Below are 113,647 nucleotides of genomic sequence, written 5' to 3' on the forward strand. Positions count from 1 at the left end.
CTACGCTGCGATCTGGAGAAGGAGCTGCGAGACTGCCTTGATGGCGCCAAATCGATCGACGTCGTTGCGTTCACGCACTTGGACACGGATCATTGCGCCAGGGCCAAGGAGGTCTTCCACCTCGAGCACGCCAAGAAGTACCAGGGCGGCGACCGCATCAAGATCGAGACGATGTGGGTCCCCGCCACCGCCATCCTGGAGGAAGGCGTCAAGGGTCAAGCCCGCACGCTGCGTACCGAGGCCAGGCATCGCTTCGTCGAAGGCAAAGGCATTCGGGTCTTCGGCCGGCCGGAGAAGCTGGACCAGTTCTTGATCGATCGCAATATCGATCCGAAGACGCGCCGCAACCTGATCAGCGACGCCGGAACGCTCTGCCCGGAGTTCAATCTTAGCCACGACGGCGTAGAGTTCTTCGTGCACTCGCCGTTCGCCGAGACCTGCGGCGATTCCGTGGAGTACCGCAACGGCTCGGCAATCTTTATGCAGGCGACATTCGTCGTCGGCGGCCGAACGACGAAGATGATCCTGTCGGCCGACGTCCCGCACGAGGTGATCGACGACATCGTCCGCATCACCAGGTACCACAAGAACGACCACCGGCTAGAGTGGGACATCAACAACGTCCCCCACCATTGCTCGTACCTGTCGCTCGCTGACGACAAAGGCAAGGACAAGACCGTTCCCGTCGACAGGCTCAAGTGGCTCTACGAGGAGCAGGGGCAGCCGGGCGGACTTCTCGTCTCAACCAGCAGGCCCATCCCGACGGATGACGACGATAAGCAGCCGCCCCATCGGCAGGCGGCCAACTACTACAAGGACGTCGCCCGCGACCTCGGCGGAGAGTGGCTCGTCACCATGGAGCATCCCAGCAAGACCAAGCCCAAGCCGCTCGTGATCGAGATCGGCGCGACCGGCTCCAAGCCGAGAAAGATCGCGGCCGCTGGCGCGGCGACCGTCCTGGGCGGTGCGGCCCCGAGGGCGGGGCGACACAGGTGAGCGGCGAGGACGCGCCACGATCCAGGCTGGCGCGTGCCGTGGTCCAATACGTGCGCGACTCGGTCGACCATCCGTACGCGACGATACGGGAGGTGCATCGCGACGGAGAACGGGAGGTGGTCGATCTCGAGCTGGAGATCGACGTCGCGCAGGATCGGACGGTACCGATCCTGCACCGCGAGCCCGTCCGCATCGTGTTCGCGTCGGCTGACGATCTCGTCGCTCCCCGCGTGCTATCGCTGCGCGACGACTTTCCGTCGGGGCAAGTCCACACTAACCTCGACCACGAGGTCGACGGCGTGTGCCTGTGCATCTGGGAGGAGGGATGGCACGACCTGTCTCGCAACCTGACGGGGCAGGCGCTCGTCGAGCGGATCAGATGGTGGTTCGCAGGAATGGCCGACGGCAGTCTGCATGCGGGCGACCAGGCCCTGGAGCCTCTCATCGCGACCACCTCCGATACGATCGTCTTCCCGCCGGGCACATTCGTCGGGCCCTGGTTCATTGAGAAGGCGCAGGAACGACGGGGACGGATGACGCTCATCATGTCCCGGGAGCGGAAGGCAGCCAAGGACCTCCTTTTTGACGTCTTCCAGCGCGTGCTGCCGTCCCAGGTGCATGGAGCGCTTGCCAGCCGCCCCTTCGAGATGGCCGGGCTCGTCGAGCTCGCCGCGACGCTCCGGTTCGACCTCATGGCCGAACTGCGGGCATGGCTCACGGAACCGGAGCGACTGGCATCGGCGTCGGCGCGCAGAGCGCTGTTTCTGCTCGTCGTTCCGAAGCGCCGCACCGAGGAGGGCGAAGACGAGAGCTGGGAGGCGTGGGTGTACACGTCTTCCGAGACGCTGGCACGATTGGGCGAGAAGCTCGGGATCACGTCGACCTACGAGGACGAGGGCGGACCGAAGACCGGCGTCGCACTCGCGGGAACCGTCGAACCGGTCGACCTCAAGACCGTCCTGCTGCTCAGCTGGCGAATCGTGCAGCGGCTCGATCGGGCAACGGCGCGACAGTTCGCCGGATCGAAGCGCACCGCCGATGCCAGGCTGGTCGCGATCGGCGCCGGCGCGATCGGATCCAACGTGATCGTCAACGCGACGCGTGCGGGGCTCGGCAGCTGGACGATCGTCGACGACGACGACGTCCTGCCGCACAACACGGTCCGCCAGACGCAGACCGACTGGGCGGTAGGTCATGCCAAGGCGCAGGTGCTCGCCTTCGAGGCCGACGCCATACTTGCTGAAGACGGGAACACTCCCGTCATGGCCGACGTGCTGCACGGCGGCGCGGAGACGGAGCGGATCGCGACTTCGATGCGGGAAGCGGACCTCGTCGTCGACTTCAGCGCCTCGCCCGCCGTCGTCGGGCACCTTGCCGACCAGGACCTCGGCCGCGCGGCTAGCTTCTTCTTCGGGCCGGACGGGTCCGACCTCGTCGTGTTAGACGAGGGGACCGGCCGCACCGTCCTGCTGGACGAGATCGAGGCGCAGTACTTCCTCGCGGTCGCGGCGTGCCCGGAGCTGGAAGGGCACCTCGCGGCAGCCCGCACCGACCGTATCCGATACGCCAACGCATGTCAGGACCTCTCCCGTCCCCTGCCGCCGTGGCAGGTCCACATGCTCAGCGGGCTGGCCGCCGGTCGGCTGCCATCGCTTCTCGAAGACGGCGGGCCATCGGTATGGGTGTGGCGACTGGATCCGGACACCGGGGCGGTGCTGCCAATCCGCCTGGAGGTGCAGTCCACGTCCCGGTTCGGATCCGACACGCTACGCGTATCAATATCGGCAGGCGTGATCGGAGCCATGAGGTCGTACCGCCGGAAGGCGGCGCCGGACGAGACCGGCGGCATCTTGATCGGCACGTTCGATCTCGTGCGGAACGTCCTGCACGTTGTCGCGGCGCTGCCGGCGCCGCCCGATTCGAGGCAGGCGCCGACCTACTTCGTCCGTGGAGCCCAGGACCTGCGCCCCCTCGTCGACGATCTCGCCGGGGCGACGGCTGGACGGTTGCGGTACGTCGGCGAGTGGCACAGCCATCCAGACGGCGCAGCCGCGCGGCCGAGCCATGACGACGAGGGCGTCTTCTCCTACCTGCGCAGGCAGCTGGACCCCGCGGGCGCGCCCTACGCGATGCTGATATGCGGACGGGAGGAGACGTGGCTGCGAACGGCCTGGCAGGATCGCGGACAGATCGAAGGAGTGGTCGCCCATGCCGATGGCTGATTGGAGGAAACAGCCGGAGGAACGGATTGCGCTCGCCCTGTCCGGTGGCGGCTCGCGCGCGATGGCGTTCCATCTCGGCTGCCTGCGGGCGCTCCACGACCTCGGGATCCTGCAGCGCGTCTCGACCATGTCCGCGGTCTCCGGCGGCAGCGTTCTCGCCGGCATATACTGCAGCCACCCCGGCGACTTCGCCGCCTTCGACCGCCGAGTGCGCGAGGTGCTGTCGGAAGGCTTCCTCCGTCCCGCCGTTCGCACTGCGCTCACCACTGACGAGGGACTGCGGGCAATCGGAACCCGGCTTCTCCTCGCCGTAGATAGGACCGCCGCCTTCGTCGTGCGCCGTGTGCTTGCCGCAGTCCGCACGCGTCCGACCTGGAGGTGGCTGAGCAAGTCTCCCGTGCTGCGCGCCTCCAGCCGGACGACCATCCTGAAGCGCACCTTCAGCAAGGTGTTCGCCGGAGCCAAGCTGACCGACCTGCGGTCCGACCGACCCCGTCTCGTGATCGTGGCATGCGAACTGAGGGCGAAGGCCGCCTTTTACTTCACGTCGGAGCGTCTCCACTGCTGGCGCTACGGCTCGTCCAGTTCAGAGGGCGTTGAGCTCGCCGATGCCGTCGCCGCGTCCGCCGCCTACCCGGCCGCGCTGCCGGCCATCGAGTCCAACATGTCGTTCGAGAAGAAGGGACGTGCAGAACGACACCGCGTCACGCTGACCGACGGCGGCGTGTACGACAATCTCGGCCTCGCGCCGTTCTGGCCGGGCCGTGACCCGACGATCAGTCTCGACACGGGCAGCCACGAGCGGATCATCGCCTGCAGGGCCGGCTACGCGCTGGACGTGGCCGATCCCGCGTCGACCATGCTATCGCGCATGAACGCGGCGTTCGAGAGCGTCTTCGCCAGGGCGCAGAACCTCGCCACGACGCGGCTCTACGACCTATTACGCGGGGGGGAACTGAAGGGCTTCCTCCTGCCCTATCTGGGCCAGCGCGACGCCAGCCTGCGCTACCCACCCGACGATCTCGTCCGCTGCGAGGAGGTGGCAGGATACCCTACCAATTTCTCCGCCATGCCGATCGAGTGGATCGAGCGGCTTTCCCGACGAGGCGAGCAGCTCGTGCACGCCCTGGTGCGCGAGAACTGGCCGGAGATGCTGCGGGCTGGCGCCCGTGTCGCCACTGCCGCCGATAGCGTAGTCAGTGGAGGCGAGGACGCCCCTTTGGGGCCTGGTTCGCCTTTGGAGGACGCCGTACCGCCATCCCTAAAATGAACGAACGAGCAACTTTGCAGCTACCCGCTCCAAATCGGCCGTGCCGCTTTCCACCATAAATGCGCGTCCGCATTCTACCCAGAATGCTCCTGAATGCGGAACGTCCGCGATCAGCGTGAACGTCCTATGCCGACTGCTCGCCGGCAAGTGCGATGACGGCGTCGGTGAGGATGCTGACCTCCTCGGCAATCGAGCGTAGCCGGTTGGCCAGTGCGATGCGCCTTGCGGGATCCGAACCAGGCGCCTGACCCTCTGCCGCTGCGACGGCACCGTCTTTCAAACCGCGCGGTGAGCAAGTAGAATAGCTGCCGGACGAGATCGTCATGCGGGGCGGTGAGGTCTGCTTCGGCCATGGCGGCACGAAGCGAGCGCACGCCCGCGAAGTCCATATCCAGCTTTGCGGCGGCTTCTGACATTCCATTCGACTTGGCCGTGGAACCGAGCATTGCTGTGCTCGTGAGTCGCAGGCGGCACGGCGGTGCCGGCTGCCGGGCCCCGATCGGTCGACCGGCGGGGCTATAGCTGGTGGGAGGCGGCGAGGGTGCCGGTCCTCCCGCCGGAGACGACATAATGACCAGCAAGCTCACCGACATGCAGCTCATCCTTCTCGCCACCGCCTGCCAGCGTGAGGATGGCAGCCTGCTGCCGCCACCGGCCACGCTCGGCGAGCAGGCGGCACGCATCCGCCGCGCGGTGACCGCGCTGATCAAGCGGACCTTCGCCAGCGAGTGCGAGATGGCCGACACGGCCAAGGCGTGGCGCGAACAGGGCGATCGCCACATCGGCGTCATCATCACCGATGCCGGCCGCGCGGTCATCGCTGCAGAGCAGCCGGAGGCGACGCCGGGTACTTCGAAGACCGGCACGGAAAGCACTGCAGAGCCAGAACCCGCCACCGCTGCCGCCGAGTCGCCGGTCCAGCGCACCGGCACGAAGCAGTCGCTGGTGCTCGACCTACTCCGGCGCGAGGACGGTGCCAATATCGACGACCTCATGGCCGCCACGGGCTGGCTGCCACACACGACGCGGGCGGCCCTGACCGGGCTGCGCAAGAAGGGCCACGCGATCATGCGCGTCGGCGAGAGCGGCGCCTCGCGCTATCGCCTCGAGGCGAACGCTTGATGGCCGCGCGCCCGATCCACCGCTGGCCGAGCTCTCGACCATGTCCGCAGCCCAGCTGCGCGCGGCATGGGCGGCGCAGCATGGCAGTGAAGCGCCACGCCTACCAGCCGGCCTGCTGCTGCGCGGTCTCGCCTACCGGCTCCAGGAGAACAGGGCAGGGGGCCTGCCCAGTGCCACCATGCGCCAGCTGAAGCGGGCGGAAGAGGGCGATCGGCTTCTCCAAAACGCGCGCTTGGTCCCGGCGCGCAGCTGGTGCGGACGTGGCACGGTCGCACGATCATGGTGACGGTCGAAGCAAACGGCTATCGGCTCGATGGCCGGACGTATCGCTCGCTCAGCCACATCGCCCGCGAAGTCACGGGCGCAGCATGGTCCGGCCCGCGCTTCTTCGGCTTGACCGACAAGAGGAGAACCTGATGGCGCGGGCGAGGAAGCCGGTGCCGCTCCGCACCGGCAACGTTCGCTGCGCGATCTACACCCGCAAGTCGACCGAGGAAGGGCTGGACCAGGAATTCAACAGCCTCGATGCGCAGCGGGAAGCGTGCGAGGCCTATATCCTCAGCCAGCGGCACGAAGGCTGGACGCTGGTGCAGGAGCGCTATGACGATGGCGGCTTCTCCGGCGGCAGCATGGAACGGCCGAGTCTGAAGCGCCTGTTGGCCGACGTGCAGGCTGGCAAGGTCGATGTCATCGTCGTCTACAAGGTCGACCGGCTGACCCGCGCGCTGTCGGACTTCGCCAAGATCGTCGAGATCCTCGATGCGCGGGGCGCCAGCTTCGTCTCGATCACGCAGGCGTTCAATACCACCACCAGCATGGGACGGCTAACGCTCAACGTGCTGCTCTCCTTCGCCCAGTTCGAGCGCGAGGTGACGGGCGAGCGCATCCGCGACAAGATCGCCGCGTCCAAGAAGAAGGGCATGTGGATGGGTGGCCCGGTGCCACTCGGTTACGAGGTGCGGGACAGGAAGCTCATCGTGAACGAGACCGAGGCCGAGCTCGTCCGCCACATCATGCGCCGCTACCTCGTGCTGCCCTCGGTCAAGGCGCTGGTCGAGGAACTGGCGGCCGATGGCCACCGCACCAAGCTGCAGGTGCGTGCCAGCGGCCCGCATCGCGGTGGCTGCCCGTTTCGCCGCGGTACGCTCTACCATCTGCTCGCGAACCGCATCTATCTTGGCGAGATCGTCCACCACGGCGTCGCCCACCCCGGCGAGCATCCCGCCATCGTAGCGCAGGAACTCTGGCAGCAGGTACAGGAGCGGCTCGTAGCCCGTGGCCCCGGTATGGTGACCGGCCGCAGCGGCGAGCGCCGCTCGCTGCTCGTCGGCCTGCTCCACGATGGTCTTGGCCGAGCCATGACGCCAAGCCATGCGACCAAGGGCGGTCGGCGCTACCGTTATTACGTCACCCGCGACCCATCGATGGACGAACCGGCGTGGCGGGTCAGCGCGTGGGACGTCGAACGGCTGATCGACGAGCGGATGCGGACCTTGCTCAGGGACCGCACCCGCATCATCCGACTTGCCGTCACAGTCGATCCGCGCCGCGCCGGGCAGACCGCCGATGCAGCGCAGCGGATCGCCAACGAGCCGTCCGTATTGGCCCAGGCCGGAGCGCTGGGCATCGAGCGCATCGCGCTTCACGAGGATCGCCTCGACATCATCATCCGCGAGGGCGACCTTCTCCGCCGCTGCGGGATCGAAGCCGAAGAGCATCATGGGCAAACAAGCATCAGCATCGCAGTCGAGCGGGTGCGTCGTGGTCACGAGATCCGGCTGGTTATACCCGGCCCGGACGATGCACCACCGCTCATCCACCAGACCGATCCGAAGCTCGCCGCGCTCGTCAGCGAAGCCATCGACCTGCGGGAAGCGGTGCTGAGCCGGCCGAACACATCCTTCGCTGGCATCGCCGCAGACCTCGGTAAGTGCCGCAAGCATATGGCGCGACTGTTGCCGATCGCGTGGCTCGCACCCGACATCGTCAAAGCGATCGCGCAAGGTACGCAGCCCGTTGAACTCACAGCGAAACGGCTGCTTGCGATGGAGCTGCCGACGGACTGGACGGAGCAACGCAAGCAGCTCGGGTTCGTCTGAACCCAATCCTCACAAACCAGGAGCCGCGCCGGGACGCGCCCTTTGTCGTTCCATCGGCTGTCAGCGGGCGGCGGCCTGCGCACGCAAATAATTACACATAGAAATCAACCCCAACCACAGAGGTTTTGGGGTCAAAGTTTTCCGAACTGAGACGGGGCCGGGAAAGAGGCCTGCTACGCCACCATCAGAGACCGGTTTGGTCCCAAACCGCAAACCGCCTCCTGCAAAGCCCCGGAAAGTCGGGCACAATCTCGACCGTAGCCGAAACTCTCCAGATCCCAGAATATGTCAGGACTGTTTGGTGCGCCATGCAGGCGGGAGCGAACGCGTCTGCCCGTGGAGTTCCCTAATTAAGGGATATTTGATGGGCTTTTTGATCTTTTTTGACGCTGAGCAAGTGCCAAGCTCAAGAAAACTGGGATACGTCAGAGGTTTGGGCGTTAAAACGGCGCAGCGCCTTTAGGGATTTCTCGCGGGACCGTTACGGACTTCGATCGCCGCTGCTGGGCAGTCAGCTCAAAATTCCTTTTTGGCATCCCAGGTAGTACGGGCGTTGACAATGAAGCTGAACCATGAAAAGTTTAGCGAATCGCAACAAGGTTGGGATGGCGGCCTTTAGAACCTAAGGGCCGCTCGGGACAGGAACCCTGCACCCGAATGTGAAGGCCGAGCCAATGGCACGGTCATCGACAACTCTTCAGCTTGAAGCCGGCCACCGATGTCGGCGTTTCGTTCATCGCGAAAGCGGTTTGACGAGTAGCGATGCCAAACCCGATCAACTGCGTCGAGTGGCGCTAGTCGCAGGCGCGTCAACCGAGATCCGCCGATATGCGGTGAAATGGAAAGCTATGGCGAAGCGTTTTATCTCATCCAAGATCCTCCTGATTTCGCTGGCCGACATTCGTGTCCGTCCAGGTAATCCACGAGTATATGCCAAGCGCCATCGTCGAGCCCTAATGGCATCCATATCGCGCTATGGCTTTACGATGCCGGTTCTAATCGACGGCAGGAACATGATCGTTGCCGGAGCCGCACGCGTCGATGCGGCTCGTGAGATGGGGATGACCGAGGTTCCGGCGATCAGGCTCGATCATCTGTCCGAGGCCGAACTCCTCGCCTATCGCATTGCGGACAATCGGGTTTCGGACTTTTCGGACTGGGATCGGACGTTGCTTCCAGCTGCATTCGCCGAGATCATCGACCTTGATCCGTCGTTCGAGCTGACTGACACATCCTTCGACCTTGAAGAAATCGAACTGCTTGGAGACGTTCCCTCGCGGCGGATCGAAGAAGCGCCTCTGCCGAACCCCGTTATCAGCGGGGAAGCGGTGTCGCGCGCGGGTGACTTGTTCATGATAGGCCGGCATCGATTGCTGTGTGGGAATGCTCGCAACAGGGCGGACTATGTGCGGCTATTGGGCGGGGAGCGTGCCGATATGGTCATCATCGATCCCCCCTACAATTGCCGCATCGCCGGCCATGTGAGTGGCCTTGGCAAGAATGTTCACCGGGAGTTTGTCGAGGCTTCGGGGGAAATGACCGACGCTGAGTTCCGATCTTTTCTCCACGGGGCACTCAGCGAGCTCGTCCGGTGCAGCCGCTCTGGATCGCTGCACTACATCTTCTCGGATTGGCGGATGCTGGGCGATCTCTCCAGCGTCGCCGATAGCCTTTTTGCCCGGCAGGTGAATCTTGCAGTCTGGGTGAAGCCGAACGGCGGCATGGGGAGCTTTCTGAGATCCCGACACGAACTAATAGCAATTTATCAGCGAGGCAAACGAAGTCACATCAACAATGTGCTTCTTGGAAGCACAGGCAGGAACCGGACAAACGTATGGGAATACCCAGGCGCTTCCAGCTTCAGTGCCACCCGGGATCAAGATTTGGATATGCACCCTACGGTCAAGAACGTCGATATGATCGGTGACGCCATCAAGGATGCCAGCAATCCAGGAGACATCGTCGTGGATGCGTTCGGTGGTTCGGGAACAACTTTGGTGGCATGCGAGAATACCGGGCGGCTCGGACGGTTGATGGAGCTTGATCCGCTATATTGCGATGTCATCGCGCGCCGCAGTCTCGCCATCAATCTCGACGTGCGGCTTGCTAATACCAACGAGACATTTGTTCAGCTCGAGCAAAGGCGGCGGGCCGAAGCCACGCCCGAACCGCCGCAAGAGATGAACACGGCTCTGCTGGAGGCGTCGGCATGAGCGACGATCCCCCGGCGGTCGGCTATAAGCGCCCTCCCAAGCATAGCCAATGGAAGCCCGGCCAAAGCGGCAATCAAGGGCGTCGCAAGGTTACTGTTAAGGCTGGTACGATCGACCCATCGGCGATCCTGGATGCCCCGATCTCCATGCGAGTCGGCGATAAGGTTGTCGAGCTCGATCCCTACGAGGCGAACTTCACCGCCCTTACACGCAAGGCAATGACCGGTTGCCTTAAATCGGCAAAGACGGTGTTACAGGCCTGTGCGCAAGCAGGGATTATCAACGAGCCCGAAGGTCAGCGTGGTGACGGCGTCGTGCTCACAATCCCCAAAGAATGGGATAATGTAGAGTGGATGGACATGTACAAGCGGTTCGGCCCCCCGCCATGGCAAGGAGAACGAGATGGGCTCGTCCCGGCTGATCGTCGGGATCGCCCGTGATGAGCTGGCCTCATTATAACGAACCCGACGATCAAGATCCTGACTATCAGGATCCTGAGCAAGCGCGTTCGCAGAGCGGACGCATTAAGAACGGTGAGGTTCGAAATCCAAAAGGTAGGCCGACGGGGCGGCGGAACCGCGCGTCGATCATTCGCAAGGTGGCGTTACAGAAACATCCCGTGATGGAGAAAGGCCGTCGACGCAAGCGCACGGCGGTTGAGATCATTATCCTGCTGGTGCGCTCCAGGGCAGCCAAAGGCGATAACGCCGCGATGAAGCTTTTCGATGGTTTGCAGCTCCGCTTCTCCGCCCGCGAGACGATCCCGCCTCATGCCGTCGCGATATTCCCGGAGAAGCTCACGATTGAGGAATTTGAAGCAAAATTCGCACACATGCGAAGTCGAGACGACAATCCTTGAGAGAGAAGGAATGTTGAAGATTGGGGTTATCCGCACTTACCATTTGATGAAGATGCTACCTTGTTGATCGTTACAGCCGTTGTCGCAGTCTTTGCTGAACTCGTGAAGATGGCGAATGTGCTCACGCGTAAGTGGCGAGCCAACGCGCCTGTCGTCGAACATAGAACGTCGGGTCGGCTTTGATCCAGCAGATCGGCGAAGGCAGGGTCGTCGGGGTGGCACTGCCGATCGCCCACGGCCCAAGCTCGACAAGGTCTCCCGCTTGAGCGCGGAGTCGGCAACAATCGAAGCAGGCCGCGTCCACATTCAAGCGGGAGACCTGGCATGCCGACCTTCGATCCGAGCTCGCGCAATTCCCGAACGGCCGGTTTGACGACCAGGTCGACAGCATCTCGCAGTTCCTGTTGTGGGTAAGGTCGCACCGGACGCCGAGCTTCCAGCTCGCGCGCACCCGTTAGGCGGCGGGCTGCCCGTCTGAAGTCTCAAGTGACGACGCTGCGCAATGAACAACTTTCGCGAGATCGTCGATGCGGCACGGCTCACCCAGGCGCCGTACGCCTCGCAATCCAATCGTCTGCTGATGAGGTAGTCTGCTCGCTCCCACCACATAAAAGCTCCACTGTTGCGGATCGCGGTGGTCGGCAGAGGCGTCCAGAACTTCGTGGAGAGCAAAGATGTAGAGGTCTGCCCACCTGCGACGATCGCCGATCCACTCGGCTCCATCCCACCTTCCGGTCCGTTCCGCGATGTCGAAGGCGCAGCGGCTTGGCCTGATGCTCTCCCAGCTCTGGCGCATGGCGGATTGCTTGACCTCCAGCCGAAGGCCATCCGCTCGCTCGAAATCCCATGCGTGATAATCCTGAGAACACCAACGCCAGGACGGGCAAAGGGCGGCGGCTACAATCGCTTCGACCACCAGGCCTCGCAGCACGTTCGTTACGAGCGGCCTGCCAAATGCTGCAGCCGATGCTGCTGCCATAATCTCCACGACGCCGACTCCATCATGCGTCGTGGTGGCGGGTGCTTCTCCGGAGTACATACTATAGAGGATAAACTCCGACCGGCGGACCAGTCAACTCGGCGCGCATGGATATGCGCAAGCTGGTGGGAGACAATGTGCGGCGCGTACGCCATGAGGCCGGGCTGTCGCAGGAGCAGCTGGCGGAACGCTCCGGCTTCACCCAGCAGTACATCTCCGACCTCGAACGCGGTCGACGCAATCCGACGGTCGTCTCACTGTTCGAGCTCGCCCAGGCGTTAGGAACCACCCCGGTCGCGCTCATCAGCTCCTAAGAGGCTGTGTCAGAACGGCTGCGCAACGGTGGACGATCGAGCTTCGGCGTGATTCCGAGGGGTTGCAAGACCAACCTTGGAAGACATCATGTGGAGCCCGACCGCCCGTGTGCAGCATAGCCGCGCGGGCCTGCGCTATGGAAGCGACCTGACGAACGCGGAGTGGCGGATCATCGCGCCGTTTCTGCCCGAGCCATGCAGCAGAGGGCGAAAGCGACGATGGAGTTGGTGCGAGATTTTGAACGGGATTTTTGAGCTGCTGCCGGTTTCGTGGACACCGAGATAAGGTGTTTTTGGAACCGGAGGATGGGGATGCAACGACGGAAGTTCAGCCGTGAGTTCAAGCTCGAGGCGGTGAAGCTGGTTCGGGAACGCGGGGTGTCGGTGCCGCAGGCCGCACGCGATCTGGACCTGCACGAGAATGTGCTGCGCAAATGGGTGCGGGAGCAGGCGGCGGACCCGGGGTCGGCGTTTCCTGGGCACGGCGTGATGAAGCCCGAGCAGCAGGAGATCGAGCGGCTGCGCCGCGAGTTGGCCAGGATGAAGGCGGAGCGCGACATCCTAAAAAAAGCGGCGGCCTACTTCGCCAGGGACTCGATATGAAGTTCGAGTTCATCGCGAAGCACCGGGGAACCTGGCCAATATCGTGGATCTGCGAAGCGCTCGGTGTTTCGCGCAGCGGCTTTCACGCCTGGCTGGTTCGGGCACCTAGTGCGCGTGCCCGGAGCGACGAGGCGTTCGGCGCCAGGGTTCGCGCCAGCTTCATCTCCAGCTATCGGACGTACGGTGCACGCCGGGTCTGGCACGACCTTCTGGCCGAAGGCCTGTCATGTGGTTTGCACCGTGTCGAGCGGCTGATGCGTGTTCACGGCCTGAAGGCTCGACCCCGGCGTCGTGGTCTGCCGAAGGACGACGGCCTGCGATCGGTCATCGCCGACAACCTCCTCGACCGCCAGTTCACGGCCGAAGCGCCCAACCAGCGGTGGATCGCCGACTTCACCTACATCTGGACCGTCGAAGGATGGCTGTACGTCGCAGTCGTCATCGACCTGTTCTCGCGCCGGGTGGTCGGCTGGTCGATGAGCGACAGCATGACCGCCCAGCTCGTCACCGACGCGCTGATGATGGCGATCTGGCGGCGCGGGAAGCCCGACCCTCTGCTGCATCACTCGGACCAGGGCAGCCAATATACGAGCGAGAAGTTGCAGCGGCTGATGGCCGACAACGGCGTGACCTGCTCGATGAGCCGGTCGGGCAACGTCTGGGACAACGCGGCGATGGAGAGCTTCTTCTCCTCGCTGAAGACCGAGCGGATCAGGCGTAAAACCTACCGCACGCGAAATCACGCCAAGGCCGATGTGTTCGACTACATCGAGCGCTTCTACAATCCGACGCGCCGCCACTCGACACTGGGCTACCTCAGCCCCATGGACTTCGAGCGGCAAGCGCAGGTAGCTTAAACTCGTGTCCACGGAACCGGCAGCAGCTCATTTCTACGTACTGCGGGCGGGGTGTCCCTGGCGCTTCCTGCCCGACAGCTTTCCGCCGTGGCGTACAGTCTACCGCTGGTTTGCCGAGCTGCGCGACATCGCCGCCTTCGAGGGGCTAAACCACTATCTGGTGCAGCTCGACCGGATACGGATCGGCCCCGTCCGCGGCTGTGATCGACAGCCAGAGCGTCAAGACAACCGACGCCGGCGGCCCGCGCGGCTACGACGCCGGCAAGAAGGTGATGGGCCGCAAGAGACACGCCATGGTGGATACCGACGGGCGTGCCTTCGAACTCCTCGTGCACCCGGCCGACGTTCAGGACCGCGATGGCGCCGTGCCGCTGCTGAAGCAGTCGCGTCACCGCCACCCGTTCGTAAAGCTCGCTTATGCCGACAGCGCCTACAACAGCCCGCGGGTCGCCGCCGCGACGTTGATCAGCATCGAGATCGTCCGCAAATTCGCCGATCAGACCGGCTTCGGCGTCCATCCGCGCCGCTGGGTCGTGGAGCGTACCTTCGCCTGGCTCAATCGCAACCGCCGTCTCGCCAAGGAGTTCGAGCGCACCATCCGCTCCGCCTCGGCGTGAACCGCCCCGGGTTTGTCGGAGGCTCCAACTCCTGAGAAGGTGGAGCCTGTATGAGCAAGACGACGAACAAGTTTGCGCTCCTGAGGTCCGCGAACGCACGGTGTGGATGGTGTTCGATCACGAGCGCGATCATGCGGGCGAAGCTGTAGACCAACTCCAAAAAGCGAGATTGTGTTTGTGGATCAGCACTAACGATCAGGGTCGGCAGGCTTAACGCAAGTGCGTTAATTATCTGATCCATTCTGGCCTTGATCCGGGTCACGACGCTATGGGCCCGTGGCCCTTACTAGGGCGCTCCGTCAGCTTGCCAGCAGCAAAACCCGCCGAACGATGAGGTGCGGAATGGATGTTGTTCAACTGCGCTTCGAGGCGATGCGTTTTCACCTCGCGGCAACCAAGGCCAAGGATGCGCGCGAGCGCGACCAGCTGCATGCGGAAGGCTACCGGCTGAGCGCGCTGGCTGACCAGGCGAGCGCGCCTGACACGAAGCCCTGACCGGTTGGCGGCAAGCCGGACCCTGCCTTCGAACGTGCGGACGCGGTTCATGCCGATCCAACTGGGCCGAAGGTATAGATCACCAGAGGCGCGCCAGGCGCGGCCACCAAGGCTGGCCCCCAGGCGTCGAACGGGACCACCGCCGGCAGTTGCCCGGCCACATACAGGTTCAGCTCGTGCCAGATGCTGCTGTCTTCCCGGCACATCAGGATGCGACCGCAGGCCAGCTCGATCGCCATGACGAACAGGCTTTCGCCACTGAAGCCCTGCATCGTCCCTACCGAGATGTCCTGCACCCGCTGCCAATGGATCAGCTCCTGCCGGTCGCCGTGATCGACCAGCAGTCCGGCGGTGGAGACAGTGGCGATGGCCAGGATGGACGACGCGGTCATGACAACTCCTGGCGGTCACGAGCGTGATCATTCGGCCGGCGACAGCCTGACGATTCAGCCATGTCGATCGCTATCTGCAGGTGGGAGGTGGCCAACCCTGCTCCTTCCTGATCGAGCAGGTTTATCGTTTGGCGCATCAGCGTCACGGCGCGGGAGATAGGATCGGTGCACTGGTCGACCATCCCACGATCCTAACTCCCCCAGAGCAATTCATAAAGAACACGTAGCCGTGTGTTAGACGGCTCGTAAGTGCGAGTTGGCGCGGGCATGCGATGCGGTCACCCAATGGTCTTTCGTAAATAGGCACCCAATCGGGGCTCCCTCTTCGAGTGGCGGCACCACGATCACGAGCGCTCCGAAGCGTCCCTCTACCGGGTACGGGCACCTTGAAGCGCGAGATGCTGTCGGCGGAGGCGGATTATGTCCGCGTCCGATGGACCGAAGCATCATGGACGAAGCCAAGGCAGCACCGCAAAGATTATTGCAGGGCAGGGGGTTCGTCCGATCTCGCAGTGCGGGCAGCCAATGCTTGCACGGCGATAAAGCCGGCATTCGAGGATGTGCTGGCTGCGGATCACGACCAGTTTCCGCCCGTATGTGCCATCTGTCCGGATACGGGTCATGCTCAATTCCTCGCGGGGGCACCGAAGATCCGGGGCGCAACCACAGGGATCGAGGATCGGGTAACTCCCCGGTAGAGCATCTCGCCTCGCCCGAGCATGGAAGCGCTATGGACCGACGCAACCATCGCGGACACGATAGCTTTCTTTGCAGGCCGCGCCTTTGCCTCCCCCACAAGCCACTTGAGCATCGACAGCTTCACCGTCCGCGCCTACGTCTCAGCAGCACGTGAACGCCGGCACTTTGCGCGCTAGCATTGATGGTTGCTTTTCAGTAACCGTCAGTTCGTACGCTCCATCAGATAAGGAGCATGGGGCCGATGCTACGAATTTGCTACACAAGCGAAGCGCGATCGCCGGACGATCAGCACCAGTTTGCCGAGATCGTCGGTGTCGCGGCCGTTTTGAACAAGCGTGACGATGTCACTGGCTTGCTGCTCTGGGACGGACTGCATTTCCTCCAAGCACTGGAAGGTCCAGATGATGCGGTGATGGAGTGCTATGCTAGGATTACCCGCGATCCCCGCCACTTCCAAATTCGCGCTATATTCAACACGCAGATCGACCATCGCGAGTTTGGGGAATGGTCGATGACCCAGCGAACACTTCGCCCGGAAAACACAGGTGAGTTCGAAGAAGAGGTGCAGTCACTCGTGAGTGAGGTCTCTGACCTTGATCTTAGAGCCTTCTTTGTCGGCTTTGCGGCGCTGAGCGATGGCCGGTGTCGCCAGGCAGACAATCGGAAAAATGAGCTGCTGCCGGTCCGAAGGACACGAGGTTAAGCTACCTGCGCCTGCCGCTCGAAGTCCACGGGGCTGAGATAGCCCAAGGTCGAGTGCCGGCGTGTGGGATTGTAGAAGCGCCTGATGTAGTCGAACACGTCTGCCTTCGCGCCCGTACTGCTTGGCCAGCGCGATGATGTCCTCGGTCAGCCTCTGCTCGTCATCCGCCCCACGCGGCACCTTGCGATGTGTCGATCGATGTTGCCCAAGCACCCGGCAGATCCGTCGTTCGGACACCGGCAGCTCGCGCCGCAGCTGATCGATGCACCGCCGTCCCCGCGCAGGGCTTTAGAAGTTTCCCCGAGCAGCCTCCTGCAAGTGTCAATCGGCTCGGGAAGTTGACCCCGTATCGGCGTGCAAGTTTGACCCCCTTTTCTGATGGCAGCCGGGTTGTCCCGGTAGTCCACAGGAGGGCCCCGCGGCCGGCGCCGCGCGCCGCCACGAGCGCAGGCGGTGACGGCCGTGGGAGGTGCCTGTGGACCCACCGGGTCAACCGGGGGATGGGGGTCCGGGGAAGGGTTTCAGGCGGCTTCGCGGTTCTTGAAGCGCCAGCTCTCGTTGCCGGTCTCGACGATGTCGCAGTGGTGGGTGAGCCGGTCGAGGAGCGCGGTCGTCATCTTGGCGTCGCCGAAGACCGTGGGCCACTCGCCGAAGGCAAGGTTGGTCGTCACCACCACCGAGGTCTGCTCGTAGAGCTTGCTGACGAGGTGGAAGAGCAACTGGCCGCCCGAGAGCGCGAAGGGCAGGTAGCCAAGCTCGTCGAGGATGACGAGGTCGAGCCGCGACAGGTGGTCGGCGATGCGCCCGGGGCGCCTGGCACGGGCCTCGGCCTCGAGCTGGTTCACGAGGTCGACGGTGTTGTAGAAGCGGACCCTCGCTCCGCCCCGCACGCAGGCACGGCCCATGGCGATGGCGAGATGCGTCTTGCCCGTCCCGGTGCCGCCGACCAGCACGACGTTGCGCTGCGCTTCGAGGAAGGCACCCGTGCCGAGATCGCGGACCAGGCCTTCGTTGATGCCGGTGCCGGCGAAGTCGAAGTCGGCGAGCTCCTTGGCGAGCGGCAGCTTGGCGGTCGTCATCTGGTAGCGGATGGAGCGGGCCTGCTTCTCGTCTATCTCGGCCTTGAGCAGGTCGCCGACGACGCGCTGAGCGGAGTGCTGCCGCTTCACGGCATCGGCGACGACCTCGTCATAGGCATGGCGCATGCCGACGAGCTTCAGCGTTCCCATCATCTCCAGGATGGCGTGACGTTCCATAAGGCCTCCTCAGGCTGTCGTAGCGGGCGCAGTCGGCGACGGGCTCGCGGGCGAGCCGCAGAGCCTCGGGCGTGGCGATGCTGGCGGGCGCGGCGGTCTGGCGCTGGCGGGTGAGCACGTTGAGCACGACGTCACGGCTGACGGTGCCGCCGGCCAGCGCCTCGGCACAGGCCGCCTCGACGGCGTCCAGTCCGTCCGTCGTCACCGCCGCCAGGATGCCCACCATCTGGCGGTCGCCGTCGGCATGGCCCGCCAGCCTCCGCCTGACGCGTTCCAGCGCCACCGGCAGCGGCCAGTCCTTGAAGGGCGCACCGTTCCTCAGCGCACCCGGCTTGCGCTCGAGGACCGGCACATAGTGCCAAGGGTCGTAGACCGTTTGGTCGCGCCCGAAGCGCCGGGCATGCTCGCCGACGACTTCGCCGTCCTGCCGGATGACGATGCGCTCGGCATAGGCGTGCACCTCGACCGGGCGCCCCGCCGCCTTCGCGTGCACCGAGTATTTGTTGTAGTCGAAGCGGACCAGCAGCGTCTTCGACACCGCCGCCGGCAAGGCGTGGAAGCCGTCGAAGGGACCACGGTAGGCGATGAGCGCAGGCTGGTCGGCCGCCTCGAACACCTGCCAGACTGTGTAGTCCCTGAGCTCGGGATGCGCGGCACGCTGGGCATGGGCGGTGCAGCGGTCGAGCAGCCAGGCGTTGAGCTCGTCGTAGCTCCTGAAGCGCAGCCGCGGCGTGAAGAAGCGCTCGCGCACGAGCCCGACCTGGTTCTCGACCTGGCCCTTCTCCCAGCCCGATGCCGGCGTGCACGCCACCGGCTCGACGAGGTAGTGGCCGCACATCTGCTGGAAGCGGCGGTTGTAGCGCCGCTCACGACCGACGAAGATGGCGTCCACCGCGGTCTTCATGTTGTCGTAGATGCCGCGCTGACAGGCGCCGCCGAAGAAGGCGAACGCCCGGTCGTGGGCGTCGAACACCATCTCCTGGCTCTCGCGCGGATAAGCTCGCACGAAGAACATCCGGCTGTGGCAGAGCCGCATGTGCGCAACCTTCACCGTCGTCGTCGCGCCGGCGATGACGACGACCTCGTGGCTCCAGTCGAACTGGTAGGCCTCGCCGGGCGCGAAGCTCAGCGGCACGTAGGCCGCGGCCGTGACCGCCGACCGCTCACGCTGCCATGCCGTGGCATAGCGACGCACGGCATCGTAGCCGCCGCGGTAGCCCAGCCCCTGCAGCTCCTCGTACACCCGGACCAGCGTCAGGCGCTCGCGCCGCTGCTTGCGCTCGTTGGCCTCCAGCAGCCGCTCGAGATCCGCCGACCATGGCCCGAGCTTCGGCAGCGGCTGCACCGTCCGCTCGTAGGAGAAGTCCGTCTCGCCGGACCGCAGCACCTTGCGCACCGTGTTCCGCGACACCCGCAGGTCGCGCACGATCTCCTTGATGCTCTTACCCTTGACGTAGAACTCGCGCCGGATGCGCGCCACCGTCTCCACGACCAGCATTCTCCCCGACCGCTCCTGCGCAAAGCGCCGGGCGTGAACCGCTCAGTTCAGGGGGGTCAATTTTGCACGCCGATCAGCCCCGAACGGGGTCAACATTGCACGCTGATTCACACCTGCAAGATCAGCTTGTCGAGCGTCAGGTCGGAAATCGCCCGGCGGAGACGCAGATTCTCCTTTTCCATATCCTTCATCCGGCGGGCCTGGTCTGTCTTCAGACCACAATACTCCTTGCGCCACCGATAATAGGTCTGCTCGCTGACCGCGATCCGCCGACACGCCTCCGCGGTCGTGCCGCCCTGGCCCAACACGATCTCGACCTCACGCAGCTTTCCAATAATCTTTTCCGGCTTGTGCTTCTTGCTCGGCATTCGTTGTCCCTTTCGCGGTCCAGACTATTGTAGTCGATGGACCACTCGGACGGGGGCAGCTCAGGAGTTGGTCAGCGCTCGCCTGGCCGCGCGAATTGAAGCATTGCGGCATGATGTTGATCGCGTCCGGCAGGTTAAAAAGGGTCACATTATCCAGCGGGTCGCGGTCAGAACAGTCAGCTGGGTCGGCGCGGAATAGCCGTCGCGCACGATACGCGAGCCTATGACCACTAGATCCGGCGTGTCCGCATCGGCGCCCGCCTCCTGCGCCTTGGTCTCGCTGCTCGCTGTCGCGTCCGAACTCTTGGCCTGCATCCGCTCGACGGCGTGCGCCGCATCCCTGCGCATGCACGGTCGTGGCCATGCTCGACGCCAGCAGGCGGATACCCGTGCCATAAGCGTTGCGAAGGCGCTAAATCGAATTTCCCTCCCTTTTTCGGCTTCCATCGATATGGCCGACCGATTACCGGCGGAGCTGAACGCGTGATCCTCAAACCAACGCGATCGTCCGCACCGGCATGCCCGTCGCTCCTTCGATCGGTGCCGCGCCCACGACCAGCGTCGCGCCGCGTGGCGGCATCCGGTCGAGCGAGGCCAGCCCCTCGATCGCCCACCGGCCGCTCCGCAGCCATGCCTGATGCACGGGAGAGGCGGGGCTGTTCGCCCCGGTGTTCAGCGACATGCCGTCGACCGCTATACCCCTGACGTCGCGCTGCTCGATCAGCAGCCCGGCGGCGGCCCAGAAGCCGGGGAACGGATGGTCCGGCAGCTTCATCCGCTTGACGAAGTCGCGCTCCGGATCGACGCCGGACAGGCAGGCGACGCAACATCCCTTCGGCAGCGGCCCGTGGCGCCGCTCCCACGCGAGGATATCGCCCGGCTCCACCGCCGCGTCCGGATCGGTACGCGCCTTCGCCCGGATGTCGACCACCGCGAGCGGCACGACGAAATCCTCGACCGGGATTTCACCAAGACTTCGCGCAGTGTCGCTGAATGGCGGCGCGCATCGATATGCGTGCCGGTATGTTCGTTCATTGTCAGATGGTGGAGGTTCATGCCCACCGCCTTGCCCGAACCCTCCACGGCTTCCATCGTCAGGCGCGATTTGAGCTGATCGAAGTTGAAGGCGCGCGTCAGCTTGTGGGTGAGATCGACGACGCGGATCCGCATGCCCCTTATGTCCAACCCGCTTTCCATCGGCGCGACCGGCGCCGCTTGGAGCGAAGCGCCTGCCAGGGCAGCGGGAGCGGCGGCAAGCGAGTAAAGCACCGATCGGCGCGTCTGCTCGTACAACTTCATTCCCGACATCAGCGCCACGATATCACCGCACAGACGATCGATCATGGCACCATCCGACTGGGGGATCGACTACGCCCTCGCCAAGCTCGCGTCACCGGTTCTCCACATCGTGAGATCCGGCGGTTCGACGGAGTTCCCGATCCTCAACGAGGTCTTGTCGTCTCGGCCGAATGGACGCGTGTGTTCGGGCGGGAATTGAGGGACCACCCGGTTGGTCCCCTCTCGGCGAACTCTGCTCAAGCCATGATTCAAGCTTAAAGCCATTCCATCATGCGGGAAGTAGTCCGGTCGTCGATCGAGCCCGAGCGGCGTCGTGGTAAGTCCGCCATTGCAGCTGCCGGAGGTACTTCGCATGGATGCGTGTCGTCCCATCAATATTCTCCTCACCGGGGATCTCGACGAGCCTCGCCTCGCTGAGCTTCGCGCGATAGCGCCCGACGCAAACATTCGCGTGTTCGCGAGTGATGCGGATGTCGAGGCCGATATCGACGATGCCGACATCGTCGCCGCGACGATCACGCCCGCCGGGCTGGCTCGCGCATCGCGGCTGCGGTGGCTCCACAGCTGGGCGGCGGGGCCGAATCATCAGCTTTTTCCGGAGATGGTGGCGAGCCCGGTGGTCATGACGTGCAGCAAGGGCAACGGCGCCATCCCGCTCGCCGAACATGCGATGATGCTGATGATGATGCTGAACCGTAATGCGATGCGCTGGATCGAGGGCCACCGCAGTCGTATCTGGGATCCTTTTTTCCACGGCGAGTTGAACGGTTCGACCGTTGCGATCATCGGCGCCGGCTTTTCGGGGCAGGATCTCGCGCTCAAGTGCAAGGCGTTTCACATGCGCACGCTGGGATTGCGGCGCAATGTGCAGGCGACGGACAACTTCGACGAGATCTATACGCGGGATCGTCTGCACGAGATGCTCGGCCAGGCCGATTTCGTCGTGGTGACGGCGCCGAACACGCCCGAGACCGTCGACATGCTCGGCGAGGCGGAGTTCCGCGCGATGAAGCCCACCGCCTTCTACGTCTGCTTTTCTCGCGGGGGCATCGCCAATGATGCGGCGCTGTACCGGGCTGTGGACGAGCAATGGATCGCGGGCGCCGGCCTCGATGCGCATGGCGTCGAGCCGCTGCCGGCCGACAGCCCGTTCTGGACACTCAGGAACACCATCGTCACGCCGCACAACGGCGCCACCACGCGGGCAACGAAGGATCGCGGCTACTTCATCTTCCGCGACAATCTGGGGCGCTGGATGAGCGGAGAGCCGCTGACGAACGTGGTCGACAAGCAGGCCGGCTACTGATCCACTTCCCGAGGGACATGACGATGAACGATGATCTGGAATGCACCGTCGCCTGCGAGCGGCTCGCGATCGCCAGCTACAGCCTGATGGACCATGGCAGATATGACGCCGCCGTGGCGCTGTTTACCAAGGATGGTGTCTGGGTGCGCGGCGGGGTGCCCTGCGCGGGGCGTGATGCGATCCTCGCGTCGCTCAACCAGCGGCCGGAGGGCGACATCTCTAGGCACATCGTGACCAACGTGCTGGTGACGCGGATATCGGACACCGAGGCCGACGCCACCGCCTTGTTCGTCCCGCTGCGTGGCCGCCCCGACGAGCAGGGCATCGCGCCGCTCTCGCCCGCCGCCATGATCGGCGACCTCGTCTTTCGCTTCGAGCGCGTGGCGGGCGTCTGGCTGATCCGCGAACTTCGGCCCCGTCCGGTCTTCAAGGCTTGACCGGACAGCCGTCATCGTCCGCACCGCCGGTTGTGCCACCGCTCGACGATGTGGACGTGCCGCCTGTCGATCCTGCGGGGGGCGGCGCGCCGGCGCGGCGGCGCGGCCTGCCGAAACGGCGATGGTTGATGCTGGCCATGATTTTCATCGTCTACGCCATCGCCGCGGCCGATCGCACGACGATGACGATCACGGCGCCTTTGATCGCCAAAGAGTTCGCTCTCACCAACACCCAGATGGGCTATGTCTTCTCCGCCTTCGCGCTGGCCTACGGCATCTTCGCGATACCAGCCGGCGCGATCGTCGATCGGCTCGGCGCCAAGGTGGCGATCCTGTTCGGGCTGGTCGTCTGGTCGGCAGGCACGTTCGTGAACGGGTTTGCGGGCATGATCTTCAGCGCGTTCGGCTTCCTCTGGGTCTCCCGCTTCGTCGTCGGCGCGGCAGAGGCGGTCGTCACTCCGGGCGGTGCGAGCATATTGGCCACCTGGTTTCCCGATCGGGAGCGCGGGCGCGCGACTTCGATCTGGAACTCCTCGACCTACATCACCACCGCCGCCGTATCGCCGCTCATGGGCTGGATCTGTCAGGAATATAACTGGCAGGCCGTGTTCTGGATCATGGGTGTCGGCGGGCTGATCGCAGCGTTGTTCTGGGTGATCGGCTATTACGAGCCCGCGCGAGACACGAGGCTGTCTCAAGGCGAATTCGACTATATGGTCGCGGGCGGTGCGCTGGCGACCGCAAGCGCGCCGCCCGGACGGGAGCCGATCGACTGGGCGCGGAAGACGGCCGAAGTGAAATTTCTGCTCTCACAACCCTCGATGCTGGTAATCTTCTTCGGCCAATATTGCGGCAACTCCATCGCCGGCATGCTGATCGGCTGGATGCCTATCTATCTTACGCGCGTGCATCACTTTTCAGTGCTCGACGCCGGCTGGTTCATGTCGATCGGCGGCATTGCGGCGGCGCTGGCGGCGATCGGCGGCGGCTATGTCATCGATTTCCTTTATCGCCGCACGGGATCGATGGCGCTCTCGCGCAAAGTGCCGCTGACGGTCGGCTATCTGCTCGCGTCGACGATGGTCCTGCTCTCCTACGTGACCTCTCCGACGGCGATCGCGGTGCTTCTTTTCCTGCTCTTCCTCGGCAAGGGTTGGGCGAACAGCGGCTGGATCCTCGTGGCCGACACCGCCCCCAGGAGTCTGGTGGGGACAGTCGGCGGCTTGATGAACGCGGTCGGCGCGATCGGATCGGTGGTCACGGGCATCATGATCGGCGTTCTAGTGGACCGCTACCAGTCCTTTGACCTAGCCCTGCTCTACGTCGGCGCCCACGGGATCATGGCCGTCATCGCATTCTGGCTGGTGTTCCGGAAGATGGAGCGGCTGCAACTCACCTTTGATGAAAGCGGTGAGGCGACCGTCTGATATCCCATCTAGTGGGAGCGCGGCAAGGGCCGGTTGCCGTCGCGCGCGGGGGAGAGAAAAAGACACGCGCGGCACCGTCGACCGCGTCGACCCTTGGAGCGAATGTGGCCAGCACGAATATAACCGGCGAACGGGTTTTCTCGGAAAGAGCGGCCGACGTTCCGCCACCGGTGTTCGATCGCCAAGCCTGGTGGAGGACGCCCTTCCGGATCGTCCAGACCAATCTTCGTCTCGTCGATGTTCGGCATGCGCCGCAAGACATCGCCGCTGCGGTCGCGGATTTCGGTGCGACTGCGATTGTGTCGAACGTCGGCGGTATCGCCGCTTTCTATCCGACGGATCTGGCGCTGCACTGGAAGAACCCGCATCTCGCCGGCGATTTCGTCGGCGAGATGATCGAGGCGGCGCATGCTAGGGGTCTCGCATATATCGGCCGTTTCGATCTCTCCAAGGCCATGGGCGATGCCTATGCGGCGCACCCAGACTGGTTCATGCGCGATCGTTCGGGCGCGCCGCGCACCTATGAGGGCACCTATCAGGCGTGTCCGAATGGCGGCTGGGCGCGCGAATATGGCTTTGAGATATTGCGCGAGGGGCTGACCCGCTACGCGATGGACGGCGTGTTCTTCAACATGACCGGCTACCCGATCAAGGACTATGCGAACGTGCCGCAGGGCGCGTGCGTGTGCGAGAACTGCCAGCGTCGCTTTCGCGACATGTACGGCCTGTCGCTGCCAGCGGTGGATGGTCTGGCCGATCCGCACTGGCCTGAATATCTTGAATTCCAGAAGCGCACGGCCGAGGAACTCGCTATCGAGAGCCGGGAAACGATCCGCCGGATTCGGCCGCTGACCGGCGTGATCGGCATCCGCCCCGACGACGACATGTTCCGCTACGAATCCCAGCGGCGCGTGCACCGTGCCGCGCCCGAATGGGCGTATCAGGCCGGCGAGCAGAGCCGGTGGATGCGCAGCACCCGCCCCGATCAGCCGACCGCCAGCACATCTGCCGCGCATATCGACTATCCGTGGCGGCAGGTGACGGAGACGGCCGCCTGCCACCTCCTGCGCATGGCGCAGCAACTCGCGACCGGATCGTCGCTGGACCTGTACCTGATGGGGACGATCGCCGATCAGGACGATCCTCGCTATCTGCCGCCGTTGAGCGAGCTGTTCCGGTGGTACGGTCGCAATGCCGGCTATTATGCAGGGCTTGAGGATGCCAGCCGCATCGGGCTCTATATCTCCGGCTTCAACAAGCAGTGGGTCGGCCTGACCGAATCCGCGATGACGGCCGAGCGGACGTTCAATGGGGCCTACAGCGTGCTCGTCGATGCACGGTTGCCCTTCGCCTTCGTTAGCGATGCGCGCGTCCGCAGCGGCCAGGGCGATCTGTCTGCGAGGTTCGATGTGATCTTCCTCCCCGACATCGCGATCCTGAGCGAGGCGGAGGCGGAGGCGCTGGACCGCTTCGTGGAGAATGGCGGTCTGCTGATCGCAACCGGCCAGACCGGCGCCTATGAGGAACCGGCGGTCCGTCGTGCGTCGATGCCGATGCGCAGTTCGCCGGTCGCGGGGTTGGGAACGCCGGTCGATGCGCATGGCTGGAGCTTCGCCGGAGAGAAGGCGACGCCGGCGTTCGGCGCACGGATCCCGGCGACGGGCCATTATTGGCCGGCCCGGCCCAAGGCGGGAGCCGAGATCATACTGCCGGCCGCACCGGTGCAACCGTTCGGGCCGCCAGAGTTCAGCTATGCCGAGCCCGCCGCGCCGAGCCCCGCCACGCCGGGCGCATTGCTGCGGCGCTACGGGAAGGGCGCCTCGATCCATCTCCCCTGGCTGCCCGAATGGCATTATTATCGCGATGGCCTGCCCGATCATCGCCTGATCTTCGAGACGCTGATCGCCGCCTTCGCGCCCGCACGGCCGGTGAAGCTTGCGGGACGCGGCGCCGTCGAGATCACGGTGCAGCGTCAGGCACATACCGGGCGATTGCTGATCCACGTGATAAACTATTCGGGCCAGCGCAACACGCGCTACGAGGAGCCGGCGGACATCCACGGCTTGAGGCTCGGCGTTCGTGACGTGTCCGCGTCGGCGCGGGCTCTCGTCTCGGGCGAGGCCATCGCTGCGAAGGGAGCGCCCGATGCCGATGGCTATAGCTGGTTCCCGCTCCCGCCCCTGCGCTACTTCGAAGTGCTCTCGATCGAAACCGGCTGAGCCTGCACGCGCCGCCGGGCGCACCCGGCCGTTACCTGGCGGCGACGACCCGTCGCGCGGTCTTACCAACACACGCGGAAGCCGCCTTCAGAAGTCCTCGGGAACGTCGATCAGCACGATCCCCTGTCCCACGCCGGCATCCACCACATCGGCGGATCCCACCTGCGCCGCGATCGTGCGACCGTCGGGGCTGACGACGGGATTGCCGTATTTCCACCGGCCATAGTCCATGATGTGGGTCAGTCGGGTATAGGCAGGGTTCGCCGGCTTCAGATCGAGCACGCAAAGATCCATCCCGGCCGCGCGGTCGCCGCTGCACTCCACCAGGGTGCGCCTGCCATCCGGGAAGATGCCCTCGACCTCGCCGTACAGGTTCGGCGGGGTGGGGTAGCGGGTGATCTTCTTCGTCGCGAAATCCACCGAGACAACCTCGGTCACGGGGCCACCGGCCTTCGATCCGAAACGATAGCAAGGCATGGTGAGCCCCTTCTCGCCGGGCAGGAAATCCTGCGCCTCGACGAGGCAGTCTGTGGTGGTCGTCACCTCCTGCACGTCGGACATCGTCGCGCTGCCGTCCGATACGGCGACCCGCCCGGTGAACAGCACGGTCGAATCGGCCGTCGCCCAGGTCGCACCGCGCGGCCGCACCTCGGTCCAGGCGATGCGGTTGCTCGATCGGCTGGTCGCGACGCCCTCGAAGATGGTCATCTTTAGCGGGACCGGCGGGCGGGTGGCGGCGGCATCGAGCCAGAACAGTTCGATCGTCTTGAGGCGCGTATCCTCACGCGTGGCGGCGGGCACATGCGGCCCGGCGAGGATGAAGCTGCCGTCATGCAGGTAATGCACGCGCAGGAAACCCTGGTGCGGCATGTGTCCGGTCAGGTTGCGCACCCGCCCCGTGGCGAAATCATATTCGAACGCATCGCCATAGGATCTACCGATGAACGCGATCTTCCGACCATCGGGCGAGAAGACGGGCCGCTCGCCAAACGGCGAGATGAGCCGCTGGTTGGCCGGCATCTCATAGGTCGGATTGCCCGGCTTGTCGCCGAGCGGCAGGGTGCCGGTGACCGGTTCGCCACGCGGCGCGGCCAACGCCGGAAGGCTCATTGCCGAGAGGGACAGGGCGATCGCGATAGGCTTGACAATCATGGTCGTATCCTCAGAGTTCTGGAATGACGGCATCTCGTGAAGATTCGTCCGGCGCGGCGTCGCGTGGCCGCTTCATGGCGAGCACCAGCGCCGCCCCGCCGATGAGCAGCCCCGCGAGCAGCATCATCCCCGCCTCGATTGATCCGGTCGCATCGCTGATCCAGCCGACCAGCAGCGGGCTGGCGAAGCCCGCGAGATTGCCGATCGAGTTGATCGCCGCGATGCCGATCGCCGCCGCGCTGCCGCTCAGCGTGGCAGTCGGCAACGTCCAGAACATCGGCGTCGCCGTCAGCGTCGCGGCTGCCGCGAGGCAGAGTAGCGTCGTCGACAGCCAGACCTGATCCTGCAGAAGCGGGGCAGCGATCAAGCCGCTCGCGCCGAGCAGCATCGGCATGGCGAGATGCCAGCGCCGTTCACCTACGCGATCGGAGTGGCGGCACACGAGGACCATCGCGACGACCGCGCACGCATAAGGCAGGGCGGAATATAGGCCGATCTGCATCGTCGAGCCCTTGGCTGCGGCGGCCACCAGCGTGGGCAGCCAGAAGGTCACGCCATATTGGCCCATCACGCAGCAGAAATAAATCAGCGCGAACCGCAGGATCAGCGGATCCGAGACGAGATCGCGCAGCGATGCGTGCGAGGTCGCGTCCGTCGGCATATCGGTGCGGACGACATGTGCGACGCGCGCGCGCTCCCGTGGCGTGAGCCATCGCGCGTCCTCGACGCGCGACGACAGGATCAGCGGGATCATCAGGCCGAGCAGCAGGGCGGGCACCGCCTCGATCACGAACATCCAGCGCCAACCGCCCCACCCGAGCGCGCCATCCAGGCTCTGCATGATGAAGCCGGAGAGCGGGCCGCCGACCATGCCCGCCAAGGGAATCGCGACCATGAACAAAGCGACGATCTGGCCCCGGCGGGCGGCGGGGAACCAGTAGGTGAGATAAAGGATGATTCCGGGAAAGAAGCCCGCCTCGGCGATGCCGAGCAGGAAGCGCACGCAATAGAAGGAAATCGGTCCCTGCACGAGCGCGCAGGACGCCGACACGACCGACCAGCTTATCATGATCCGCGCGATCCAGATCCGCGCGCCGACGCGGTGAAGGATCGCGTTGCTCGGCACTTCGAACAGGAAATAGCCGATGAAGAAGATGCCGGCGCCGAGGCCATAGGCCGCCTCGCCGAAGCCAAGCTCCTCCGACATGCCGAGCTTGGCGAAACCCACGTTGACGCGATCCAGATAGGCGACCGCATAGCAGAGCATCAGGAATGGAATCAGGCGCAGGGAAACCTTGCGGAACAGCCGCGTGTCGTCGGCCTCCGACCATGTCTCCGCGTCGGCGCGACCGTCAGCCACCGGGTTCCCCCCTCTTCACTATGTTGTCCAGTTGCCTGACAACCTAGATTGTGTCAAGGCGATGCGCTATGGGGAATGACGAGGAGCGGACGGACGGCGATGGGATTGCTCGGATGTATCGCCGATGACCTGACGGGTGCGTCCGATCTCGCGAACGAACTGGCGGGCCGGGGCATGCGCGTCGTCCAGACGGTCGGGGTGCCGACGGGCGAGGTGGCGGAGGCCGATGCGATCGTCATTTCGCTCAAATCGCGCAGCACGCCTGCCGCGGAGGCGGTGTCTCTCTCGCTCGCGGCGCTCGAATGGCTGCGGGTGGCGGGCTGCACCCATATCTTCTTCAAATATTGCTCCACCTTCGATTCGACGCGCGAGGGCAATATCGGGCCGGTGCTGGAGGCGCTGCGCGCGGCGACGGGCGCCGGCGCGGTGATCGCCTGTCCGGCGTTTCCGGCGACGGGCCGCACCGTCTATCAGGGCCACCTGTTCGTCGGGCAGCGGCTGCTCGACGAGAGTGGGATGGAGCATCATCCGCTCAATCCGATGACGGACTCGAACCTCGTGCGCGTGTTGCAGGCGCAGATGCGGGGGCAGGTGGGGCATCTGCCGCTGGCCGACCTGCGCGCTGGCCTCGCGGCGAGCCGGATGTCGGCGTTCGGGCCGGACATCGGCGCGGTCATCGCCGATGCGATCGACGTGGCCGACCTCGACCGGCTCGGTGCCTATTGCGCGACGCAGTCGCTTTCGTCCGGCGCGTCAGGTCTCGGAGCAGGGATCGCGCGGGCCATGGTCGGGCGGGATGCGGGCCGGGCCTCGATGCCGATGCCGGCGGTGCGCGGCGGCCGGGCCGTGATCGCGGGGAGCTGCTCGCGGGCGACCCGGCGCCAGGTGAAGGCAATGGCTGACCGCTTTCCCGCGCTTCGCATCCTGTTTGGGGGCGGACGGTCGAGTGAGGAGATATTAGGGGACGCCTGCGCGTGGATCGACGCGCAGGATCCGGCGACGCCGATCCTGATCTATTCCTCGGCCGCGCCGGACGAGGTGGTTGCGCGCGAGGCAGGCGAAGAGGCCGGCGCGCTGATCGAGTCGCTGCTGTCGGACATCGCGGCGCATCTGGTCGCGCGTGGCGTCGAGGCGCTGATCGTCGCGGGCGGAGAGACATCCGGCGCCGTCGTTCAGCGGCTGGGCGTCTCCAGTCTCGCGATCGGGCCGGAGATCGATCCCGGCGTGCCATGGACGATCGGGCGGCGGGACGCGGCGCCGCCTATCCTCCTCGCGCTGAAATCCGGCAATTTCGGTAGCGACGACTTCATGATCAAAGCCTGGGACCAGCTGCCATGACCGGCGCCGACCCGATCGCGCAGGCGCGGGCGGAAATCGTGCGGCATGGCCGGTCGCTGTTCGAGCGCGGGCTGGCGACCGGCAGCAGCGGCAATCTCAGCATTCTGCTGGACGACGGATCGATGCTGTTGACGCCGACCGACGCCAGCCTCGGCGGACTGGAACCGGACCGGATCGCCCATGTGACGGCGGAGGGCGCGCATGTGTCGGGCGATTTGCCATCCAAGGAGGCATTCCTGCACCGCGCGATCTACGCGGCGCGCCCGCACGCGCGGGGTGTCGTGCATCTTCACGCGACCCATTCGGCTGCCGTCTCCTGCATGGACGGCCTGGACGCGAGCGACTGCCTGCCGCCGCTGACCGCCTATCAGGTGATGAAGATCGGGCGGCTGCCGCTGATCCCCTATCATCCGCCCGGCGATCGCTCGCTCGCCGGGCGGATCGCCGCCATCGCGGTGGATCATCCGGCGGTGCTGCTGGCCAATCACGGGCCGATCGTGGCCGGCGCTTCGCTGCGGCAGGCGATGAACGCGATCGAGGAACTGGAGGAATCGGCCAAGCTTTTCCTGTTGCTGCGGGGCGTGCCGACGCGACCCCTCGACGCCGGACAGATCGCCGATCTGGAAACGCGGTTCGGACGGGCCAACGATCGCTGAACGAGGATGCGCTGTGCATGGACATATTGATCACCGGTGGTGCCGGCTTTCTCGGCCTGAAACTCGCCCGGCGCCTGCTGCGCGACGGGCTCGATGGTCGTCCGATCGACCGGCTGGTGCTCGTCGATCGCGTCGCCGCGCCCGATTGGGGCGATGCGCGGGTTGAGATGGCGGTAGGCGACATCGCCGACGCCACCTTCGTCGCGTCTGTCGTGTGGCAGGACTTCGACATCATCTATCATCTGGCCGCCGTGGTCAGCGGGCAGGCGGAGGCCGATTTCGATCTCGGCCTTCGCGTCAACATCGACGCCTCCCGCCTGCTGCTCGACATCGTGCGGGCGGCGGGCGGCTGCCCCCGTGTGATCTTCACCAGTTCGGTCGCGGTGTTCGGGCCGGTGACGGACGACGCCATGATCGGCGACGCCACTTCGGTCGATCCTCGCTCGTCATACGGAATGGAGAAGGCAGTCGCCGAACTGCTGTTGCGGGATTACAGCCGGCGCGGCTTCGTCGATGGGCTGGTGCTGCGGCTGCCTACCATCAGCGTGCGGCCGGGCAGGCCGAACCAGGCGGCATCTTCCTTCGCCAGCGGCATCATCCGCGAGCCGATGGCCGGCGAGGCGGCGATATGCCCGGTGCCCCTCTCGACGACGCTCTGGCTGCTCTCGCCGCGCCAGGCTGTCGCGGCGCTGGTGCGGGCCGGTGAGATGCCGACGGAAGCGCTCGGCACGGATCGCGTCGTCAACCTGCCGGGCATCTCCGTGACCGTGGACGACATGCTCGCTGCGCTGGCGCGGCAGGAAGGGCCGGATATCCTGCGACTGATCCGGCAGGTGCCCGATCCGGCCATCGAGCGGATCGTCGCCAGCTGGCCGCGTGCGTGGGACGACCAACGCGCGCGCGCGCTGGGCTTCGCCGGAGACGCGGATTTCCACGCGATCCTGCGCGCCTTCGTCGAGGACGACCTGCCGGCCGCCACCCGGAACGGCTAGGTGGTTCAGTCGGCGGTGGGCAGGTCGGTGACGCGGGCGCCGGTCTTGCTCCAGAACTCCTGATCTGCGCTCAGGATACGCCGCGCCGCCTGCTCCATGTGGTGGGTTGCCGCGATGCGTGCCCGCTCGGGATCGCGCGCGGCGACGGCTTCGCGCAGCTCGCGATGCTCCTCTTCCGTCTCCGCCAGAAAATCGCGGCGGAGGGCTTCATTCTGGCGGGTGACGTCGATCGCGATCTCGATCGACTTGGCGAGCGCCTCGGTGACGCGCACCCAATAGGGATTGCCGCTGGCATCGGCGATGCTCGCGTGAAACGCGCGATCCTCGCTGGCGCCGCGCTGATGCTCGTTCTGGGCGCGGTTCAGCCGTTCCAGCGCGGTGTCGATCGCGCGCATCTGTGATTCGCTGCGGTGGGTGGCCGCACGGGCCGCGATCTCCGCTTCGACGGCCTTACGCACCTCGATGAGGTCGATCAGCGCGCTGATGGAGGCGCGGGTCAGATTGTCCAGCCCGCTGCCCGTAGGCGCATCGCGTGCGCGGACATAGGCGCCACTGCCCTGCAGCGTCTCGACGAGCCCTTCCGCCTTCAGCATGGCGATCGCCTCGCGCACCACCGCGCGGCTGACGCCGAAATGCCCGGCCAGCGCATTTTCGGAGGGCAGGCGGGCGCCGGCCTGCAATTCATGCCGGGCGATCCGCTCGGAGATCATGCGTGCGACGCGTTCCGCCCTGCCGCCCGAGAACGCCTTGCCGGAGTTGCGATCGAGTGTTTCTGACGGACCAGACAGGAAATTCATCGCAGGAGCGTACAGCAGCGGCGCGGTCAGGCCAAGGCACCGCCGACCCGCATGCCCCCGCCGCGCGGGAGCAGCCGCCCGTGGCCCCCTTCCCACGGACGGCTGCAACTCAGAGGGTGATGCCGGCGAGCAATTCCAGCGCCTTGACCATGGCGGAATGGTCGCGGTCGCCATCGCCCTGCGCGACGCAGGCACTGAACAATTGCTGCGTGGAGGCGGTGCTGGGCAGGCTCAGGCCAAGTGCCTTCGCGCCGGACAAAGCGAGGCCAAGATCCTTCTGGTGCAGGGCGATGCGGAAGCCGGGATCGAAGGTGCGCTTCACCATGCGCTCGCCATGCACCTCCAGCACGCGCGACGCGGCGAAGCCGCCCATCAGCGCGGCGCGCACCTTGGCCGGATCGGCCCCGGCCTTGGCGGCGAAGACCAGCGCCTCGGCCACCGCCTCGATGTTGAGCGCGACGATGATCTGGTTGGCTACCTTGGTGATCTGGCCCGCGCCGGCCGCGCCGATATGGGTGATGTTCTTGCCCATGAGCGCCAGGAGTGGCTGCGCGCGGGCGAACGCCGCATCGCTGCCGCCGACCATGATGGTGAGCGAGGCGGCCCTAGCGCCGACCTCGCCACCCGATACCGGCGCATCGACATAGTCGCAGTCGAGCGCCTGTATTCTCTCCGCGAAGCCCCGGGTGGCGATCGGGTCGATCGAACTCATGTCGATCACCAGCTTCCCGCCGGACAGCCCGGCGGCGACGCCGTCGGCGCCGAACAGCGCGTCTTCCACGTCGGGCGTGTCGGGCAGCATCAGGATCACCACGTCGGCGTCGCGCGCCACCTCGGCCGCGGAGTCGCGGACGCTGGCACCGGCCTCCAGCAGGTCGGCGGGCAGGGGGCTGCGATGCCGCACCAGCAGCAACTCGTGTCCGTCCGCCCGCAGGTGCCCCGCCATCGGCCGTCCCATGATGCCGACGCCGACAAAACCGATCTTCATGTCATTGGCCTCCGTCTGTACGGGCGCGGAGATAGGGCGCGGCCCAGCCGAGCCCGGCGAGCGTATCGCCGCGCGGTGCGTATTCGCAGCCGATCCAGCCGTCATAACCGAGCGCATCTATGTGCGAGAGCAGCCAGGGATAGGCGATCTCGCCAGTGCCGGGTTCACCCCGTCCCGGATTGTCGGCCAGCTGCATATGTCCGATTTGCGGCAGCAGCCGGGCGATCGTGCGCGCGAGATCGCCCTCCATAATCTGCATATGGTAGATGTCATATTGCAGCTTCACGTTGGGCCGCGCGACTTCGGCGATGATCGCACAGGCGGACTCGGTCGTGTCGTAGAAGTAACCGGGCATGTCGACGCGGGTGTTGATGGGCTCCAGCATGATGTCGATGCCGTCCGCCGCGACGCGATCGGCGGCGAAGGCAATGTTGTCTATCAGCGTGGGGCGTGCGGTGGCATGATCGGTGCCGCCCGGCAGCTTGCCCGGCATCAGGTGCAGTCTCGGGCAATCGAGCGCGCGTGCATAATCCAGCGCGCGATCCACCCCGGCGCGAAACTCCGCCAAGCGGTCGGGCAGGGCGCCGATGCCGCGCTCGCCGCCGGCCCAGTCGCCGGCCGGGAAATTAAACAGGACGGTCTCTAGGCCCAACGCGCGCGTGCGCCGAACCAGATCGTCGATGCGCTCTTCGTAGGGGAAGAGATATTCCACCGCGGTGAAGCCGGCGCTCGCGGCCGCATCGAGGCGATCAAGGAACGGCAGATCCTTGAACATCATCGTCAGGTTAGCCGAGAGCTTAGTCACTGCGTTAGTCCGATTTATAGGTTGTTTATCGAAATAGAGACTAAGCGAGCCGCTTGTCGAGCAATGCCCCGCTCCATCCCATCTGGTGGGAAATGCGGACGGAACTGCCGGCGTCGCGATGTCCGACGCGCGCGGCCGGAGGCCATCTCACAATGCGGAACAGGGGCGGCTAGCGGGCGGAGGGGCGCTTCCACTAGATCGGCGGGAGGATGCCGCCTGTCGCCGCGTCTCCAACGAACGATCGGAATGTGAATGAGGGCCGCTACGATCCAAACGGACGCGCGATGAACGCCGACGCCGCAACCGCGACCGCCGGCGGCACGCCGCTGGATGGCGGCGCGATGCGCGCCTGCCTGTCGGATATCTTCATGGCCGGGCTTGCGGCGGTGCGAGGCGATACGCTGGTAGAGGCGCGCAGCAGCTTCGCCGATGGCGTGTGGCGCTATCGGAGCGAGCGAGAAAGTGTCGATTGGGAGCTGCCGGAACAGGGCAGGGTGATCGTGATCGGCGCCGGCAAGGCGGCGGCGTCCCTCGCACTGGGTCTGGAGCGAACCCTCGGGGATCGTATCGACGACGGCTATCTGGTGGTGAAATATGGTCATGGCGAGCCGCTTCGGCGCATCCGCGTGGCGGAGGCCGGACATCCCGTACCGGATGAGGCAGGGCTGGCGGCGACGCGCGAACTGATGCGGCTGGCCAGCGATCTGGGGCCGGACGATCGGGTGTTCATGGTGCTGACGGGCGGTGCATCGGCGCTGCTGGTCTCGCCGGTCGCGGGCGTGACGCTGGACGAGAAGGCGCTGGTGACGGACCTGATGTTGCGATCGGGCGCGGCGATCGACGAGATGAACGAGGTGCGCAAGGCGCTGTCGCGGGTCAAGGGCGGTGGGCTGCTCGATGCGATCGGCGCGGCGCCGGTGACGACCCTGGTGATATCGGACGTGCCGGGCGGGCGCTCAGGCACAATCGGCTCCGCGCCGACCGTGCGCGACCGTGCTTCGCGGCAGCATGTCCGCGCGATCCTCGCCAAGTACGATCTGCTCGATCGCCTGGCGCCCAGCATAAGGCGCCACCTGGAAACGCCGGCCGACGAGATGGACCCGAGCGTGGACAGCCCGGTGGCCGGCAACGATCGCTTCATCGTGCTGGCGGACAGCGGCACCGCACTGGATGCGGCGAAGCTGGCAGCCGAGCAGGCGGGTTTCGCGACAAAAGTCGTCGATCCAGATCTCGCCGGCGGCACTCATGTGGCCGCGACGGCTTTTGCGGTCGAGATCCGCCGGGCGCGGGCCGAGCGCAATGCGGGCGGTCCACCGCGAATCCTGCTGGCCGCCGGCGAGACGACGCTGCGGGTCACGGGCGACGGGCTCGGCGGACGCAACCAGGAATTCGCTCTAGTCGTCGCCCGGGAAATCGCGGGCGTGCCGGACGTCGCGATGCTCGCGGGCGGCACGGATGGCACGGACGGCCCGACCGACGCGGCGGGCGCGTTCGCCGATGGGGAAAGCTGGCTGCGAGCACGGGAGGTGGGGCTGGATCCCGCCCTGATGCTGCGCCGCAACGACTCCCACCGCCTGTTCTCGGCGTTGGGCGACCTCTACGTGACCGGCGCTACCGGCACCAACGTGATGGACCTCGTCATCGCGGTCGTGCCCTGATCAGGCAGCCAGCTGCGTGCCGATCTCCGACGTCATCTGGCGGGCCGCCAGCACCAGGCTCTGGCCGATGCCGTCGAGGCTCTCGCGCTTCAGGCGGCTGATCACGTCCGATATCGAGAGCGATGCGCGCGGCGCGCCGTAACGGTCGAGCACGACGGCGGCTACGCAGCGCAGGCCCGGCGCATGCTCCTCGTCATCAATGGCGAAGCCGCGCTGGCGGACGTTCGACAGTTCCCCGCGGATCTGGTCGAGGTCCGTGATGCTGCGCTCCGTGCGCGCAATCAACTCGGTGCGGGCAAGGAAGCGATCGAGTTCGGGCGGAGACCAGTGCGCCATCATCACCTTGCCCGACGCGGTGGTGTGCATCGGCAGGCAGGCGCCGGGCCGGGCCGCTGTCTGCCGCACGCCGCTCGTCTCGACCTGCCCGACATAGCACATGCCCTGCTTTTCCGGCACGGCAATGTTCACGCTGTGATGCAGCTCCTGCATCAGGCCGCGCATGATCGGCCGGCCAAGCTTGCCGAGATCGCGCGCGTGCGCGAAGGCGGCGCCGACCGTGAACGCCTTCATCCCGATCGCCCAGTTGTTGGTGTCCCGATCGAACGCGACGAAGTTCAACGCTTCCATGGTGGTGAGCAGGCGATGCGTCGTGGATCGCGGCAATTTGGCGAGCCGCGCGATCTCGCTGAGCGTCAGGCCGTCCGCCTTGGAGAGTTCGTCCAGAACGCCGAACGCCCGGACCAGCGACTGGACGCGGCCCAGCCGGTCATCGGTCGCATCGTCGTGGTCTCGCTGCACGAACTTCCCTCCCATTCTTCTTTTATAGTAGCGGGGGATCGGCGGCCCTGCTGCTATCAAATCTGTCAGGCAACCTAACAGCGATCGCCGTCGATCAGGATCACCCGCATGTCGTTCACGTTCGTGCGGGTCGGCCCGGTCATGACGAGATCGTCGAGCGCCGCGAAAAACCCGTAGGTCTCGTTCTGGTGGAGCGCGGCGCCGGGGGAGAGACCCAGTTCCCGCGCGCGGTCCAGCGTGGTCGGGCCGATGACGGCGCCGGCATTGTCTTCTGTTCCGTCTATGCCATCAGTATCGCAGGCGAGCGCCGATATGCCCGGCGCGCCATCCAGCGCGAAGGCGAGGCTCAGCAGATACTCGGTATTCCGGCCGCCATGCCCTTGCGGATTGCGCACCAGCACCGTCGTCTCGCCGCCCGAGAGCAGTGCCCAGCGGCCGCCCTTGCCGGCATGATGCAGGGCGAGGGCGGCGTGGACCGTACCGATCTCCGTGGCGTCTCCCTCGACATCGCTGCCGAGATAGACCGGCGTGTAGCCGGCCGCGACAGCGAGACCGGCGGCGGCCTGCAGGGCATTTTGCGACCGCGCGACGACGCGGGTCCAACCGACGTTGAGATCGGGCGACGTGGCGACCGGCGTCTCGTTCCGCGGATTTGCGAGCGCGTCCGTGACGTTGGCGGGCACGTCGATTCGGTAGAGTTCCAGAATACGGCGCGCGTCGGCCAGCCGCGTGCGATCGGCCAAAGTGGGGCCGGAGGCGATGAGCGCGGGATCGTCGCCCGGTATGTCCGAGAAAGCGAGGGTGACGATCTTGGCCGGATACGCCGCCAGCGCGAGCCGCCCGCCCTTCACCGCCGAAAGATGGGTACGCACGCAGTTAATCTCGGAAATGGAGGCGCCGCACAGCAGGAGTTGCCGCGTGATGCGCTGCTTGTCGCGCAGCGTCACGCCCTCGGCGGGAAGCGCCAGCAGGGCCGAGCCGCCGCCGGAGATCAGGGCGACCAGCTGGTCGTCCGGCCCGAGCGAGGATACCGCCTGCAATATGAAGCGCGCGGCTTTGACGCCATGCTCGTCGGGAAGAGGATGGCCCGCCTCGAACAGGCGGGCACCATCGGGCATGTCGTGTGCGGGATAGCCATGGCCGTAACGGGTGAGGACGATCACCTCGCTAGGGTAAGGCATGGCCCGCGCGGCGACGCGCGCCATCGCCGCCCCGGCCTTGCCGATGCCGAGGATCAGCGTGCGGCCCGGCACGGCCGGCGGCAGATGGGCGGGCAGACACCGCTCCGCGGAGACGGCATCCAGCGCCACATCGAACATCTCGCGCAACAGGGCGGCCTGCGAGAGTTCGCCTTGATCCCGCGTGACAGGCGATTCGATCGTCGCGCCGTCTCTCATCATGACCTGCTGCATCAAAGGATTGCCGGCGTCTCGAACTTGCCCTCCAGCAGTATGCAACAGGTGGCGCAAATGCAATTTGCGACGAGCGCGGCCGGGTTCCGCATCGTGAAACGCCGGGGCGGCGGCCTTGCCTCGGTGCGCTGCGCCACGATGCTCACCACAGACGGCGGGAGCACGGCGGCGACCGGCCATTCGCGGAGGGGGTGAGGATGGGGCAGCAGCAGGATTTCGCGATATCCAGACGCAGATTGCTCACCCTTACGCCAGCGTCCGGACTCGCCTTGATGACGGCATCGCGTGCCGCGTCCATCGGTCTCTCGGCCCCCCGTCCAGCTTGGTATAAGCGACCCTATCGCATCGTCCAGACGAACCTGCGTGAGATCGACGTAAAGGAGGATCCGCGCGAGATCGCTCGCGCTATCAAGGCGTTTGGCGGGGATGTGATCGTCTCGAACATCGGCGGAATTGTCGCTTTCTATCCCACGCAGCTGAAGCTCCAACATACCAACCCGAAGCTGACGGGTGATTTCGCCGGCGCGATGATCGAGGCGGCGCGTGCGGAAGGGCTCGTTTTCGTCGGCCGGTTCGACCTCTCCAAATCGACCGCGGCGGCCTACCGGGCGCATCCCGAGTGGTTCATGCTGAACCGGGATGGTACCCCGCGCGAATATGCCGGCACCTACCAGGCCTGTCCGAACGGGGGTTGGGCACGGGAATACGGTCCGCTGATCCTGCGCGAGGCGGGCAGCCGCTACGCGATGGACAGCGCCTTCTTCAACATGACGGGCTTTCCGGCGACGGACTACAGCAACGTCGCGCACGGGATCTGCGTATGCGACAATTGCCGCCGCCGCTTCCGCGCGCTGTACAAGCGGGAGCTGCCGACGGTGGACGGATTCGGCGACCCGGGCTGGATCGACTATCTCGAATTCCAGGACAGGACCAGCGAAGAGGTGCTGGAGCTGAACAATGCCACCTTGCGCAAGGTTCGGCCGAACACGCCGATACTCGGCTATTTCCGCTATCGTGAGGTGGGGCGCGGCGAGGTGCAGCGGCGCGTCTCGCGCACGGCGCCCGAGTGGCAGTATCAGTCCGGCGAGCAGAGTCGGTCGGCGCAGGCACGCAATCCGGGCAAGCCCTTCTCCAGCACGTCGGCCGCGCACATCGACTATCCCTGGCGGCAGGTGACGGAGACGGCCGCCTATCACGAACTGCGTTTCGCGCAACAGCTGGCGACGGGCGCGCAACTGGACCTATACCTGATGGGCACCCTTGCCGATCAGGATGACACGCGCTATCTCGCGTCGGTCTCGCGCCTGTTCCAATGGTACGGCACGGCGGCCGACGCCTATACCGGCTTGCGCCCCGGCGCGCGCGTGGCGTTGTACGATTCCGAGAAGAACGGCCGTTTCGGCGGCGGGACGCGATCTGCCAAGCGCGCCGTCGGTGCCTTTCGCGGTGCCTATAGCGCGCTGGCGCAGGCCCGACTTTCGTTCTGGTTTGTCAATGACGGCCGAATCGAGGACGGGACGACGCGGTTGACGGCGGTCGACTATGACGTGCTGGTGATGCCTCACGTCGGATTGTTGTCCGACGCGGAAGCCGCGTGCATCGACGAGTTCGTCGCGGGCGGCGGCCTCCTGATCACGACGGGCGAGACCGGCGCCTACGGGCCGCGCGGGCAAGTGCGTGCCGCCAACGCGCTGCGCTCCTCTCCGGCGATCAGCTTCGGCACGCCGGTGGATGCGCAGGGCTGGACCTTCGACGCGGCCCGGGCGTCGATCGATCTGGGCGGTGCGCGCATCGCGGTGGACGCGGAGTATTTCCCGGTTGCGGCCCGGGAGGGGGCCACGAACCTGCTGCCGCTGGCGCCGGACCAGCGGTTCGGACCGCCGGAGTTCAGCTATGCAATACCGGGCCGGGCGGCACGTGCCGAGCCGGGCATGCTCGTGCGCAGCTTCGGCAAGGGGCATGCGGTGCATATCCCCTGGCTGCCGGACTGGCTGTTCTACCGCGATGGGCTGGCCGACCATGCCGCCATCTTCGCGGCGCTGATCGCCCGTTACGCGCCGCCGGCTGAGGTGCAGTTGGTCGGGGCCGGGCCGGTGGAGCTGATGCTTCACCGTCAGCCGCTGACGGGGCGCCGCCTCGTCCATGTCGTGAACTATGCCGGGCAGCGGAACGGCCTTTACGATCCGCCGCCGGCGATCCACGGCTTGAAACTGGGCATTCGCGGCGGCGCGAGGGAAGGCCGGGCGCTGAGAGCCGGCATCTCCCTGCGCGGCACCGATGCGGGCGGCCATACGTGGTTCGATCTGCCGCCGGTCGAGACGTTCGAGGCGCTCCTGATCGCGTGAGCCGGCGGGTTGTTTCCGCCATGTGGGACGGCGCGGCCGCCACCTTGCCGCTTGCGAGCGCGATCGCCTAGCGACGGTAAGGGCCGTCGTCCGGCATCGTCAACGATCGGGGGATTTGGATGATCTGGTCGCAGGATTATGATCCGCTCGGCATGCCTTGGCTCTCCGCCCTGCTGGCGGCGGCGCCGGTGGTGGTGATGCTTGGCGGGCTGGGCGTCCTGCACATGCGCGCGCATGTCGCGGCCCTGGCAGGGCTGGCTACCGCATTCGTGATGGCGGTGCTGGTCTTCGGCATGCCGGCCGGGCTGGCCACACGGGCCGTGGCGTTCGGTGCCGCCTACGGCCTGCTGCCGATCGGCTGGATCGTGCTCAACATCATCTTCCTCTACCAGCTGACCAACGAGAGCGGCCAGTTCACCATTCTGCGCAACTCGATCTCCGGGATCACGGACGACAGTCGCCTGCAACTGCTGCTGATCGCCTTCTGCTTCGGCGCTTTCTTCGAGGGCGCGGCTGGCTTCGGCGCGCCGGTGGCGGTGACGGGAGCAATGCTGATCGGGCTCGGCTTCACCCGTCTGCAAGCCTCCGGGCTGTCGCTGATCGCCAATACCGCACCCGTCGCGTTTGGCGCGCTGGGCACCCCGCTAGTGACCCTGGCGGGCGTGACAGGGCTGCCGCTGATGGACCTGTCCACGATGGTGGGGCGACAAATGGCGCCGTTCGCGCTGATCGTGCCGTTCTGGCTGCTGATCGCCTATTGTGGCTGGCGGCGGGCGCTGGAGGTATGGCCGGCGGCACTGGTTGCAGGCGCCATCTTCGCCGTCACCCAAATGCTGATCTCCAGCCTGCACGGGCCCTGGCTCACCGCCATCGGCGCCGCGCTCGCCTCCATCGCCGGGTTGATCCTGTTCCTGCGCGTCTGGTCTCCCAGGACCATCATGCACGTGAATGCGGCGCGGCTCAGCCGGTATGACGAGCGGGTGGAGCAGACCGATCCCGCCCATGCGGACGCACACCCCGATGCCGTCGTCATCACGGCCGAGCGGCCAACGCGCCGCGCGGTGGCGCGCGCGTGGCTGCCGTGGCTGATCCTGACGGCTCTGGTGTTCCTGTGGGGCCTACCGTTCATGAAGGCGGCGCTGGATGCGATCTTCAAACTCGCCATCCCGTGGCCGGGGCTCGACCAGATGATCCGGCGCATGCCGCCGGTAGCGGTCAAGGCGGAGCTGGAGCCGGCCGTCTACAATCTGAACCTGCTTTCCGCCACCGGATCGGCGATCCTGCTCGCCGGTGTCGCCAGCGGCCTGCTGCTGCGCATGCCGGTGGCGGAGATCGGCCGCACCTATGCGCGCGCGTTCAAGAGCGTGATGCCCTCGCTGCTGACGATCGCGGCGATGCTGGCGCTCGGCTACCTCACCCGCTTTGCCGGGGTCGATGCCGCGATGGGCCTCGCCTTTTCCGCAACGGGGGTCTTCTATCCCTTTTTCGGTACGATGCTCGGCTGGCTGGGCGTGGCCGTGACCGGATCCGATACCGCGTCCAACGTGCTGTTCGGTGGCTTGCAGAAGGTGACGTCGGAACAGCTCGGCCTGCCGCCGGTGCTGATGGCGAGCGCCAACAGCGCGGGCGGCGTGATGGGCAAGATGATCGACGCGCAGAGCATCGTCGTCGCCTCCACCGCCACCCGCTGGTACGGACAGGAAGGCCGCATCCTGCGCTACGTGTTCCTCCACAGCCTCGTGCTGGGCGCGCTCGTCGGGGTCGTCGTGATGCTGATGGCCTATGTGTCGCCCTTCACCGCCCTCGTGGTGCGATAGGCCGCCGCCGTGGCGTTCGCCGGCGCGGAAACGCGCGTGACAGGGATCGTGGCAGCCATGCGCCATCATGCGCGTCGCCTCGGCCGGCGGGCGAGGAGCGCGGCCGCCGCGACCCTCGCCGCCGGCGCTGTCCTGTCCGTTCCCGCTCATGCCGCCGCCGCCGTGCCGCCGATGCCGACGCTCGTTCCGGAACTCGACTGGCTGCGCATGCCGAACGGCTGGGTGATCGGCGACATCACGGCCGTGGCGGTGGATCGCCACGACAACCTCTGGCTGCTCCACCGGCCCCGCTCGGTAGGCAAGGCGGATGCCGCGCGGGCGGCGCCCCCGATCATGGCGTTCGACTCACACGGCAACTTCCTCCGCGCCTTCGGTGGAGAGGGCAGCGGCTATGACTGGCCGACCGTCGAGCACAGCCTGGCGGTCGACGGCAAGGGCCGGGTCTGGGTCGCCGGCGCCTTCCGCACCGATCCGCACCAAGCCGACGATATGCTGCTGGTCTTCTCCGGCGAAGGCCGCTTCATCCGGCAGATCGGCCGTCGGGGCGGCAGCAAGGGCGATGCCGACACTGGAAATTTCCACGCGCCGGCCGATATCTTCGTCGATGACGCGGCGCGCGAAGTCTATGTCGCCGATGGCTATGGCAATCGCCGCGTTATCGTCCTGAACAGCGAGACCGGCGCCTTCAAGCGCATGTGGAGCGCCTTCGGCGCTCCTCCGCCGAACGATCCCGCGCCGGAGCCGCGTGCGCCCGACGCACCCTTCGCGCCGCAGACGGGAGATGGTCCGGCCGGCTTCAACGGCGTGCATGGCGTCGAGATCTCGCGCGACCGCCTGATCTACGTATCGGACCGCAACAATCAGCGCATCCAGGTCTTCACGTCGGCCGGCCGCTACCTGCGACAGGTGTTCATCGATCGCAACATGCCCTCGCCGCAGACCGCCTCCGGCATCGCCTTCTCGGCCGACCCGCGGCAATGCTATCTGTATGTCGCCGACTGGGGGAATGCGCGCATCGTCGTGCTCGACCGGAAGCGCCTCTCCGTGCTCGGCAGCATCGGTGGCAAGGGCAGCGCGCCCGGCCAGTTCAACGGCCCCCACCTGAGCGCCACCGACAGCAAGGGCGTGCTCTACGTGGCCGAAGTGCAGGGGAGGCGGGTTCAGAAGCTGACTCCCGGCAACATCCCGAGCGGGTGCCGGCCGCGCTCCCGCAGGTGAGATATCTCCAGCTCGGACAACATCGTTATTTTCGATGTCGTCCCTACTTTTCCACCAGACGGGATGTCGTGGATGCGGCTTGCATCTGGACCGCTCGGCGTTCCACATCCCGCGAACACCCAAAAAGGTTTAGCGCAATGAAACTAGCAGGTTTTGCGGTGGGATTGGCCATGCTGGCCAGCTCGTCGGGGCTCTGGGCGGAGCCGAGTGGCCGGCCGGCCGCCGAGATAGACTATTCCACCGCGCCGTTCCGCATGACCCGCGTGCTTGGCTGGGGCAGCCGGCCGGACTGGTCCGCCGATGGCCGCAAGCTGGCATTCACCGAGTCTGACGTGCGCGACACGCATGCGTATGAACTGGACCTCGCCACGCGCACCGTCCGGTGCCTGACCTGCCGGCTGGGCATGGCCGGCATGGTGACGCGGGTTTATTATCTGCCCGACGGCAGCTTCCTCCTGCTGGCGCCACGCAACATCGGCAGCGAGGATGTGAGCCGGAGGACGGACACCATCAGCGATGTCATGGATCAGGAACTTTACTGGATGTCGGCCCCCGGCGCACCGTTGCAGCCGCTGGGCGCACCCGCATTCGGAGAGATCGCGATCTCCCGCGATGTCGCCAAAGACGGTTCGGTCAGGCTTGGCTGGGGCGAACTCCGCAAGGATCGATCGCTGCTGCATATCGCCACGCTGTCCCTTGCCAACGGCCGCGCATCGCTGAGCGATGGCAGGATCCTGTACGATTCCGCCAAGCGGCACGAGCCGGCCAGCGTGACGATGTCCGAGGCGTATGGCTTTGCGGACAACAACCGAGCGTTGACGTTCTACACCATCCTGGCGGACGGCAAGACGGTGAACGGGGAGATGTACCAGGTCGATATCGCCAGCGGCAAGCTCTCCAGCCTCTATGACGACCCGGCCCATTCCGAGACCCATCTGTTCCCCGACGAACGATATGGCCTGGAGGAAACCAACCGCTCCTCCGATCCGGCCGGCGCGTATCGCGGCGTGAGCAGCCACGATGCGGGCGTCCTGTCGTTCGTGGCGAAATATAGCGGCATGCGCCTGCCATCGCCGGCGGAGCTGGCCGACTATGCACCGCACGGGATGCTGAAGGGCTTCGATCGCCCCTTCGACCTCTATGTCGTGCGACGCGACGGTGCGGCCCCGCCGCGCCGGCTGACGCGCTTCAGCGAGTTGGGGGTCAACACGCATCAGTCGGCCCCGGCGCCGGACGGTCGCCGGATCGCGTTCGCGGTCGATCTGCGGGGACAGAAGGCCCCGACCGTGCAGGAGGGCCTCTACATCGGCGAGTTCGGTCCCGCCAACTAGGCGGGCACGGGCACGTTCAGGGCGGCCGCGGATCGATCGGGCGCGGCTCGTGCCATGGTCGCTCATCCGATCCGGCGGGAACCATGAATGGCGATACGGGAAGAAGCGATGTCGACCGGTGCGCGTGTCGGCGGCGCGAAGCTTGCGGCCTTCAGCGTAACCGCCCTAGCCATCCAGGCCCTGGCCACGCTGCTGATCGTGTTCCTGCCCGAATTCTACGCCAATACCATAGGCTTGCCGGTGGGCGCCGTGGGTACGGCGTTTATGGCGGTGCGCGCGATCGATCTCGTGATCGATTTCGTGCTTGGTGGACTGATCGATGCCACGCACACGCCCTGGGGGCGGTTCCGACCGTGGCTGCTGGCGAGCGCGCCGGTGCTGGTCGTACCGATCTTGATGCTGTTCGGGGCCGAAAGGGGGGCCACTACGCTCTATCTGTGGGTCTGGTTGCTCGTCGTGTTCCTCGGTTTCTCCATGATCGTGCTGTCGCATCTCGCATGGACGGCGACATTGTCGAGCGATCCCGCCGGGCGAACGCGTGTCTTTGCCTGGTGGCAGGTCTTCGCCACCGCCGGGCAATTCTCGATCCTGGCGTTGCTGCCGATCGTCGCGCGCCTGTATCCGGACGATCCGGGGGCGGGCGTCCGCGCGGCGGGCTGGGTCATGGCCGTGCTCATCCCGCTCGCCATCCTGCTGGCGATATCGACCGTCCCTGAGCGTGTGCTGCCCGCCAGGACACATGCCCGCACGAGCCCACGCGACTATATCGCGATCTTCAGGCAGAATGCGGTGCTGCGGCTGGTTCTTGCCGATCTTGCGATCGCGATGTCCACAGGCATCGCCAACGCCGTCGCTCTCTTCTTCTACATGGGCCAGCTTGGTTTCGATCGTGCCGTGGCCAGCACGCTGATCCTGATTTCCTATGCTTTCGCCTTCATTGGTACGCCGTTGTTCGCCGCGCTTGCCGGCAGGGTGGGCAAGCCGAGGGCGCTCATGATCGGCGCGCTCGCCCAGGCGGCGTTTCAGATCATGGTCGCCTTGCAGCCGGCGAACACCTTCGCGCTGACCGCGGCGACCGTCGCGGCGCTCGGCCTATGCATCCCTATTGCCTGGTTCCTGCCGCGCGCCATGATGGCCGACGTCGCCGACGCGACCCGCGCGAGCACCGGCGTCGATCGCTCCGGACTGCTGTACGCATCGCTGAACGGTTCGATGAAGCTGGCGCTGGGCCTGGCCGTCGGGCTGGCGTTCCTGCTGCTGGAATGGACGGGGTTCAATCCCGCGAACGCCGCGGATCCGGCTTATTCCCTGCTGCTGCGCCTTCTTGTCGGCGGGATTCCGGCCCTTCTGTCTCTGGCCGTGGCATTGTGCATGTACCGTTATCCGGATACCCGGACCGCCGGGTAAGCGCGCAGCGGCCTTATGGCACGGTCAGCGATCGACGCCGGTAAAGGCATCGGCGGCGGTCTCGTTCTGGTTCAGATCAGCGCCGATCTCGAAGTGCAGCGCCAGGAGCCGCTCGCTTTCGTCCGCATCGCGGTTCAGCACGGCGCGCAGGACCTGTTCGTGGTGATCGATCAGGAAGCGCCGCCGCTCCGGCGTGAGGATATTGCGCTCTCGGCGCGCGACATGCGAGGTCATCAGCAGGTCCGAGACGATGGAATAGATCCGGACAAGCGCCGGTGAGTGCGATGCCTGCACCAGCATCGCGTGGAAATGATAATCGGCATGGCCGCCGGCGACCGGATCCTCGATGGTCGCGACGATCCGATGAAACGCTTCGGCGATGTTCTGCAGATCGTGCGCGCGCGCCCGCGTGCAGGCGAGGCGGATGGCTTGCCGCTCGATCGCGATGCGCACCTCCAGAATATCGCCGGTGACGTCCGTCTGCTGCGCCAGCGCGAAGGTGAAGAAGTCGCCAAGACTGGCGATGTCCGGCGCGCGGACGAAGGTGCCATGGCCGTGGCGGATCTCCAGCAGGCCGATCATCGCGAGGGAGCGAAGCGCTTCCCGCACGATCGGGCGACTGACGCTCAGTTGCAGCGCCAGTTCGCGTTCGGGCAGCAGCCGATCGCCAACCTTGAGCGAACCCGCCATCAACTGCTCGCCGAGCAGCGAGACGACACGCTGATAACCGCTTGGTGTATCCCGACGGGCGACATCCGGGATGGTCGAGGTGGGCGCGGCTGGCATGGCTCAACTCCGGGAGGACCGTAAGTCGACCATGCTAACGGGGTGACGCGATAAACCGCAAGACGCGGGATCGATCGGGGATCGACGCCGCGCCGCCGCGCTGCCCCACCGACAACGCCGCCGCGGCGCTCGCATCACGCGCGGCTTCGCCGATATCGAGGCGGCGCGCCAGCCCGGCTCCCAGAAAGCCGCAGAAGCAATCGCCGGCACCGGTGGTGTCCACCACATCCACGGCGAAAGCGGGCACATGCTCCGTCGCGTCATCCCGGTACAGCATCGATCCCGCGCCGCCCATCGTCACGATCAGGACCTGATCCTGCCGCAACGCAAGGGCATCGATCGCCCCGGCGAGATCTCGCGCGGACATGGCCTGATCGCGCGGGCCAGTCGATCGGGTGAAGAACTCCAGCTCCGTTTCGTTCACCACGATCACGTCCGCCAGCGGCATGAGCGCACGCCCCGCCTCATGCGCGGGCGCCGGATTGAAGATGCTGGTAGCGCCCACCGCCCGCGCCTTCAGCAGGAAGGCCGCCACGGATGCGGCGGGCGTCTCCAGCTGCGTCAGGGCCACGTCGCCGGGACGGATCGCGCAAGCTTCGGCCATCGCGGCATCGGTCTTGGCATTCGCGCCGGCGATGACGACGATCTGGTTCTCCCCGCGCGCGGTGACGACGAATGCCTGGCCGGTCGGGCTGGTCGCCACGCGGGCGACATTCCGGATGTCGACGGCATGATCGGCCAGCATCGCCAGCATCGCGTCCCCCGCAGGATCGTCTCCCACGGTCGCGATCAGGAGAGAAGGCACGCCGGCGCGCGCCGACGCGACAGCCTGGTTCGCACCCTTTCCGCCTAGCTGTTCGTCCAGCAAATGCGCTGCCACGGTCTCGCCGGCCCGGGGCAGTCGCTCTGCCGCCATGAGCAGGTCGCGGTTGACGCTGCCCAGCACGAAGACGGAGGCGGTGGCGGGAGCCATCAGCCGCGCCGCGGACGCGAACGATCCGGTGCCGCGCGCGTCATTGCCGCTGTTCCAGCTGCGCGATCTTGGCGACCCGGCGGCGGAATTGCTCGTCGTCGCTGAACCGCGCCGCGAGGAAGTGGCGGATGATGTCCAGGGCGATCTGCGGCCCCGTGATCCAGGCACCGATGCACAGCACGTTCACATCATCATGCTCGACCGCCTGCCGGGCGACATAGGTATCGTGCGCCACGGCCGCGCGGATGCCGTGGATCTTGTTCGCCGCTATGCACGCGCCGGCACCCGTGCCGCAGAGGAGCACCACTCGCTCCGCCACGCCATCGAGGATCACCTGCACGGCGCCCCGCGTAATATCCGGGAAGTCGACCGGATCGGCCGAACGCGCGCCGACATCCACAAGCCTGTCGCAGTGTCGCTCCAGCAGGGCGATCACCGGCCCGCGCAGGCCGAAACCGGCATGGTCGTTGGCGAAGCCGATGACCGAGCGTCGCGGGACGAGGCGATCGTCGGGATTGAGCGTCTCGTCGTCGATCATACCACTCCGTAAAAAGATAGTCGCTGAATAGATAACACCGTGGTATGACCAATATTGTACGCGCGCAAGTGTGCGGCGGAGGAAAAGCATGAGAGGGAACCGACAGGGCGGCATTCCGATCGCTGCGCAGGCGGACGCCCATCGTGCGGCGGTACGGTGCGACACGGCGCTGCCTCAACACGATCGAGGCGAGGTGCCTGAGCCGGCTTACGGATTCGGCGTGGTATCCGCCTGTCGATCAACAGGTTGCGCGATGGTGGTGTCCACATCGTGAAACACCGGAGCGGGCAGCTTGTTTCCGGGGTCGCGTCGTTCGATCCGACAGCATCACGGCGCGATCGGGCGCCCAACGCAGCATGACGAATTGGTTGGGGAGGTAATATAATGAAAACTCGTCTTCTGGGGATGCTTGCCAGCGCAAGCGTCGTCGCCCTGACTTGTCCGGCGGTCGCGCAGACGACCGGCGCATCCGGTCAGGACACCGTCGCCGCGCCGACCGATCAGCTTGTCGACGAGGCGGCGGAAACCGACTCGTCCGTTCCGCGCACCGATATCGTCGTCACCGGATCGCGCATCGTGCGCGACGGGACGCAGTCGCCGACTCCCCTCACGGTGGTGAGCACGGCCAATCTCTCATCGAAGGCACCCGGCAGCATCGCCGATGGCCTCAACCAGCTCCCCGTCTTCCAGGGCTCGATCAACGCGGCGCAAACCCAGGTGACGCAGGCGAACCGCGTGCGCTCCGGCAATTACCTCAACCTGCGCAATCTCGGGCCGCAGCGCCTGCTCGTCCTGCAGGACGGCTATCGCCTGCCGCCCAGCGGCAACAATGGCGGCGTCGACACGAACATCATTCCCCAGCTGCTGGTTGAGCGCGTCGAGGTCGTCACCGGCGGCGCCTCGGCCGTCTATGGCTCGGACGCCGTGTCGGGCGTCGTCAATTATATCATCGACAAGAAGTTCAAGGGTCTGAAGACGCTCAGCCAGGCCGGCGTCTCCACCTATGGCGACACATTCTCCTATCGTATCGGCGCCGCCGGCGGCCTGTCCTTGCTGGACGACCGACTGACGCTGCAGGCGAGCGGCGAATATTACGTGAACGAGGGAATCACCGCGCGCGGCTCGCGGCCGGGCGGCAGGGACAATTGGATCAGCGGCGCCGTGGATCCCACGTTGCGCGCAGGTACGCTCGGTTCCGCCGCCAACCCGTTTCTCGATTACCGCAACGTGCATTATAACGACGTCTCCCAGGGTGGCTATATTCTGAACACGCTGGCCAACCCGGCCGGCTTGCGTGGCCTTCAGTTCCTGCCGAACGGTTCGCTCGGGCCGTTCAATCCCGGCACGGCGATCGGCCGCGCTGGCGTGGCGGCCAATGGTGACGGCGTCGATCTCTCGTCTCGCGGCACGCTGGTGCCGCGCACGACGACCAAGCAGTTTTTCGGTCGCGCCGGCTATGATTTTGGCGGCGGCATCGAGGGCTTCGTGCAGGCGAGCTACAACACCGCCACCAGCAGCGACGACAACCTGCCGCAGGGGAAGATCCCCGGCTACACCGTGTTCAACAACAACGTCTATCTGCGCCAGCAGCTGACGCCGGCGCAGCTTGCGGCGCTCGGCACGTCCAACCTGACGGTGAAGCGGACCTTCTACGACTGGGCGGTGCCGAACGGCCGCGACGGACTGATCCCGAGCAATCAGGACATGGAGTCGCTTACCGTGATGGCCGGCCTGAAAGGCGACCTGTTCGCCGGCTGGAAGTGGGACGCCATCTTCACGCATGGACGTACCGAGTTCCGCAGCGTCGCGATCGAGGGCCGTAACGACCGCTTCTTCGCCGCGGCGGACGCGGTGGCGGGGCCGAACGGGCAGCCGGTCTGCCGCGTCTCGCTCTCCGCCACGAACGCGTTCCCGGGGTGTATCCCGCTCAACACGCTCGGCTTCGGTCGCGCCGATCCGGCGGCGGTGGCGTGGGTACTCGACGAGAGCCGCTGGCGCGCGGTGAACACGATGGATCTCGGCGGCGTGAACGTTCAGGGCACCTTGTTCGATCTTGGCGCCGGCCCGGTCTCGCTGGCCGTCGGCGGCGAGATACGCAGGCAGAAGCTGAGGCAGACCTCGAACAGCGATCCCGCGGTGCCGGTGAACTATACCGCGCTCGGCATTCGCGGCGGCTCGGGAGGCGTGTTCTTCAACACCAACGTCGGCCAGGCGCGCGGCAGGTACACCATCAAGGAAGTCTACGCCGAAACCGTCGTACCGCTGATCAAGGACGCGTCGTTCACCAAGTCGCTCGAACTGAACGGCGCCTTCCGGTACACGGATTATTCCACCAGCGGCGGGGTGGAGACCTACAAGATCGGCGCGACCTGGGAGCCGATCACGGACATCCGTCTGCGCGGCACCTACTCTCGCGACATCCGTGCGCCCTCGCTGTTCGAGCTGTTCGGCGGCCAGACGATCGTACAGGGCCAGATCGTCAACCCGGCGAACAACACGGCGGTCATCGTCGGGACGCGAAGCGGCGGCAACCCTTCGTTGACGCCGGAGAAGGGCACGACCTACACGCTCGGCGCGGTGCTGACGCCGACCTTCCTGCCCGGCGCATACGCCTCGGTCGACTATTTCAACATCAAGATCGACGATGCGATCACCACCCCGGGGGTGGCGCAGACGATCGTCCAGCGCTGCTTCGAGAATCCGGCCAGCCCATTCTGCGCACTCATCGATCGGGACGGCGCCGGCAACCCGACCGAGGTGCGGATCGTCAACCAGAACATCGCGTCGCTGACCACCAAGGGCGTGGATTTCGAGGTGGGCTATCGCGGCGAGGTGTTCGGCGGCACGCTCGGCACCCGTGTGCTGGGCACGCGCCTTATCGGGTACACCCGTCGCGAGTCCTCCGTAGCCGCTCCGATTGAATATAGCGGATCGGCCGATATCCCCGGCTTTCTTTCCTCTACCTATCCGCTGCCCAAGTGGCGCGGTAATCTGGAGGTGAACTACTCCGTTAACGGAACCACTATCGGTGTTCAGGAGCGCATGATCGGCAGTTACAAGAAGTCTTTCCTGCAAGCAAACTCAGATAATACGGTCCCGACCGTATTCTATACAGACCTCAACCTGAATCAGGACGTGCCGGCGATGGGCGGCAACGCACAGTTCTTTCTTACGGTAAACAATCTGTTCAACAGAAAAGGACCGTTCTTCGTGACCGACCAGAATCCGGGGACACAGTTGCCGACAGCGCGGGCCGTCTACGACATCATCGGCCGCTACTTCACCGTCGGCCTGCGGACGAAGTTCTGATGGGTGCCCGCGACTTCGCTCGTTCCGTCGGGTCAGTGCTAAAAGGCGCGTCCCTCGCCGCGATCCTTGCGCTGGCGTTCCCTTTGGGCGGGGCCGGCGCGGCGCCGCCCGCCGGGATAGACTTCACCGCCACCAGGCCGGGCGACCCGTTGCGCAACCTGCCGCCGGGTGCGCGTTTCATCAGCAGCTTCGGCGAGCGCGCGGCCTTCTCTCCCGACGGCAAGAAGATCGCCTTCATCGGCAAGAGCTATGGCGACGCGTTCGAGTATGACATCGCCACGGGCAAGACGCGCAACCTGACGGTGCACGCCGCCAATGCCGGCTTCCTGCGGGTGCAATATCTCAACGACGGCAATCTGTTGCTGCTCGGCCCGCGCCGGATCGATCCAGATCGCATGGCGATGCGCATCGGCCAGATCGAGCTGTGGTACATGGACAAGGCGCCCGGTAGCGCGCTTCAGCCGCTGAACGAGATCGTTTCCGAAGGGATCGCGCTCTCGCGCATGTCGAACAAGGTCGGCTGGGCGGTGCTGGAGCCGAAGCGCTCGACCGCAGACCAGAAGGTGGACGAATATACCGCCCTGCGCGTGGGCGATGTCGTCGTGCGCGAAGGCACGGCGCGGCTGGAAAACGTGAGGGAGATCGGGCGCCGCCCCACCAGCCAGTGCGTGCAGGAGGCACAGGACTTCCGCGACCGGGATCGCGAACTCACCATCTCCTGCTACGATGTCGGCGGCAAGCGCTTGTCGCTCGGCAAGTTCGTGTCGATCCTGCACAGCACGATCGAAGGTGTCCGGCTGAGCGACGGCAAATACATCACCTATCATGATGTGCGCGACGGTTCGTTCACCGAGGTCGAGGGCATCCATCCTTCCGGTGCTTGGACGATGGTAGAATGCGGCCCCGGGGAAGGTGAGGGGCTGGACCTCTGCCGACTGGATCTCGTGCCGAACGGGCGCTTGACCCGCCTCACCCATTTTCTCGATTACGGCAAGCATCGTGTGTCCAACCCCGTCGTCAGCCCGGACGGCGGATCGATCGCCTTCCAGTTTGGTCGCGCCGGGGATGAAGCGGGCGTTGGGATGGGTATTCTGCTGATGCCGATGCCGGCGGAGGCGGGCAAGTGAGCCGGCGGCTTGCGCGGTGGCCGCTCGACCTGGTGGCGGCGGCGTGCATCGCGATGTCGCCGGCCGCCACCATCGCCGCCCCGGACGATGCCAGCAAGCTGGTCCTGCCACCGAACGTATCCAAATTGTCCGATATTGGCGAGCGCGCGGCCTTCTCGCCCGACTCCAGGAAGGTGGCTTTCGTCAACCACGAGTTTGGCGACGCCTACGAAATCGATCTCGCCAGCGGCGACGTACGCAACCTTACCGGCCACTTGCCTCATATGGGCATCACCCGCGTCCAGTATCTGCCGAGTGGCGACTATCTGATTACCGCGCCGCGGTACAGTGGCAAGGATGCGCGCTTTCGCGCCGAGCTATGGGTGCTGGACAAGGGCCTGAGAAGGCCGCTTCAACCGCTGGGCGTCAACGCCTTCGAGGGCACTGCCGTATCGCGGCTGACGCCACGCATCGCCTGGGTCTCGATCAGTCCGAAATTCCACCTGCCAGGGCCGGGGCCGAACGGGGCCTACGGCATGCCGCCGGCGACCGCCGACGACGCGATGATGATCGAGGTGGCCGACATAGAATATGGCGGCGGCAGGCCCAAGCTGACTAACCGGCGCGAGGTGCTGCGGGTTCCCTCACAAAAATGCTATTTGGAGGTGCAGGACTTTCGCGAACAGGACAAGTCGCTCGTCTATAGCTGCTACGGCATCGTGCCCTATGGCGGGCTGGCCCGGACGCCGACCCTGGGAGTGGACATCGCCAGTGGACGGATCACGACGTTCCGCGACGATCCGCGCGAGATCAACGAACCGGAGGGCATCTTCCCCGATGGCAAAGCGACCCTGACCGAGTGCAAGCCGGTCCCATCCGACAAACCGGTCGAGCTTTGCCGCCTCGGCCTGACGGAGAAGAGCACCGACTATCGGCGGCTTACCTCGTTCAGCGATCATTCGGCCTATGGCGCTTCGAACGGGGTCATCAGCCCCGACGGGCGGCTGATGGCCTTCCAGCTCGCGCGTAGCGACGGTGCTGCAGGGCAGGGCTTCGGCTTGATGCTTATGCAGCTGGAGCGCTGATTGTTGACGGCGACGGAGCTCGATACGATTGATCGCTCAAAACGTATGAATTTGCACGAAGAGCCGACAGTTCGGCAAGCGCCAGGTTCTGTCGGGAAGCAGTACGTAATCCTTGGATTGTCAGCGTCGCGGTTGCCGTGCGGAGTTCCATCTTCAGTTCGGCACCATTTGAAATTGTGCCCGAAGCATCCTGTCGGTGTCTCGGTATACCAGCGATGTGCGTGCTAGGGAGGACGCAGGCAAGACCCAGGTTCGGACATTCTAGGCGCACCGTCCATTTCCCGCTTCCCGACGTCGGTTCATGTACGGCTGCACCTGTGAGCCGTCGCCTGCCTACACGACAGTGGGAGGAACTCGGTCATCGCTGGCGGAGAGGCGCATAGGACATCTACTGCTCAGGCCGCCGCTCCGGGCGACTGGAGACGAACCATGACCAGCTTCATCATTCACAACGCGTTGCGGGCCGGCTTTCCTCAAATTGCGAGCGCCGGTAGTGCTCGAGGCCACGTATTCCGGAAGCGGCACACCCGGCGAAGCCCGTGCGACCCTCGCTGCTTTTGGGTTAGGCCCACAGCGACGCAGTGATATGGAGATCCGGTGCGCCGCCGCACGCGTCGGCACCAATGCAGGTAGTATGAACAATAGAAGCGTCCCGCCCGGCGCCGCCAAGCTCAAGGCCGCCCAGAACTACGTCCGAGGGAGCGCGGCACCCCGCGCGGCGGTGTCCAAGGCCCGCGCACTCGTGCCTGCGTCCGAGATGCAGGCCTTCGTGGACTGGCTTCCAACCGTGCGCCGCAAGGGAAGGGGGATCGCCTTCGACCACTTCCCGAGCTCGTTGGGCCAACTCTGGCGATCGGGCACCCTGTCCGCGACCACGCTCCCTCGCGAGACGGCCTGGGCCGCCGCGACGTTCCGCCGCCACGCACGGGCGCTCGCGGAGTTCCGCCTTGCCGCGAGGGCGTACGAGGTGCTCCTCGTCGGGAACCGGCACGCGGCGTGCTTCGAGCAGCTGGACAGGATGGAGCAGGAGTTCGGGACCTCGCTCTGGATTCTCGAGAGCCGGATGGCGCTGCTGCAGTGTGCCGAGGGCCTCGAGGCCCAGAAGTCGTTCGCCGCGGAGGTGAGGAAGTCGCGCGGCCAGAACGACGTCGTGGCGTTCCTCGCCTACCACCTCAGCCGCCGCAACGAGCCGAGCACGACACCGTTGCGGTACGTCCAGCATCTCGAGGACCTCGTGGGGGCCTGGGACGACGCGGAGAACCTGGGCGCGTACTTCCTGTACAGGCTCGGCAACCAGGCACCTGCCACCGCCGCCCGCTACGCGGACGTGCTGCGCCTCGAGAGCAGCGCGGCGCTCGTGGACCATTACGAAACATTCGTCCAACTGGCGGCGTGCGCGGCATCCATGGGCGATGACCTCGTCAAGGCGGCCTTCCGCGGCGAGGTAGTGCGTCTTGCCGGGCTCATCGAGGACGAGCGGCTTCGGCGGGCCGCCTTCCTCCTCACCGGGACGGGACGTTGGCTCGACGGCATCGACGCCAATGGATCCACCATGGAGGACGCCCTGCTGCTCGGAGACGCTGAGACCGCAGTGGCGCTTGCCGACGCTGCGATCACGGCAGATCCGGCAGACGCGCGCGCATGGATGACGAAGGCCGCCAGCCTCTCACCGGCCGACGAGGCGGGGTGCGGCGATACACTCTGCTCCACCACCGTCGCCCGCGTGCGCCGCATGCTCGGACGGACCGGCGACGCCGACCGGGCGATCGTCGAACTTCTGAGGGACGGCCTGAACCACCGGCTTCAGGACTTCTCCATCGTGGTGAACGCCGCAGTCTGGGGCGAGATGTTCGCCGTCCCCGCACTTGCGCTCCAACTGGAGGCGCAGGCCTTCGTGTACGGGCGCGGCCTCAGGCCCTCCGACGTGGGCCGGGTGATCGGCGCCGGCGCCGGCGCCGCAGTGGAGGTGGCGGTGCGGTCGGTCGCGCCCGGCCACAGGTCTCCCGCACTGACGGAGCAGCTGGTCAGGGCGAACCTGGACGTGCCCCCGGACAGCGGCTTTCCGACCGCGGACCTCCCGGATCTGCCAGCGGACGCAGTGAAGGAAGCCGAGCTCTTCCGCGCTCTCGGGCGCGGCGATCACGACGCGGTAGTCCGGCTGGCCGAGCGGCTGGCCGACACCACTGATCTGCCCCGGCGGAGGCGCGTGAGGCGGCTGCTCTCGCTTTCCCTGCTCCAGGTGGGCAACGTGCCCGAACTGACCCGCCTCATCGCGGCCGCCTGCGTGGAGGACCCGGCGCTCGTCCGGATGCTTCCGCTCGCGGAATGCGCCCAGCTGCTCGACCGTGCGCAGCGGAAGAGGATGGCGGGCGAACTGGCCTCGCCGATCCTCCTGGACCTGTTCTCCAAGCACTTCGACGACAGCCTCGACGACGCGAGGTCGTATGCCTACGAGGACTTCCTGCTCTTCCATGGAATGGAGCGACCCGCGCAGCTCGACGGAAGGGAGGATGGCTTCGACCGCCCGCTCCTCGTTCACTACCTGAGGCACATCTGCGTGCCCGGCGTCATGCAGGTCTCCTCGGCCTTCCAGGGCACGCGCGAGCTCGAGGACGAACGCAAGAAGGTCCTCTCGCTGCTCGTGAAGCTGGACCCGCAATCAGCCAAGGAATACGAGGCCGAGCTGCGCGAGGTGACCCGGGCGCAGCTGATCCACCGCGGCGTGCGCCACGTCGAGCGGAGCAAGATCTACGTGGACGTGCCCGCGATTAGGCGGGCGTTCGAGAAGAAGCACCGCGAGACGTTCCAGCGCTACCAGGCCCTCGGACGTGCCGGGATCGGGACCGACGACGTGGAGCTCGAGGCCGCCCTGCAGGAAGCGCTCTCCGGCAAGCCCCTGCCGCAGCAGGTGCTGGAGGTCCCCAAGAACGAGGCCAACGATCTCCTCCTCCAGATGCTGCGCTGGCTCTACAACGAATGCACGACCAGCCCGGAGCACGGCCTCGACTGCTACCTGAGCCTGCGGATCCGGCACGGCACGCTGTCCGGGCAGCTGCGGACACCCCTGGAGATCGAACGGATCATCACGCAGCGCGGGTCGGACGGGGAGGAGTACGGCTCAAACCTGCACTGGCTCGAGAGGCTGCGGCACCTCCCGGACGAGGCCGCGGCATCGATCGACGCGCGTCTGTCGCGGTTCTCGGCCGACTACGACGCCTTCATCTCCAGGATTGCGCAGGAGATGATCCAGATTCACAGGTCGGACAGGCCCTTCGGGCTGTTCCGCATCAGCCTCCGCTCCGTGCGGTTCAGGCTCTGGGTCGCCGACCTCAGACCGGACATGACCTTCGAGGAGTTTTTCGAGAGCGCGATGGAGATTTTCTGGGAGTCGGTCGAGCATTCCCTCGGCGCGGTACGCGAAACAATCGACGCCGTGCTGAAGCCCGAGGTCAACGCGAAGTTCGCCGAACTCGAGAAGGATCTGCGGTCGCTCGCCGGCACCATGCCCACCGCAGACCTCGATCGTGCAGTCAGGACCGCTCGCACCGGCACGCTGCAGGCGCTTGACCTCGTGAAGGACTGGTTCCGCCTCTCGCAGCCCATCAGCGAGCCCGCCTTCCCGATCGGCGACCTCATCGACGTGGGCCTGCAGTGCGTGAAGGCGATACACCACGACTTCGCCCCGGTGGTCACGCGCGACGTCGATCCCCTGCCCCCGTTCGCGGGTGCCCTGGTGCTGTTCTCAGACATCTTCTTCATCATTTTCGACAATGTGCGCCGGCACGCCGGCATGGGGCCCGACCCGCATGTCTCGATCGAGGTCCGCAGCGCAGGTGACCGTCTGCGCATCGTGGCGAGGAACGAGGTGGCGGACGGGATACGCAACCCCGAGACCGTGGAGCGCATCGAGGCGATTGAACGCGCCATCGCCGAGGGTGACTACGGGAGCGCGGTGCGGTCGGAGGGCGGCACCGGCCTAATCAAGCTGCGCAAATTGATCGGGTCCGACGCCGGCGAGGCACGCCGGCTCCGCTTCGGCTTCGACGACGCCGGCTTCCATGTAGAACTCGAACTGGGCCTTCGGGAGATACAGACGTGAGGATACTGATCGTCGAGGACGACGAAAACAAGAGCTTCCAGCTCGACCGGTTCGTGCGCGACGAGTTCCCGGAGGCCGAGCTTCGGTCCACGCGCTCGCTGCAGGCGGGCGTCCGTCGCATCCGGACGGAACCGTTCGACCTGGTGCTGCTGGACATGACCCTGCCGAACTACGAGGCGGGTCCGGACGAGCCCGGAGGAGGCACCACCCATAGCTTCGGTGGTCGGGAGTTCCTGAAGCAGATGGAGCGTTTCGAGATCGCCACCCCCGTGGTCGTGGTGACGCAGTTCGAGACGTTCGGCGCCCCACCCCATTCGCTGAACCTGGAGGAGCTGGACGCCCAGCTCCGTCGGGAGCACGGCTCCATCTACCAGGGCGCCGTATACTACCACGCCTCGATACATGGATGGCGCGACGCCCTGCGCGCCCGTTGCGAGGCGGCCCTTCCCAGGGGAAGCGCAGAGGGGACTGAGCCTTGATCCGCATCCTGATCGTCGAGGACGACGCGGAGAAGCTGCGCAGGGTGACCAAGTGCCTGCTCGGCGTCGAGGGGCTCGAGCCCACTATGATCGAGGACGCGCGTGACGCGACCGCGGCCAAGCGCATGATGCGGGACGCACGCTACGACCTGCTCGTGCTGGACATCCTCATACCGTCGAGGCGCGACGAGCCGCCGGCCCAGGCGTCGGGTCTCGAGCTGCTCCGAGAGGTCATCGACCGCGACGTCTACCATACCCCCGTCCACATGGTCGGGCTCACGGCGAACGAGGAGGCGCTCGCGGTGGCGCGTCCCCGCTTCGACGACGACGTGCTGCAGGTCGTCCTGTACGATCCCTCCTCGACGGCATGGTCCGAGCGCCTCGCCCGACTGGCAGCGCGCGCCCTGGCGCAGGCCAAGGGTGCGCCGCCGGCACCCTCGCACGGCGTGGATGTCGCCGTCATTTGCGCGCTCGCGACGCCGGAGCTCGCGGCCGTGCTCGACTTGCCGTGGGACTGGAGCATCCGCGATGTGCCCGGGGACCCGACCACCTACCACCGCGGCTCGTTCTTCCGGGACGGCATCCGGCGTGAGGTCGTCGCCGCCGCGGCGCCGCGGATGGGCATGCAGGCGTCGGGGGTGCTCGCCATGAAGATGGTGATGACGTTCAGGCCCCGCTACCTGGCCATGGTCGGCATCCTCGCCGGTGTGCGCGGCGGATGCGAGCTTGGCGACATCGTGGTCGCCGACCCGAGCTGGGACTATGGCAGCGGGAAGCGGTCAGCTCGCGAGGGTGCGCCCGCGTTCGCGTCAGCGCCCCACCAGCTCGGTCTCGATCCGTTCGTCCGCAGCCGCCTTGCCAGGATGGCGCAGGACGTGGAGCTGCTCGACCGCATCCGGAGGGGTTGGCGAGGAGGCTCGAGGGACCGCCTGCTCTCCCTGCGGCTCGGTCCGGTCGCCTCGGGGGCGGCGGTGCTGGAGGACGAGGAGGTGGTAGCCCAGATCAGAGGGCAGCACCGCAAGACGCTTGGGGTTGAGATGGAGACCTACGGGGTTTTCGTGGCCGCGGAGGAGAGTCCAGATCCGCAGCCGCGCTGCTTCTCGTTGAAGTCGGTCTGCGACTTCGCCGATCCGGCCAAAGACGACGGGCATCAGGCATACGCCGCATACACGAGCGCTGCTGCGTTCAGGCTATTCTGCGAAGGGCTGCTATGAGCCTGGCCGGTCCGTCTTAGCCATGAAGCGACAGGCAGTCGCTCAAACTTACAAGCCGCCGTTCGGGGCCGGGTACCGGCTCCCCGCGAGCCGACGCCCATTCAGACAGGGCCGCGCGGCCGGGACTGGGCCGGTAACGGTCAGTCAGCTTTTAGCATCGAATCACGGAAAGCGGTCATCCAGCGATCGGCCTCTCGACAGTTGATCGAGCGGCCGGAGCCGGCCGATAGACGACTGACCGCTTCTGGTCAGACGGTCGCGGTTCGCCCGATCAGCGTCCGCTGCGCAAATCGATCTTTAGTTTCTGCTGGTAGACCGCGATCCGCTTCTTCGCGCGCGCGACGACATCTTCATAATACAGCATCTCGGAGTAAATCTCGCCAAGCGGTGCACGAGTTACCGGATCGAGCAATGTGCTCGCCTGAAAATATCCCTTTCCATCCGGAAACGGAATCCAGTTGTTGAGCCTGAGCGGATTGATCGCGTCGCCGATCAGATAGCAATAGAATTTGCGTAGCTTGCCATGCGATTTCGCGGCCAGAAGATGAGCATATTCGAAAAGATCGCCGATATGATCGTCGAGTGACACGTCGGGTGCCTTAAACTCGACAATGATCGCTGATCCTTCCTTGTTGAAGAGCGCGATATCAGGTCGCTTTCCAGCATTGTCATCGGCCCGCTTCTGCAGAAGCTTGCGAAACTCCGCGTCGATATCGCTGTCGAAGATCTTCTCCGTTCCCGACCATGGTATCTGCGCGAGCGGCTTGTCGGACGCAATATGGTCGTAATATTGATATTCTTCGCTTAGCAGCCAGATGTCATGGTCGACGAATTCGGCGCTGTCCTTGCGCATCGGAAAGAAAATGCTGTGAATGATGCGCTCGTCGCGGCGCTTTCCGGTTGCCGTGCTCGCTTGCATCGCAAGCTGCTTGCGGCACGCGAGGTCGAGGATCTCGACGATCGCCGCGCGTCGGACGATCAGCTGCGACAGGTTAGCCATGTCGAAGTCCTTGAGCGAAGCCGTGTATTTCCACGACAGCTCGTTGATCTTCGTCCGGAACTCGTCGGTGTCCGGCTGAGTATTGATTATGTCTTCCTTGAGATCGAAGATCTCCGCCGTCGCGTTGATCACGCGCTCCTGATATTTGCGCAGCACCCGCTCGGCGACCTGCTGCGCACTGTCGCCATGTCGAATCCGTGTCTCGGTGTCGGCGAGCATGCCCGCGCCGACACCGAACTGCTCGACGATCTCCTTGAGGACATCTTCCTTCTTCCAGTTGGCCGGCGCGACCATCTCCTCGATCACTGGATCGATCGCCTCGTGGATGGACGCGTAAGAGAGCTTTTCACCTCCGAAGATTCCGCCTGCGCCGGACTCTTCGGGAATGTCGTCGAAATCGTCACGTTGCTCGTTCACATGGCCGTCAAGATATTCGCTCTCGATCAGTACGATATGATGGAAGCCGCCGACCGGATTACGCTGTTCGGTCTTCGTCCGTAGATAGTAAGCCGTGATGTCCTTGACCGGCGATGACTTCGCGCAAAACGCGATTGCGTTGCGCGGGAGATCATAGTCTGCCGCGTCGAGTTGATAATGTGACAATGTGAATAGTTGATGTGAACCAATCGCATCCCCGCTTCCTGGATCGCGTTCTTCGACCTTAACCGGAACTTCGCGCGTGATCGCTGGCAGATCTGCGCGGCGCAGCCACTCGATCTTCTCCTCCTGCTTCCAGTGGCGCGTCCGGAACCGGATCTCGAAATCGCCCAGCTCGTCGGCAAGCCCGACGAGGCGCTGCAGAAAAGCAACGAGCGTCACGCGGCGCAGCATCGACGCCGCCAAGATCTCGCTGGGTCGCTCATTTTGAAAGATGCGCTCGCGCACGAGATTCTTCAGCTGGCCTAGCCGGATCGTCGTACCGAGTTCGGCGCCCGGCGCCGCGACCGTAGTGAAATCCTCGAACTCGATTTGCTTGCGCGGCTCGGCGAAATGCATCGAGCGCTGAGAAACCTCGTCGCCAGCACGATATCGGGTGTCGATAGTCATCTCGGCGAAATGGTGAAAGAACTGGATGCGCCCAGCGCCCTTGCACTTGCCGATTCCGACGATGCCGAGATCATCCTTATAGGAGGTGTCCTTGGTGAGGAACGCCTTCAACTGTTCGTCGCCGAGCCCGCAGCCATTGTCTGCGCATGCGACCGACACCTCCTCACGCTCGCCGAGCAGGTCAGCCGCAGTGAAATCGACGTCGATCAGGATCGACAGCGGCGCTACCGCGCCTTCGGCCTTCTTCCGGATCAAAAAGGAGTCGATCGCGTTCGATATCAGTTCTTCGAACACGACATAGCGGTTCTTGCTGAGCCGCGTATTCTTGATGCTACCCCGGATATCGAGCGTCATGTTCGTTTGCAGTTCACCAGGAGCCTTGTTCTGGCGCCGTTCTGACTGGCGTGCGCGAGCCGGTCAAGCGGCCGCGCAGCGCGCAGATTCGAGCAGATTTCCTGGGTCGGAGCGTCAACCGCACCGGGTCGCGGACAGAAACGGCTCGGCATCGATGTTGAGCGCCCGCCCCTTGGCTTGGAGCAGCGCACGCAGGCTAATCTGCCGGGTCAACGTAGCGCGCAGGTCATAGCCGTCCATCAGCAACACGGCCTTATCGCAATTCTGCTTGAGCAGCGGCACGACATGCTCCGACCAGCCATTGATCGAGAGGAACAAACCCATCGTCTGCCGGCCGGAGCGCTGCACCTGTCCGAGCAGCCCGTCGAGATCGCGGCCGTCAGCGGCCTTTTTCCGCCAGCGACACTCGACGAGATAGTGCCAGCCATCCATCTCGAACGCGCCGTCGATTTGTTCGCCGCCATCGTTACGCTGAAACGCGCGCGACACCGGAAACTGATGGAGATCGAACAGGCGATTGAGCAAATCCTGCAACAGATAACCCCGGCCGGGCGGATCGCCGTCCTTGGTAGCTTCGTCGAACTGGCCGAGCAGCAGCAGGCTCTGCTGTTTGAGCTGGGCCTCCTGCTCCTGCGCCTGCGTAGCGGCTGCCTCGCGCTGGCGCGTTTCGGCCGCTACGCGAAAGCGCTCCTCCTGTTCCGCGACTGACTGGCTCACTTCACGCGCCTTCTGGACGGTCGCGCGTGCCACATATTCGTCGGCGGCGAGGTGAAATGCGTCCCAATTCGCCGCGAGCTCGATCAGTCTTTTGATGACCGCGAAGTCGCGCCCTTCCTTCGCAAGCTCGTCGAGCAACATCGCGCCCGCGACGCGCTTCGACGCCTTCGCTCCGGTCGCGGGATCGCGGTCAGTCAAGAAGCGCCGGATCAGATCCTCGTCGACGTTCGCGCGTCGCAGCAAATGGTCGGCCGCCACGCGCTTGATGTTGACTAGGGTCGCGATAATCTCGAGCGCGAGGCGCCTCAGATCCGCCATGCTCTCGGTCACCCGGCCCCCCGCACCATCTCGAGCAGACGGTCGAAGAACTCTGGCACCGCCTCGTCGGGACTTACGGAGTCGGAGACGATCGGGGATACCCCGCGGCTCTCTAGCACCTCCTCCTGAACGACGTCCGGTCGGACTAGGAAGATGAACGACCGTGGCCGGCGCTTCGCGTAGGCCGTGCCGTCCCAAGTACGCTTGAGCTTATAGAGAAGCAGGCGAAGGTTAAGATCTTTGAGGCTATACCCGACGAAAAGGATCGTACGGCCGAGCACGTCTGACCGGAGCTTTAGGTCGAGTGGCGATTCAAATTCCAGCCGTTCAAAATAGTCCGATTCGGTCACGACGAGTGAGTTATCGTCGGAGAAATCACCATGAAACTTGACGACGTGTGTATGGTTCGGCTTCGCATCCGCGATGTCGACAACTGATGCGATCTTCGAAACATCGTGGCCGCGCAGCCTGAACGCTCGCTCGAGATTACTGTCATAATTTGTTGTGTAGATGAGAGGAAATTCGAGATCGACGATCTGGCGATGGACCTTCGAGGCGAGTAGCTTCTCATCGGTTACGTTCCAGCTTCTGTCCATCCAGCTGCGTAGGTCCCCGATGCTACCTTTCCGCAGCTTATAGAACTCTGCTACCTGCAGATAGTCCGCGCCCGGACCGGCCAGAATGGCAGGATCGAAATCCAGTTCCCTGGCCATGTGCTCGATCAACTCGCCCCATGACGGGAGGCCGAGCGGCCGCGACAAGCCCGCCCCCACGAACAGAATCACCCTACGATCGCGGATCTCGCGCGCAAGCATATCAAGCATCGTTCCTCCTCCGCAGATGGTCTGCGAACGCGTTCAGGGCGATCCTGCGCATAGATATGTCGTTCTTCCCTTCACCCATCTCCGCGAAGGTCTGCTGATGTCCGTCCGGGACGAAGACGCAGTCCCACTGAAAGGCGCGGTCGCCTCGCGGCGCCGACGCGACGGTACCGCGGATTTCGCCCTGGAAGTGATGGATCCGCCGGCCATCGCAATAGCCGATCCAAGTTTTCGCGGTGAGGCCGCGTTTCTCCCGGTTGCCGAACATATCGCAAAATCGGTCCGCCTCCAGCGAGTCCCAGAACGGCTGGGTGAGGCCGCCCGGAAAGCCGTTGAGCGCATCGAGATAAAGGCATGTTTGCTCAACAAAGAGCCTGTGGCCGATGCGTTCGAAGGCACGAAGCACCTTGTCCCGCACGATCGCCTCCACGTCCCGGGTCTGGATCTCATCGATTGCGACATTAATTGGGATCACCTCGGCACCTAGCGGCTCAAGAATCTTCCGCGCCTCATCGATCTTGTGCCCGTTCTTCGAAAGGAATCTGATCCGCATCCCGCCTTCCACTCCGTTGATGCGGCCTCTATCGCCGGCCGCCATGCTCGTCGACCTTCACGTCCATCTCCGGGGAACACTCGTCCGGGAAACCGTGCTCCTTCTTGCGGAGCGCAACGCTGTGTCGATTCCCGAAAGCATTCTCGCCGACGCGCGATATGGCTGGCACGACTTCGCGTCCTTCCTGAAGGCTTACGATCTCATCACGTCGGTGGTGAAGTCTGCCGCTGACCTTGAGGTGATCACGACCTCCTATCTCAAGCGGTGCGCTGCGCTGGGCGGTGGCTATGTGGAATTCATGCTGTCGCCCCCGGACCTCGCCCGCACGGGCATTCCATTTCCCGAACAGCTGGCGGCTCTCGGGGCCGCAGCCGACCGGGCCGCCGAAGAATGGGGCGTGCGCTCGCGCCTCATCGCAACCGCGGTTCGCCATCTCGGGCCGGAGGCCGCCGTCGAGGCGGCTCGCATGGCAACCTCGATCCGGTCCAATATGCTGGTCGGCTTCGGGCTGACCGGCGACGAGCACCAGCACGAAGTGGGCGAATTCGCAGAGGCTTTCCGTATCGCGCGGGGAGAAGGCTTGCGCGCCACCGCGCACGCTGGCGAGCATAGACCAGCCGAAACGGTGATCGAGGCAATTGAGGCACTCGGCCTCGACCGTGTCGGTCACGGCATCAGGGCCGCGGAGTCACCGGACGTCATGAGGCAGCTGGCCGAAGCCCGAATGCCGCTCGAGGTCTGCCTCGGCAGCAACCTAGCCCTCGGTCTTTATCGCTCGGTTGCGGAGCATCCAGTCCGGAGGCTGGCGGATACCGGCTGCACTATCGTGCTCGGCACCGACGATCCAGGCTTCTTCGGCACGAATCTCGCAACGGAGTACGGCCTCGCCCTTGAGGCCGATCCCCGCCTAGGCATCGAGAAGGTCTCCGCGAACGCCATTGCGGCAGCCTTCTGCGACGAGCAAACTAGGGCGACCCTCACCTGCATGCTCGGGAAACGCTTGCGCAGCGACGCTTGACCCCCAATCCGCTTACCTGAGCCAGACGTCGATGACTGCCCACGTCTTCTTTCAGGCAGCGTGGGCTCGGGCCTGTACGACTGCATTGGGCGCGTCGCCGCCACCGTCATCGCCGGCGAATAATGACATCGTCGCCGAACAGATCGGCATCCGCCAGCATCGCTTTGACCTGCTCGGACCCGGCTGCTTTTTCGATATTATCCATAAACGCTGCGTCGACCTTGGCCACCTGCGCAGGCGACATCGCGTCTATCGATACACGCACATGGCGCGCGCGATCGTTGAAGAAGCCGACGAGCCCAGAAGGCAGCACATATTTGCCAGGGGTAAGATAGCCGTGTTGCGCGTTGACACGTGTCCGTTCCCAGGGACCGCGTCCTTTCCGGATCATGCCGAATAGGGCGAATCGCCCGAGCTTGGCGTAGGTCATCATCGTCTTCGATGTGCCCGCGATGTCCATATCGATATAGCCGGTCAGGTAGCGATTGATGTTGTCAGCCAGATCGCGAACCGTAGTGCTCTCGATAATGTCGAGGGGGAGGAGGTGCTGTTCAAACTTGCCGACCCCGTTTCGACGGCCGTGCAGGAAATCCCGCCAAACCGTCTCTGCTTCAGCAGCGGCACGTTCCTCCTCGAGCGTATATCGATGATCGAGATTAAGTCCCTTAGCGTGTTTGAGCACCCTCCATGAGATCGAGGTACAGAAGCGCAGCAACCAGGGTCCATATTCTACTCGCGTCGTCTCACGCAGGTAAGGGCCAAATATTTTCGATGCGAAAGACTGCTCGTCACGGCTGAGCAATTGCTCACAGCTCTCACAGAGCCAAGGCTTCTTTAGACCATCCTGGACCCGGCGGTTTATATTCTCCGTCGTCCGAATGTGGCCTGTGATCGAGCGTTCGCGCAACCAACGGAAAACGAAAGCGGGCAAGACGTGACTGGTCTTTAGTTCAGCCTCTTGGCGACAGAGTGCGCAGCTTGCCATTGTGCCACGATAGCATCTTGGGCAACGCCATCTAGGGTTGATGTGTGGCAGCGAGCCCACTCGGGTTCTTGGCTCGAACGACAGCTTTCAGGATCGACTGCGCGGGTTCGGAATGACTGCCTATAGGGCGCGTAGCTGCCGCGTCACCGCCAGCCAACGAATGTCCGCTTATCTCGGACATCCGCTCCAAACCGGCCATTCCGCTTACCACCATGAATGCGCGTCCGCATTTCACCAAGATGCTCCTGAATGCGGAACGTCCGCAATCAGCGTGAACGTCCTATGCCGACTGCTCGCCGGCAAGTGCGATGACGGCGTCGGTGAGGATGCTGACCTCCTCGGCAAGCGAGCGCAGCCGGTTGGCCAGTGCGATGCGCTTTGCGGGATCCGAACCAGGCGCCTGACCCTCTGCGGCTGCGACGGCACCGTCTTCAAACCGCGCGGTGAGCAAGTAGAATAGCTGCCGGACGAGATCGTCATGCGGGGCGGTGAGGTCTGCTTCGGCCATGGCGGCACGAAGCGAGCGCACGCCCGCGAAGTCCATATCCAGCTTTGCGGCGGCTTCTGACATTCCATTCGACTTGGCCTTGGAACCGAGCATTGCTGTGCTCGTGAGTCGCAGGCGGCACGGCGGTGCCGGCTGGAGGGCCCCGATCGGTCAACCGGCGGGGCTATAGCTGGTGGGAGGCGGCGAGGGTGCCGGTCCTCCCGCCGGAGACGACATAATGACCAGCAAGCTCACCGACATGCAGCTCGTCCTTCTCGCCACCGCGTGCCAGCGCGAAGATGGAAGCCTGCTGCCGCCGCCGGCCACGCTCGGCGAGCAGGCGGCACGCATCCGCCGCGCGGTGACCGCGCTGATCAAGCGGACCTTCGCCAGCGAGTGCGAGATGGCCGACACGGCCAAGGCGTGGCGCGAAGAGGGCGATCGCCACATCGGCGTCATCATCACCGATGCCGGCCGCGCGGTCATCGCTGCAGAGCAGCCGGAGGCGACGCCGGGTACTTCGAAGACCGGCACGGAAAGCACTGCAGAGCCAGAACCCGCCACCGCTGCCGCCGAGTCGCCGGTCCAGCGCACCGGCACGAAGCAGTCGCTGGTGCTCGACCTACTCCGGCGCGAGGACGGTGCCAATATCGACGACCTCATGGCCGCCACGGGCTGGCTGCCACACACGACGCGGGCGGCCCTGACCGGGCTGCGCAAGAAGGGCCACGCGATCATGCGCGTCGGCGAGAGCGGCGCCTCGCGCTATCGCCTCGAGGCGAACGCTTGATGGCCGCGCGCTCCGATCCACCGCTGGCCGAGCTCTCGACCATGTCCGCAGCCCAGCTGCGCGCGGCATGGGCGGCGCAGCATGGCAGTGAAGCGCCACGCCTACCAGCCGGCCTGCTGCTGCGCGGTCTCGCCTACCGGCTCCAGGAGAACAGGGCAGGGGGCCTGTCCAGTGCCACCATGCGCCAGCTGAAGCGGGCGGAAGAGGGCGATTCGGCTTCTCCAAAACGCGCGCTTGGTCCCGGCGCGCAGCTGGTGCGGACGTGGCACGGTCGCACGATCATGGTGACGGTCGAAGCAAACGGCTATCGGCTCGATGGCCGGACGTATCGCTCGCTCAGCCACATCGCCCGCGAAGTCACGGGCGCAGCATGGTCCGGCCCGCGCTTCTTCGGCTTGACCGACAAGAGGAGAACCTGATGGCGCGGGCGAGGAAGCCGGTGCCGCTCCGCACCGGCAACGTTCGCTGCGCGATCTACACCCGCAAGTCGACCGAGGAAGGGCTGGACCAGGAATTCAACAGCCTCGATGCGCAGCGGGAAGCGTGCGAGGCCTATATCCTCAGCCAGCGGCACGAAGGCTGGACGCTGGTGCAGGAGCGCTATGACGATGGCGGCTTCTCCGGCGGCAGCATGGAACGGCCGAGTCTGAAGCGCCTGTTGGCCGACGTGCAGGCTGGCAAGGTCGATGTCATCGTCGTCTACAAGGTCGACCGGCTGACCCGCGCGCTGTCGGACTTCGCCAAGATCGTCGAGATCCTCGATGCGCGGGGCGCCAGCTTCGTCTCGATCACGCAGGCGTTCAATACCACCACCAGCATGGGACGGCTGACGCTCAACGTGCTGCTCTCCTTCGCCCAGTTCGAGCGCGAGGTGACCGGCGAGCGCATCCGCGACAAGATCGCCGCGTCCAAGAAGAAGGGCATGTGGATGGGTGGCCCGGTGCCACTCGGCTACGAGGTGCGGGACAGGAAGCTCATCGTGAACGAGACCGAGGCCGAACTCGTCCGCCACATCATGCGCCGCTACCTCGCGCTGCCCTCGGTCAAGGCGCTGGTCGAGGAACTGGCGGCCGATGGCCACCGCACCAAGCTGCAGGTGCGTGCCAGCGGCCCGCATCGCGGTGGCTGCCCGTTCCGCCGCGGTACGCTCTACCATCTGCTCGCGAACCGCATCTATCTTGGCGAGATCGTCCACCACGGCGTCGCCCACCCCGGCGAGCATCCCGCCATCGTAGCGCAGGAATTCTGGCAGCAGGTACAGGGAAGGCTCGCCAGTCGCGGCCCCGGCATGCTGACGGGCCGCAGCGGCACGCGCCGCTCTGCACTGGTCGGCTTGCTGCACGATGGCCTTGGCCGGGCCATGACGCCAAGCCATGCGACCAGGGGCAGCCGGCGCTACCGCTACTACGTCACCCGTGACCCATCGACGGACGAACCGGCGTGGCGTGTCAGCGCCTGCGACGTCGAACGGCTAGTAGACGAGCGGGTGCGGACCTTGCTCAGGGACCGCACCCGCATCATCCGACTTGCCGTCACAGTCGATCCGCGCCGCGCCGGGCAGACCGCCGATGCAGCACTACGGATCGCCAACGAGCCGTCCGTAGTGGCCCAGGCCGGAGCCATGGGGATAGAGCGCATCGAGCTTTACGAGGATCGCCTCGATATCATCATCCGCGAGCGCGACCTGCTCCGCCGCTGCGGGATCGAAGCCAGCGAAGAGCATCATGGGCAAACAAGCATCAGCATCGCAGTCGAGCGGGTGCGTCGTGGTCACGAGGTCCGGCTGGTTATACCCGGCCCGGACGATGCACCACCGCTCATCCACCAGACCGACCCGAAGCTCGCCACGCTCGTCAGCGAAGCCATCGACCTGCGGGAAGCGGTGCTGAGCCGGCCGAACACATCCTTCGCTGGCATCGCCGCAGAGCTCGGTAAGTGCCGCAAGCATATGGCGCGACTGTTGCCGATCGCTTGGCTCGCACCCGACATCGTCAAGGCGATCGCGCAAGGTACGCAGCCCGTTGAACTCACAGCGAAACGGCTGCTTGCGATGGAGCTGCCGACGGACTGGACGGAGCAACGCAAGCAGCTCGGGTTCGTCTGAACCCAATCCTCACGAACCAGGAGCCGCGCCGGGACGCGCCCTTTGTCGTTCCATCGGCTGTCAGCGGGCGGCGGCCTGCGCACGCAAATAATCACACATAGAAATCAACCCCAACCACAGAGGTTTTGGGGTCAAAGTTTTCCGAACTGAGACGGGGCCGGGAAAGAGGCCTGCTACGCCACCAGCAGAGACCGGTTTGGTCCCAAACCGCAAACCGCCTCCTGCAAAGCCCCGGAAAGTCGGGCACAATCTCGACCGTAGCCGAAACTCTCCAGATCCCAGAATATGTCAGGACTGTTTGGTGCGGTCGAGAAGACTCGAACTTCCACGGCCTTTCGGCCACAACGACCTCAACGTTGCGCGTCTACCAGTTCCGCCACGACCGCACGTGTAACCGGGCTGCGGGCCCGGCGATCTGGTGTGGCGCGCACCTAACAGACGATCGGCGGGTCTGCAACAGCCTTCGAGGCGGGCGGAACTCCGCTCGCCCCGCCCCGTTCCTGCCACCGACCGTCGTCCGGGCGCAGGCCCGGTCCGGGAAGGAACCAGGAGAAACCACATGTTCAATCGCATCATCCTAGCCGGCTCGGCCGCTATCCTCGCCCTCTCGGCGCCCGCGATGGCGCAGATGGCCACGCAGACCACGGGCATGGCCACCTCGGCCGACGTAGGGGTCGAGCCGATGGCCGCGATCCCGGCCGGCGACTATGTTAAGATGGCCGCCGCATCCGACCAGTATGAGATTCAGGCCGCGCGCCTGGCGCTCACCAAGAGCTCGCGTCCCGACGTCAAGAGCTATGCCCGGATGATGATCGAGGCGCACACCGCCTCGTCCAAGACGCTGATGGCGGCGCTGAGCAACAGCGAGCGCAAGATCGCGCGTCCGTCGACGAAGCTCGATACCGAGGGTGCGTCCAACATCTCGCTGCTGCGCAAGGCGCCGAAGGGCGGCTTCGACAATCTCTATCTGACGCAGCAGACCCAGGCGCATCAGAAGGCGTGGGCGCTGCACAAGGGCTATGCCCTGAACGGCACCGATCCGGCGCTGAAGCAGGTCGCCGCCGGCCTGGTGCCGACGATCGAGCAGCATCTGGCGCAGGCCAAGGCGCTGACGCCCGCCGGCATGGCCGGCTGATCCGCCGCCACGAGCCGACCGGAGAAGGGCGCGCGGAGCGATCCGCGCGCCCTTCTCAATAGAGGAACATCGGCATGTCCTCGATCCGCATCAGCTTGGCGCGGTAGCTCGCCGGATCGTAGAGCGCCGGCACGTCGACCTTCTTCGTGCCGCCGAGCAGCGTCTCGATCGGCACGTGGCTGTACTTGCCGGCGGACAGGGCGACCATCCGGCCGGTGCGCCCGCTCTGGATCAGCTGCACGGCCAGGCCGCCGAAGGCGAAGCCCACCATCCGGTCCATCGCGTCGGGCTCGCCCGCGCGCATCAGATAGGCGAGCGACTGGACGACCGTGCCCTGGCGCAGCCGCGCCTCGATGGCGAAGGCCAGGCGGTGGCCGACGCCGGGCTCGTGCCGCTGGGTGGCGGGTTTGGCGAGATCGGCCGGATCGTCCGCCGCGTCGATGTGCGCGCCCTCCGAGATCACGCAGACGGCATAGTTGGCCGGCCGCGACTTCTTGTCGCGGGCCAGCAGCGGCAGCAGCCGGTCGAGATCGACGGGAACCTCGGCGATCACGGTGCGATCGACCTGGGCGAGGAAGCCGGCGAGCAGCGCCGTCTCGCCGGAGCGGCGGCCGAACAGCTCGACCACGCCGATCCGCTCGTGGCTCTCGATCGTGGTGCGCAGCGCGTTGATCGCCTCCACCGATCGGCTGACGGCGGTGGAGAAGCCGATGCAGTAATCGGTGCCGAACACGTCATTGTCCATCGTCTTCGGCACCGAGACGACGGGAAAGCCCAGGCCCGAGAGGTGCGCCGAGAAGCGCAAGGTGCCGTCTCCACCGAGCGTGATCAGCGCATCCACGCCGAGCGCCGCCAGCACCCGCAGCACATGATCCGATCGATCGCCCTCGGCCAGCGTGCGCGGATCGAGGCGGGAGGTGTGGAGGATCGTGCCGCCCATCCGGTCGATCCCCCGCACCGCCTCGCGGTCCAGCGGGCGGGAGTAGGCGGCGATGCTGGCGGGATCGTCCGGATCGATCTTGAGGAAGCCCTCCCACCCTCGGCGGAAGCCGGTGACGCGCCAGCCGAGATCGATCGCCGAGAGCACGACCGAGCGGATGCACGGGTTCAGCCCCGGCACGTCGCCGCCCCCCGTCAATATCCCGATGTGCATCGCCCGCTCCTCCGTTAACGCCGGCCGTGACTAACCGAGGCGGACGCCCTATGTCGCGCGCCATGCGGCCGACGCGACACGAAATCGCCGCCGAGGCGCGGCGCATCCTGGCGCTGGCGTGGCCGGTGATGCTGACCAGCCTCAACTGGACGCTGATGCAGCTGATCGACGTCGCCGTGGTGGGCCATGCCGGCACGACGCAGCTGGGCTTTCTGGCCGCCGGCCGCTCGCTCACCTTCGTCACGATCGTCATGGGGCTGGCGGCGCTCTCCGGCGTGCTGGTCTTCTCGGCACGGGCGGACGGGGCGGGCGATCTGCCCGCGACGGGCGCCTGGCTGCGGCGCGGGCTGCTGTTCGCGCTGGTGCTGGGGTTGCCCTGCATGGCGGTGCTGCTGCTGTTCGCCGCGCCGCTGCTGCACCTGATCGGCGTGCCTGGCGCCATCGCTGCGGGCGGCGCGCCGGTGGCGCGGGCGATGGCGTTCGCCTATCCGTTCCAGTTCGTCCAGATCGCCGCCAGCTATTTTCTGGAGGGCGTCAGCCGCCCGCGCCGGGTGATGATCGTCAACGTCGCCACCCTGCCGCTGAACGCGCTGCTGGCCTGGGCGTGGGCGGGCGGGCATCTCGGCCTGCCGGCGATGGGCGCGGTGGGCGCGGTGTTGGCGACCTCGCTCGTCTCGGCGCTCGGGGCGGCCGGCATGCTGCTGTCCGTCTGGACGCTGCCGGGGGCCGCTGTGCGCACGGTGCGCGATCTCTCGCCGGCGGCGTGGGCGGCGGCGTGGCGCGGCGTGCCGGCGCTGTTCCGCTTCGGCCTGGTGCCGGCGATCGCCTCGGGCCTCGAACTGTTCGGCTTCACCTGGCTGATCGTGCTCTCCACCAAGCTCGGCGCGGTGCCGGCGGCGGCGTTCCAGACGGTGTTCTCGCTACACAATTTCGCCTTCGCGATGGCGCTGGGCTTCGGTTCCGCCGCCGGCGTCAGGGTGGGCAACGCGGTGGGTGCGGGCGAGATCGCGGCGGCGCTGCCGCGCGGGCTGATCGCGGCGGCGCTGGCGGTGGCGGCGATGGCGCTGGTGGGCCTGGTCTTCTGGCTGTTCGGCCCGCTGCTCGTGCGGCCCTTCTCGAACGATCCGGCCGTGGTCCGTCTCACCGCCTCGCTGCTGGTGCTGATGGCGCCGTTCATGTGGTTCGACGGGGTGCAGGTGGTGTGCGTCTACGCGCTGCGCTCGCTCGGCGATCAGGTGGCGGCGGGGGTTAACGGGGTGATCGCCTATTTCGTCGTCACCGGCGGGGTCGGCAGCCTGCTGGTCGCGCGCGGCTTCGGCCCCGCCGCGCTGATCTACGCCTTCATCGCCGGGGTGGTCGCCGCCGCGCTGCTGCAGGGCGGCCGCTTGCTGGTCGTCAGCGGCCGGATGCGGCCAGGCTGAGGTCCAGGTTGCGCGCGCTCTTCGGCACGTCGAGCACGGCGCCGTTGAACTCCACCGAGCCGCCGGGCGCCAGCGTGGCGGCGGGCCGCGCGATCGTCCAGCCATAGACCACCCGATCCTGCGCATCGAGCAGGTTGGCGCGGATGTCCGGCACCGGCTGGGTCGTGTCGGTGGGGTTCACGATCTTGCCGCTGGCGGAGAACAGCTCGTTGCCGCTCGCCATCCGTCGCCGCTCGGTGCCCACCGCCTGGATCAGCAGCGCCGGGGCGTTGGCCGCACTTAGGCCGAAGCGGCGGGCGATATCGGGCGGACCGAAGGCGACGAGCGCGGCGGTCGCCGCCAGCATCGCCAATGCCGCCGCGATGGCGATCAGCGTCCACATCCGCGCGGGGTTGCGGCGCGGCTGGAACGGCGGCTGGTGGGCGTAGGCGTCGTATCGTGACGGGTCGGCATAATCGAGCTCGTCCGCGCCGTACACGTGGCGGGCCGGCTCTGCCGCAGGCTCCGCTGGCGGCTCGGCCGGCGCGACCGGCGACGGCGCGGGCTCGCGCGCGGCGGGCGGCGCCTCGGCGGGCGGCCGCCGGGCGCCGATGGCCGCGACCGAGTCGGGGGCGGGCTGCGCCGCCGCCGGCTCCTCGAACCAGCTGTGCCGGCACGAGGCGCAGCGCACCTGCCGGCCGGACGGACCGATGGCGCTGTCGGGAACGAGGTAGCGGGTGCCGCAAGCCGGGCAGGAAAGGATCATCGCTGGCCCATGCTCGAACGCACTCTCCGGTGCAATGGATTGTGGTTAAACACCTGCCCGCCGACGCTGGCAAGATGTCGGCGACGCAAGCGCCCCCCCGCGGGCCGCGACCTTTACGCCGTGCGCCGGGGCGTGCAAAGCGCGATGGCGGCGGGAGGTCGATGCGGGCGCGATGAGCGGTATCGTGATGTTTCAGGATGTCGGGCTGCGCTACGGCAACGGTGCCGAGACGCTGTCCGACATCAGCTTCAGCCTGGCCAGCGGCGCCTTCTACTTCCTCACCGGCCCGTCAGGCGCCGGCAAGACGTCGCTGCTGAAGCTGCTCTACCTCGCCCAGCGGCCCAGCCGCGGCATGATCCGGCTGTTCGACCAGGATGTCGTCACCCTGCCGCGCGATCGGATGCCGGGCTTCCGCCGGCGGATCGGCGTGGTGTTCCAGGATTTCCGCCTCGTCCCCTATCTCTCCGCCTTCGACAATGTCGCGCTGCCGCTGCGCGTGGCGGGGGTGGAGGAGCATGATCTGGACACCCCGGTGCGCGAGATGCTCGACTGGGTCGGCCTCTCGGCCCGCGCCGAGGCGAAGCCGGCGACCCTGTCGGGCGGGGAGCAGCAGCGCGTGGCGATCGCGCGCGCGGTGATCGGTCGGCCGGAGATACTCGTCGCCGACGAGCCGACCGGCAATGTCGATCCGGAGATGGCCGGCCGCCTGCTCCACTTGTTCGATGCGCTGAACAAGCTGGGCACGACGATCGTGGTGGCGACGCACGACATCCACCTGCTCTCCCGCGTGTCCGGCGCGGGCGTGATCCGGCTGGAGCGCGGGCGGCTGAACGATCCCACCGGCGCGCTGCGCTATCCGCCGCGCGGGAACGCGGCGTGAAGCGGCGGCCGCTGCCCGCCGCCGACCGGCGGCTGCTGCCCGAAGGGTGGCTGAGCGGGCCGATGCCGTGGGTGATCGCGATCATGATGTTCCTCACCGTGCTGGCGGCAGCCGGCGGCCTTGGCCTGCGTGCCGCCGCCGCCGGGCTGGGCGACGATCTCGCCGGGCGGATAACGGTGCAGATCGTGCAGGCCGACGCGGTGAGCCGCGCCACCCAGGCGCAACGCGCGCTGGCGGCGGTCGGGCGGTTGCCGGGCCTGCGATCGGCCGAGCCGGTGAGCAGGGCGGCGATGGGCGCGCTGCTGGAGCCGTGGCTGGGGCCGGAGGGGCTGGGCGAGGATCTGCCGCTGCCGGCGCTGATCGACGTGACCTTCGCCGACGACGCGATCGATCACGCCCCCGCCGTGGCGGCGGCGCTGCGCGGGGTGGCGCCGGATGCGCGGGTGGACGATCACGCCCGATCGCTGGCGCCGCTGACCGGCCTGATCGATGCGCTGAAGTGGCTGGCGCTGGCGCTGGTGCTGCTGATGGCGGCGGCCACCGCATCGGCGGTGGTGCTGGCCGCGCGATCGGCGCTGAACACGCATCGCGCGACGATCGACGTGATGCACCTGCTCGGCTCCACCGACGTGCAGATCGCCCGCCTGTTCCAGCGGCGGATCGCGCTGGATGCGCTGTTCGGCGGCCTAATCGGCCTCGTCTGCGGGCTGGTGGTGCTGATGCTGATCGGGCACCGCATGGGGCAGCTGGGCTCCGAACTGCTCGGCACCGCCGCGCTGCCGGCCGGATCGTGGCTGCTGCTGGCGCTGCTGCCGCTGGCCGGCACGCTGCTGGCGATGCTGACGGCGCGGCTGACGGTGCTCTCCGCGTTGCGGCGAATCCTGTGATCGCGCGGCTGCTCTCGGCGGTCGCCCTGCTGTGGGCGCTGGGCTTCGCCTGGTTCGCCATCGGCCTGCCGGAGCCTGCGCCCGACGCGCTCGTGACCGATGCGATCGTCGTGGTGACGGGCGGGCCGGGGCGGGTGCGGCGCGGGCTGCACCTGCTGGCCGCCGGGCGGGCGCAGCGGCTGCTCGTCTCCGGCGCGGACCGGCGGGTGCGGGCGGGCGAGCTGGCCGCGATCAACGACGTGCCGCCGGCGCTGGTGGCGCAGCGCGTCGATCTCGGCCATGAGGCGGTGGACACCCGCTCGAACGCGGACGAGACGGCGGCGTGGCTGGCGCGCCACGGCTTCCGCACCGTGCGGCTGGTCACGACCGACTGGCACATGCCGCGCGCCCGGTTCGAGCTGGCGCGGGTGGTGGACGGCAAGGTGCGCATCGTGCCCGATGCCGTGCGCAGCGAGCCGGGGCTGATGATCCTGTTCAAGGAATATCACAAATATCTGCTGCGGCGGCTGGCCGCGCCGCTTGGGGTATGAGCGGATGACGGCCTGGGCGCGCACCCTGCTGTTCCGGCTGGTCTTCTACGTCGGCTCGCTGATCGCGGTGCTGGCGGCGCTGGGCCTCGCCCGCCGCAGCGCCCCGGCCGTGCGCCGCCATGCCGAGCGCTGGGTGCGCTTCCACGCCTGGTGCGCGCACCGCCTGCTCGGCATCCGCACACAGGTGGAGGGCAGGCTGCCGGAGGGCGCCGTGGTGATCGCGGCCAAGCACCAGTCGATGTACGAGACGTTCGAGCTGATCCGCCTGCTTGGCGAGCCGGCGGCGGTGCTGAAGCGGGAGCTGATCGGCATCCCGCTGTGGGGCCGGGTGGTGGAGCGGTACGGCGTGATCCCGGTCGATCGCGAGGGATCGGCCAAGGCGCTGCGATCGATGCTGCACGCGGCCCGCAGGGTGGTGGCGGAGGGGCGATCGATCATGATCTTTCCGGAGGGCACGCGGGTGCGGCCCGGCGAGCGGCCGCCGCTGCGCCCCGGCTTCGCCGGCCTCTATCGCGCGCTGGACCTGCCGGTGGTGCCGGTCGCGCTGGACAGCGGGCGGATGTGGCCGCGGCACGGTGCCAAGCATGCCGGCATCGTGACGATGCGCTTCGGCGATCCGATCCCCGCCGGCCTGTCGCGCCTGGAGATCGAGGCGCGGGTGCACGCCGCGATCAACGCGCTGGAGGGGTGAGAGGCCGCCTGGGCGCCCCGGCGATCAGATATGCTCGCGGCCGAAATCGGGCCGGGGATCGTCCTGACCATGCTCGATGATGCTGCGGCGGACGGCGCGGGTGCGGGTGAACAGATCGAACAGCGCATCGCCGTCGCCCCAGCGGATCGCGCGCTGCAGCACCGTCAGATCCTCGCTGAACCGCTGCAGCATCTCCAGCACCGCTTCCTTGTTCGAGAGGAAGACGTCGCGCCACATCGTGGGATCGGAGGCGGCGATGCGGGTGAAGTCGCGGAAGCCGCCGGCCGAATATTTGATGACCTCGCTCTCCGTCACCTCCTCCAGATCGCTGGCGGTGCCGACGATGGTATAGGCGATCAGGTGCGGCAGGTGGCTGGTCACGGCGAGCACCAGATCGTGGTGGCGCGCATCCATGATCTCAACGTCCGCGCCCAGCCGCTCCCAGAAGGTGGAAACGCGCATCACCGCTGCCGGATCGGCGTCTCCGGCCGGCGTCAGGATGCACCAGCGGCGGTGGAACAGCGTGGCGAAGCCGGCGTCAGGCCCGCTCCGCTCGGTGCCGGCGACGGGGTGGGCGGGCACCACGGTGACGCCGGGCAGCATCTCGGCGAAGGCGGCGGCGACGCTGCCCTTGCACGATCCCACGTCGCTGACCACGCAGTCCGCCGGCAGGTCCGCCGCCAGCGCCTCGGCCACGTCGCGCATCGCGCCGACGGGCACGCACAGGATGACGAGATCGGCGTCCGTCACGGCGGCGCCGGCCGTGTCGGCGATGTCGTCCGCCAGATCCAGCGCGCGGGCACGTGCGCGCACGGCCGGATCGGCATCGTGGCCGGTGAGCCGCACCGTGGGCATCTGCGCGCGCACGGCATGGGCGATCGACGAGCCGATCAGGCCGAGCCCGACGATCGCGACACGGGCGAAGGGCAGCATCAGCCGCCCGCGCCGACGATGCGGCGGAGCGCTGCGACCAGCCCGCGCATCTCCTCCTCGGTGCCGATCGTCATGCGCAAGCCGTGCGGCAGGCCCTGGCCCGGCAGCCAGCGGACGATATAGCCCTCGACCATCAGCGCCTTGTAGGCCTGCTCGGCCGTCACCCGCCCTTCGAACAGCACCAGGATGAAATTGGCCTTGGACGGCACGGCGCGCAGCCCGGCATCGGCCATGCCCGCGATCTCGCCCTCGAACCACGCCTTCCAGCGCAGGTTGTGGTCGCGGCTGGCGGCGACGAAGGTGTCATCGCCGATGGCGGCGATCGCCGCCTGCTGGCCGGCGGTGGTGACGTTGAACGGCGCGCGGATCTTGTGCATCGCCGCGATCACCGGCGCCGCGCCGTAGCCCCAGCCGATCCGCTCCGCGGCGAGCCCGTGGATCTTGGAGAAGGTGCGCGTGACGAGCACGTTCGACGTCATCTGCGCCAGCGCGAAGGCGCCGTCGTCGTCGGCCTCCTCCAGATATTCGGCATAGGCCTGGTCGACGACCAGCAGCACCTCGTCCGGCAGGCCGGCGTGCAGGCGGGCGAGCTCGCGGCGATCGGTGTAGGTGCCGGTGGGGTTGTTCGGGTTGGCCACAAACACCACGCGGGTGCGCTCCGTCACGGCGGCCAGCAGCGCGTCCACGTCGGTCGCATAGTCGCGATCGTCCGCCTCGATCGGCGCCGCGCCCACGCGGCGGGCGGCGATCGGGTAGACGGAGAAGCCGTAGCGCACGTAGAGTACCTCGTCGCCCGCGCCGGCGAAGGCGCCGGCCGCGAGATGGAGGATCTCGTCCGAGCCGGTGCCGTAGATCACGCGCGCCGGATCGAGCCCGTATTTCGCCGCGATCGCCTCCCGCAGATCGGCCGCGCTCGCATCGGGATAGCGGTGGAGCGTGCGCTCGGCCGCCTCGAACGCGGCCGTGGCGGCGGCGCCGGTGCCGAGCGGATTCTCGTTGGAGGAGAGCTTGATCGCCTTGGCGCCGCTGTCCGTCGCGGAGCGGCCGGGCACGTAGGGGGCGATCGCATCGATCCAGGGCTTGGGCGCGGGGGCTGTCATGGGCGTGGCCCTTAGCCCAAGGCCGGGCTGTGTGGTAGACAACATGCGCGCGGGATATTAGCGCGGCCGGAATGTCCGAAGACCAGCGTTTCGGCCTCGCCCGCCGCGTCACCCTTGCCGATCCCCTCTCGCTGGACGGCGGCGGCACGCTGGCCCCGGTGGAAATCGGCTACGAAACCTATGGCGCGCCGAACGCGGACGGATCGAACGCGATCCTGATCTGCCACGCGCTGACCGGCGACCAGCACGTCGCCTCCGTCCACCCGCGCACCGGCAAGCCGGGCTGGTGGACGCGGATGGTGGGGCCGGGCAAGCCGATCGATCCGGCACGGCACTTCATCGTCTGCGCCAACGTGATCGGATCGTGCATGGGCTCCTCCGGCCCGGCGACGGTCGATCCGGCGACGGGCGCTCCATGGTCGATGCGGTTCCCGGTCATCACCATCCGCGACATGGTGCGGGCGCAGGCGATGCTGCTCGATCATCTCGGCATCGGCCGGTTGCAGGCGGTGATCGGCGGATCGATGGGCGGCATGCAGGTGCTGGAATGGGCCGCCACCTACCCGGCGCGCGTGCGATCGGTGGTGGTGATCGCGTCGGCCGCGCGCCACTCGGCCCAGAACATCGCCTTTCACGAGGTGGGGCGGCAGGCGATCATGGCCGATCCGCTGTGGCGCGGCGGCGACTATTATGCGGCCGGCGAGCCGCCGGCGGCCGGGCTGGCGGTGGCGCGCATGGCGGCGCACATCACCTATCTGTCGGAGGCGGGGCTGACCGAGAAGTTCGGCCGGCGGCTGCAGGCGCGGCCCGACAATCTGAACGGCGCCAAGAGCTTCGGCTTCGACGCCGATTTCCAGGTGGAGAGCTATCTGCGCCACCAGGGCATCAGTTTCGTCGATCGCTTCGATGCGAACAGCTACCTCTACATCACCCGCGCGATGGACTATTTCGATCTCGCCGAGGAGCATGGCGGCATGCTGGCCAACGCCTTCCGCGGGACGACGACGCGCTTCTGCCTCGTCTCCTTCGATACCGACTGGCTCTATCCCACGGCCGAGTCGCGCAGCGTGGTGCATGCGCTGAACGCGGCCGGCGCGGCGGTGAGCTTCGTCGAGCTCTCCTCGCCGTTCGGCCACGACGCCTTCCTGCTCGACGTGCCGGAGCTGAACCGCGTGGTGGACGGCTTCGTGCGGGCGGGCGAGGGATGAGCCGCGCGGCCCTGCTGCTGCTCGGCGGCGCGATGCTGGTCGCCGGCTGCGGGCGGCAGCCGGCGGCGTCAGGCGCGGCGCCGGAAGCATCACGGGACACTCCGGCCGTGGTCGCGATCCGCGTGTCGCCGTCCGATACGTCGCGCTACCGGGCCGTCGCCCGCCGCTGCGGCGCGGCCGGCGCGAAGCTGCAACGCTCCGGCGAGGCGACCCTGCTGGTCGTCGGGCTGGACAGCAGCGCCGCCGCGCGCGACTGCTTCTTCGCCGCCGCGGCGGCCGAGCATCGCCGGGCGCACCCGATCGCCGCCTTCATCGAGGGGCTGTTCCGGTGACGGCGCTGCGCCCCGATCTGGCGATCATCGCCGACCATGTGTCGCCCGGCGCCAAGGTGCTGGACGTGGGCTGCGGCGACGGCGAGCTGATGGCGGAGCTGCGCGCCAGGCGGCAGGTGGATGCGCGCGGCATCGAGCTGGACGGCGGCAACGTCTCCCGCGCGGTGGCGCGCGGGCTGTCGGTGGTGCAGGGCGACGCCGACACCGATCTCGCCAACTATCCCGCCCATGCCTTCGACTATGCGATCCTGAGCCAGACGCTGCAGACCGCCCGCGCGCCCGATCGCGTGCTGGAGGAGCTGCTGCGGATCGGCCGGCGGGCGTTCGTCTCCTTCCCGAACTTCGCCTACTGGCGCGTGCGCTGGAGCCTGCTGTGGCGGGGGCGGATGCCGGTGACGGCGGCGCTGCCGGTGAGCTGGTACGAGACGGAGAATATCCACCAGCTGACGGTGGACGACTTCCGCGCCTTCGTGGCCGAGCGCGGGATCGTGGTGGAGGAGGCGTGGTTCCTCAGCGGCGACCGGCGGACGAGCGCCGCCGCCGCCAACTTCCGCGCCGAACATGCGGTGTTCCTGCTGCGGCGATAAGCCGGGCGGGATCGTCCGCCGGATGCCGCAGGTCACAGCCGCGTCCGCGAATCCGGCTATTCCCGCCCGGCGCATGGCACGCCGCCATGCGAAACGAGGGAAGGCGGACCATGCGGACGATCATTTCTTTCCTGCTGCTGGCAACGGCGATCGGCGGCGTTGCCCATGCGCGCCCGCTGAACGACGTGACCACCACTTATTATGCCGACAAGGCCAAGACCAAGTGGATCGGATCGGTGGAGCTGACCTGCGGCGGCGGCATCATCAGCTTCGGCCGCAAGAGCGCCTTTTTCACCCGATCGAGCGATTCGTGCGCGCAGCACCGGGTGAAGCCGGATGCGGTGAGCCGTATCGCGCGGCATGGGCTGAACGCGCAGCAGGTCTGCTACGCCATGTGCTACCGTAAGTTCGGCCGGCCGGAAATGTGCCTGCCCGACGGCACCTGCCCGCAGCAGGAGGCGCTGGAGCAGTGCAACCAGTCGTGCGCCGACGTGCCCGACAGCCCGCCGGCGAACAACCGTTGAGCGGGATGCGGTAGGCGGGCGGCGCGCGGCCGGGCGGGCTCAGCCCCGCAGCCGCGCGCCCAGCTTCTCCGCCGCCTTGACGATCCGGGCGGAGACGGCGGCGAGGTCCGCCTCGGCGAAGCTCCTGTCGCCCGGTTGCAGCGTCACCTCGATCGCCAGCGACTTCTCGCCTTCGCCCACGCCGGCGCCGGTGAAGACGTCGAACAGGCGTGCGTCGGCGATGGCCGCCTTGTCGGCGCCGCGCACGGCGCGGACGAGATCGTCGGCCGGCAGATCGGCGGCGACGAGGAAGGCGAAGTCGCGCGTCACGGGCTGGAGCGCGGGCGGCGCATAGGCGGTGCGCATGCGCCCGCCCGCCCGCCGCGCCGGTATCGCATCAAGGAAGATCTCGCCGGCCATCACCGGGCCGGCGAGGTCGAACGCCTTCAGCGTCGCCGGGTGAAGCTCGCCGAACTCCGCCAGCACCGTCTTCGGCCCAAGCCGCAGCGAGGCGGAGCGGCCGGGATGGTAGACCGGCGACAGCGCCGCCATCACCTGCAGCCGATCGGCCGGTGCGCCGGCGGCGGCGAGCAGTGCGACCGCCTCCGCCTTGGCATCGAACGGCTCGAACGCGCGGGCCTTGCCGCCGCGCCAGTCCCGCGGGGTGCGATCGCCGGTCAGGACGAAGCCGAGCGTCGGCCGCTCCGCCTCCGCGCCGTAGCGGCGGCCGATCTCGAACAGGCGGATCTCGCCGGCGCCGCGATCGGCGTTGCGCCTGGCGGCCGCGATCAGGCCGGGCAGCAGCGAGGGGCGCATCACCTTCAGCGCCTCGCTGATCGGGTTCGCGAGCGTCCAGGCGCCGCCGCCGAACGGCGCTGCCTCCGCTTCGGACACGAAGCTCCACGTCACCGCCTCGTTCAGCCCCCGCGCGGCGGCGGCGCGGCGCACCCGCCGCTCCAGCGCCTGAGCGGGGGTGACGGTGGCCGCGGCGACGCCTTCCGCGCGCGGCAGCGGCGTCGCCGGGATCGCATCGATCCCCTCGATGCGGACGACCTCCTCGACCAGATCGGCCGGGCCCTCCACGTCGCGGCGCCAGCTGGGCGTGGTGGCGCACAGGCTGTGCCCATCGGCGCTGTTGGTGACGGCGAAGCCGAGTCGCGCGAGGATGTCGGCCTGCCGCTCCGCCGGCACAACGAGGCCGCCCAGCCGGGCGGTCAGGTCCGGATCGAACGGGATCGTCCGCTCGATCACCGGCGGCGCGCCGGCAGTGATCGTTTCGGATGCAGTGCCGCCGGCCAGTTCCAGCACCATCTGCGTCGCGATCGACAGGCCGTGGTGGAGGAAGGCGGGATCGACGCCGCGCTCGAACCGCGTGCGCGAATCGCTGGCGAGGCCGAGCGCCTGGCCGGTGCGGGCGATCGTCTCCGGATCGAAGAAGGCGCACTCGATCAGCACGTCGGTGGTCGCCTCGGTGACGCCGGAGGGCTCGCCGCCCATGATGCCGCCGATGCCCAGCACCGCCGCATCGTCGGCGATCACGGTGGCGGTGGCGGGCGGCGCGTACGTCTTGCCGTTCAGCGCCGCCAGCGTCTCGCCGGCACGCGCCTTGCGCGCGACGAGACCGCCGGAGAGCCGGGCCACGTCATAGACGTGGAGCGGGCGGCCGTGATCGAGCAGCACGTAGTTGGTGATGTCGACCAGCACCGAGATCGGCCGCTGGCCGACCGCCTTCAGCCGGGCGGACAGCCACTCGGGCGAGGGATCGTTGCGCACGCCGCGCACGACGCGGCCATAGAAGGCGGGGCAGCCCGCCTCGTCCTCGATGCGGATCGGCACCGGGCAGGGGAATGTGCCCGAGATGGCCGGCGCCGCCAGCGGCTTCAGCGTGCCGAGGCCCGCCGCCGCCAGATCGCGGGCGATGCCGCGCATGCCCATGCAATCCTGCCGGTTCGGCGTGATCGCGACGTCGATCACCGGATCGTCGAGCCCGGCATAGACGGCGTAGGGGGCGCCGACCGGCGCGTCTTCCGGCAGGTCGATGATGCCGTCATGCTCGTCGGAGAGCATCAGCTCGCGCATGGAGCACATCATCCCGCGGCTCTCCACGCCGCGGATCGCCGCCACCTTCAAGGTCACGTCCAGCCCGGGCACGTAGGTGCCGGGCGCGCCGAACACGCCGACCAGGCCCGCGCGCGCATTGGGGGCGCCGCACACGACCTGCAGCGGCGCGCCCTCGCCGGTGTCCACCGTCAGCACCTGCAGCTTGTCCGCCTGCGGGTGGCGATCGGCGGTGAGCACGCGGGCGATGGTGAAGGCGGCGAGCCGCTCCGCCGCATTCTCGACGCCCTCCACCTCCAGCCCGATGCGGGTGAGCGCGTCGACGATCGCGCCGAGCGTCGCATCGGTGTGGAGATGGTCCTTCAGCCAGGACAGGGTGAACTTCATGCGCCCACTCCCCCGCTCAGCGTAGGTACGTCGAGCGCGGCGAAGCCATAGTGGCGCAGCCAGCGCAGATCGCCGTCGAAGAAGGCGCGCAGATCGTCCATGCCGTATTTCAGCATCGCCAGCCGATCGATGCCGCAGCCGAAGGCGAAGCCCTGCCACTCGGCCGGATCGAGCCCGCAGGCGGCGATCACCTTGGGGTGGACCATGCCGGAGCCGAGTATCTCCATCCACCCGTCCGGCGTCGCCCCGCCGATGGTGCGACGGCCCTTGTCCAGCGTGTAGCCGACGTCGACCTCGGCCGAAGGCTCGGTGAACGGGAAATAGCTCGGCCGCAGGCGCAGGACGATGTCGTCACGCTCGAAATAGGCGCGGACGAACGTTTCCAGCGTCCACTTCAGGTGGCCCATGTGGATGCCGCGATCGATCACCAGCCCCTCCACCTGGTGGAACATCGGCGTGTGCGTGGCGTCGCTGTCCGACCGATAGGTGCGGCCGGGCGCGATGATGCGGATCGGCGGCGACGAGGACAGCATCGTGCGGATCTGCACCGGCGAGGTGTGGGTGCGCAGCAGCGTCCTGGTCTCGCGCTCGTCGGCGGTGCCGGCCTGCTTCGCGTTCTGCCCCTCCCGCAGGTAGAAGGTGTCGTGCATCGCCCGCGCCGGATGGCTCTCGGGAATGTTGAGCGCGGTGAAATTATGCCAGTCGGTCTCGATCTCCGGCCCGGTGGCGACGGCGAAGCCGAGATCGGCGAAAATCTCGGCAAGCTCGTCCATCACCTGGCTGACCGGGTGGATCGAGCCTTGCGCGCCGGTGCCGACGGGCAGGGTCATGTCCACCCGCTCAGCCGCCAGGCGCGCGTCGAGCGCGGCGGCCTCCAGCGCCACCTTGCGCGCGGCGATGGCATCGCTCACCTCGGTGCGCAGGCCCTGGATCAGCGGCGCCTGGCGCTGCCGCTCGTCCGGCGCCATGCCGCCGAGCGTCTTCATCAGCGCGGCGATCCCGCTCTGCTTGCCCAGCGCCTTCACCCGCACGGCCTCGATCGTGTCGAGGCTGTCGGCGGCGGCGGCCTCGGCGAGGAGGGTGGCCCTGATGCTGTCGAGATCGGTCATGCTTTCCGTCTTCGTTGTTCGGCGCGGCCATAGGCCGAACCGTGCCGCAAACGCAAAGGGGCGCGGAAGGCTGGTGCCGTCCGCGCCCCTGAGCGTCGGTCTGCCGCTCCGTCAGGCCGCTACGCGGGCGCCTTCCGGCAGGGCGGCCTTCGCCTGCGCGACGATGGTGCTGAACGCCTCACCCTCGTGCATGGCGATATCGGCCAGCACCTTGCGGTCCAGCTCCACGCCGGCCAGCTTCAGGCCGTGCATGAACACGCCGTAGGTGAGCCCCTCGGCACGAACCGCGGCGTTGATGCGCTGGATCCAGAGCGCGCGGAAGCTGCGCTTCTTCACCTTCCGGTCGCGATAGGCGTACTGGCCGGCCTTCTCGACCGCCTGCTTGGCGATGCGGATCGTGTTCTTGCGGCGGCCGTAATAGCCCTTCGCCTGATCGAGAACCCGCTTGTGCTTGGCGTGGGTGGTTACACCCCTCTTGACGCGTGCCATCCGTCAGTTCCTTCTCAACGCAGGCCGTAGGGGGCCCAGAGCTTCACCCGCGCCGTATCGGCGTCGGCGAGCACGTCGGTCCCGCGGTTCTGGCGGATATATTTCGCGTTGTGCGAGATCAGGCGGTGGCGCTTGCCGGCGACACCGTGCTTGATCTTGCCGGTGGCGGTAAGCTTGAACCGCTTCTTCACCCCCGACTTCGTCTTGAGCTTGGGCATTTTCGTCTCCTGTATGCGACGTTGAAGACCGCCACGGCAGCCCACACTGGCCGGGCGGTCCATCGGATCGCGGAAGGGCGCGCCTATACGGGCGAACGCGGGCCTTGGCAACCGGACTCCGCAGCGGCGGCGTGGCGGCGATCGCGTCGTTTCGGAACCGTCCGCAACCGGCGGGGTTTGATGCCCCATGGCCGATATCCCGCTCTCCGCCGATCGACCCGCGCCGCCGCCCGAACCCCGGCGGCCCGCAAGCCCGGCGGGGCGCGATCCGGCGCGCACCGCCGTCGCCACCGGCGTCTCGATCCTGGCGGTGCTGATAGGCCTGCTGTTTCTTGTGTGGCTGGTGCTGTTCATCACCAAGGGCCGCTTCCTGAAGCCCACGTTCGAGCGGATCGCCAGCAGCGCGACCGAACGGCGGGTGCGGGTGGCGGGCGACTTCCAGTTCTACTTCGACTTCATCGACATCAAGTTCCTGGCGGACGGCCTCACCGTCTCAAACCCCGCCTGGGCTCCCCGGCCCAACTTCTTCGAGTCGCGCCATATCGAGACGCGGGTGAAGACGTTTCCGCTGATCTTCGGCAAGCGCCGGGCGGAGTTCCTGGTGCTGGACGGCGGCAACGTGGATGCCGAGTGGGACAAGCAGCGCCGCAACACCTGGACCTTCGGCGATCCGAACGCGAAAGGCGCCCCGTTCCAGTGGCCCGTCATCGATCGCGCGATCGTGACCGGCACGACGGCGCGCTACGTTGATCCCGCGCTGCTGCTGGAGACCGACATCAAGGTGGATACGGTGCGCGCGAGCGGCACCACGATCACCGACAATCGCATCAACTTTTCCGGCGATGGCACGCTGCGCGGCAAGCGCTTCACGATGAACGGCGGCATCCTCTCGCCGAACAGCACCGTCACCTTCGGGCGGACGAAGCTGGTGATGCACGCCCAGTCCGGCCCCACGCTGCTGGATCTGAACGGCGTGCTGCCGGCGGCGACACAGATCGAGGGATCGGACCTGAACCTCACGGTGCGCGGGCCGAACCTGCGGCTGCTGTTCGATTTCCTCGGCGTCGCCGTGCCGGATACGCGCCGCTACCGCTTCAACTCCAAGCTCACCAAGGTGGGCGGGGAGTGGCGCTTCACCCGCCTGAACGGCTTCTTCGGTGCCAGCGACCTGGCCGGCGACATGACGATCTCGCTGCCGAACGACCGGCTGAAGATCGCCGCGAACCTGAACTCGCGCTCGGTCGACATCGTCGATATCGGCCCGTTCATCGGCTACGAGCCGAATGCGCTCGCCGCCAAGGGCGCCACTGCCGCCGTGGCGCAGACGGGCGCGGCACCGCGCATCATCCCGGACGCGCCGCTGCGGATCGAGCAGATCAAGATTTTCGACGCGCATGTGAACTACAAGGTGCGCGACGTGAAGCAGCCGTTCGTGCCGGTATCGAACATCGCCCTCACCTTCGATCTCGATCACAGCCTGATGAAGCTCTCGCCGCTGACGATGGACATCGCCGACGCGGGCCATCTCGCCTCCGACATATCGATCAACGCGCGCGTGCCGGCGGTGCTTACGGACTATAACATCCGCCTCTCGCCGACGCCGCTGAACAAGCTGTTCCGCAAGTCCGGCGTGTTCAACTCGGGCACGTCGGGCACGATCAAGGCGCGCATCCAGATGAAGGGCACCGGCGACACGGTGCGCGAGTCGCTCGCCAGCTCCAACGGGCGGATCGCGATCATCCTGCCGCGCGGCACCTTCTGGACCCAATATGTCCAGCTGGCCGAGTTCGACATCGGCCTGTTCCTGCAGAAGCTGCTGCAGGACCAGCTGAAGAAGCCGATCGAGGTGAATTGCGGCCTGATCGCCTTCACCGTGCGGGATGGCGTGGCCGCCGCTGATCCGGTGCTGATCGATACCGACAAGAATGTGATGACCGCCAAGGGCGGCTTCAGCTTCAAGGACGAATCGATGAACCTCGCCTTCCGCGCGGACGGCAAGAAGTTCAGCCTGTTCTCCGGCCAGTCCCCGGTCGGCATCAACGGCCATTTCGCGGCCCCTGGCTACCAGCTGATCACGCCGCAGCTGCTGGCGCGCGGCGGTGCGGCACTGGCGCTGGGTGTGGTGGCGAGCCCGATCGGCGCGGTGCTGGCCTTCGTCGATCCGGGTGACGCGAAGGATGCGGCGTGCGGGCCGGTGCTCTCCGGCGCACGGGCCGGCGCGCAGCGGACGACCGAAGGCGAGCCGCGCAAGGACGTCGGCACCGGCAAGGGCCCGGATGCCCAGCCGGCGAAGAAGAAGAAGTTCCTCGGCATCTTCTGAGCGACGGGCCGAGAACGCGGCCGGTCGCTCAGAAGGCTGCACATGCCGCTCTGTGTCGCGTGGATCCTGAAACGAGCTCAGGACGATGCAGTCCGTGATTGAGCGAAAGCGACGCCCGCCTCACACATAGCCGAACGGTTCGGTCGATCGCTTCACCAGCAGGCGCCCGGCGGGATCGAGCGAGGCGCCGAAGTGGAGGCCGTCGTCGTGGCCGACATCGACATTTTCGGCGATGCCCCTGTCCGGCAGGGCGATCGTCAGCGCCTTCGTCTCCGCCGGCACGGTGACGGTCAGCTCGCGGGCGAGGCCGATCTGGGTGCGGGTGGAGACATGCTCCAGATGCTCGTGCGTGCGGCCGCCGGCCGAGATCGTGACGGTATCGTCCTTGAAGCCGTCCTGTAGCGCCAGGGTAAAGGTGCGTGTGTCGGCCATGTTCGTAATCCCCGTTCGTGAAATGATGTCGCCCGCGCCAGCTACGGCGCGGGCGACACCGTGGTTGCGATGGTTCAGGCGCTGAGACCCTGCGCCTTGATCGCCAGTGTGCGCTGCATCTCCGGGCTGAGATCGAAGCCGCCGGTCGCGGCGCCCGCGCGCATCGGCGCCAGCGCCATGCGGGCGTCGTCGGTGCCGCCGTCCAGCGCCGCCGCGAGCTTGGGCGCCACGCGGATGAAGCGGGTATGGCCGACGGCGTTCACCGCCGCGTCCGCGCCGCCCTGGGTAGCGACGGCGAGCAGCCGCGCCGCCTCCGCCTTGTCCGGCCCGTAGACCTCCACCCGCCGCGCCGCCTCGACCGGCGCCTCGCCCGGCTTCGCCGTCTCGTCCACCGTCAGCAGCTTGAACTCGGTGGCGAGCGGCCCGGCCAGCGCGACCGCCGCCTGCCGGGCGGCCGGATGATCGCCGAGCGCCACGACGGCGTTGAGCGCCGCCACCGCCGGCTCCACGCCGCGCGTGCCGTTCACGGCGAGCACCTGGCCCACCTCCGGCGTGAACAGATCCTGCGCGATCCGCTCCTCCTGCCGGCTCGTCGGCGGTGCGACCTTCACCTCCAGCCGGTTCGAGAAGACGGCGCGGCCGTCCACCCGCAGCATCGCCTGGACGATGTAGCGGCCCGGCTCGGCCATGTCCCAGCCGTTGCGCCCCGCGCCGACGAGCACACTGTCGTAGAGCGCCTCGCCCGTGCCGAGGATGATGTCCTCGCCCTCGCCGCAGTGGCGCGAGAAGGGCATCCACTGGCGCGCCGGCCTGCCGTCCTTCTTGATGATGAGGGTCAGGTCGTCCCGCTCCGACAGGCGCGCGGCGGGCACCATGCGGGCGCGGCCGCTGCGGTTGGCCAGCGCCATCTCCACCACCGGCGGCAGCAGATAGGGCAGGCTGTCGTCCCTGGTGGCGTTGATCGAGAGGGTGAGGGCGAACTCGTCGTTGGTGTCGAGGATCGACTGCTCGAAGCCGTGATGATCGAACCAGTCGGCATTGCCCATCTCGACGAAGCGTTCCGGCGCGTGGCGCATGAACAGCAGCTCGGCATCGGTGAAGCGGAACGGGAAGTCGGCGAAGAAGGCCGACTGGCCGCCCGCCACGTTGTACGGGTAGTTCATGAAGCTGCGCGCCTCCGGATCGTTGGCGAGCGCGATCCACGGCGTGCCGAGCGCCTTCTGCCAGCTGTGGGCGAGGTTGAAGGCGTGGCCCATCTCGTGCGCCGCCGTCCAGAAGCGCATCCGCCGCACCCAGGCATCGGGCGCGGCATCGCCGGCGGGGGCGTTGGCGATGAACGCCTCGGTGAAGATCGCCGTGCCCTGGCGGTGGTTCGGCCCGATATCGTCGAACATGATGCCGCCCAGGTTGGTGCCCTGTTCGTGCAGCGCGGCGAACAGCACCCACAGGTTCCACTGCGCCTTGTTCGCGAAGCGGGACCAGTAGATCTGCATCGCATCGTGCATCTCCTGGTCGCTCCAGCGCTGGTCGGCGCCGGCCTTGCTCAGCGGCACCGACCCGCTGCCCGGGGAGATGGTGGCATCGAAGCCGGCGCGGCGGTAGACGGTCTGCAGGCTCAGCGTCTCGCTGGCGATCGTCGCCGGGCGGTTCGGGTGATCGAACGTCTTGATCTCGGTGACGGCATGGGCGCCGGGAACCGTATCGAACTCGAACTCGACCGGGTGGAAGTAGCTGGACGACCACATGTAGGTGCGGGTGAAGCTGGCGGCGCTGCCGCCGGAGAAGGTCGCCTCCACCTTGCGCTGGCCCAGCAGCAGGCTGCGGGTGACTTTCAGCGCGATGCTGGTGTGCGGCACGGCGGCGACGTTGCCGTCCTTGAACCAGATCGGGCCGGAATAGGTGTTGGTGCCCGTCTTGGTCAGCGAGGCGACCCAGCTGGCGACGGCGGTGAACAGGTTGGAGCGGGTGCCGCTGACCGTCATCTGCGGATACCGGCCGTCTATGTCGAGCCGCAGCTGCTCGCGCTGGTACAGGGTGAGGGCGCTGACATCGTCGTCGTAGACGAGGTCGGCCGCCTCGTGTCCGCCGGGCAGCGGTTTGGGGACGGGCAGCGGCAGCGGCAGCGGCAGCGGGTTCGGCAGCCGGATCGTGCGGGTGAAGGTGTAGAGGCCGCTGGCGGTGAGCAGGAACGGGATGTTCGGCACCGGCCGCGGCACGGGCAGCGGGCGCGGCAGATCGACGGCGTCGCTGTCGATCTGAAAGTCGGCGTCCAGCGCCGCGTCATAGTCGGTCGGATCATAATCGGCGGTCATCGCAACTCTCCTCGGGGAAGGAGCGAGCGCCGTGGACGATCGTCGCCCATGTGCCGCCCCGCCTTGCCGGATCGCATCGCCGCCGTGAAGCGAGCGGCATCGTAGCGTGAAAATCGCGTGAAAAGCGCCGACCGTATAGTTGCCATCAGGGATCCACCATTACGGTGGCGAAAATGACGGTATTTGTCCCGTCGAAAGTACGGTCTTGTCTTCCTCGTAAGCTTTTGTTTACGCATTCTGCTTGATGAGCATAAGGGCAGGGGGCTGAAAGGTCGCCCGCCTTCGGGGGGAGGGGCACATGCACGAAACCGATCTTGCCTATTACGATCGCCGCCTAGATCAGGAGACGCGTCTCGCCGACAGCGCGCGCACGCCGGAAGCGGCGGCCGTCCACCGCATGCTGGCGCAGATCTACGCCGAGCAGGTGCGGCGTCTGCGCGCGAACGGCCCGCGCCTCACGATCGTGCCGCGCGACGAGGAGCCGGTGCGGCGCGCCGCCGCGTGAGCGGAATAGCTGAACGAATATAACGGCTTGGATATGGCCGGCGACCATCTTCGCGTGGGCGGCGGCGGAACCGATCGGGCGGCGTTGCTTTCTTCGCGATAGCCACGCACGCGCGCCGAAGGAACCGCCATGGACAGCATCGAGCTTGACCCCGCCATCGATCGCGGCGGCGCCATGCAGCGCATCGCGATCAGCCTGACGATCAACGGCACGCCCCGCCGCTTCTCCATCGAGCCATGGACGACTCTGCTGGACCTGCTGCGCGAGCAGGAGGGCCTGACCGGCACCAAGAAGGGCTGCGATCACGGCCAGTGCGGCGCCTGCACCGTGCTGATCGACGGCAAGCGGATCAACAGCTGCCTCGCGCTCGCCGTATCGCGCGACGGCGCCGACATCGTGACGGTGGAGGGGCTGGCGGACGGCGATGCGCTGCACCCGCTGCAGCAGGCGTTCATCGATCATGACGCTTTCCAGTGCGGCTATTGCACGCCGGGGCAGATCTGCTCCGCCCAGGGCCTCATCAACGAGGGGCGGGCGACGAGCCGAGACGAGGTGCGCGAGATGATGAGCGGCAATCTCTGCCGCTGCGGCGCCTATACGAACATCACCGATGCGGTGCTGGACGTGATCGGCCGGGAGACGGCGCGATGAACCGCTTCGCCTATGCCCGCCCGACCGACCTTGCCACCGCCGTGAAGGAGGGACGGCCGCAGTCCGTGCGCTATCTGGCGGGCGGCACCAACCTGGTCGACCTCATGAAGGAGGATGTCGAGCGGCCGGAGCGGATCGTCGACATCAACGGCCTGCCGCTGCGCGCGATCGAGGAGCGCGAGGACGGCGGCCTGCGGCTGGGCGCGCTGGCGACGAACGCGGACACCGCGTGGGACGCGCGGGTGGAGGAACGCTACCCGCTGCTCGCCTCCGCAATCATGGCGGGCGCCAGCCCGCAGCTGCGCAACGCGGCGACCAACGGCGGCAACCTGAACCAGCGCACGCGCTGCTATTATTTCTACGATACGGCGACCCCGTGCAACAAGCGCGCGCCGGGATCGGGCTGCGGCGCGATCGGCGGGGTGAACCGCATCCACGCCATATTGGGCGCGAGCGCCGCCTGCATCGCGACCCATCCGTCCGACATGTGCGTCGCGCTGGCGGCGCTGGACGCGACCGTGCAGGTGACGGGGCCGGACGGCACGCGGGCGATCCCGATCGCCGACTATCACCGTCTGCCCGGCGCGGAGCCGTGGCGGGACAATAACCTGCAACCCGGCGAGCTGGTGACCGCGATCGACCTGCCGGCGGATACGTTCGCCGAGAATTACACGTATCTGAAGCTGCGCGATCGCCTGTCCTACGCCTTCGCCCTCGTCTCCGTGGCGGTGGCGATGCGGCTGGAGGAGGGACGCATCGCCGAGGCGCGGGTGGCGCTGGGCGGCGTGGCGCACAAGCCGTGGCGCGTGCCCAATGCCGAGAGCCTGCTGCGCGGCGAGGTGCCGACGCAGAACGCCTTTCTGGCCGCCGCCCACGCGATCACCGAAGGCGCGGTGGGGCAGGGCGACAACGGCTTCAAGATCGCGCTGGCCCGCAAGGCGATCGTGCGGGCGCTGGCGCAGGCGGCGGCCGGCACGCCGCAGTCGCAGACCGACAAGCGCGTCGCCTGAGGAGAGATGGACATGGCTACCGCAGCGAACCCGCGCGTCGGCATCGGCACCCCGCTCAGCCGCGTGGACGGCGTGGCGAAGGTGACGGGCCAGGCGAAATATGCCGCCGAGCAGAAGCCCGCCGACATGCTCTACGGCTTCATCGTCTCGGGCGGCATCGCCCGGGGCAGGATAACCGAGATCGACGAGGCGGCGGCCCGCGCGGTGCCGGGCGTCGTGGAGGTGATGACCCATCGCAACCGGCCGAGCGAAGCGTGGTTCGATCGATCGCACCGCGATCAGGTGGCGCCGCCGGGCTCGCCCTTCCGCCCGCTCTACGACGACGTGATCCACTTCAGCGGCCAGCCGGTGGCGGTGGTGCTGGCCGAGACGTTCGAGGCGGCACGGCACGCCGCCGCGCTGATCGAGGTGCGCTATGCGGAAGAGCCGCACAATACCGACTTCGACAGGTCGCTGGCCGAGAAGTTCATGCCCGCCAAGAAGCGCAGCACCTACCACCCGCCCAAGAACCGGGGCGATGCCGAAAAGGCGTTCGCCGCGGCGCCGCTGAAGGTGGAGGCCGAATATCGCCTGGCGACCGAGCATCACAATCCGATGGAGATGCACGCGACCACGGTGGAGTGGGAGGGCGACGGCAAGATCACCGTCCACGATAAGACGCAGGGTTCGCAGAACGTGCAGGCGTATCTCAGCGCCGTGTTCGGCCTCTCGGCCAAGGATGTGCGGGTGCTGAACCCCTATGTGGGCGGCGGCTTCGGATCGGGGCTGCGGCCGCAATATAACGTCCACCTGGCGGTGCAGGCCGCGCTGATGCTGAAGCGGTCGGTGCGGGTGGGGCTCACCCGGCAGCAGATGTTCACCCACGTCCACCGACCGGAGGCGGTGCAGCATGTGAAGCTGGGCGCCGAGGCGGACGGCCGGCTGAGCGCGATCGTCAATACCGCGACGACGGCCACCTCGCGGTACGAGAACTATATGGAGGATGTCGTCATCTGGGGCCTGATCAACTATGATTGCCCCAATGCCGCCGGCGACTACATGATCGCGCCGGCCGATACCGCCACACCGGGCGACATGCGCGCGCCCGGCGCCGCCACGGGCATGACCCTGTTCGAGATCGCGATCGACGAGATGGCCGTGAAGGCGGGGGTGGATCCGCTCGCCTTCCGGCTGCTCAACTATTCCGCCAAGGACGCGATGAACGATACGGAGTTCACCAGCAAGGCGCTGCGCGAGGCCTATGCCGCCGGCGCCGAGGCGTTCGGTTGGCAGAAGCGCCGGCCCGAGCCGCGATCGATGCGGGACGGCCGCGAGCTCGTCGGCTGGGGCGTCGCCACCGGCATGTGGGACGCGATGTTCTCCAAGACGTCGGCGCGGGCCACGCTCTCGGCGAACGGCCATCTGGAGGTGGCGAGCGCCGGCTCGGACATCGGCACCGGCACCTATACGGTGATGACGCAGGTGGCCGCCGACACGCTGGGCCTGCCGCCGGAGCAGATCACCGCCCGCCTGGGCGATTCCGATCTCCCCGCCTCGCCGGTGGAGGGCGGATCGTGGATGGCGGCGTCGGTGGGCGCGGCTGTGCAACTGGCCTGCCGCTCGGTGGGCGAGGCGCTGCTGAAGGCGGCGGCGAAGCTTGAGGGCCGGCCGCTGGGCAAGGCGGGGATCGAGGACGTGTCGTTCGAGGGCGGGCGCATCGTGCTGAAGGCCGATCCGGGCGTCAGCGTCGGCTTCGGTGAGGCGATGCGCGCGGCGAACCTCGATCGCATCGAGGTGGAGGAAACGGCGAGCGCGGGGATCAGCGGCATGATCAGCCAGATGCGCAAGTCACGCAATACGCACAGCGCCGTGTTCGCCGAAGTGAAGGTGGACGAGGAACTGGGCGTCGTGCGCGTCACCCGCATCGTCAACGCGGTGGCGGCCGGGCGCATCATCAACCCCAAGACGGCGCGCAGCCAGATCCTGGGGGGCGTGGTGATGGGGATCGGCATGGCGCTGCATGAGGAAACGTTCATGGACGCGAAGCTCGGCCGCTTCATGAACCACAATTTCGCCGAATATCACGTGCCGGTGAATGCCGACGTGGACGCGATCGAGGTGATCTTCGTGGACGAGCCCGACCCGGAGGTGACGCCGCTGGGCGTGAAGGGGTTGGGCGAGATCGGCATCGTCGGCACCGCCGCCGCCATCGCCAACGCCATCTGGCACGCCACCGGCAAGCGCGTGCGATCGCTGCCGATCACGATCGACGCGCTGCTGGACTAACGCGGATCGACAGCAAGCATTTTGCATGTTCGCTCATCCTGAGGAGGGCTGAGCGAAGGCGTAGACCCCTTGGACTCAGACCGCCACGTCGCCTTGGATCGGGGGATGGGGATCGTAGCCGGAGACGGCGAAATCCTCGATCGCATAGCCGTCGATGCTGTCCGCCCGGCGGGTGAGGCGCATCGACGGAAAGCCGCGTGGCGCGCGCGCGATTTGGGCGCGGGCCTGATCGACGTGGTTGGTATAGAGGTGGACGTCGCCGCCGACCCACACCAGCTCGCCGGGCCGCAGCCCCGCCTGATCGGCCAGCATCAGCAGCAACGCCGATGCGCCGACGAAGTTGAACGCGGCGCCGAGGAACAGATCGCAGGACCGCTGGTAGAGCAGGCAATCCAGCCGCCCGTCCTGCGTCACATGATATTGGTAGACCATGTGGCACGGCGGCAGCGCCATCGCGCCGAGATCCGCCACGTTCCAGCCGTGGAAGAGCAGCCGGCGGCTGGCCGGCGTCTCGCGCAGACCGGTGACGAGGGCGGCGATCTGGTCGTGCTCGCGGCCGTCCGGCCCCAGCCAGCGGCGCCACTGCTTGCCGTAGACGGGGCCGAGATCGCCCCAGCGCGCGGCGAAGGCGTCATCCTCCAATATCCGCCGCTCGAATGCGGGCTGGTCGATCGGATCGCCGGTCTCGGCGCGGTAGCGGGCGAGCGGCCAGTCGCTCCAGATGCGGACATTCTGCCGCAGCAGCGGGCGGATGCTGGTGTCGCCGGTGAGGAACCAGAGCATCTCCTTCACCGCCGTCTTCCAGTAGACGCGCTTGGTGGTCAGGATCGGGGCGCGACCGTCGGAGAGATCGAAGCGCAGCAGCGCGCCGAACAGCGCCAGCGTGCCGACGCCGGTCCGGTCCACCCGCCGGTCGCCGCGGGACAGAACCGCGTCCACCAGCGACAGATATTGATGCTCGGGATCGATCATGCGGCGCGTCTCGCAGAGAATAAGCGTGTCGCCAACCGCGATCAGCGCATGCACGCGCCGGATCGCGCGAACGCGGAGGACGGCTCGGACAGGCGCTTGGTCCAAAGTGGACACTTTCTCCCGTGTAACCCTCCCGTAACTGCGGAAACGGAGTAGCTTCGGCTTCCTCCCGACCAAATCGGTGCGGCACTGTCCAATTCCCTGGGGTGAGGATGGGCATGCCGGCAGCGGCGATCTTGGATGAGGCGGTGAGGGTCGATGGGGTGGCCGCGGCGACGGCCCTCTTCGCGCCTGCATTCCGGGAAAAGGCCCATGAGACGCTCTGCGTCGCGCATCTCGATGGCGAGCGGCGGCTGATCGGCCTGCGGCTGCACGATTCGCATCTGTGCAACGCGATCACGTTCCCGATGCGCGCGCTGGTGCGGGATGCGCTGCTGCTGGACTCGGCGGGGCTGGTGATCGGCCACAATCATCCGAGCGGCGATCCGGCTCCGAGCCGGCAGGATCTGATCTCCACCCGCACGCTGGCGGGGCTGATGCGGCGGCTGAACGTCCGGCTGCTCGATCACCTGATCTTCGCGGGCGACGATTGGCGCAGCATGTGCGCCATGGGCCTGCTCTGAGGCTCAGCCGGCGGTGCCGGCCATCGTGCAGGGAACGATCGTCTCCGGCGCCGGTCGCGGGCCGGCCGCCTCGTACAATGCGAGATAGGCGTCGGCCGCGCGCAGCGTCATCCGCGTCACCCTTGTATAGCCCACCGCGCGCATCTCGCAGTCGAGCAGGGCGGGCGGCGTGCCGTGCTGCGAGGTCGGCCGGTCGGCATCGACCAGAACGATGCGGCCGCCGTTGCGCAGCGACGGGCGCAGCCGCCAGAGGAACTCGTAGGGCGCGGCGATCTCATGGTACATGTGCACCATGAAGACGCGGTCGAAGCTGTTGGCCGGCAGCTTCGGATCGGCCGGCGATCCCAGGCGGACGCTGACATTGTCGAGCCGCTCGCGCGTGGCCCGCTCGGCCAGCGTGTCGCGCACGGCCGGCACGATGTCCTCGGCCAGCACCCGCCCGCTCTTGCCGACGCGCTGGGCCAGGCGGACCGTGTAATAGCCTTCGCCGGCGCCGATATCGGCCACCGTCATGCCGCGGGCGATGCCGGCCTTGTCCATCACCGTGCCCGCCTCCCGGATGCGATCGCGATCCTCCTCGGTGGAGAAGCGGCTGGAGACGATCGGCGCCACCGGGCGGTGTGCCTCGGGAAACAGGCGGGAGGAGACGTCGGCGTCCGTCCTCGGCTTGGCCGAGCCGCAGCTCGCCAGCGACGCGAACAGCAGGATCGCCGTGCTTCCCGCGCCGCGCACCATCAGTCGACATCCTCCACGGCGACCTTCTCGCCCGTCACCCGCTGCGAGAGAGCGGCCGCCATGAACGGATCGAGCGCGCCGTCCAGCACCTCGGCCGGGGCCGTGGAGGTGACGCCGGTGCGCAGATCCTTCACCAGCTGATAGGGCTGGAGCACGTAGCTGCGGATCTGGTGGCCCCAGCCGATGTCCGTCTTGGCGGCATTCTCGGCATTGGCGGCCTGCTCGCGGATGGCGAGCTCGCGCTCGTAGAGGCGGGCGCGCAGCTGGTTGAACGCCTCCGCCTTGTTCTTGTGCTGCGATCGCTGGTTCTGGCACTGCACGACGATGCCGGTGGGCATGTGGGTGATGCGCACCGCCGAATCGGTGGTGTTGATGTGCTGGCCGCCGGCGCCCGACGCGCGATAGGTGTCGATCCGCAGGTCGCTCTCGTTATAGTCGACCTCGATATTGTCGTCGACGACCGGGTAGACCCATACGGAGGCGAAGCTCGTGTGGCGGCGGGCGGCCGAATCATAGGGGCTGATGCGGACGAGGCGGTGCACCCCGCTCTCCGTCTTGGCGTAGCCGTAGGCGTTCTCGCCCTTCAGCAGCAGGGTGGCGGACTTGATGCCGGCCTGCTCGCCGGAATGGTGGTCGATCAGTTCCACCTTCAGCCCGCGCCGCTCGCCCCAGCGCGTATACATGCGCTGCAGCATGCCGGCCCAGTCCTGGCTCTCGGTGCCGCCGGCGCCGGCATTCACCTCGATATAGGTGTCGTTGGCATCGGCCTCGCCGGCGAGCAGCGCCTTCACCTTGTCGGTATCGGCGCGGCCGGCCAGCGCGGCGAGGGCGGCGACGCCATCGTCGACGAGCGCGCCGTCGCCCTCGGCCTCGGCCATGTCCATCAGCTCGACCGTGTCGCTGAGCTCGGTCTCGATCGCGCGGGTGGCGCCGATCGCCTCGTCCAGCCGCCGGCGCTCGCGCATCACGTCCTGCGCGGCCTTCGGATCGTTCCAGAGGGTCGGATCCTCGACCTTGTTGTTCAGCTCGTCGAGCCGGCGCAGCGCGCGATCCCAGTCGAGGAAACGGCGGAGGAGCGCGAGCGCATCGTTGATCTTGTCGACATGGGCTTGCGCTTCGGCGCGCATCTGTCCTGCTCCTGATTGTTCGTGCGGCCGCGGGTCCGCGGGCCTTAGAAGTTGTACCTGGGATATGGGGCCGGCCGCGGCCCTAGTAAATCCCGCCCTCCCTCTGCAGGAAGTCGCTGTCGCGGTTGGACTCGGCGCGCTTGACGGCGGGACTGTCGTTGCGCTTCACCAGCTCCTCGCGGCGGATCGTGCGGCGCGGCTCGCTCTCGGGCTTGAACGCCTCCCAGATCACCGCCGCCTTGGGCTCGGCGGAGGGCCAGGCGCCGAACACGCGGCGGCCGGATCGGCGATCGATCCGCACCATGCGGATGCCGGCGGGCGCGCGGAACGGCACGACGGCCATGTCCTTCATCGCCACCTGGGCGAACTGCTTGAAGATCGGCGCGGCGATGGTGCCGCCCTGGGCATAGCCGCCGAGCGGGCGCGGCTGATCGTAGCCGAGATACACGCCCGCGACGAGATCCGCCGATCCGCCGACGAACCACACGTTGGTGGGGCCGGTGGTGGTGCCCGTCTTGCCGAACAGCGGCCGGCCGAGATCGCGCAGGGTGACGGCGGTGCCGCGCTGAATCACGCCTTCCATGATGTGCACCGTCTGGTACGCGCTCATCGCGTCGATCGCCTGCTTGCTGCGGGCACGCGGGCGGGGCATTGGCTGGCCGGCATAGTCCTTCGCGTTGCAGCCCTCGCAGGGGCGCGTATCGGCCTTCCAGATCACCTTGCCGCGGCGATCCTGCACATAGTCGATCAATGTCGGTTTCAGCAGCCGGCCCTGATTGGCCAGCATCGAATAGCCGTTGGTCATGCGCAGCACGGTCGTCTCGCCGGCGCCGAGCGAGATGGCGAGGACGGCGGGATAGTCGCCGATGCCCATGTCGTGCGCGGTCTTCACGATCTTCTTCATGCCGGTCATGCTGGCGGTGCGCACCGTCATCAGGTTGCGCGACTGCTCGACGCCCCAGCGCATCGTTTGCGGGCCGGCATTGCCGCCGGAGAAGTTGCGGAAGCATTTGCGGCCGAGCCGGGCCGACTGGTAGACGCAGAACGGCCCGTCGACGATGATCGAGGCCGGGGTCATGCCGTTCTCCAGCGCCGTCGCGTAGACGAACGGCTTGAAGCTGGAGCCCGGCTGGCGCAGCGCCTGCGTCGCCCGGTTGAACGAGGCGCCCTTGGCGTCGAAGCCGCCCTGCATCGCCAGGATCTGGCCGGTGTGCGGATTCTCCACCACCATGCCGCCGGACACGGCCGGGATGTTGCGCAGGCTCCACGCCCCGCCCTCGCGTTTCACCGCGATCACGTCGCCCGGCTTCATGAAGTCGAACGCCTGCCCGCCCACGCCGCGCTTCGGCATCGTCGCGGCATAAGCGGGCAGGGTGCCGGTGCTGCCGTCGGCGAAGCCGAGCTCGGCCTCGCGCCCCTGCTTGGACAGGATGACGGCGGCGCGCCACTCCTCATAGCCGACGCCGATCTGGGCCAAGATGGCGGCCCAGTTGCCGGCGGGATCTATCTGGCGGATCGGTCCACTCCACCCCTTGCCGCGATCGTAGCGCACCAGGCCGTCGCGCAGCGCCGTCTCCGCCGCCTTCTGGATCGCCGGATCGAAGGAGGAGCGGATCCACAGCCCGCCCGAATAGACGCTGTACGGCCCGTCCTTGGCCGCCTCGCCATAGCGGTCGATCAGCTGGCGGCGCACCTCCTCCATGAAGTAGCCGCCGGCATCCTGCCGCTCGGGCGCCTGCCGGCCGACGATGCCGAGCGGCGCACCCTGCGCCGCGCGCGCCTGCGCCGGCGTGATGAAGCGGTTGCCGGCCATCTGGCCGAGCACCCAGTTCCGCCGTTCGATCGCGCGATCGGCGTGCCGTTCCGGGCTGTAGTTGGCCGGCGCTTTCGGCAGGATCGCGAGATACGCCATTTCGGGCAGGGTCAGCTCGCCCACGTCCTTGGCGAAGTAGGCGCGCGCGGCCGACTGCACGCCATAGGCGTTCCGCCCGAGGAAGATCTGGTTGAGGTAGAGCTCCAGAATCTGCTGCTTGGAAAGCGCGCTCTCGATCCGGTGGGCGAGAATCGCCTCGCGGATCTTGCGGGCGACCGAATATTCGTCGCCTACCAGCAGGTTCTTGGCGACCTGCTGGGTGATCGTGGAGCCGCCCTTGGCACGCCGGCCGGAGCCGATCTTGGACACGTAATCCACCACCGCGCCGGCGAGGCCCGGATAGTCGATGCCGCTATGCTCGAAGAAGGTCTTGTCCTCGGCCGACAGATAGGCGCGGACGAGCAGCGGGGGATATTCGTCGAACGCCAGCTCCACCCGCCGCTCGCGCGCGAAGGTGTGGACGGGCGTGCCGTCGATCCCGCGCACGTTGGTGGGCAGCGGCGGCTCGTAGGTGAGCAGCGTGTCGGCGGACGGCAGCCCGCGCGCGAAGACGAACCACATCGCGCCGCCGGCCACCAGCCCCACCAGCAGCAGCGCGACGAGCGCCCGGACGATCCGGCTGCGGAACAATCGCTGGAAGGCGCCGCGTGCCCCGTCCGCCTCGCGCCGCAGACGGATGTGCATCTTCTCGGCGGCCGGTTCATCCATGACCCGGCGGGCTCTAGCATTTTGTGGCGGCTTTGCCAGCCGTTGATCCCCCCGTGGCGGCGCGGACCCTAATTCCTCGCCATGCGGCGGGCGAAGTGGGTCTCCACCGCGCGACGCACGCCGATGGCGATGTCGCGCTGATAGTCGCGCGAGAACAGCTTCTTCTCGTCCTCCGTGTTCGACATGTAGCCGGTTTCCAGCAGCACCGAGGGCACGTCGGGCGCCTTCAGCACGACGAGCCCGGCGAAGCGGTGGAACTCCGTGCGGAACGGCACGGTGGGCGACATCTCGCGCTGCAGCAGGGCGGCAAAGGCGGCCGAGACGTTCATCGTCTCGCGCTGGGCGAGATCGAGCAGGATCGAGGAGACCTCGCTCGTCTCGCCGCCGAGATTGACGCCGTTCAGTATGTCCGCCCTATTCTCCCGCGCGGCCAGCTGGGCGGCGACGCGATCGGAGGCGACCTCGGACAGGGTGTAGATCGTCGCGCCGCGCGCGGCGGGGTTCGGTGCGCTGTCCGCGTGGATCGAGATGAACAGGTCGGCCTTCAGCCGCCGGGCGATCTCGCGCCGCTCGCCCAGGATCAGGAAGCGGTCGTCGTCGCGGGTCAGCGCCACGCGCACGCGGCCGGAGGATTTCAGCTCGTCGCGTATGGCGCGGGCGATCTGCAGCGTCGCCTCCTTCTCGCGATGCCGGCCGTCGACGCCGGGCGCGCCGGGATCGTGCCCGCCATGGCCGGCATCGATCACCACCAACGGCCGGTTCCGCCCGCGCGCGCCGCTGACGACGGGCGGCGGCGCCGCCTCCGCCGGCAGTGGCGGCTCGATCGGCACGCGCACGCTCGCCCGCTCGCCGCCGCTGGGCGGGCGGGCGCGGAAGGCGGCGGTCCGCAGCCGGGCCGCGTCGTCGAAGTGTAGCTGCACCTCGCCGTTCACGACCTGCAGGCCGGTGATCGCCGCGGGGGCGGGCTGGCTTGCGAGCAGGCCGGCGGCGACGAGCAGGGTGGCGAGCATGCGCCCAGCTTGCCGCCCATGGCCGCCGCCGGTCCAGCGGAAATCCATCCTGATGCCCCCGATGCCTGTTCCTGCGTTCGCGCCGGCGGTACGCCCGACGGCTCAAATCAAGGTTAATCTTCAGGGTTAACCAAAGCTTGCGGCGCGCGGAGCTTTAGGTTGCCCCTCGCCTGTGCAGATGCTAGCAGCGAAAGTCCGGGCGGATCATGTCTCTGACAGGAATGGCAGCCGCACGGACAAGGCGCCGGCGATACTCCGCCGGCCTTCTAGGTTGACGCTGCATGAGCCATTTGTTCCCCGATCCCGCCAGCCGCCCTCCGGGTCGCGGCGTGTGGGCGCGGGGCTGTTTTCCCGGCGCGGACCGCGCTGGGGATGGCGATGCCGCAGAGGCACGATTTCCCATCCCAACCGGGACGATGACGCCCGCCGCGACGGCGATCAGGCGCGTCTCCCCCTTCTATCGCGCGTCCCGCCGCTTGCCAGCGGACGGCGCACGCGCCCGGAGATATGTGAATGACCACCCGCATGCTGATCGATGCGCGCCACCGGGAAGAAACCCGCGTGGCGGTCGTAAAAGGTAACCGGATCGAGGAGTTCGACTTCGAATCCGCCGAGCGCAAGCAGCTCAAGGGCAATATCTATCTGGCCAAGGTGACGCGCGTCGAGCCGTCGCTGCAGGCCGCCTTCGTGGATTATGGCGGCAACCGCCACGGCTTCCTCGCCTTCTCCGAAATCCACCCCGATTACTACCAGATCCCCAAGGAGGATCGCGACGCGCTGCTGCGCGAGGAAGCGGAGCACGCCGCCGAGGAAGAGGCGTTGCGCGGCGACGATGACGACGACCACGATCACGACCACGACCACGACCATGAGGATGATCGCGGCGACGAGTATGAGGACGAGGGCGACGGCGCCCCGGCCGACGCCGAGCGCGGCGACGGCGAGGAGGGCGAGGCCGCGCGCCCGCGCCGCTCCAGCGTTGGCGGCGGCGACGACACGGCGGTGGAGGCGCTGCGCAACAAGCGCATGAACCTGCGCCGCCGCTACAAGATCCAGGACGTGATCCGCAGGCGGCAGGTGCTGCTGGTGCAGGTGGTGAAGGAGGAGCGCGGCAACAAGGGCGCGGCGCTCACCACGTATCTGTCGCTGGCCGGCCGCTACTGCGTGCTGATGCCGAACACCAGCCACGGCGGCGGCATCAGCCGCAAGATCTCGAACGCGTCCGATCGCAAGCGGCTGAAGTCGATCATGGCGGAGCTGAACCTGCCGAAGACGATGGGCTGCATCGTCCGCACCGCCGGGCTCCAGCGCAGCAAGAGCGAGATCAAGCGCGACTTCGACTATCTCGCCCGACTGTGGGACACGATCCGCGAGACGACGCTCCAGGCCTCCGCCCCGGCCGAGATCTACGGCGACAGCGACCTCATCAAGCGCGCCATCCGCGACATCTACAACCGCGACATCGACGAGATCCTCGTTGAAGGGGCGGACGGCTTCTACGCGGCGCGCAGCTTCATGAAGCTGCTGATGCCGGGCCACAGCCGCAAGATCACGCCCTATTCGGACGTGGTGCCGCTGTTCCAGCGGTTCGGCGTGGAGGAGCAGCTGTCGGCGATGTACCAGCCGCTGGTGCAGCTGAAATCGGGCGGCTACCTGGTCATCAACCCGACCGAGGCGCTCGTCTCGATCGACATCAACTCCGGCCGGTCCACGCGCGAGCATAATATCGAGCAGACGGCGCTGATGACCAACCTTGAGGCGGCGCACGAGATCGCCCGCCAGCTGCGCCTGCGCGACATGGCCGGGCTGGTCGTGATCGACTTCATCGACATGGAGAATAATTCGAACAACCGGAAGGTGGAGAAGGCGATGAAGGAGGCGCTGCGGAACGACCGCGCGCGCATCCAGGTCGGCCGCATCTCCTCGTTCGGTCTGTTCGAGATGAGCCGCCAGCGCATCCGCACCGGCGTGCTGGAGGCATCGACGCGGCCGTGCCCGCACTGCGACGCGACCGGCCTGGTGCGCACCGCATCCTCGGCCGGCGTATCGGCCTTGCGCATGCTGGAGGACGAGGCGGCGCGCGGTCGCGGCAGCCGGCTGTGCCTGCGCGCGTCCACCGAGGCGGCCTTCTACGTGCTCAACCGCAAGCGCGCCGAACTGGCCGAGATCGAGGACCGCTACGGCGTGCTGATCGAGATCCTGCCCGACGGATCGATCGAGGGTGCGCGCATGTCGGTGGAGAGCGGCGGTCCGCCGCCGGCCTATCCGCCGAAGCTGCCGGCGCCGATCGTCGTCGATCAGGACGATGACGAGGAGCCGATCGAGGACGAGGAGGAGGAGACCTTCGAGTCCGAGAACGAGGAGGAGCCGGAACGCGCCGAGCGCGGCGATCGGCCCGAGCGCGGCGATCGCGAGGAAGGCGACGGCGGCGGGCGCCGCCGCCGCCGTCGCCGCCGTCGTGGCGGGCGCCGCGAGGAGGGCGAGGAGCTGGCCGCCGGCGATGTCGTACCCGGCGAGGGCGAGGAGAGCGAGGCCGAGGCCGCCGAGGACGCCGCCGCGATCGAGGAAGGCCTGATCGAGCCGGTCGAGGCCGAGGCGAGCGACGATCCGGCATCCGAGGAGGATGGCGAGGCCAAGCGCCGCCGGGGCCGTCGCGGCCGTCGCGGTGGCCGCCGCCGCGCGGGCGAGGAGGTCGCCGCCGAGGCGACCGGCGAGGAGGAGCCCGTCGAGGGCAGCGTCGCCAGCGATGCGGCCGTCGAGGCGGTCGAGGAGCAGGCGGCGGCCGTCGACGCGGTCGAGCCGGCCGACGAGGGTGCCGACGCGCCGCTCGCCGCCAGCGAGGCGTCGCCCGAGGCGGTCGCCGCGGTGGAGGAGCAGGCCGCGCCGCGTGCCCGCCGCCGCCCCCGCGCCCGCAAGGACGCGGCGAGCGAGCCCGTGTCGGCCGAGGCGGACGCCGCGCCGGCCGGAACCGGCGAGGCGGACGGCGCCGCCGGTGCGGAGGCGCGGGTGCAGGCATCGCCCGTGATGCCGACCGTGTCGGAGCCGGCGGTCGCGCCGAAGGCTCGCCGCCCGCGCCGCAAGAAGGCCGACGATGCCGTCGGCGCGGACGCGGCCGAACCGGCGGCTGCGGAGGAGGTGCCGGCGGAACCCCAGCCGAAGCCGCGCCGCACCCGCCGCAAGGCGGAGCCCGCGCCCGAGGCGACGCCCGCCGCCGAGCCGATCGCGGCGGTGCTCGACGAGACGCTCGCGGTGAACCCGGCGACGGACGACGATGCCGCCACCGACGCGCCCGGCGACGATGCGGCGACCGATGCCGGCGGGTCGCCCCGCCGCGGCTGGTGGCAGCGCACCTTCGGCGCGTAACGTCCGCGCCGGCGATGAGCAGCGAGGCCCGCCGCCGCCCCGTGCCGCCCCCGATCGGGCGCGGCGCGGGGTGGCGCGGGCCTCCCTCCGTTCAGGACGATTTCAGCAGCGGCGATTTCAGCTCCGGCGTTTTCAGCGGCGGTGATTTCAGCAGCGGTTCAGGCGCGATCCGCCTATCAGGCCGATGATGGCGCGCCGGCTCCCTTCCCTCACCACGTTCTGGCGCGCGGCCGTCGCGCTGCTGCTGGCCGTTATGCTCTCGGCACGGCCGGCCATGGCCCAGTCGGTGCTGCGCGATGCCGAGACCGAGGCGCTGCTCGCCGATCTGGCGCGGCCCATCATCGCCGCCGCCGGGCCGGAGGTGGCGGGCACCAAGGTGGTGCTGCTGCAGGACAAGGAGATCAACGCCTTCGTCGCCGGCGGACAGGTGATCTACGTCCATTCGGGCCTGATCACCGCCGCCGACAACGCCAACCAGGTGCAGGGCGTGATCGCGCACGAGCTTGGCCACATCACCGGCGGCCACATCGTCCGCTTCGGCGAGGGCATGAAGGTGGCGAGCGGGATCAGCATCCTCTCGCTGCTGCTGGGCGCCGCCGCCATCGCGGCGGGCGGGGCGGAGGCGGGAATGGGCATCCTCTCGGCCGGGCAGCAGGCGGCGATGGGCAAGTTCCTGGCGTTCAGCCGCACGCAGGAATCGAGCGCGGACGCGGCCGGCGCCAGCTTCCTCGCCAAGGCCGGCATATCCGGCAAGGGATCGATCGCCTTCTTCCAGAAGCTGCGGCAGCAGGAATATCGCCTGTCGTCCAGCTACGCGAACACCGATCCCTATGCGCAGACCCACCCGATGTCGGCCGATCGCGTCGAGGTGCTGGAGGCGGAGTATAAGAAGTCGCCGGCGTGGAACGCGCGGACCGATCCGGCGCTGGAGGCGCGCTTCCAGCGGATCAAGGCAAAGCTGGCCGGCTATGTCGACGACCCGACGACCACGCTGCGCCACTATCCCGTGACCGACACCAGCGTGCCGGCCCATTATGCGCGGGCCTATGCGTGGCACAAGAGCGCCTATCCCGATCAGGCGCTGAAGGAGGCGGACGCGCTGCTGGCGGTGGCGCCGCACGACCCCTATTTCCTGGAGCTGAAGGGGCAGGTGCTGCTCGAATCGGGTCGCCCCAAGGATGCGCTGGTGCCGCTGCGCGAGGCGGTGAGCCGCACCAACTCGGCCCCGCTGATCGCCTCCACCTTCGGCCACGCGCTGATCGCCACCGAGGATCCGGCCAATTTCGTGGAGGCGCAGAAGGTGCTGCGCACGTCCGTCCAGCGCGACGAGGACAATCCGTTCGCCTGGTATCAGCTGGGCATCGTCTACGCGCACGAGGGCGACATCGCCCGGGCCTCGCTGGCGACGGCCATGCGCTACAGCCTGCAGGGCAATCCGAAGCTCGCGCTTGGCCAGGCCGAGACGGCGCTGCGCGGCATACCGGAGGGCACGCCCGATTATCTGCGGGCGGAGGACATCGCCCTGTCGTCGCGCGCCGAGATTGCGGGTAGCAGGAAGCGATGAACGGCACGGGCAGGATGTGGATGGCGGGACTGATCGGGATCGTCGGCGGGGCGGCGGCGATGGCGGTGGCGACGGGCGCGGTCTCGCCCGCCGCCGGCGATCGCGCGGCGATGGAGCAGGTGGTGCGCGACTATATCCTCGCTCATCCCGAGATCATCCCGGAGGCGATGGCGAAGCTGCAGCAGCGCGAGACCGGCAAGCTCGTCAGTTCGAGCCGCAAGGAGATCGAGACGCCATTCGCCGGCGCCTGGGCCGGCGCGCCGAACGGCGACGTCACCCTCGTCGAGTTCTTCGATTATGCGTGCGGCTACTGCCGCAAGTCGGTGCCGGACATCGACCGGCTGCTGGCCGAGGACAAGCGGCTGCGCATCGTGTTCCGGGAGCTGCCGATCCTGGGTCCGGGCAGCGAGGAGGCGGCCAAGGCCAGCCTCGTCGCCGCCAAGCAGGGCCGCTTCCTCGATTTCCACCGCCGCATGTATGCGGCCGGGCGGCCGGCCACGGCGACGGTGGCCAAGGCGCGCGACGCGAGCGGGGTGAAGGCGGGCGGCGAGGGTGCCGCCGACATCGCCGCCGAGATCGGCAAGAATGTGGAGCTCGCCCGATCGCTCAATCTCTCCGGCACGCCGAGCTTCGTCGTGGGCGATCAGGTGCTGAACGGCGCGGTGGGCTATGACGCGCTGAAGAAGGCGATCGCCGAGGTGCGCGCCGGCACCGGCGGATAGGCGCCGGCAGCGCGGACGCGCGGGGCTCTAGGCCGAGAGCTCAGGCCGGCGCGCGCGGGCCGGGCGGCACCCGCACCAGAAAGGCGTCCGGGCTCGGGTGGAGCAGGCGGCGGGCGATCGGCGACGGCACCAGCGACTGCATCCCGAGCGCCTCCACCAGCGCGCCGAGCCGCGTGGGCGGCGCGGGGTAGCGCGCGACCGGAAAGGTGGGATCGACCGGCGGCTGCTCCGTGACCAGCAGGTCGCCGGGCGTGGCGGGGGCGGGGCGCACGTTGGCGATGCCGCCGAAGCGCAGCGGCAGATAGGCGCGGGCGACGACGTCCGGATCGGCCCGCACGATCGCGTGCCGGTTCGCCGCTCCTGCCGCGACCGTCGCCTCCAGCGCCCAGCGCGGGTGGGCGTTGCCGACGCTGAGCATCAGCAGGTTCGTCGCGACCGTCAGCGCCAGCAGCGCCGCGCGCGGCAGGCGGGGCAGCCGTGCCAGCCATACCGCCAGTACGAAGGCGGCGACGATGGCGGGCAGGGTGAAGTAGCGCGGATTGAGCACCAGCTTGTGGTAGAGCACCGCCACGATCAGGAAGTTCGCCAGCGCCATCGCGCCGAGTACGGCCAGCCGGCGGCGGCCCTCCGCCGGCAGCCCGCGCAGGGCGCCGCAGCCCAGGGCGGCGGCGGCCAGCCAGAACAGCAGGGCGAAATCGTCGTTCACCAGCAGCACCAGCAGCGGATCGATCGCAGGGTGGAGCAGGACATTGCCCTCCAGATTGGCGGCGCGATCGATATGGTCGTCATGATTGAAGGCGAGGGCGTAGCGGTGCAGCGGATCGCCCGTCATCGCCTGCTGGAACAGCATTTCCAGCCCCAGCACCAGAGCGATGCCGATGCCGGCCGCCAGCAGCAGGCGGCGATCGATCGGCCGGCCGAGCAGGAACAGCGGGCCGAAGGCGACGAGCGCCAGCAGCGCCGTCTCCCGGCACAGGATGGCGAGGCCGAAGCAGAGGCCGCCGGCCAGAGCGCGCGTGAGGGCATCGCGGCCGCCGCCTTCGGCGCACAGCAGCCACGCGCCGGCGAGCAGGAAGCACGCCTCCGCCAGATCGCAGGAGACGGTGGAGGCATGGCTGACGATCACCGGCATCGTGGCGATCAGGATGGCCGCGATCCAGCCCGCGCGCGCCCCGCCGATCCGCGCCGCCAGCGCGCCCGCCAGCGCCACCAGCGCCACATGCCACGCCACCGCCGTGGCGGCGAACGCCGCGAACCCCTCGCCCAGCAGGCGCAGGGCGGCGGCGAAGGAGAGGATCAGTGGGAAGCGGGTGGACCAGTGATCGAGCCCGGGCGACGGCCCGTCCGTCAGCCAGCGCATCGCGCCGGCGAAGTAGAGCGAATCGTCCGAGGCGATGAAGCCGACCCAGCCGATCGCCAGCGCCACCGCGCCCAGCAGCGCCAGCAGCACGGGCCAGAGCGTGCGTTCGGCGGCGGGCATGGGTTCGGCTCGGCGCGCCGGCTGCGTGGTCATCGACTGCGTCGTCGTCGGCTGGTTCGTCATCGGTCCGCCCTGTCGTGCGGTCGCCCGCTTAGGGCGGCGCCGGTATAGATCGGCTTAACCCTGCCGCCGCTTGCGGGCGAGCGGATGCGGCCGCATGGTGACGCGATGCGGACGGTCTCCGATACGGTCTCGGTGCGGCTCTACCATCTCGATGAAGGGGATGGCGGCGCGCAGACCCTGTTCTACGGCCCGCTCGGCGAGGCGGTGACGCTGGCCCGATGCCAGCCGGCCGAGATGCAGGAGGGCCTCTATTTGGCGACCGACAATGATGTGATCGCCTTCCTCGATCTGGAAGGCTGAGGTGGGCGCCGGCCCGCTCGCCTTTGCGCTGTGGCTCGTCTTCCTCGCAAGCTGGTGGGGTGCCGCTTTGTGGACGGGTGCCGCACGCTCCCGCGCCACGCTGCGGCTGAGCCTGGGCTACATACTGGCCTTCGCCGCCGCCTTCACGCTGCTGTTCGCCCGACCGCCGCTGAGCGGGCCGCCGCTGTGGCGTGATCCGGCGCTGCTGGCGTGGCCGCTGCTGGCGGCGGAGATCGCCGCCTTCGCCTTCGCCTGGTGGGCGCGGGTGCATCTCGGCCGGCTCTGGTCCGGCATGATGACGTTGCGCGAGGGGCATCGCGTGGTGGCGAGCGGCCCCTACGCGCTGGTGCGCCACCCGATCTACACCGGCTTCATCGCGGCCGCCTGGGCGCTGGCGCTGCTGCGGGCGACGCCGGCGGCGCTGGCGGGGGCGGCCGTGCTGACGATCGTGCTGCTGGCCAAGGCCGGCCGCGAGGAGGATCTGCTGCGGCGCGAGCTCGGCGCGGCCGACTACGACGCCTATTCCGCGCGCGTGCCGATGATCGTGCCGTTCGCGCCGCGCTGACGCGGCCCGGGCGCGCCGCGCCTCAGGCGGGCGGGTTCGTCGCCGCCGGGGCGCCCTTGAACCCTTGCGCGATCACATACCATTCCGACGAATCCTTGCGGCTGGCCGGCGGCTTGGCATGCTTCACCGTGGCGAACAGGCGCTTCAGCTCGGCCACCAGGTCATTGTCGGCGCCCCCGGCCAGCACCTTGGCGACGTAGGCGCCTCCGGGCCGCAGCATCTCGGCGGCAAAGGCGCAGCCGGCCTCGACCAGCGCCATCGTGCGCAGGTGATCGGTCTGCGGATGGCCGACGGTGTTCGCCGCCATGTCCGACAGGATCAGGTCCGCCAGGCCGCCGAGTTCCGTCGCGAGCCGTTCGGGTGCGGCCTCGTCCATGAAGTCCATCTGCAGGATGACGACGCCGTCGATCGGATCGACCGGCAGCAGATCGATGCCGACCACCGCCGCCTTGGGCGCCTGCCGGCGCACCACCTGCGCCCAGCCGCCGGGTGCGATGCCGAGATCGATCACGCGGGTGACGCCGCGCAGCAGGCCGAACCGCTCGTCCAGCTCGATCAGCTTGTACGCCGCGCGGGAGCGATAGCCCTCCGCCTTGGCGCGGCGCACATAGGGGTCGTTCAGCTGACGCTCCAGCCAGCGGGTGGAGGAGGCGGTGCGGCCGCGCCCGGTCTTGACGCGCTGGCGCCCGCCCGATCCGCCCCTACTCATCGTTCGGCCTCATGGCCGGCGCCCGCCGCCATGGTCCCGCGCCATCAGCGAGCGGAGGATGCCCTCGCGGATGCCGCGATCGGCGACGCCGAGGCGGTCGGCCGGCCACAGATCGAGGATAGCTTCCAGGATGGCGCAGCCGGCGACGACCAGGTCGGCGCGCTCCTGGCCGATGCAGGCGAGCGTCGCGCGCTCCGCCAGCGACATGGCGGACAGGCGCGTGCTGATGCCGCGCATCGCCGCCGCCGGCACGACGAGGCCGTCGATCGCGCGGCGATCGTAGCTCGGCAGCTCCAGGTGCAGGCTGGCGAGGGTGGTGACGGTGCCGCTGGTGCCCAGCAGCCGCCGCGGCTCCGCCCCGCGCGCCCGCAGCGCGCTCGCGAAGCCGGCGAAGGCATCGGCCACGCGGCCGCGCATCCGCGCATAGGCCGCCAGCCGTGCGTCCTCGTCCGCCACCTCGTGCGTCTCGCTCTCGGTGAGCGAGACGACGCCCCAGGGGGCGCTGAACCAGTCGATGATGCGCGGCTCGCCGGCGCCGGGATCGATCAGCACCAGCTCGGTGGAGCCGCCGCCGATGTCGAAGATCAGCGCCGGCCCGTCGCCCGGCTCCAGCAGAGCGTGGCAGCCGATGACGGCGAGCCGCGCCTCCTGCTCGGCCGAGATGATCTCCAGCTGGATTCCGGTCTCGCGATGCACCCGTTCGACGAAGGCGCGGCCGTTGGCGGCGCGGCGGCACGCCTCCGTCGCGACCGAGCGGACGAGGCTGACGTGGCGGCGGCGCAGCTTGTCGGCGCAGACCGAGAGGGCGGAGACGGCGCGATCCATCGCCGCCTCGCCCAGCCGGCCGGTCGCGCCCAGCCCCTCGCCCAGCCGGACGATGCGGGAGAAGGCGTCGACAACGACAAAGCCGTCGTCGACGGGCCGGGCGACGAGCAGGCGGCAATTGTTGGTGCCGAGATCGAGCGCCGCATAGGTGCGGCGCGCGGGCGGGCGGGGGTGGGGGGCCGATGCCGATCCGCCCGGCAGCGGGCCGGCGGGCGGCGCGGCCGCTTCGGGCTGGTGCGCCATCGTCTGTCACTTCTCATATCGTCGGCAAAGATTGCCGGCACTTGGGTGCCAGCCTAGACGGCGCCCGGCCGGGCGGCAAGGGCGGCGGCGAAAGCGCGTTGACACGCCTCTGCCCGCCGCCTATCGCGCGGTCCGCTGCTGCCCCGTCGTCTAAAGGTAAGACTACGGACTCTGACTCCGTCAATTGAGGTTCGAATCCTCACGGGGCATCCAGCATGTCGGAAGGCTCGGGCAAGGACGCGCGGATGCTGGCCGACCGGATCCTCTTCATCGATGCCGAGGCGATCGTTCTCGACAAGCCCGCCGGCCTGCCGGTGACGGCGGTGCGCGACGGCACGCTGAGCCTGGAGAATCATCTCGACAGCCTGCGCATGGGCTTTCAGCGGCAGCCGAGCGCGGTGCACCGGCTGGATCGGGACACGTCCGGCTGCCTGCTGCTGGCGCGCAACCCCAAGGCCCATCGCCGCTTCGCCGCCGCGTTCGAGGCGGCGTCGGTCGGCAAGACCTACTGGGCGGTCGTCTCGCCGGTGCCGCAGGCGGCCAGCGGGCTGATCGACATGCCGCTCGCCAAGGTCTCCACGCGCGAAGCCGGCTGGCGGATCGTGCCGGATGCGAACGGCAAGCCGGCGCGCACCCGCTGGGAACGGCTGGCCGTGCGGGGCACGCGGGCGCTGGTGGCGTTCATGCCGGAGACGGGGCGGACGCATCAGATCCGCGTGCATGCCGCCGCCGGCCTGGGGGCCGCGATCCTGGGCGATCCGGTCTATGGCGCGCCGGAGTTCGGGGGCGGGCCGGCG

At 67.4% G+C, this 113,647-nt stretch carries 100 protein-coding genes, 2 tRNA genes and 7 pseudogenes (2 of these 109 cut by a window edge); 62 read left to right on the forward strand and 47 right to left on the reverse strand.

Going from position 1 to position 113,647, the window contains the following annotated elements:
* The 3 genes in view from GNT64_RS01850 to GNT64_RS01860 are tightly spaced (each overlapping or abutting the next) and all read left to right on the forward strand, a layout consistent with a single transcriptional unit that may run on beyond the window.
* Positions 1 to 996, forward strand: the 3' portion of a protein-coding gene (locus tag GNT64_RS01850; protein ID WP_156677975.1) for a ComEC/Rec2 family competence protein. 120 nt of this gene lie to the left of the window's left edge; 996 of the gene's 1,116 nt are visible here — the last part of the coding sequence; its start codon lies off the left edge, out of view; its stop codon occupies positions 994 to 996.
* Positions 993 to 3,218: a Mov34/MPN/PAD-1 family protein gene (locus tag GNT64_RS01855; RefSeq protein WP_156677976.1), complete on the forward strand. Its 2,226-nt coding sequence runs from the start codon at positions 993 to 995 to the stop codon at positions 3,216 to 3,218. The genes GNT64_RS01850 and GNT64_RS01855 overlap by 4 nt, the downstream gene beginning before the upstream one ends.
* A complete protein-coding gene (locus GNT64_RS01860; RefSeq protein ID WP_156677977.1) occupies positions 3,205 to 4,488 on the forward strand; it encodes a patatin-like phospholipase family protein in 1,284 nt (427 codons plus the stop codon). Before GNT64_RS01855 ends, GNT64_RS01860 begins: the two co-directional genes overlap by 14 nt.
* A gap of 124 nt (positions 4,489 to 4,612) precedes the next feature.
* Here GNT64_RS01860 and GNT64_RS01865 read toward each other — a convergent pair whose 3' ends face one another.
* Entirely contained in the window at positions 4,613 to 4,813 is a 201-nt protein-coding gene (locus GNT64_RS01865) for a hypothetical protein (protein WP_156677978.1), read from the reverse strand.
* Positions 4,814 to 5,058: 245 nt separating this feature from the next.
* On the opposite strand from GNT64_RS01865, the gene GNT64_RS01870 reads away from it, so the two are divergent.
* From GNT64_RS01870 to GNT64_RS01900, 6 genes and pseudogenes are all read left to right on the forward strand, one after another.
* Positions 5,059 to 5,610, forward strand: a complete 552-nt coding sequence (locus GNT64_RS01870) for a DUF3489 domain-containing protein (RefSeq protein ID WP_156677979.1) — start codon at positions 5,059 to 5,061, stop codon at positions 5,608 to 5,610.
* 40 nt (positions 5,611 to 5,650) lie between these two features.
* Positions 5,651 to 6,027, forward strand: a pseudogene (locus tag GNT64_RS01875) (DUF2924 domain-containing protein).
* Positions 6,027 to 7,709, forward strand: a complete 1,683-nt coding sequence (locus tag GNT64_RS01885) for a recombinase family protein (protein ID WP_156677982.1) — start codon at positions 6,027 to 6,029, stop codon at positions 7,707 to 7,709. Before GNT64_RS01875 ends, GNT64_RS01885 begins: the two are co-directional and overlap by 1 nt.
* A gap of 848 nt (positions 7,710 to 8,557) precedes the next feature.
* Positions 8,558 to 9,922, forward strand: a complete 1,365-nt coding sequence (locus tag GNT64_RS01890; protein WP_197277236.1) for a site-specific DNA-methyltransferase — start codon at positions 8,558 to 8,560, stop codon at positions 9,920 to 9,922.
* Complete coding sequence (locus GNT64_RS01895) at positions 9,919 to 10,362, forward strand: DUF5681 domain-containing protein (protein WP_156677984.1); 444 nt, start codon at positions 9,919 to 9,921, stop codon at positions 10,360 to 10,362. Before GNT64_RS01890 ends, GNT64_RS01895 begins: the two co-directional genes overlap by 4 nt.
* Positions 10,362 to 10,781: a DUF5681 domain-containing protein gene (locus tag GNT64_RS01900; protein ID WP_156677985.1), complete on the forward strand. Its 420-nt coding sequence runs from the start codon at positions 10,362 to 10,364 to the stop codon at positions 10,779 to 10,781. Before GNT64_RS01895 ends, GNT64_RS01900 begins: the two co-directional genes overlap by 1 nt.
* 454 nt (positions 10,782 to 11,235) lie before the next feature.
* Here GNT64_RS01900 and GNT64_RS01905 read toward each other — a convergent pair whose 3' ends face one another.
* Positions 11,236 to 11,769 (reverse strand): hypothetical protein, encoded by a 534-nt coding sequence (locus tag GNT64_RS01905; protein WP_156677946.1) that lies wholly within the window; start codon positions 11,767 to 11,769, stop codon positions 11,236 to 11,238.
* 98 nt (positions 11,770 to 11,867) lie between these two features.
* On the opposite strand from GNT64_RS01905, the gene GNT64_RS01910 reads away from it, so the two are divergent.
* The 5 genes and pseudogenes from GNT64_RS01910 (at position 11,868) to GNT64_RS01930 (ending at position 14,646) form a co-directional block, all read left to right on the forward strand.
* Entirely contained in the window at positions 11,868 to 12,074 is a 207-nt protein-coding gene (locus tag GNT64_RS01910) for a helix-turn-helix domain-containing protein (protein ID WP_156677986.1), read from the forward strand.
* A gap of 88 nt (positions 12,075 to 12,162) precedes the next feature.
* Positions 12,163 to 12,336: pseudogene (locus GNT64_RS21750) on the forward strand (transposase); the annotation flags it as partial.
* 50 nt (positions 12,337 to 12,386) lie between these two features.
* Positions 12,387 to 13,534, forward strand: a protein-coding gene (locus tag GNT64_RS01920; protein ID WP_156677987.1) for an IS3 family transposase whose coding sequence is annotated in 2 segments (ribosomal slippage) — positions 12,387 to 12,648 and positions 12,648 to 13,534 — 1,149 coding nt in all. Because the reading frame shifts where the segments join, the coding sequence is not laid out codon by codon here.
* A gap of 25 nt (positions 13,535 to 13,559) precedes the next feature.
* Positions 13,560 to 14,151, forward strand: a pseudogene (locus GNT64_RS01925) (IS5 family transposase); the annotation flags it as partial.
* A gap of 342 nt (positions 14,152 to 14,493) precedes the next feature.
* The gene (locus tag GNT64_RS01930; protein ID WP_156677988.1) at positions 14,494 to 14,646 is read left to right on the forward strand and encodes a DUF6381 family protein; all 153 of its coding nucleotides are present in this window, start codon (positions 14,494 to 14,496) and stop codon (positions 14,644 to 14,646) included.
* A 47-nt stretch (positions 14,647 to 14,693) separates the two neighbouring features.
* Here GNT64_RS01930 and GNT64_RS01935 read toward each other — a convergent pair whose 3' ends face one another.
* Positions 14,694 to 15,038: a hypothetical protein gene (locus GNT64_RS01935; RefSeq protein ID WP_156677989.1), complete on the reverse strand. Its 345-nt coding sequence runs from the start codon at positions 15,036 to 15,038 to the stop codon at positions 14,694 to 14,696.
* Entirely contained in the window at positions 15,035 to 15,220 is a 186-nt protein-coding gene (locus GNT64_RS01940) for a hypothetical protein (protein ID WP_156677990.1), read from the reverse strand. The genes GNT64_RS01935 and GNT64_RS01940 overlap by 4 nt, the downstream gene beginning before the upstream one ends.
* A 749-nt stretch (positions 15,221 to 15,969) precedes the next feature.
* Here GNT64_RS01940 and GNT64_RS01945 point away from each other — a divergent pair.
* Positions 15,970 to 16,440 carry a BLUF domain-containing protein gene (locus tag GNT64_RS01945; protein ID WP_156677991.1) on the forward strand — a complete coding sequence of 157 codons (471 nt, stop codon included), beginning with the start codon at positions 15,970 to 15,972 and terminating at the stop codon, positions 16,438 to 16,440.
* On the opposite strand, the pseudogene GNT64_RS01950 reads toward GNT64_RS01945, so the two are convergent.
* The 7 genes and pseudogenes from GNT64_RS01950 to GNT64_RS01980 form a co-directional block, all read right to left on the reverse strand.
* Positions 16,437 to 16,550: pseudogene (locus GNT64_RS01950) on the reverse strand (IS3 family transposase); the annotation flags it as partial. The gene GNT64_RS01945 and the pseudogene GNT64_RS01950 overlap by 4 nt on opposite strands.
* Positions 16,537 to 16,758: pseudogene (locus GNT64_RS01955) on the reverse strand (IS3 family transposase); the annotation flags it as partial. The pseudogenes GNT64_RS01950 and GNT64_RS01955, both read right to left, overlap by 14 nt.
* A gap of 203 nt (positions 16,759 to 16,961) precedes the next feature.
* Positions 16,962 to 17,696: an IS21-like element helper ATPase IstB gene (gene istB / locus GNT64_RS01960; RefSeq protein ID WP_156677992.1), complete on the reverse strand. Its 735-nt coding sequence runs from the start codon at positions 17,694 to 17,696 to the stop codon at positions 16,962 to 16,964.
* Positions 17,629 to 19,194 (reverse strand): IS21 family transposase, encoded by a 1,566-nt coding sequence (gene istA, locus GNT64_RS01965; RefSeq protein ID WP_156677993.1) that lies wholly within the window; start codon positions 19,192 to 19,194, stop codon positions 17,629 to 17,631. Before istA ends, istB begins: the two co-directional genes overlap by 68 nt.
* 113 nt (positions 19,195 to 19,307) lie before the next feature.
* A pseudogene (locus tag GNT64_RS01970) lies at positions 19,308 to 19,562 on the reverse strand (transposase); the annotation flags it as partial.
* 144 nt (positions 19,563 to 19,706) lie between these two features.
* Positions 19,707 to 19,910, reverse strand: a complete 204-nt coding sequence (locus tag GNT64_RS01975) for a hypothetical protein (RefSeq protein WP_156677994.1) — start codon at positions 19,908 to 19,910, stop codon at positions 19,707 to 19,709.
* Positions 19,911 to 20,052: 142 nt separating this feature from the next.
* Positions 20,053 to 20,654 (reverse strand): annotated as a pseudogene (locus GNT64_RS01980) (cyclase family protein).
* Here GNT64_RS01980 and GNT64_RS21480 point away from each other — a divergent pair.
* The 4 genes from GNT64_RS21480 (at position 20,556) to GNT64_RS02000 (ending at position 24,031) form a co-directional block, all read left to right on the forward strand.
* On the forward strand, positions 20,556 to 21,119 hold the full coding sequence (locus GNT64_RS21480) for a hypothetical protein (RefSeq protein ID WP_197277450.1): 564 nt from the start codon (positions 20,556 to 20,558) through the stop codon (positions 21,117 to 21,119). The pseudogene GNT64_RS01980 and the gene GNT64_RS21480 sit on opposite strands and share 99 nt — an antisense overlap.
* A 70-nt stretch (positions 21,120 to 21,189) precedes the next feature.
* On the forward strand, positions 21,190 to 22,167 hold the full coding sequence (locus tag GNT64_RS01990; protein WP_197277238.1) for a D-2-hydroxyacid dehydrogenase: 978 nt from the start codon (positions 21,190 to 21,192) through the stop codon (positions 22,165 to 22,167).
* 23 nt (positions 22,168 to 22,190) lie between these two features.
* Complete coding sequence (locus GNT64_RS01995; protein WP_231639183.1) at positions 22,191 to 22,604, forward strand: nuclear transport factor 2 family protein; 414 nt, start codon at positions 22,191 to 22,193, stop codon at positions 22,602 to 22,604.
* The gene (locus GNT64_RS02000) at positions 22,601 to 24,031 is read left to right on the forward strand and encodes an MFS transporter (RefSeq protein ID WP_156677998.1); all 1,431 of its coding nucleotides are present in this window, start codon (positions 22,601 to 22,603) and stop codon (positions 24,029 to 24,031) included. Before GNT64_RS01995 ends, GNT64_RS02000 begins: the two co-directional genes overlap by 4 nt.
* Before the next feature lie 8 nt (positions 24,032 to 24,039).
* Here the strand turns inward: GNT64_RS02000 and GNT64_RS21755 are convergent, their stop codons facing one another.
* Complete coding sequence (locus tag GNT64_RS21755) at positions 24,040 to 24,441, reverse strand: hypothetical protein (protein WP_231639624.1); 402 nt, start codon at positions 24,439 to 24,441, stop codon at positions 24,040 to 24,042.
* Between GNT64_RS21755 and GNT64_RS02005 the strand changes: the two genes are divergently transcribed.
* Positions 24,331 to 26,250, forward strand: a complete 1,920-nt coding sequence (locus GNT64_RS02005) for an alpha-amylase family protein (protein WP_231639184.1) — start codon at positions 24,331 to 24,333, stop codon at positions 26,248 to 26,250. The genes GNT64_RS21755 and GNT64_RS02005 overlap by 111 nt on opposite strands.
* 87 nt (positions 26,251 to 26,337) lie before the next feature.
* On the opposite strand, the gene GNT64_RS02010 is transcribed toward GNT64_RS02005, so the two are convergent.
* The gene (locus GNT64_RS02010) at positions 26,338 to 27,402 is read right to left on the reverse strand and encodes a TolB-like translocation protein (protein ID WP_197277240.1); all 1,065 of its coding nucleotides are present in this window, start codon (positions 27,400 to 27,402) and stop codon (positions 26,338 to 26,340) included.
* Positions 27,403 to 27,412: 10 nt separating this feature from the next.
* On the reverse strand, positions 27,413 to 28,762 hold the full coding sequence (locus GNT64_RS02015; protein ID WP_231639186.1) for an MFS transporter: 1,350 nt from the start codon (positions 28,760 to 28,762) through the stop codon (positions 27,413 to 27,415).
* 75 nt (positions 28,763 to 28,837) lie between these two features.
* Between GNT64_RS02015 and otnK the strand changes: the two genes are divergently transcribed.
* The 3 genes from otnK to denD are packed head-to-tail and all read left to right on the forward strand — an operon-like array spanning position 28,838 to position 31,748.
* The gene (gene otnK / locus GNT64_RS02020; RefSeq protein WP_156678000.1) at positions 28,838 to 30,100 is read left to right on the forward strand and encodes a 3-oxo-tetronate kinase; all 1,263 of its coding nucleotides are present in this window, start codon (positions 28,838 to 28,840) and stop codon (positions 30,098 to 30,100) included.
* A complete protein-coding gene (gene otnC / locus GNT64_RS02025) occupies positions 30,097 to 30,756 on the forward strand; it encodes a 3-oxo-tetronate 4-phosphate decarboxylase (protein ID WP_156678001.1) in 660 nt (219 codons plus the stop codon). Before otnK ends, otnC begins: the two co-directional genes overlap by 4 nt.
* A 17-nt stretch (positions 30,757 to 30,773) precedes the next feature.
* Complete coding sequence (gene denD, locus GNT64_RS02030) at positions 30,774 to 31,748, forward strand: D-erythronate dehydrogenase (RefSeq protein ID WP_156678002.1); 975 nt, start codon at positions 30,774 to 30,776, stop codon at positions 31,746 to 31,748.
* Between the two features lie 5 nt (positions 31,749 to 31,753).
* Here denD and GNT64_RS02035 read toward each other — a convergent pair whose 3' ends face one another.
* Genes GNT64_RS02035 through otnI form a run of 3 tightly spaced genes read right to left on the reverse strand, consistent with a single transcriptional unit; the run spans position 31,754 to position 34,338 of the window.
* Positions 31,754 to 32,719, reverse strand: coding sequence for a FadR/GntR family transcriptional regulator (locus GNT64_RS02035; RefSeq protein ID WP_156678003.1), 966 nt, complete (start codon positions 32,717 to 32,719; stop codon positions 31,754 to 31,756).
* On the reverse strand, positions 32,655 to 33,533 hold the full coding sequence (locus GNT64_RS02040) for a 2-hydroxy-3-oxopropionate reductase (protein ID WP_156678004.1): 879 nt from the start codon (positions 33,531 to 33,533) through the stop codon (positions 32,655 to 32,657). Before GNT64_RS02040 ends, GNT64_RS02035 begins: the two co-directional genes overlap by 65 nt.
* Before the next feature lies 1 nt (position 33,534).
* Entirely contained in the window at positions 33,535 to 34,338 is an 804-nt protein-coding gene (gene otnI, locus GNT64_RS02045; RefSeq protein WP_156678005.1) for a 2-oxo-tetronate isomerase, read from the reverse strand.
* A 284-nt stretch (positions 34,339 to 34,622) separates the two neighbouring features.
* On the opposite strand from otnI, the gene GNT64_RS02050 reads away from it, so the two are divergent.
* Positions 34,623 to 35,996, forward strand: a complete 1,374-nt coding sequence (locus GNT64_RS02050; protein ID WP_197277242.1) for a glycerate kinase type-2 family protein — start codon at positions 34,623 to 34,625, stop codon at positions 35,994 to 35,996.
* Here GNT64_RS02050 and GNT64_RS02055 read toward each other — a convergent pair whose 3' ends face one another.
* Positions 35,997 to 36,809: an IclR family transcriptional regulator gene (locus tag GNT64_RS02055; protein ID WP_156678007.1), complete on the reverse strand. Its 813-nt coding sequence runs from the start codon at positions 36,807 to 36,809 to the stop codon at positions 35,997 to 35,999.
* 59 nt (positions 36,810 to 36,868) lie between these two features.
* Positions 36,869 to 38,194: a glycerate kinase type-2 family protein gene (locus GNT64_RS02060; RefSeq protein ID WP_231639190.1), complete on the reverse strand. Its 1,326-nt coding sequence runs from the start codon at positions 38,192 to 38,194 to the stop codon at positions 36,869 to 36,871.
* A gap of 284 nt (positions 38,195 to 38,478) precedes the next feature.
* On the opposite strand from GNT64_RS02060, the gene GNT64_RS02065 reads away from it, so the two are divergent.
* The 5 genes from GNT64_RS02065 to GNT64_RS02085 all read left to right on the forward strand — a co-directional run bounded on the left by GNT64_RS02065 (position 38,479) and on the right by GNT64_RS02085 (position 46,324).
* Positions 38,479 to 40,551 carry an alpha-amylase family protein gene (locus GNT64_RS02065; protein WP_197277243.1) on the forward strand — a complete coding sequence of 691 codons (2,073 nt, stop codon included), beginning with the start codon at positions 38,479 to 38,481 and terminating at the stop codon, positions 40,549 to 40,551.
* Between the two features lie 119 nt (positions 40,552 to 40,670).
* A complete protein-coding gene (locus tag GNT64_RS02070) occupies positions 40,671 to 42,368 on the forward strand; it encodes an L-lactate permease (RefSeq protein WP_197277244.1) in 1,698 nt (565 codons plus the stop codon).
* A gap of 57 nt (positions 42,369 to 42,425) precedes the next feature.
* Positions 42,426 to 43,586, forward strand: coding sequence for an NHL repeat-containing protein (locus GNT64_RS02075; protein WP_231639192.1), 1,161 nt, complete (start codon positions 42,426 to 42,428; stop codon positions 43,584 to 43,586).
* A gap of 68 nt (positions 43,587 to 43,654) precedes the next feature.
* Complete coding sequence (locus GNT64_RS02080) at positions 43,655 to 44,917, forward strand: TolB family protein (RefSeq protein ID WP_197277245.1); 1,263 nt, start codon at positions 43,655 to 43,657, stop codon at positions 44,915 to 44,917.
* Positions 44,918 to 45,004: 87 nt separating this feature from the next.
* Positions 45,005 to 46,324, forward strand: a complete 1,320-nt coding sequence (locus tag GNT64_RS02085) for an MFS transporter (RefSeq protein WP_156678011.1) — start codon at positions 45,005 to 45,007, stop codon at positions 46,322 to 46,324.
* Between the two features lie 24 nt (positions 46,325 to 46,348).
* Here the strand turns inward: GNT64_RS02085 and GNT64_RS02090 are convergent, their stop codons facing one another.
* From GNT64_RS02090 to GNT64_RS02100, 3 genes are read right to left on the reverse strand one after another with little or no spacing between them, the layout of a single operon-like run.
* Complete coding sequence (locus tag GNT64_RS02090; RefSeq protein ID WP_156678012.1) at positions 46,349 to 47,110, reverse strand: FadR/GntR family transcriptional regulator; 762 nt, start codon at positions 47,108 to 47,110, stop codon at positions 46,349 to 46,351.
* 34 nt (positions 47,111 to 47,144) lie between these two features.
* Positions 47,145 to 48,083, reverse strand: a complete 939-nt coding sequence (locus tag GNT64_RS02095) for a ribokinase (protein ID WP_156678013.1) — start codon at positions 48,081 to 48,083, stop codon at positions 47,145 to 47,147.
* Between the two features lie 40 nt (positions 48,084 to 48,123).
* Positions 48,124 to 48,621 (reverse strand): RpiB/LacA/LacB family sugar-phosphate isomerase, encoded by a 498-nt coding sequence (locus GNT64_RS02100; protein ID WP_156678014.1) that lies wholly within the window; start codon positions 48,619 to 48,621, stop codon positions 48,124 to 48,126.
* Positions 48,622 to 49,005: 384 nt separating this feature from the next.
* Between GNT64_RS02100 and GNT64_RS02105 the strand changes: the two genes are divergently transcribed.
* The 6 genes from GNT64_RS02105 to GNT64_RS02130 all read left to right on the forward strand — a co-directional run bounded on the left by GNT64_RS02105 (position 49,006) and on the right by GNT64_RS02130 (position 59,913).
* Positions 49,006 to 51,930: a TonB-dependent receptor plug domain-containing protein gene (locus GNT64_RS02105; RefSeq protein WP_156678015.1), complete on the forward strand. Its 2,925-nt coding sequence runs from the start codon at positions 49,006 to 49,008 to the stop codon at positions 51,928 to 51,930.
* 83 nt (positions 51,931 to 52,013) lie between these two features.
* Positions 52,014 to 53,057, forward strand: coding sequence for a TolB-like translocation protein (locus GNT64_RS02110; protein ID WP_197277246.1), 1,044 nt, complete (start codon positions 52,014 to 52,016; stop codon positions 53,055 to 53,057).
* Positions 53,054 to 54,121 carry a TolB-like translocation protein gene (locus tag GNT64_RS02115; RefSeq protein ID WP_156678017.1) on the forward strand — a complete coding sequence of 356 codons (1,068 nt, stop codon included), beginning with the start codon at positions 53,054 to 53,056 and terminating at the stop codon, positions 54,119 to 54,121. Before GNT64_RS02110 ends, GNT64_RS02115 begins: the two co-directional genes overlap by 4 nt.
* A 634-nt stretch (positions 54,122 to 54,755) precedes the next feature.
* The gene (locus tag GNT64_RS02120) at positions 54,756 to 58,220 is read left to right on the forward strand and encodes a hypothetical protein (protein ID WP_156678018.1); all 3,465 of its coding nucleotides are present in this window, start codon (positions 54,756 to 54,758) and stop codon (positions 58,218 to 58,220) included.
* A complete protein-coding gene (locus tag GNT64_RS02125) occupies positions 58,217 to 58,699 on the forward strand; it encodes a response regulator (protein WP_156678019.1) in 483 nt (160 codons plus the stop codon). The genes GNT64_RS02120 and GNT64_RS02125 overlap by 4 nt, the downstream gene beginning before the upstream one ends.
* Complete coding sequence (locus GNT64_RS02130) at positions 58,696 to 59,913, forward strand: phosphorylase family protein (RefSeq protein ID WP_156678020.1); 1,218 nt, start codon at positions 58,696 to 58,698, stop codon at positions 59,911 to 59,913. Before GNT64_RS02125 ends, GNT64_RS02130 begins: the two co-directional genes overlap by 4 nt.
* Positions 59,914 to 60,184: 271 nt before the next feature.
* On the opposite strand, the gene GNT64_RS02135 is transcribed toward GNT64_RS02130, so the two are convergent.
* From GNT64_RS02135 to GNT64_RS02150, 4 genes are all read right to left on the reverse strand, one after another.
* The gene (locus GNT64_RS02135; RefSeq protein ID WP_156678021.1) at positions 60,185 to 62,314 is read right to left on the reverse strand and encodes a hypothetical protein; all 2,130 of its coding nucleotides are present in this window, start codon (positions 62,312 to 62,314) and stop codon (positions 60,185 to 60,187) included.
* 114 nt (positions 62,315 to 62,428) lie between these two features.
* Positions 62,429 to 63,361, reverse strand: a complete 933-nt coding sequence (locus GNT64_RS02140; RefSeq protein ID WP_156678022.1) for a restriction endonuclease — start codon at positions 63,359 to 63,361, stop codon at positions 62,429 to 62,431.
* Positions 63,358 to 64,173: an SIR2 family protein gene (locus GNT64_RS02145; protein WP_156678023.1), complete on the reverse strand. Its 816-nt coding sequence runs from the start codon at positions 64,171 to 64,173 to the stop codon at positions 63,358 to 63,360. Before GNT64_RS02145 ends, GNT64_RS02140 begins: the two co-directional genes overlap by 4 nt.
* Complete coding sequence (locus GNT64_RS02150; protein WP_231639194.1) at positions 64,166 to 64,768, reverse strand: non-canonical purine NTP pyrophosphatase; 603 nt, start codon at positions 64,766 to 64,768, stop codon at positions 64,166 to 64,168. Before GNT64_RS02150 ends, GNT64_RS02145 begins: the two co-directional genes overlap by 8 nt.
* Between GNT64_RS02150 and add the strand changes: the two genes are divergently transcribed.
* Positions 64,767 to 65,741, forward strand: a complete 975-nt coding sequence (gene add / locus GNT64_RS02155) for an adenosine deaminase (RefSeq protein WP_156678024.1) — start codon at positions 64,767 to 64,769, stop codon at positions 65,739 to 65,741. The genes GNT64_RS02150 and add overlap by 2 nt on opposite strands.
* Before the next feature lie 106 nt (positions 65,742 to 65,847).
* Here add and GNT64_RS02160 read toward each other — a convergent pair whose 3' ends face one another.
* Both GNT64_RS02160 and GNT64_RS02165 read right to left on the reverse strand, forming a co-directional pair.
* Entirely contained in the window at positions 65,848 to 66,423 is a 576-nt protein-coding gene (locus tag GNT64_RS02160; protein ID WP_156678025.1) for a hypothetical protein, read from the reverse strand.
* A 583-nt stretch (positions 66,424 to 67,006) separates the two neighbouring features.
* Positions 67,007 to 67,327 (reverse strand): hypothetical protein, encoded by a 321-nt coding sequence (locus tag GNT64_RS02165; RefSeq protein WP_156678026.1) that lies wholly within the window; start codon positions 67,325 to 67,327, stop codon positions 67,007 to 67,009.
* 124 nt (positions 67,328 to 67,451) lie between these two features.
* On the opposite strand from GNT64_RS02165, the gene GNT64_RS02170 reads away from it, so the two are divergent.
* The 3 genes from GNT64_RS02170 to GNT64_RS02180 are packed head-to-tail and all read left to right on the forward strand — an operon-like array spanning position 67,452 to position 70,107.
* Complete coding sequence (locus GNT64_RS02170; protein WP_156678027.1) at positions 67,452 to 68,003, forward strand: DUF3489 domain-containing protein; 552 nt, start codon at positions 67,452 to 67,454, stop codon at positions 68,001 to 68,003.
* Positions 68,003 to 68,422, forward strand: coding sequence for a DUF2924 domain-containing protein (locus GNT64_RS02175; protein ID WP_156678028.1), 420 nt, complete (start codon positions 68,003 to 68,005; stop codon positions 68,420 to 68,422). Before GNT64_RS02170 ends, GNT64_RS02175 begins: the two co-directional genes overlap by 1 nt.
* Positions 68,422 to 70,107 (forward strand): recombinase family protein, encoded by a 1,686-nt coding sequence (locus GNT64_RS02180; RefSeq protein WP_156678029.1) that lies wholly within the window; start codon positions 68,422 to 68,424, stop codon positions 70,105 to 70,107. Before GNT64_RS02175 ends, GNT64_RS02180 begins: the two co-directional genes overlap by 1 nt.
* 299 nt (positions 70,108 to 70,406) lie before the next feature.
* On the opposite strand, the gene GNT64_RS02185 is transcribed toward GNT64_RS02180, so the two are convergent.
* Positions 70,407 to 70,493 (reverse strand) — tRNA-Leu (locus GNT64_RS02185).
* Between the two features lie 173 nt (positions 70,494 to 70,666).
* On the opposite strand from GNT64_RS02185, the gene GNT64_RS02190 reads away from it, so the two are divergent.
* Positions 70,667 to 71,242 carry a DUF4142 domain-containing protein gene (locus GNT64_RS02190; protein ID WP_231639196.1) on the forward strand — a complete coding sequence of 192 codons (576 nt, stop codon included), beginning with the start codon at positions 70,667 to 70,669 and terminating at the stop codon, positions 71,240 to 71,242.
* Between the two features lie 55 nt (positions 71,243 to 71,297).
* Here the strand turns inward: GNT64_RS02190 and GNT64_RS02195 are convergent, their stop codons facing one another.
* The gene (locus GNT64_RS02195; protein ID WP_156678030.1) at positions 71,298 to 72,395 is read right to left on the reverse strand and encodes a 6-phosphofructokinase; all 1,098 of its coding nucleotides are present in this window, start codon (positions 72,393 to 72,395) and stop codon (positions 71,298 to 71,300) included.
* A 62-nt stretch (positions 72,396 to 72,457) separates the two neighbouring features.
* Between GNT64_RS02195 and GNT64_RS02200 the strand changes: the two genes are divergently transcribed.
* Positions 72,458 to 73,816, forward strand: coding sequence for an MATE family efflux transporter (locus GNT64_RS02200; protein WP_231639198.1), 1,359 nt, complete (start codon positions 72,458 to 72,460; stop codon positions 73,814 to 73,816).
* Here the strand turns inward: GNT64_RS02200 and GNT64_RS02205 are convergent.
* The gene (locus tag GNT64_RS02205; RefSeq protein WP_156678031.1) at positions 73,791 to 74,561 is read right to left on the reverse strand and encodes a zinc-ribbon domain-containing protein; all 771 of its coding nucleotides are present in this window, start codon (positions 74,559 to 74,561) and stop codon (positions 73,791 to 73,793) included. The two genes, GNT64_RS02200 and GNT64_RS02205, sit on opposite strands and share 26 nt — an antisense overlap.
* 172 nt (positions 74,562 to 74,733) lie before the next feature.
* On the opposite strand from GNT64_RS02205, the gene ftsE reads away from it, so the two are divergent.
* The 4 genes from ftsE to GNT64_RS02225 are packed head-to-tail and all read left to right on the forward strand — an operon-like array spanning position 74,734 to position 77,549.
* A complete protein-coding gene (ftsE, locus tag GNT64_RS02210) occupies positions 74,734 to 75,441 on the forward strand; it encodes a cell division ATP-binding protein FtsE (RefSeq protein ID WP_156678032.1) in 708 nt (235 codons plus the stop codon).
* Entirely contained in the window at positions 75,438 to 76,328 is an 891-nt protein-coding gene (locus GNT64_RS02215) for a cell division protein FtsX (RefSeq protein WP_197277247.1), read from the forward strand. The genes ftsE and GNT64_RS02215 overlap by 4 nt, the downstream gene beginning before the upstream one ends.
* The gene (locus tag GNT64_RS02220; protein WP_156678033.1) at positions 76,325 to 76,858 is read left to right on the forward strand and encodes a YdcF family protein; all 534 of its coding nucleotides are present in this window, start codon (positions 76,325 to 76,327) and stop codon (positions 76,856 to 76,858) included. The genes GNT64_RS02215 and GNT64_RS02220 overlap by 4 nt, the downstream gene beginning before the upstream one ends.
* Before the next feature lie 4 nt (positions 76,859 to 76,862).
* A complete protein-coding gene (locus tag GNT64_RS02225) occupies positions 76,863 to 77,549 on the forward strand; it encodes a lysophospholipid acyltransferase family protein (protein ID WP_156678034.1) in 687 nt (228 codons plus the stop codon).
* A 24-nt stretch (positions 77,550 to 77,573) separates the two neighbouring features.
* Here the strand turns inward: GNT64_RS02225 and GNT64_RS02230 are convergent, their stop codons facing one another.
* Entirely contained in the window at positions 77,574 to 78,482 is a 909-nt protein-coding gene (locus GNT64_RS02230) for a prephenate/arogenate dehydrogenase family protein (RefSeq protein WP_156678035.1), read from the reverse strand.
* The gene (gene hisC, locus GNT64_RS02235) at positions 78,482 to 79,582 is read right to left on the reverse strand and encodes a histidinol-phosphate transaminase (RefSeq protein WP_156678036.1); all 1,101 of its coding nucleotides are present in this window, start codon (positions 79,580 to 79,582) and stop codon (positions 78,482 to 78,484) included. Before hisC ends, GNT64_RS02230 begins: the two co-directional genes overlap by 1 nt.
* Positions 79,583 to 79,653: 71 nt before the next feature.
* Here hisC and metX point away from each other — a divergent pair, with 71 nt between their 5' ends.
* The 4 genes from metX (at position 79,654) to GNT64_RS02255 (ending at position 82,233) form a co-directional block, all read left to right on the forward strand.
* Complete coding sequence (metX, locus tag GNT64_RS02240) at positions 79,654 to 80,790, forward strand: homoserine O-acetyltransferase MetX (protein WP_156678037.1); 1,137 nt, start codon at positions 79,654 to 79,656, stop codon at positions 80,788 to 80,790.
* The gene (locus GNT64_RS02245) at positions 80,787 to 81,122 is read left to right on the forward strand and encodes a hypothetical protein (protein ID WP_156678038.1); all 336 of its coding nucleotides are present in this window, start codon (positions 80,787 to 80,789) and stop codon (positions 81,120 to 81,122) included. The genes metX and GNT64_RS02245 overlap by 4 nt, the downstream gene beginning before the upstream one ends.
* Entirely contained in the window at positions 81,119 to 81,709 is a 591-nt protein-coding gene (gene metW, locus GNT64_RS02250; RefSeq protein WP_156678039.1) for a methionine biosynthesis protein MetW, read from the forward strand. The genes GNT64_RS02245 and metW overlap by 4 nt, the downstream gene beginning before the upstream one ends.
* A gap of 110 nt (positions 81,710 to 81,819) precedes the next feature.
* On the forward strand, positions 81,820 to 82,233 hold the full coding sequence (locus GNT64_RS02255) for a hypothetical protein (RefSeq protein WP_156678040.1): 414 nt from the start codon (positions 81,820 to 81,822) through the stop codon (positions 82,231 to 82,233).
* Positions 82,234 to 82,272: 39 nt separating this feature from the next.
* Here GNT64_RS02255 and pheT read toward each other — a convergent pair whose 3' ends face one another.
* The 4 genes from pheT to rpmI all read right to left on the reverse strand — a co-directional run bounded on the left by pheT (position 82,273) and on the right by rpmI (position 86,473).
* A complete protein-coding gene (gene pheT, locus GNT64_RS02260) occupies positions 82,273 to 84,657 on the reverse strand; it encodes a phenylalanine--tRNA ligase subunit beta (RefSeq protein WP_156678041.1) in 2,385 nt (794 codons plus the stop codon).
* Entirely contained in the window at positions 84,654 to 85,766 is a 1,113-nt protein-coding gene (pheS, locus tag GNT64_RS02265; RefSeq protein ID WP_156678042.1) for a phenylalanine--tRNA ligase subunit alpha, read from the reverse strand. Before pheS ends, pheT begins: the two co-directional genes overlap by 4 nt.
* 111 nt (positions 85,767 to 85,877) lie before the next feature.
* A complete protein-coding gene (gene rplT / locus GNT64_RS02270) occupies positions 85,878 to 86,255 on the reverse strand; it encodes a 50S ribosomal protein L20 (RefSeq protein ID WP_156678043.1) in 378 nt (125 codons plus the stop codon).
* Positions 86,256 to 86,269: 14 nt separating this feature from the next.
* On the reverse strand, positions 86,270 to 86,473 hold the full coding sequence (gene rpmI, locus GNT64_RS02275) for a 50S ribosomal protein L35 (RefSeq protein ID WP_156678044.1): 204 nt from the start codon (positions 86,471 to 86,473) through the stop codon (positions 86,270 to 86,272).
* A 187-nt stretch (positions 86,474 to 86,660) separates the two neighbouring features.
* On the opposite strand from rpmI, the gene GNT64_RS02280 reads away from it, so the two are divergent.
* Positions 86,661 to 88,793 (forward strand): AsmA family protein, encoded by a 2,133-nt coding sequence (locus GNT64_RS02280; RefSeq protein WP_156678045.1) that lies wholly within the window; start codon positions 86,661 to 86,663, stop codon positions 88,791 to 88,793.
* A gap of 120 nt (positions 88,794 to 88,913) precedes the next feature.
* On the opposite strand, the gene GNT64_RS02285 is transcribed toward GNT64_RS02280, so the two are convergent.
* Positions 88,914 to 89,225: a hypothetical protein gene (locus GNT64_RS02285; protein WP_156678046.1), complete on the reverse strand. Its 312-nt coding sequence runs from the start codon at positions 89,223 to 89,225 to the stop codon at positions 88,914 to 88,916.
* A 74-nt stretch (positions 89,226 to 89,299) separates the two neighbouring features.
* Positions 89,300 to 91,537, reverse strand: coding sequence for a zinc metalloprotease (locus GNT64_RS02290; protein WP_156678047.1), 2,238 nt, complete (start codon positions 91,535 to 91,537; stop codon positions 89,300 to 89,302).
* Between the two features lie 298 nt (positions 91,538 to 91,835).
* Between GNT64_RS02290 and GNT64_RS02295 the strand changes: the two genes are divergently transcribed.
* The 4 genes from GNT64_RS02295 (at position 91,836) to GNT64_RS02310 (ending at position 95,968) form a co-directional block, all read left to right on the forward strand.
* A complete protein-coding gene (locus tag GNT64_RS02295; RefSeq protein WP_156678048.1) occupies positions 91,836 to 92,042 on the forward strand; it encodes a hypothetical protein in 207 nt (68 codons plus the stop codon).
* A 129-nt stretch (positions 92,043 to 92,171) separates the two neighbouring features.
* On the forward strand, positions 92,172 to 92,693 hold the full coding sequence (locus tag GNT64_RS02300) for a (2Fe-2S)-binding protein (RefSeq protein WP_156678049.1): 522 nt from the start codon (positions 92,172 to 92,174) through the stop codon (positions 92,691 to 92,693).
* Entirely contained in the window at positions 92,690 to 93,703 is a 1,014-nt protein-coding gene (locus tag GNT64_RS02305; RefSeq protein ID WP_156678050.1) for an FAD binding domain-containing protein, read from the forward strand. The genes GNT64_RS02300 and GNT64_RS02305 overlap by 4 nt, the downstream gene beginning before the upstream one ends.
* A gap of 12 nt (positions 93,704 to 93,715) precedes the next feature.
* Complete coding sequence (locus GNT64_RS02310; RefSeq protein WP_156678051.1) at positions 93,716 to 95,968, forward strand: xanthine dehydrogenase family protein molybdopterin-binding subunit; 2,253 nt, start codon at positions 93,716 to 93,718, stop codon at positions 95,966 to 95,968.
* A gap of 75 nt (positions 95,969 to 96,043) precedes the next feature.
* On the opposite strand, the gene thyA is transcribed toward GNT64_RS02310, so the two are convergent.
* A complete protein-coding gene (gene thyA, locus GNT64_RS02315; protein ID WP_156681375.1) occupies positions 96,044 to 96,940 on the reverse strand; it encodes a thymidylate synthase in 897 nt (298 codons plus the stop codon).
* Between the two features lie 248 nt (positions 96,941 to 97,188).
* Between thyA and GNT64_RS02320 the strand changes: the two genes are divergently transcribed.
* Positions 97,189 to 97,563: a JAB domain-containing protein gene (locus tag GNT64_RS02320; RefSeq protein ID WP_197277248.1), complete on the forward strand. Its 375-nt coding sequence runs from the start codon at positions 97,189 to 97,191 to the stop codon at positions 97,561 to 97,563.
* Between the two features lie 3 nt (positions 97,564 to 97,566).
* Here the strand turns inward: GNT64_RS02320 and GNT64_RS02325 are convergent, their stop codons facing one another.
* The 4 genes from GNT64_RS02325 to GNT64_RS02340 all read right to left on the reverse strand — a co-directional run bounded on the left by GNT64_RS02325 (position 97,567) and on the right by GNT64_RS02340 (position 103,064).
* Positions 97,567 to 98,298, reverse strand: coding sequence for a class I SAM-dependent methyltransferase (locus GNT64_RS02325; protein WP_156678053.1), 732 nt, complete (start codon positions 98,296 to 98,298; stop codon positions 97,567 to 97,569).
* Positions 98,298 to 99,425 (reverse strand): peptide chain release factor 2, encoded by a 1,128-nt coding sequence (gene prfB / locus GNT64_RS02330; protein WP_156678054.1) that lies wholly within the window; start codon positions 99,423 to 99,425, stop codon positions 98,298 to 98,300. The genes GNT64_RS02325 and prfB overlap by 1 nt, the downstream gene beginning before the upstream one ends.
* 82 nt (positions 99,426 to 99,507) lie before the next feature.
* A complete protein-coding gene (locus tag GNT64_RS02335; RefSeq protein WP_156678055.1) occupies positions 99,508 to 102,006 on the reverse strand; it encodes a penicillin-binding protein 1A in 2,499 nt (832 codons plus the stop codon).
* Positions 102,007 to 102,074: 68 nt separating this feature from the next.
* Positions 102,075 to 103,064: an N-acetylmuramoyl-L-alanine amidase family protein gene (locus tag GNT64_RS02340; RefSeq protein ID WP_197277249.1), complete on the reverse strand. Its 990-nt coding sequence runs from the start codon at positions 103,062 to 103,064 to the stop codon at positions 102,075 to 102,077.
* Positions 103,065 to 103,529: 465 nt separating this feature from the next.
* Between GNT64_RS02340 and GNT64_RS02345 the strand changes: the two genes are divergently transcribed.
* From GNT64_RS02345 to GNT64_RS02355, 3 genes are all read left to right on the forward strand, one after another.
* Positions 103,530 to 106,379: an Rne/Rng family ribonuclease gene (locus tag GNT64_RS02345; RefSeq protein WP_197277250.1), complete on the forward strand. Its 2,850-nt coding sequence runs from the start codon at positions 103,530 to 103,532 to the stop codon at positions 106,377 to 106,379.
* Positions 106,380 to 106,566: 187 nt separating this feature from the next.
* Positions 106,567 to 107,943 carry a M48 family metalloprotease gene (locus GNT64_RS02350; RefSeq protein WP_197277251.1) on the forward strand — a complete coding sequence of 459 codons (1,377 nt, stop codon included), beginning with the start codon at positions 106,567 to 106,569 and terminating at the stop codon, positions 107,941 to 107,943.
* A 20-nt stretch (positions 107,944 to 107,963) separates the two neighbouring features.
* Positions 107,964 to 108,665 (forward strand): DsbA family protein, encoded by a 702-nt coding sequence (locus tag GNT64_RS02355; protein WP_197277252.1) that lies wholly within the window; start codon positions 107,964 to 107,966, stop codon positions 108,663 to 108,665.
* 40 nt (positions 108,666 to 108,705) lie between these two features.
* Here GNT64_RS02355 and GNT64_RS02360 read toward each other — a convergent pair whose 3' ends face one another.
* Positions 108,706 to 110,208: an ArnT family glycosyltransferase gene (locus GNT64_RS02360; protein WP_156678057.1), complete on the reverse strand. Its 1,503-nt coding sequence runs from the start codon at positions 110,206 to 110,208 to the stop codon at positions 108,706 to 108,708.
* A 105-nt stretch (positions 110,209 to 110,313) separates the two neighbouring features.
* Between GNT64_RS02360 and GNT64_RS02365 the strand changes: the two genes are divergently transcribed.
* Together GNT64_RS02365 and GNT64_RS02370 are read left to right on the forward strand one after the other, a co-directional pair.
* The gene (locus tag GNT64_RS02365) at positions 110,314 to 110,508 is read left to right on the forward strand and encodes a hypothetical protein (protein ID WP_156681379.1); all 195 of its coding nucleotides are present in this window, start codon (positions 110,314 to 110,316) and stop codon (positions 110,506 to 110,508) included.
* A 1-nt stretch (position 110,509) separates the two neighbouring features.
* Positions 110,510 to 111,073 (forward strand): methyltransferase family protein, encoded by a 564-nt coding sequence (locus tag GNT64_RS02370; RefSeq protein WP_197277253.1) that lies wholly within the window; start codon positions 110,510 to 110,512, stop codon positions 111,071 to 111,073.
* A gap of 22 nt (positions 111,074 to 111,095) precedes the next feature.
* Here the strand turns inward: GNT64_RS02370 and GNT64_RS02375 are convergent, their stop codons facing one another.
* Positions 111,096 to 111,782 carry an RlmE family RNA methyltransferase gene (locus GNT64_RS02375; RefSeq protein WP_156678059.1) on the reverse strand — a complete coding sequence of 229 codons (687 nt, stop codon included), beginning with the start codon at positions 111,780 to 111,782 and terminating at the stop codon, positions 111,096 to 111,098.
* Between the two features lie 9 nt (positions 111,783 to 111,791).
* A complete protein-coding gene (locus tag GNT64_RS02380) occupies positions 111,792 to 112,850 on the reverse strand; it encodes a Ppx/GppA phosphatase family protein (RefSeq protein ID WP_156678060.1) in 1,059 nt (352 codons plus the stop codon).
* A gap of 139 nt (positions 112,851 to 112,989) precedes the next feature.
* On the opposite strand from GNT64_RS02380, the gene GNT64_RS02385 reads away from it, so the two are divergent.
* Together GNT64_RS02385 and GNT64_RS02390 are read left to right on the forward strand one after the other, a co-directional pair.
* Positions 112,990 to 113,063, forward strand: a tRNA-Gln gene (locus tag GNT64_RS02385).
* A 32-nt stretch (positions 113,064 to 113,095) separates the two neighbouring features.
* Positions 113,096 to 113,647, forward strand: partial view of an RluA family pseudouridine synthase gene (locus tag GNT64_RS02390; protein WP_156681380.1) — the 5' portion only. The gene runs 138 nt beyond the window's last position; the window shows 552 of its 690 coding nt (coding positions 1–552); the start codon lies at positions 113,096 to 113,098; the stop codon falls past the right edge of the window.

Source organism: Sphingomonas profundi (genome assembly GCF_009739515.1).
In the GTDB taxonomy this organism is placed as follows: Bacteria; Pseudomonadota; Alphaproteobacteria; order Sphingomonadales; family Sphingomonadaceae; genus Alterirhizorhabdus; species Alterirhizorhabdus profundi.

Coding starts and splice junctions, on each gene's coding strand:
- GNT64_RS02035 (WP_156678003.1), bottom strand. CDS start 32,719: ATGGCGACCGCGACCATTCCGCCATGGTCAAGGCGCTGGAATTGCTCG.
- GNT64_RS01910 (WP_156677986.1), top strand. CDS start 11,868: ATGGATATGCGCAAGCTGGTGGGAGACAATGTGCGGCGCGTACGCCAT.
- GNT64_RS02010 (WP_197277240.1), bottom strand. CDS start 27,402: ATGATTGTCAAGCCTATCGCGATCGCCCTGTCCCTCTCGGCAATGAGC.
- GNT64_RS02200 (WP_231639198.1), top strand. CDS start 72,458: ATGCGGCCGACGCGACACGAAATCGCCGCCGAGGCGCGGCGCATCCTG.
- thyA (WP_156681375.1), bottom strand. CDS start 96,940: ATGATCGATCCCGAGCATCAATATCTGTCGCTGGTGGACGCGGTTCTG.
- GNT64_RS01995 (WP_231639183.1), top strand. CDS start 22,191: ATGAACGATGATCTGGAATGCACCGTCGCCTGCGAGCGGCTCGCGATC.
- metX (WP_156678037.1), top strand. CDS start 79,654: ATGTCCGAAGACCAGCGTTTCGGCCTCGCCCGCCGCGTCACCCTTGCC.
- GNT64_RS02075 (WP_231639192.1), top strand. CDS start 42,426: ATGCGCCATCATGCGCGTCGCCTCGGCCGGCGGGCGAGGAGCGCGGCC.
- GNT64_RS02325 (WP_156678053.1), bottom strand. CDS start 98,298: ATGGTGCGCGGCGCGGGAAGCACGGCGATCCTGCTGTTCGCGTCGCTG.
- GNT64_RS02230 (WP_156678035.1), bottom strand. CDS start 78,482: ATGCTGCCCTTCGCCCGTGTCGCGATCGTCGGGCTCGGCCTGATCGGC.
- GNT64_RS02295 (WP_156678048.1), top strand. CDS start 91,836: ATGCACGAAACCGATCTTGCCTATTACGATCGCCGCCTAGATCAGGAG.
- GNT64_RS02245 (WP_156678038.1), top strand. CDS start 80,787: ATGAGCCGCGCGGCCCTGCTGCTGCTCGGCGGCGCGATGCTGGTCGCC.
- GNT64_RS01940 (WP_156677990.1), bottom strand. CDS start 15,220: ATGGTCGACCAGTGCACCGATCCTATCTCCCGCGCCGTGACGCTGATG.
- GNT64_RS02340 (WP_197277249.1), bottom strand. CDS start 103,064: ATGGATTTCCGCTGGACCGGCGGCGGCCATGGGCGGCAAGCTGGGCGC.
- GNT64_RS02145 (WP_156678023.1), bottom strand. CDS start 64,173: ATGCTTGATATGCTTGCGCGCGAGATCCGCGATCGTAGGGTGATTCTG.
- GNT64_RS02350 (WP_197277251.1), top strand. CDS start 106,567: ATGGCGCGCCGGCTCCCTTCCCTCACCACGTTCTGGCGCGCGGCCGTC.
- GNT64_RS01870 (WP_156677979.1), top strand. CDS start 5,059: ATGACCAGCAAGCTCACCGACATGCAGCTCATCCTTCTCGCCACCGCC.
- GNT64_RS02120 (WP_156678018.1), top strand. CDS start 54,756: ATGAACAATAGAAGCGTCCCGCCCGGCGCCGCCAAGCTCAAGGCCGCC.
- pheS (WP_156678042.1), bottom strand. CDS start 85,766: ATGACCGATCTCGACAGCATCAGGGCCACCCTCCTCGCCGAGGCCGCC.
- GNT64_RS02175 (WP_156678028.1), top strand. CDS start 68,003: ATGGCCGCGCGCTCCGATCCACCGCTGGCCGAGCTCTCGACCATGTCC.
- GNT64_RS02095 (WP_156678013.1), bottom strand. CDS start 48,083: ATGGCTCCCGCCACCGCCTCCGTCTTCGTGCTGGGCAGCGTCAACCGC.
- GNT64_RS02255 (WP_156678040.1), top strand. CDS start 81,820: ATGCGGACGATCATTTCTTTCCTGCTGCTGGCAACGGCGATCGGCGGC.
- GNT64_RS02355 (WP_197277252.1), top strand. CDS start 107,964: ATGGCGGGACTGATCGGGATCGTCGGCGGGGCGGCGGCGATGGCGGTG.
- pheT (WP_156678041.1), bottom strand. CDS start 84,657: ATGAAGTTCACCCTGTCCTGGCTGAAGGACCATCTCCACACCGATGCG.
- GNT64_RS01945 (WP_156677991.1), top strand. CDS start 15,970: ATGGGGCCGATGCTACGAATTTGCTACACAAGCGAAGCGCGATCGCCG.
- denD (WP_156678002.1), top strand. CDS start 30,774: ATGGACATATTGATCACCGGTGGTGCCGGCTTTCTCGGCCTGAAACTC.
- GNT64_RS01890 (WP_197277236.1), top strand. CDS start 8,558: ATGGCGAAGCGTTTTATCTCATCCAAGATCCTCCTGATTTCGCTGGCC.
- GNT64_RS02205 (WP_156678031.1), bottom strand. CDS start 74,561: ATGATCCTTTCCTGCCCGGCTTGCGGCACCCGCTACCTCGTTCCCGAC.
- GNT64_RS02335 (WP_156678055.1), bottom strand. CDS start 102,006: ATGGATGAACCGGCCGCCGAGAAGATGCACATCCGTCTGCGGCGCGAG.
- GNT64_RS02365 (WP_156681379.1), top strand. CDS start 110,314: ATGCGGACGGTCTCCGATACGGTCTCGGTGCGGCTCTACCATCTCGAT.
- GNT64_RS01885 (WP_156677982.1), top strand. CDS start 6,027: ATGGCGCGGGCGAGGAAGCCGGTGCCGCTCCGCACCGGCAACGTTCGC.
- GNT64_RS02100 (WP_156678014.1), bottom strand. CDS start 48,621: ATGATCGACGACGAGACGCTCAATCCCGACGATCGCCTCGTCCCGCGA.
- istA (WP_156677993.1), bottom strand. CDS start 19,194: ATGCTGGTCGTGGAGACGGTGGCGCGCATCCGGCGCGAGTTCTACGTC.
- GNT64_RS01895 (WP_156677984.1), top strand. CDS start 9,919: ATGAGCGACGATCCCCCGGCGGTCGGCTATAAGCGCCCTCCCAAGCAT.
- GNT64_RS02085 (WP_156678011.1), top strand. CDS start 45,005: ATGGCGATACGGGAAGAAGCGATGTCGACCGGTGCGCGTGTCGGCGGC.
- GNT64_RS01935 (WP_156677989.1), bottom strand. CDS start 15,038: ATGACCGCGTCGTCCATCCTGGCCATCGCCACTGTCTCCACCGCCGGA.
- GNT64_RS02225 (WP_156678034.1), top strand. CDS start 76,863: ATGACGGCCTGGGCGCGCACCCTGCTGTTCCGGCTGGTCTTCTACGTC.
- GNT64_RS02290 (WP_156678047.1), bottom strand. CDS start 91,537: ATGACCGCCGATTATGATCCGACCGACTATGACGCGGCGCTGGACGCC.
- GNT64_RS02060 (WP_231639190.1), bottom strand. CDS start 38,194: ATGATGAGAGACGGCGCGACGATCGAATCGCCTGTCACGCGGGATCAA.
- rplT (WP_156678043.1), bottom strand. CDS start 86,255: ATGGCACGCGTCAAGAGGGGTGTAACCACCCACGCCAAGCACAAGCGG.
- GNT64_RS21480 (WP_197277450.1), top strand. CDS start 20,556: ATGGCGGCGCGCATCGATATGCGTGCCGGTATGTTCGTTCATTGTCAG.
- GNT64_RS02070 (WP_197277244.1), top strand. CDS start 40,671: ATGATCTGGTCGCAGGATTATGATCCGCTCGGCATGCCTTGGCTCTCC.
- GNT64_RS02345 (WP_197277250.1), top strand. CDS start 103,530: ATGACCACCCGCATGCTGATCGATGCGCGCCACCGGGAAGAAACCCGC.
- GNT64_RS02310 (WP_156678051.1), top strand. CDS start 93,716: ATGGCTACCGCAGCGAACCCGCGCGTCGGCATCGGCACCCCGCTCAGC.
- GNT64_RS02195 (WP_156678030.1), bottom strand. CDS start 72,395: ATGCACATCGGGATATTGACGGGGGGCGGCGACGTGCCGGGGCTGAAC.
- GNT64_RS01860 (WP_156677977.1), top strand. CDS start 3,205: ATGCCGATGGCTGATTGGAGGAAACAGCCGGAGGAACGGATTGCGCTC.
- GNT64_RS02380 (WP_156678060.1), bottom strand. CDS start 112,850: ATGGCGCACCAGCCCGAAGCGGCCGCGCCGCCCGCCGGCCCGCTGCCG.
- GNT64_RS02170 (WP_156678027.1), top strand. CDS start 67,452: ATGACCAGCAAGCTCACCGACATGCAGCTCGTCCTTCTCGCCACCGCG.
- GNT64_RS02300 (WP_156678049.1), top strand. CDS start 92,172: ATGGACAGCATCGAGCTTGACCCCGCCATCGATCGCGGCGGCGCCATG.
- GNT64_RS02180 (WP_156678029.1), top strand. CDS start 68,422: ATGGCGCGGGCGAGGAAGCCGGTGCCGCTCCGCACCGGCAACGTTCGC.
- rpmI (WP_156678044.1), bottom strand. CDS start 86,473: ATGCCCAAGCTCAAGACGAAGTCGGGGGTGAAGAAGCGGTTCAAGCTT.
- GNT64_RS02165 (WP_156678026.1), bottom strand. CDS start 67,327: ATGCTCGGTTCCAAGGCCAAGTCGAATGGAATGTCAGAAGCCGCCGCA.
- ftsE (WP_156678032.1), top strand. CDS start 74,734: ATGAGCGGTATCGTGATGTTTCAGGATGTCGGGCTGCGCTACGGCAAC.
- GNT64_RS02305 (WP_156678050.1), top strand. CDS start 92,690: ATGAACCGCTTCGCCTATGCCCGCCCGACCGACCTTGCCACCGCCGTG.
- GNT64_RS02190 (WP_231639196.1), top strand. CDS start 70,667: ATGTTCAATCGCATCATCCTAGCCGGCTCGGCCGCTATCCTCGCCCTC.
- add (WP_156678024.1), top strand. CDS start 64,767: ATGCTCGTCGACCTTCACGTCCATCTCCGGGGAACACTCGTCCGGGAA.
- hisC (WP_156678036.1), bottom strand. CDS start 79,582: ATGACAGCCCCCGCGCCCAAGCCCTGGATCGATGCGATCGCCCCCTAC.
- GNT64_RS02040 (WP_156678004.1), bottom strand. CDS start 33,533: ATGAAGATCGGTTTTGTCGGCGTCGGCATCATGGGACGGCCGATGGCG.
- GNT64_RS02150 (WP_231639194.1), bottom strand. CDS start 64,768: ATGGCGGCCGGCGATAGAGGCCGCATCAACGGAGTGGAAGGCGGGATG.
- otnK (WP_156678000.1), top strand. CDS start 28,838: ATGACGAGGAGCGGACGGACGGCGATGGGATTGCTCGGATGTATCGCC.
- otnC (WP_156678001.1), top strand. CDS start 30,097: ATGACCGGCGCCGACCCGATCGCGCAGGCGCGGGCGGAAATCGTGCGG.
- GNT64_RS21755 (WP_231639624.1), bottom strand. CDS start 24,441: ATGCGCCGCCTCGATCATCTCGCCGACGAAATCGCCGGCGAGATGCGG.
- GNT64_RS02375 (WP_156678059.1), bottom strand. CDS start 111,782: ATGAGTAGGGGCGGATCGGGCGGGCGCCAGCGCGTCAAGACCGGGCGC.
- istB (WP_156677992.1), bottom strand. CDS start 17,696: ATGGAACGTCACGCCATCCTGGAGATGATGGGAACGCTGAAGCTCGTC.
- GNT64_RS02285 (WP_156678046.1), bottom strand. CDS start 89,225: ATGGCCGACACACGCACCTTTACCCTGGCGCTACAGGACGGCTTCAAG.
- GNT64_RS02065 (WP_197277243.1), top strand. CDS start 38,479: ATGACGGCATCGCGTGCCGCGTCCATCGGTCTCTCGGCCCCCCGTCCA.
- GNT64_RS02050 (WP_197277242.1), top strand. CDS start 34,623: ATGAACGCCGACGCCGCAACCGCGACCGCCGGCGGCACGCCGCTGGAT.
- GNT64_RS01930 (WP_156677988.1), top strand. CDS start 14,494: ATGGATGTTGTTCAACTGCGCTTCGAGGCGATGCGTTTTCACCTCGCG.
- prfB (WP_156678054.1), bottom strand. CDS start 99,425: ATGCGCGCCGAAGCGCAAGCCCATGTCGACAAGATCAACGATGCGCTC.
- GNT64_RS01900 (WP_156677985.1), top strand. CDS start 10,362: ATGAGCTGGCCTCATTATAACGAACCCGACGATCAAGATCCTGACTAT.
- GNT64_RS02105 (WP_156678015.1), top strand. CDS start 49,006: ATGAAAACTCGTCTTCTGGGGATGCTTGCCAGCGCAAGCGTCGTCGCC.
- GNT64_RS02280 (WP_156678045.1), top strand. CDS start 86,661: ATGGCCGATATCCCGCTCTCCGCCGATCGACCCGCGCCGCCGCCCGAA.
- GNT64_RS02135 (WP_156678021.1), bottom strand. CDS start 62,314: ATGACGCTCGATATCCGGGGTAGCATCAAGAATACGCGGCTCAGCAAG.
- GNT64_RS02055 (WP_156678007.1), bottom strand. CDS start 36,809: ATGGGAGGGAAGTTCGTGCAGCGAGACCACGACGATGCGACCGATGAC.
- GNT64_RS01865 (WP_156677978.1), bottom strand. CDS start 4,813: ATGACGATCTCGTCCGGCAGCTATTCTACTTGCTCACCGCGCGGTTTG.
- GNT64_RS02360 (WP_156678057.1), bottom strand. CDS start 110,208: ATGACGAACCAGCCGACGACGACGCAGTCGATGACCACGCAGCCGGCG.
- GNT64_RS01975 (WP_156677994.1), bottom strand. CDS start 19,910: ATGCGCAGGGATGCGGCGCACGCCGTCGAGCGGATGCAGGCCAAGAGT.
- GNT64_RS02090 (WP_156678012.1), bottom strand. CDS start 47,110: ATGCCAGCCGCGCCCACCTCGACCATCCCGGATGTCGCCCGTCGGGAT.